Annotated in this window: 110 protein-coding genes, 1 tRNA gene, 1 other RNA gene, 2 pseudogenes, 1 riboswitch and 1 other annotated feature (1 of these 116 running past the window's edge); of the genes and pseudogenes, 42 read left to right on the plus strand and 72 right to left on the minus strand. The window is 47.5% G+C overall.

Features of this window, described 5'->3' with window-relative positions:
• Positions 1 to 163: 163 nt before the first annotated feature.
• Positions 164 to 1312, minus strand: coding sequence for an MFS transporter (locus C3B52_RS22410; RefSeq protein WP_103108618.1), 1149 nt, complete (start codon positions 1310 to 1312; stop codon positions 164 to 166).
• Between the two features lie 189 nt (positions 1313 to 1501).
• On the opposite strand from C3B52_RS22410, the gene C3B52_RS22415 reads away from it, so the two are divergent.
• Complete coding sequence (locus tag C3B52_RS22415; protein ID WP_103108619.1) at positions 1502 to 2011, plus strand: GNAT family N-acetyltransferase; 510 nt, start codon at positions 1502 to 1504, stop codon at positions 2009 to 2011.
• Positions 2012 to 2099: 88 nt separating this feature from the next.
• Here the strand turns inward: C3B52_RS22415 and C3B52_RS22420 are convergent, their stop codons facing one another.
• From C3B52_RS22420 to C3B52_RS22430, 3 genes are all read right to left on the minus strand, one after another.
• Positions 2100 to 2414 (minus strand): DUF2834 domain-containing protein, encoded by a 315-nt coding sequence (locus C3B52_RS22420; protein ID WP_103108620.1) that lies wholly within the window; start codon positions 2412 to 2414, stop codon positions 2100 to 2102.
• A 29-nt stretch (positions 2415 to 2443) separates the two neighbouring features.
• The gene (locus C3B52_RS22425) at positions 2444 to 2917 is read right to left on the minus strand and encodes a GNAT family N-acetyltransferase (RefSeq protein ID WP_103108621.1); all 474 of its coding nucleotides are present in this window, start codon (positions 2915 to 2917) and stop codon (positions 2444 to 2446) included.
• A 268-nt stretch (positions 2918 to 3185) separates the two neighbouring features.
• Positions 3186 to 4784 (minus strand): peptide chain release factor 3, encoded by a 1599-nt coding sequence (locus tag C3B52_RS22430; protein ID WP_103108622.1) that lies wholly within the window; start codon positions 4782 to 4784, stop codon positions 3186 to 3188.
• Between the two features lie 176 nt (positions 4785 to 4960).
• Between C3B52_RS22430 and C3B52_RS22435 the strand changes: the two genes are divergently transcribed.
• The 3 genes from C3B52_RS22435 to C3B52_RS22440 all read left to right on the plus strand — a co-directional run bounded on the left by C3B52_RS22435 (position 4961) and on the right by C3B52_RS22440 (position 7508).
• Entirely contained in the window at positions 4961 to 6481 is a 1521-nt protein-coding gene (locus C3B52_RS22435; protein WP_103108623.1) for a carboxypeptidase M32, read from the plus strand.
• Positions 6482 to 6692: 211 nt separating this feature from the next.
• Positions 6693 to 6836: a hypothetical protein gene (locus C3B52_RS36630; protein WP_162839544.1), complete on the plus strand. Its 144-nt coding sequence runs from the start codon at positions 6693 to 6695 to the stop codon at positions 6834 to 6836.
• 93 nt (positions 6837 to 6929) lie between these two features.
• Positions 6930 to 7508: a mismatch-specific DNA-glycosylase gene (locus tag C3B52_RS22440; RefSeq protein WP_103108624.1), complete on the plus strand. Its 579-nt coding sequence runs from the start codon at positions 6930 to 6932 to the stop codon at positions 7506 to 7508.
• A gap of 154 nt (positions 7509 to 7662) precedes the next feature.
• Here the strand turns inward: C3B52_RS22440 and C3B52_RS22445 are convergent, their stop codons facing one another.
• Positions 7663 to 9531 (minus strand): bifunctional homocysteine S-methyltransferase/methylenetetrahydrofolate reductase, encoded by a 1869-nt coding sequence (locus tag C3B52_RS22445; protein ID WP_103108625.1) that lies wholly within the window; start codon positions 9529 to 9531, stop codon positions 7663 to 7665.
• Positions 9532 to 9563: 32 nt separating this feature from the next.
• Complete coding sequence (gene metH / locus C3B52_RS22450) at positions 9564 to 13010, minus strand: methionine synthase (RefSeq protein WP_103108626.1); 3447 nt, start codon at positions 13008 to 13010, stop codon at positions 9564 to 9566.
• A 203-nt stretch (positions 13011 to 13213) separates the two neighbouring features.
• Positions 13214 to 13315, minus strand: a riboswitch (SAM riboswitch).
• A 217-nt stretch (positions 13316 to 13532) separates the two neighbouring features.
• Here metH and C3B52_RS22455 point away from each other — a divergent pair.
• On the plus strand, positions 13533 to 13643 hold the full coding sequence (locus C3B52_RS22455) for a YjcZ family sporulation protein (protein WP_103108627.1): 111 nt from the start codon (positions 13533 to 13535) through the stop codon (positions 13641 to 13643).
• Positions 13644 to 13718: 75 nt separating this feature from the next.
• Here C3B52_RS22455 and C3B52_RS22460 read toward each other — a convergent pair whose 3' ends face one another.
• The gene (locus C3B52_RS22460; RefSeq protein ID WP_103108628.1) at positions 13719 to 15908 is read right to left on the minus strand and encodes a YcdB/YcdC domain-containing protein; all 2190 of its coding nucleotides are present in this window, start codon (positions 15906 to 15908) and stop codon (positions 13719 to 13721) included.
• Complete coding sequence (locus C3B52_RS22465) at positions 15899 to 16411, minus strand: sigma-70 family RNA polymerase sigma factor (protein ID WP_103108747.1); 513 nt, start codon at positions 16409 to 16411, stop codon at positions 15899 to 15901. Before C3B52_RS22465 ends, C3B52_RS22460 begins: the two co-directional genes overlap by 10 nt.
• 203 nt (positions 16412 to 16614) lie before the next feature.
• Here C3B52_RS22465 and C3B52_RS22470 point away from each other — a divergent pair, with 203 nt between their 5' ends.
• Positions 16615 to 17166: a hypothetical protein gene (locus C3B52_RS22470; protein WP_235615823.1), complete on the plus strand. Its 552-nt coding sequence runs from the start codon at positions 16615 to 16617 to the stop codon at positions 17164 to 17166.
• A 406-nt stretch (positions 17167 to 17572) separates the two neighbouring features.
• Positions 17573 to 19288 carry an arginine--tRNA ligase gene (gene argS, locus C3B52_RS22475; protein WP_103108629.1) on the plus strand — a complete coding sequence of 572 codons (1716 nt, stop codon included), beginning with the start codon at positions 17573 to 17575 and terminating at the stop codon, positions 19286 to 19288.
• Between the two features lie 96 nt (positions 19289 to 19384).
• Here the strand turns inward: argS and C3B52_RS22480 are convergent, their stop codons facing one another.
• The 6 genes from C3B52_RS22480 to C3B52_RS22505 form a co-directional block, all read right to left on the minus strand.
• Positions 19385 to 20566 (minus strand): thiolase family protein, encoded by a 1182-nt coding sequence (locus tag C3B52_RS22480; RefSeq protein ID WP_103108630.1) that lies wholly within the window; start codon positions 20564 to 20566, stop codon positions 19385 to 19387.
• Between the two features lie 27 nt (positions 20567 to 20593).
• On the minus strand, positions 20594 to 21334 hold the full coding sequence (locus C3B52_RS22485) for an amino acid ABC transporter ATP-binding protein (protein WP_103108631.1): 741 nt from the start codon (positions 21332 to 21334) through the stop codon (positions 20594 to 20596).
• An 18-nt stretch (positions 21335 to 21352) separates the two neighbouring features.
• Positions 21353 to 22018, minus strand: coding sequence for an amino acid ABC transporter permease (locus tag C3B52_RS22490; protein ID WP_103108632.1), 666 nt, complete (start codon positions 22016 to 22018; stop codon positions 21353 to 21355).
• An 86-nt stretch (positions 22019 to 22104) separates the two neighbouring features.
• The gene (locus tag C3B52_RS22495; protein ID WP_103108633.1) at positions 22105 to 22917 is read right to left on the minus strand and encodes a transporter substrate-binding domain-containing protein; all 813 of its coding nucleotides are present in this window, start codon (positions 22915 to 22917) and stop codon (positions 22105 to 22107) included.
• 44 nt (positions 22918 to 22961) lie between these two features.
• Entirely contained in the window at positions 22962 to 23624 is a 663-nt protein-coding gene (locus tag C3B52_RS22500) for a 3-oxoacid CoA-transferase subunit B (protein WP_103108634.1), read from the minus strand.
• A complete protein-coding gene (locus C3B52_RS22505; protein ID WP_103108635.1) occupies positions 23624 to 24289 on the minus strand; it encodes a CoA transferase subunit A in 666 nt (221 codons plus the stop codon). The genes C3B52_RS22500 and C3B52_RS22505 overlap by 1 nt, the downstream gene beginning before the upstream one ends.
• Positions 24290 to 24574: 285 nt before the next feature.
• Here C3B52_RS22505 and C3B52_RS22510 point away from each other — a divergent pair, with 285 nt between their 5' ends.
• Entirely contained in the window at positions 24575 to 26002 is a 1428-nt protein-coding gene (locus C3B52_RS22510) for a sigma-54 interaction domain-containing protein (protein ID WP_103108636.1), read from the plus strand.
• 255 nt (positions 26003 to 26257) lie between these two features.
• On the opposite strand, the gene C3B52_RS22515 is transcribed toward C3B52_RS22510, so the two are convergent.
• Both C3B52_RS22515 and C3B52_RS22520 read right to left on the minus strand, forming a co-directional pair.
• A complete protein-coding gene (locus C3B52_RS22515) occupies positions 26258 to 26662 on the minus strand; it encodes a hypothetical protein (protein ID WP_103108637.1) in 405 nt (134 codons plus the stop codon).
• A 52-nt stretch (positions 26663 to 26714) separates the two neighbouring features.
• Positions 26715 to 27557, minus strand: coding sequence for a deoxyribonuclease IV (locus C3B52_RS22520; RefSeq protein WP_103108638.1), 843 nt, complete (start codon positions 27555 to 27557; stop codon positions 26715 to 26717).
• A 296-nt stretch (positions 27558 to 27853) separates the two neighbouring features.
• Here C3B52_RS22520 and C3B52_RS22525 point away from each other — a divergent pair, with 296 nt between their 5' ends.
• Both C3B52_RS22525 and C3B52_RS22530 read left to right on the plus strand, forming a co-directional pair.
• Positions 27854 to 28447 (plus strand): TetR/AcrR family transcriptional regulator, encoded by a 594-nt coding sequence (locus C3B52_RS22525; protein WP_103108639.1) that lies wholly within the window; start codon positions 27854 to 27856, stop codon positions 28445 to 28447.
• A 62-nt stretch (positions 28448 to 28509) separates the two neighbouring features.
• Positions 28510 to 29751, plus strand: a complete 1242-nt coding sequence (locus C3B52_RS22530; RefSeq protein WP_103108640.1) for an MFS transporter — start codon at positions 28510 to 28512, stop codon at positions 29749 to 29751.
• Between the two features lies 1 nt (position 29752).
• On the opposite strand, the gene C3B52_RS22535 is transcribed toward C3B52_RS22530, so the two are convergent.
• The 9 genes from C3B52_RS22535 to C3B52_RS22575 all read right to left on the minus strand — a co-directional run bounded on the left by C3B52_RS22535 (position 29753) and on the right by C3B52_RS22575 (position 39500).
• Positions 29753 to 30622, minus strand: a complete 870-nt coding sequence (locus C3B52_RS22535) for a universal stress protein (RefSeq protein ID WP_103108641.1) — start codon at positions 30620 to 30622, stop codon at positions 29753 to 29755.
• A gap of 153 nt (positions 30623 to 30775) precedes the next feature.
• The gene (locus C3B52_RS22540; protein ID WP_103108642.1) at positions 30776 to 31837 is read right to left on the minus strand and encodes an HD-GYP domain-containing protein; all 1062 of its coding nucleotides are present in this window, start codon (positions 31835 to 31837) and stop codon (positions 30776 to 30778) included.
• Positions 31838 to 31976: 139 nt separating this feature from the next.
• Positions 31977 to 32840 (minus strand): patatin-like phospholipase family protein, encoded by an 864-nt coding sequence (locus C3B52_RS22545; RefSeq protein WP_306418826.1) that lies wholly within the window; start codon positions 32838 to 32840, stop codon positions 31977 to 31979.
• A 126-nt stretch (positions 32841 to 32966) separates the two neighbouring features.
• Entirely contained in the window at positions 32967 to 33278 is a 312-nt protein-coding gene (locus C3B52_RS22550; RefSeq protein WP_103108644.1) for a hypothetical protein, read from the minus strand.
• A gap of 48 nt (positions 33279 to 33326) precedes the next feature.
• Positions 33327 to 34886, minus strand: coding sequence for a solute symporter family protein (locus C3B52_RS22555; RefSeq protein WP_235615830.1), 1560 nt, complete (start codon positions 34884 to 34886; stop codon positions 33327 to 33329).
• A 90-nt stretch (positions 34887 to 34976) separates the two neighbouring features.
• Positions 34977 to 36503: a solute symporter family protein gene (locus C3B52_RS22560; protein WP_103108645.1), complete on the minus strand. Its 1527-nt coding sequence runs from the start codon at positions 36501 to 36503 to the stop codon at positions 34977 to 34979.
• A complete protein-coding gene (locus C3B52_RS22565) occupies positions 36503 to 36850 on the minus strand; it encodes a DUF485 domain-containing protein (RefSeq protein WP_103108750.1) in 348 nt (115 codons plus the stop codon). The genes C3B52_RS22560 and C3B52_RS22565 overlap by 1 nt, the downstream gene beginning before the upstream one ends.
• 170 nt (positions 36851 to 37020) lie before the next feature.
• Positions 37021 to 37749, minus strand: coding sequence for a LytR/AlgR family response regulator transcription factor (locus C3B52_RS22570; RefSeq protein WP_103108646.1), 729 nt, complete (start codon positions 37747 to 37749; stop codon positions 37021 to 37023).
• Positions 37749 to 39500: a LytS/YhcK type 5TM receptor domain-containing protein gene (locus C3B52_RS22575; protein ID WP_103108647.1), complete on the minus strand. Its 1752-nt coding sequence runs from the start codon at positions 39498 to 39500 to the stop codon at positions 37749 to 37751. Before C3B52_RS22575 ends, C3B52_RS22570 begins: the two co-directional genes overlap by 1 nt.
• 131 nt (positions 39501 to 39631) lie before the next feature.
• Between C3B52_RS22575 and asnB the strand changes: the two genes are divergently transcribed.
• Entirely contained in the window at positions 39632 to 41479 is a 1848-nt protein-coding gene (gene asnB, locus C3B52_RS22580; RefSeq protein ID WP_103108648.1) for an asparagine synthase (glutamine-hydrolyzing), read from the plus strand.
• Positions 41480 to 41509: 30 nt separating this feature from the next.
• On the opposite strand, the gene C3B52_RS22585 is transcribed toward asnB, so the two are convergent.
• The 4 genes from C3B52_RS22585 to rnpB all read right to left on the minus strand — a co-directional run bounded on the left by C3B52_RS22585 (position 41510) and on the right by rnpB (position 47377).
• Positions 41510 to 42061, minus strand: coding sequence for a DL-endopeptidase inhibitor IseA family protein (locus C3B52_RS22585; RefSeq protein ID WP_103108649.1), 552 nt, complete (start codon positions 42059 to 42061; stop codon positions 41510 to 41512).
• Positions 42062 to 42154: 93 nt separating this feature from the next.
• Complete coding sequence (locus C3B52_RS22590) at positions 42155 to 44191, minus strand: molybdopterin-containing oxidoreductase family protein (protein WP_373419741.1); 2037 nt, start codon at positions 44189 to 44191, stop codon at positions 42155 to 42157.
• Positions 44192 to 44406: 215 nt separating this feature from the next.
• The gene (locus C3B52_RS22595; protein WP_103108751.1) at positions 44407 to 46752 is read right to left on the minus strand and encodes an S-layer homology domain-containing protein; all 2346 of its coding nucleotides are present in this window, start codon (positions 46750 to 46752) and stop codon (positions 44407 to 44409) included.
• A 237-nt stretch (positions 46753 to 46989) separates the two neighbouring features.
• An RNA gene (gene rnpB / locus C3B52_RS22600) (RNase P RNA component class B) lies at positions 46990 to 47377 on the minus strand.
• A 161-nt stretch (positions 47378 to 47538) separates the two neighbouring features.
• Here rnpB and C3B52_RS22605 point away from each other — a divergent pair.
• Together C3B52_RS22605 and C3B52_RS22610 are read left to right on the plus strand one after the other, a co-directional pair.
• A complete protein-coding gene (locus C3B52_RS22605; RefSeq protein WP_103108651.1) occupies positions 47539 to 47847 on the plus strand; it encodes a HesB/IscA family protein in 309 nt (102 codons plus the stop codon).
• A gap of 15 nt (positions 47848 to 47862) precedes the next feature.
• Positions 47863 to 48396 (plus strand): gamma carbonic anhydrase, encoded by a 534-nt coding sequence (locus C3B52_RS22610; protein ID WP_103108652.1) that lies wholly within the window; start codon positions 47863 to 47865, stop codon positions 48394 to 48396.
• Positions 48397 to 48478: 82 nt separating this feature from the next.
• Here the strand turns inward: C3B52_RS22610 and C3B52_RS22615 are convergent, their stop codons facing one another.
• The 4 genes from C3B52_RS22615 to C3B52_RS22630 form a co-directional block, all read right to left on the minus strand.
• Entirely contained in the window at positions 48479 to 48955 is a 477-nt protein-coding gene (locus C3B52_RS22615; protein ID WP_103108653.1) for a GNAT family N-acetyltransferase, read from the minus strand.
• Positions 48956 to 49036: 81 nt separating this feature from the next.
• Positions 49037 to 49351, minus strand: coding sequence for a hypothetical protein (locus tag C3B52_RS22620; RefSeq protein WP_103108654.1), 315 nt, complete (start codon positions 49349 to 49351; stop codon positions 49037 to 49039).
• Positions 49348 to 49686 carry a hypothetical protein gene (locus tag C3B52_RS22625; protein ID WP_103108655.1) on the minus strand — a complete coding sequence of 113 codons (339 nt, stop codon included), beginning with the start codon at positions 49684 to 49686 and terminating at the stop codon, positions 49348 to 49350. Before C3B52_RS22625 ends, C3B52_RS22620 begins: the two co-directional genes overlap by 4 nt.
• Before the next feature lie 199 nt (positions 49687 to 49885).
• A complete protein-coding gene (locus C3B52_RS22630; protein WP_103108656.1) occupies positions 49886 to 50566 on the minus strand; it encodes a DUF1385 domain-containing protein in 681 nt (226 codons plus the stop codon).
• A 76-nt stretch (positions 50567 to 50642) separates the two neighbouring features.
• On the opposite strand from C3B52_RS22630, the gene yfkAB reads away from it, so the two are divergent.
• Both yfkAB and C3B52_RS22640 read left to right on the plus strand, forming a co-directional pair.
• Positions 50643 to 51758 carry a radical SAM/CxCxxxxC motif protein YfkAB gene (gene yfkAB / locus C3B52_RS22635; RefSeq protein ID WP_103108657.1) on the plus strand — a complete coding sequence of 372 codons (1116 nt, stop codon included), beginning with the start codon at positions 50643 to 50645 and terminating at the stop codon, positions 51756 to 51758.
• A 32-nt stretch (positions 51759 to 51790) separates the two neighbouring features.
• On the plus strand, positions 51791 to 52054 hold the full coding sequence (locus tag C3B52_RS22640) for an alpha/beta-type small acid-soluble spore protein (RefSeq protein WP_103108658.1): 264 nt from the start codon (positions 51791 to 51793) through the stop codon (positions 52052 to 52054).
• Between the two features lie 81 nt (positions 52055 to 52135).
• Here C3B52_RS22640 and C3B52_RS22645 read toward each other — a convergent pair whose 3' ends face one another.
• From C3B52_RS22645 to C3B52_RS22660, 4 genes are all read right to left on the minus strand, one after another.
• A complete protein-coding gene (locus C3B52_RS22645) occupies positions 52136 to 52324 on the minus strand; it encodes a hypothetical protein (RefSeq protein WP_103108659.1) in 189 nt (62 codons plus the stop codon).
• Positions 52325 to 52415: 91 nt separating this feature from the next.
• On the minus strand, positions 52416 to 52787 hold the full coding sequence (locus C3B52_RS22650) for a LysM peptidoglycan-binding domain-containing protein (RefSeq protein WP_103108660.1): 372 nt from the start codon (positions 52785 to 52787) through the stop codon (positions 52416 to 52418).
• Positions 52788 to 52958: 171 nt separating this feature from the next.
• On the minus strand, positions 52959 to 53945 hold the full coding sequence (trpS, locus tag C3B52_RS22655) for a tryptophan--tRNA ligase (protein ID WP_103108661.1): 987 nt from the start codon (positions 53943 to 53945) through the stop codon (positions 52959 to 52961).
• Between the two features lie 104 nt (positions 53946 to 54049).
• Positions 54050 to 54305 (minus strand) — a binding site (T-box leader).
• Between the two features lie 116 nt (positions 54306 to 54421).
• The gene (locus tag C3B52_RS22660) at positions 54422 to 55954 is read right to left on the minus strand and encodes a fumarate hydratase (protein ID WP_103108662.1); all 1533 of its coding nucleotides are present in this window, start codon (positions 55952 to 55954) and stop codon (positions 54422 to 54424) included.
• 183 nt (positions 55955 to 56137) lie between these two features.
• Between C3B52_RS22660 and C3B52_RS22665 the strand changes: the two genes are divergently transcribed.
• From C3B52_RS22665 to C3B52_RS22675, 3 genes are all read left to right on the plus strand, one after another.
• Positions 56138 to 58117, plus strand: coding sequence for a beta-propeller domain-containing protein (locus C3B52_RS22665; protein ID WP_103108663.1), 1980 nt, complete (start codon positions 56138 to 56140; stop codon positions 58115 to 58117).
• Between the two features lie 81 nt (positions 58118 to 58198).
• Complete coding sequence (locus tag C3B52_RS22670) at positions 58199 to 58888, plus strand: tetratricopeptide repeat protein (RefSeq protein ID WP_103108664.1); 690 nt, start codon at positions 58199 to 58201, stop codon at positions 58886 to 58888.
• A gap of 165 nt (positions 58889 to 59053) precedes the next feature.
• A complete protein-coding gene (locus tag C3B52_RS22675) occupies positions 59054 to 59680 on the plus strand; it encodes a SurA N-terminal domain-containing protein (RefSeq protein ID WP_103108752.1) in 627 nt (208 codons plus the stop codon).
• Positions 59681 to 59735: 55 nt separating this feature from the next.
• Here C3B52_RS22675 and C3B52_RS22680 read toward each other — a convergent pair whose 3' ends face one another.
• The 8 genes from C3B52_RS22680 to C3B52_RS36635 all read right to left on the minus strand — a co-directional run bounded on the left by C3B52_RS22680 (position 59736) and on the right by C3B52_RS36635 (position 66565).
• Positions 59736 to 60431: an MBL fold metallo-hydrolase gene (locus tag C3B52_RS22680; protein WP_103108665.1), complete on the minus strand. Its 696-nt coding sequence runs from the start codon at positions 60429 to 60431 to the stop codon at positions 59736 to 59738.
• Positions 60432 to 60516: 85 nt separating this feature from the next.
• Entirely contained in the window at positions 60517 to 61308 is a 792-nt protein-coding gene (locus tag C3B52_RS22685) for an ABC transporter ATP-binding protein (RefSeq protein WP_103108753.1), read from the minus strand.
• A 218-nt stretch (positions 61309 to 61526) separates the two neighbouring features.
• Entirely contained in the window at positions 61527 to 61964 is a 438-nt protein-coding gene (locus C3B52_RS22690) for a hypothetical protein (protein WP_103108666.1), read from the minus strand.
• Positions 61961 to 62788, minus strand: a complete 828-nt coding sequence (locus tag C3B52_RS22695; RefSeq protein ID WP_103108667.1) for a DUF3100 domain-containing protein — start codon at positions 62786 to 62788, stop codon at positions 61961 to 61963. The genes C3B52_RS22690 and C3B52_RS22695 overlap by 4 nt, the downstream gene beginning before the upstream one ends.
• Positions 62789 to 62815: 27 nt before the next feature.
• Entirely contained in the window at positions 62816 to 63991 is a 1176-nt protein-coding gene (locus C3B52_RS22700; RefSeq protein WP_103108668.1) for an amidohydrolase, read from the minus strand.
• 275 nt (positions 63992 to 64266) lie between these two features.
• Positions 64267 to 64752, minus strand: coding sequence for a hypothetical protein (locus C3B52_RS22705; RefSeq protein WP_103108669.1), 486 nt, complete (start codon positions 64750 to 64752; stop codon positions 64267 to 64269).
• 127 nt (positions 64753 to 64879) lie between these two features.
• On the minus strand, positions 64880 to 66409 hold the full coding sequence (locus C3B52_RS22710) for an amino acid permease (RefSeq protein WP_103108670.1): 1530 nt from the start codon (positions 66407 to 66409) through the stop codon (positions 64880 to 64882).
• 18 nt (positions 66410 to 66427) lie between these two features.
• Positions 66428 to 66565: a hypothetical protein gene (locus C3B52_RS36635; RefSeq protein WP_164684875.1), complete on the minus strand. Its 138-nt coding sequence runs from the start codon at positions 66563 to 66565 to the stop codon at positions 66428 to 66430.
• Between the two features lie 210 nt (positions 66566 to 66775).
• On the opposite strand from C3B52_RS36635, the gene uvsE reads away from it, so the two are divergent.
• The 5 genes from uvsE (at position 66776) to C3B52_RS22735 (ending at position 71149) form a co-directional block, all read left to right on the plus strand.
• Positions 66776 to 67708 carry a UV DNA damage repair endonuclease UvsE gene (uvsE, locus tag C3B52_RS22715; RefSeq protein ID WP_103108671.1) on the plus strand — a complete coding sequence of 311 codons (933 nt, stop codon included), beginning with the start codon at positions 66776 to 66778 and terminating at the stop codon, positions 67706 to 67708.
• Positions 67709 to 67875: 167 nt separating this feature from the next.
• Positions 67876 to 68097, plus strand: coding sequence for a hypothetical protein (locus tag C3B52_RS36640; protein ID WP_164684876.1), 222 nt, complete (start codon positions 67876 to 67878; stop codon positions 68095 to 68097).
• 61 nt (positions 68098 to 68158) lie between these two features.
• The gene (locus tag C3B52_RS37415) at positions 68159 to 68770 is read left to right on the plus strand and encodes a hypothetical protein (RefSeq protein WP_235615825.1); all 612 of its coding nucleotides are present in this window, start codon (positions 68159 to 68161) and stop codon (positions 68768 to 68770) included.
• A gap of 337 nt (positions 68771 to 69107) precedes the next feature.
• Positions 69108 to 70622: a histidine ammonia-lyase gene (hutH, locus tag C3B52_RS22730; RefSeq protein WP_103108672.1), complete on the plus strand. Its 1515-nt coding sequence runs from the start codon at positions 69108 to 69110 to the stop codon at positions 70620 to 70622.
• An 86-nt stretch (positions 70623 to 70708) separates the two neighbouring features.
• Entirely contained in the window at positions 70709 to 71149 is a 441-nt protein-coding gene (locus tag C3B52_RS22735; RefSeq protein ID WP_103108673.1) for a thiol-disulfide oxidoreductase DCC family protein, read from the plus strand.
• 51 nt (positions 71150 to 71200) lie between these two features.
• Here the strand turns inward: C3B52_RS22735 and C3B52_RS22740 are convergent, their stop codons facing one another.
• The 6 genes from C3B52_RS22740 to C3B52_RS22765 form a co-directional block, all read right to left on the minus strand.
• The gene (locus tag C3B52_RS22740; RefSeq protein WP_103108674.1) at positions 71201 to 72118 is read right to left on the minus strand and encodes an aldo/keto reductase; all 918 of its coding nucleotides are present in this window, start codon (positions 72116 to 72118) and stop codon (positions 71201 to 71203) included.
• Positions 72119 to 72191: 73 nt separating this feature from the next.
• Positions 72192 to 72701: an acyl-CoA thioesterase gene (locus C3B52_RS22745; RefSeq protein ID WP_103108675.1), complete on the minus strand. Its 510-nt coding sequence runs from the start codon at positions 72699 to 72701 to the stop codon at positions 72192 to 72194.
• A 68-nt stretch (positions 72702 to 72769) separates the two neighbouring features.
• Positions 72770 to 73543 carry a DUF3109 family protein gene (locus C3B52_RS22750; RefSeq protein WP_103108676.1) on the minus strand — a complete coding sequence of 258 codons (774 nt, stop codon included), beginning with the start codon at positions 73541 to 73543 and terminating at the stop codon, positions 72770 to 72772.
• Positions 73540 to 73863, minus strand: a complete 324-nt coding sequence (locus C3B52_RS22755) for a hypothetical protein (RefSeq protein ID WP_103108677.1) — start codon at positions 73861 to 73863, stop codon at positions 73540 to 73542. Before C3B52_RS22755 ends, C3B52_RS22750 begins: the two co-directional genes overlap by 4 nt.
• A gap of 104 nt (positions 73864 to 73967) precedes the next feature.
• On the minus strand, positions 73968 to 74252 hold the full coding sequence (locus C3B52_RS22760; RefSeq protein ID WP_103108678.1) for a 4a-hydroxytetrahydrobiopterin dehydratase: 285 nt from the start codon (positions 74250 to 74252) through the stop codon (positions 73968 to 73970).
• An 88-nt stretch (positions 74253 to 74340) separates the two neighbouring features.
• On the minus strand, positions 74341 to 75078 hold the full coding sequence (locus C3B52_RS22765) for a class I SAM-dependent methyltransferase (RefSeq protein ID WP_103108679.1): 738 nt from the start codon (positions 75076 to 75078) through the stop codon (positions 74341 to 74343).
• Between the two features lie 201 nt (positions 75079 to 75279).
• Here C3B52_RS22765 and C3B52_RS22770 point away from each other — a divergent pair, with 201 nt between their 5' ends.
• Together C3B52_RS22770 and C3B52_RS22775 are read left to right on the plus strand one after the other, a co-directional pair.
• A complete protein-coding gene (locus C3B52_RS22770; protein WP_103108680.1) occupies positions 75280 to 75717 on the plus strand; it encodes a VOC family protein in 438 nt (145 codons plus the stop codon).
• Between the two features lie 35 nt (positions 75718 to 75752).
• Positions 75753 to 76343, plus strand: a complete 591-nt coding sequence (locus C3B52_RS22775; protein WP_103108681.1) for a TetR/AcrR family transcriptional regulator — start codon at positions 75753 to 75755, stop codon at positions 76341 to 76343.
• Between the two features lie 67 nt (positions 76344 to 76410).
• Here C3B52_RS22775 and C3B52_RS22780 read toward each other — a convergent pair whose 3' ends face one another.
• From C3B52_RS22780 to C3B52_RS22795, 4 genes are all read right to left on the minus strand, one after another.
• Complete coding sequence (locus C3B52_RS22780; protein WP_103108682.1) at positions 76411 to 77097, minus strand: deoxynucleoside kinase; 687 nt, start codon at positions 77095 to 77097, stop codon at positions 76411 to 76413.
• 50 nt (positions 77098 to 77147) lie between these two features.
• Complete coding sequence (locus tag C3B52_RS22785) at positions 77148 to 77780, minus strand: deoxynucleoside kinase (protein WP_103108755.1); 633 nt, start codon at positions 77778 to 77780, stop codon at positions 77148 to 77150.
• Between the two features lie 144 nt (positions 77781 to 77924).
• On the minus strand, positions 77925 to 78998 hold the full coding sequence (gene splB / locus C3B52_RS22790; RefSeq protein ID WP_103108683.1) for a spore photoproduct lyase: 1074 nt from the start codon (positions 78996 to 78998) through the stop codon (positions 77925 to 77927).
• Between the two features lie 79 nt (positions 78999 to 79077).
• Positions 79078 to 79290, minus strand: a complete 213-nt coding sequence (locus tag C3B52_RS22795) for a hypothetical protein (RefSeq protein ID WP_103108684.1) — start codon at positions 79288 to 79290, stop codon at positions 79078 to 79080.
• Positions 79291 to 79429: 139 nt separating this feature from the next.
• Here C3B52_RS22795 and C3B52_RS22800 point away from each other — a divergent pair, with 139 nt between their 5' ends.
• Together C3B52_RS22800 and C3B52_RS22805 are read left to right on the plus strand one after the other, a co-directional pair.
• On the plus strand, positions 79430 to 79960 hold the full coding sequence (locus C3B52_RS22800; RefSeq protein WP_103108685.1) for a sigma-70 family RNA polymerase sigma factor: 531 nt from the start codon (positions 79430 to 79432) through the stop codon (positions 79958 to 79960).
• Positions 79961 to 79965: 5 nt separating this feature from the next.
• Entirely contained in the window at positions 79966 to 81297 is a 1332-nt protein-coding gene (locus tag C3B52_RS22805; protein ID WP_103108686.1) for a DUF4179 domain-containing protein, read from the plus strand.
• 87 nt (positions 81298 to 81384) lie between these two features.
• Here C3B52_RS22805 and thiD read toward each other — a convergent pair whose 3' ends face one another.
• Complete coding sequence (gene thiD / locus C3B52_RS22810; protein ID WP_103108687.1) at positions 81385 to 82179, minus strand: bifunctional hydroxymethylpyrimidine kinase/phosphomethylpyrimidine kinase; 795 nt, start codon at positions 82177 to 82179, stop codon at positions 81385 to 81387.
• 105 nt (positions 82180 to 82284) lie between these two features.
• Here thiD and C3B52_RS22815 point away from each other — a divergent pair, with 105 nt between their 5' ends.
• The 3 genes from C3B52_RS22815 (at position 82285) to C3B52_RS22825 (ending at position 84260) form a co-directional block, all read left to right on the plus strand.
• Positions 82285 to 83091 (plus strand): sensor histidine kinase, encoded by an 807-nt coding sequence (locus tag C3B52_RS22815; protein ID WP_103108688.1) that lies wholly within the window; start codon positions 82285 to 82287, stop codon positions 83089 to 83091.
• A complete protein-coding gene (locus C3B52_RS22820; protein WP_103108689.1) occupies positions 83088 to 83738 on the plus strand; it encodes a response regulator in 651 nt (216 codons plus the stop codon). The genes C3B52_RS22815 and C3B52_RS22820 overlap by 4 nt, the downstream gene beginning before the upstream one ends.
• A 135-nt stretch (positions 83739 to 83873) precedes the next feature.
• On the plus strand, positions 83874 to 84260 hold the full coding sequence (locus C3B52_RS22825) for an SET domain-containing protein (protein WP_103108690.1): 387 nt from the start codon (positions 83874 to 83876) through the stop codon (positions 84258 to 84260).
• 87 nt (positions 84261 to 84347) lie between these two features.
• On the opposite strand, the pseudogene C3B52_RS37850 reads toward C3B52_RS22825, so the two are convergent.
• The 3 genes and pseudogenes from C3B52_RS37850 to C3B52_RS22840 form a co-directional block, all read right to left on the minus strand.
• A pseudogene (locus tag C3B52_RS37850) lies at positions 84348 to 84623 on the minus strand (GNAT family N-acetyltransferase); the annotation flags it as partial.
• Positions 84624 to 84779: 156 nt separating this feature from the next.
• Positions 84780 to 85820 (minus strand): TIGR03943 family putative permease subunit, encoded by a 1041-nt coding sequence (locus tag C3B52_RS22835; RefSeq protein ID WP_103108691.1) that lies wholly within the window; start codon positions 85818 to 85820, stop codon positions 84780 to 84782.
• 13 nt (positions 85821 to 85833) lie between these two features.
• Positions 85834 to 86838, minus strand: a complete 1005-nt coding sequence (locus tag C3B52_RS22840; RefSeq protein WP_103108756.1) for a permease — start codon at positions 86836 to 86838, stop codon at positions 85834 to 85836.
• 282 nt (positions 86839 to 87120) lie between these two features.
• On the opposite strand from C3B52_RS22840, the gene C3B52_RS22850 reads away from it, so the two are divergent.
• The 3 genes from C3B52_RS22850 (at position 87121) to C3B52_RS22860 (ending at position 90674) form a co-directional block, all read left to right on the plus strand.
• The gene (locus C3B52_RS22850; protein WP_103108693.1) at positions 87121 to 88482 is read left to right on the plus strand and encodes a hypothetical protein; all 1362 of its coding nucleotides are present in this window, start codon (positions 87121 to 87123) and stop codon (positions 88480 to 88482) included.
• A 154-nt stretch (positions 88483 to 88636) separates the two neighbouring features.
• The gene (locus tag C3B52_RS22855) at positions 88637 to 89677 is read left to right on the plus strand and encodes a flavin-containing monooxygenase (protein ID WP_103108694.1); all 1041 of its coding nucleotides are present in this window, start codon (positions 88637 to 88639) and stop codon (positions 89675 to 89677) included.
• Positions 89678 to 89690: 13 nt separating this feature from the next.
• Complete coding sequence (locus C3B52_RS22860; protein ID WP_103108695.1) at positions 89691 to 90674, plus strand: cation diffusion facilitator family transporter; 984 nt, start codon at positions 89691 to 89693, stop codon at positions 90672 to 90674.
• A 66-nt stretch (positions 90675 to 90740) separates the two neighbouring features.
• Here the strand turns inward: C3B52_RS22860 and acsA are convergent, their stop codons facing one another.
• The gene (acsA, locus tag C3B52_RS22865) at positions 90741 to 92456 is read right to left on the minus strand and encodes an acetate--CoA ligase (protein ID WP_103108696.1); all 1716 of its coding nucleotides are present in this window, start codon (positions 92454 to 92456) and stop codon (positions 90741 to 90743) included.
• 170 nt (positions 92457 to 92626) lie between these two features.
• Between acsA and C3B52_RS22870 the strand changes: the two genes are divergently transcribed.
• The 7 genes from C3B52_RS22870 (at position 92627) to C3B52_RS22900 (ending at position 99491) form a co-directional block, all read left to right on the plus strand.
• Positions 92627 to 93535: a metallophosphoesterase gene (locus C3B52_RS22870; RefSeq protein ID WP_103108697.1), complete on the plus strand. Its 909-nt coding sequence runs from the start codon at positions 92627 to 92629 to the stop codon at positions 93533 to 93535.
• A 43-nt stretch (positions 93536 to 93578) separates the two neighbouring features.
• Positions 93579 to 94598 carry a PucR family transcriptional regulator gene (locus tag C3B52_RS22875; protein WP_103108698.1) on the plus strand — a complete coding sequence of 340 codons (1020 nt, stop codon included), beginning with the start codon at positions 93579 to 93581 and terminating at the stop codon, positions 94596 to 94598.
• A 113-nt stretch (positions 94599 to 94711) separates the two neighbouring features.
• Positions 94712 to 95827, plus strand: coding sequence for an ABC transporter ATP-binding protein (locus C3B52_RS22880; protein ID WP_103108699.1), 1116 nt, complete (start codon positions 94712 to 94714; stop codon positions 95825 to 95827).
• A gap of 108 nt (positions 95828 to 95935) precedes the next feature.
• A complete protein-coding gene (locus C3B52_RS22885; protein WP_103108700.1) occupies positions 95936 to 96709 on the plus strand; it encodes a Cof-type HAD-IIB family hydrolase in 774 nt (257 codons plus the stop codon).
• A 24-nt stretch (positions 96710 to 96733) separates the two neighbouring features.
• The gene (locus tag C3B52_RS22890; RefSeq protein WP_103108701.1) at positions 96734 to 97366 is read left to right on the plus strand and encodes a trimeric intracellular cation channel family protein; all 633 of its coding nucleotides are present in this window, start codon (positions 96734 to 96736) and stop codon (positions 97364 to 97366) included.
• A 70-nt stretch (positions 97367 to 97436) separates the two neighbouring features.
• Positions 97437 to 98846 (plus strand): S8 family peptidase, encoded by a 1410-nt coding sequence (locus C3B52_RS22895; RefSeq protein ID WP_103108702.1) that lies wholly within the window; start codon positions 97437 to 97439, stop codon positions 98844 to 98846.
• A 51-nt stretch (positions 98847 to 98897) separates the two neighbouring features.
• Positions 98898 to 99491 carry an NAD(P)H-dependent oxidoreductase gene (locus C3B52_RS22900; protein ID WP_103108703.1) on the plus strand — a complete coding sequence of 198 codons (594 nt, stop codon included), beginning with the start codon at positions 98898 to 98900 and terminating at the stop codon, positions 99489 to 99491.
• A 37-nt stretch (positions 99492 to 99528) separates the two neighbouring features.
• Here C3B52_RS22900 and C3B52_RS22905 read toward each other — a convergent pair whose 3' ends face one another.
• The 6 genes from C3B52_RS22905 to C3B52_RS22930 all read right to left on the minus strand — a co-directional run bounded on the left by C3B52_RS22905 (position 99529) and on the right by C3B52_RS22930 (position 107867).
• The gene (locus C3B52_RS22905; RefSeq protein WP_103108704.1) at positions 99529 to 100041 is read right to left on the minus strand and encodes a DUF3907 family protein; all 513 of its coding nucleotides are present in this window, start codon (positions 100039 to 100041) and stop codon (positions 99529 to 99531) included.
• A gap of 95 nt (positions 100042 to 100136) precedes the next feature.
• The gene (locus C3B52_RS22910; RefSeq protein WP_103108705.1) at positions 100137 to 101312 is read right to left on the minus strand and encodes an ABC transporter permease; all 1176 of its coding nucleotides are present in this window, start codon (positions 101310 to 101312) and stop codon (positions 100137 to 100139) included.
• Positions 101305 to 102495, minus strand: coding sequence for an HlyD family secretion protein (locus C3B52_RS22915; RefSeq protein ID WP_103108706.1), 1191 nt, complete (start codon positions 102493 to 102495; stop codon positions 101305 to 101307). Before C3B52_RS22915 ends, C3B52_RS22910 begins: the two co-directional genes overlap by 8 nt.
• A 24-nt stretch (positions 102496 to 102519) precedes the next feature.
• Positions 102520 to 103098, minus strand: a complete 579-nt coding sequence (locus tag C3B52_RS22920; protein WP_103108707.1) for a TetR/AcrR family transcriptional regulator — start codon at positions 103096 to 103098, stop codon at positions 102520 to 102522.
• Positions 103099 to 103926: 828 nt separating this feature from the next.
• On the minus strand, positions 103927 to 107136 hold the full coding sequence (locus tag C3B52_RS22925; protein WP_103108708.1) for a BTAD domain-containing putative transcriptional regulator: 3210 nt from the start codon (positions 107134 to 107136) through the stop codon (positions 103927 to 103929).
• 107 nt (positions 107137 to 107243) lie between these two features.
• A complete protein-coding gene (locus tag C3B52_RS22930; RefSeq protein WP_103108709.1) occupies positions 107244 to 107867 on the minus strand; it encodes a sporulation protein in 624 nt (207 codons plus the stop codon).
• A gap of 218 nt (positions 107868 to 108085) precedes the next feature.
• Here C3B52_RS22930 and C3B52_RS22935 point away from each other — a divergent pair, with 218 nt between their 5' ends.
• Positions 108086 to 110152: an exo-beta-N-acetylmuramidase NamZ domain-containing protein gene (locus tag C3B52_RS22935; protein ID WP_103108710.1), complete on the plus strand. Its 2067-nt coding sequence runs from the start codon at positions 108086 to 108088 to the stop codon at positions 110150 to 110152.
• Positions 110153 to 110238: 86 nt separating this feature from the next.
• On the opposite strand, the gene C3B52_RS22940 is transcribed toward C3B52_RS22935, so the two are convergent.
• The 4 genes and pseudogenes from C3B52_RS22940 to C3B52_RS37425 all read right to left on the minus strand — a co-directional run.
• Positions 110239 to 111810 carry an acyl-CoA synthetase gene (locus C3B52_RS22940; protein WP_103108711.1) on the minus strand — a complete coding sequence of 524 codons (1572 nt, stop codon included), beginning with the start codon at positions 111808 to 111810 and terminating at the stop codon, positions 110239 to 110241.
• Positions 111811 to 112080: 270 nt separating this feature from the next.
• Complete coding sequence (locus tag C3B52_RS22945; protein ID WP_103108712.1) at positions 112081 to 112860, minus strand: hypothetical protein; 780 nt, start codon at positions 112858 to 112860, stop codon at positions 112081 to 112083.
• Positions 112861 to 113065: 205 nt separating this feature from the next.
• The gene (locus C3B52_RS22950) at positions 113066 to 113761 is read right to left on the minus strand and encodes a LysR family transcriptional regulator substrate-binding protein (protein ID WP_235615831.1); all 696 of its coding nucleotides are present in this window, start codon (positions 113759 to 113761) and stop codon (positions 113066 to 113068) included.
• A 15-nt stretch (positions 113762 to 113776) separates the two neighbouring features.
• A pseudogene (locus C3B52_RS37425) lies at positions 113777 to 113986 on the minus strand (helix-turn-helix domain-containing protein); the annotation flags it as partial.
• 88 nt (positions 113987 to 114074) lie between these two features.
• Between C3B52_RS37425 and C3B52_RS22955 the strand changes: the two are divergent.
• Positions 114075 to 114875, plus strand: coding sequence for a sulfite exporter TauE/SafE family protein (locus tag C3B52_RS22955; protein ID WP_164684877.1), 801 nt, complete (start codon positions 114075 to 114077; stop codon positions 114873 to 114875).
• A gap of 70 nt (positions 114876 to 114945) precedes the next feature.
• On the opposite strand, the gene C3B52_RS22960 is transcribed toward C3B52_RS22955, so the two are convergent.
• Positions 114946 to 115034 (minus strand) — tRNA-Ser (locus C3B52_RS22960).
• Between the two features lie 75 nt (positions 115035 to 115109).
• Positions 115110 to 115343, minus strand: the 3' portion of a protein-coding gene (locus tag C3B52_RS22965; protein ID WP_103108757.1) for an aldehyde dehydrogenase family protein. The gene runs 1185 nt beyond the window's last position; the window shows 234 of its 1419 coding nt (coding positions 1186-1419); the start codon falls outside the window, past its right edge; it ends in the stop codon at positions 115110 to 115112.

Raw genomic sequence — 115343 nt, forward strand, 5'->3', positions numbered from 1 at the left:
GTGTATGGCCCCAATGGAATATAGAGAACATCTCAAGACATCAGCAGCATAAACAAGACACCAACCATTTTTTGATTGGTGTCCAAGTTTTTGTTTTTTTACTGTCTACTTGACAGGGGGCACTTCAATGTGCGAAGGTCTCACGTCATCTTTTATCGTCTATTTACCTCGTAACCCCACTCAACAGAAAACGATGCAGTCCACCAATCAGGCACACTCCTGCCGTCACGAAGAACGCGATGAAGTAGGAATGATGCCAGTTTTCCAGTAAACCAGCCACAATTGGACTCAGTACAGCCCCCACAGATAACACAGCTGAGTAGATGCTAAATACACTTCCATACAGCTCGCGCGGGGAATGTACGGTCAGTATGGTCGCGAAAGCAGGGAACAGCATCCCGAAACAGGCGCCCAATAAGAACATCATAACTTGAATAGGAACATGCCAGCCAATTGCCAGCACATACAAAAGCATGCTCAGCACCCCTAGTCCGGCAAATGATCGGGTCTCGACAGGAACACGGTAGAGCCAAAACTGGCAAAGAATCGCTAGCGCTCCCAAGCCCTTCAAGCTAAACAGCACACCGGTAACGGCTGGAGACAGCCCTTGCTTTTGTATAAGCAATGGAACTTCATAAATGATTGTTCCTTGTGCGTATATAATGGCAAAACCGCCAAGAAAGGCAGGATAAAGCAACCTGTTTTCCAGTACTGGAGCGAGACTATGCTTCGCCTTGATATTGACATTGAGCGGTGATGCGCTCCCCCCCTCTACGCGAAGCGGCAGCATCATCCATGCAAAAACGCCTGCTGCAATCATCATATAGCCGAGGATGACAAAGGACTGACCATACCCGAATTGGACAGCCAAAAAGCTACCCACAGCAGGTGAGACAATTCCTGCTGTCGTGAGGACAAGCCCTTTTTTCCCCATGATTTCGCCTTGCTCGACGGCTGTTCTTCCCGTCTCTCCCAGCATCGCGGAACAGGCGGGAGAAACAAAAGCCATCAAAAAGCCAAGACTGAGGCGAAAAGCAAAAAACCCTGATGTATTCTGCACAACACCTTGCCCAATCAACATGAATCCAGCGAGGATCAGTCCACCCGCAATAAACCATTTTTTCGGATAGCGATCTAAAAAAGGGCCTGCAATGAGATTTCCTGTCAAATTACTAATCGCATACCCGCCTAAAACAAATCCAATCATAGCTGCGGACACACCCAAAATATTCAAGTACGGCGCAAGTAAAGGTGTTTGAGCGTGCATATCAAACGCCACCAAAAACAAGACAACGAACAGGAGAACCCTCACTGCATTCCCTTCCTCTCTGACAACCTGCCAGTCTTTGTCCCAGTATATGAGGGGAGTCGTCCAAGTAGGATAGGAAAAGATTTGGGGAAAGCAGGTAAAAAGCTGGCTTCCAACTTTATCTTGTCGTACTATTTTTTATATTATTAAAACTTGCACACTCGCACATTGCGAAAGGCTGGTGTCATCACTGTGAAGGTAATTGAAACAGATCGACTCGTACTTCGCTGGCAAACGCTTGAAGACGCACCATTCATTCTCACTCTTGTCAACGACCCCTCCTGGCTTCAATTTATCGGCGATCGCGGCGTTCGAACAGAAGAAGACGCACGCCGATACATCGAAAATAGCGCCTTAGCTTATTACCAGCGAGACGGATTTGGTTTTTATTTGACGGAGTTGAAAGAAGGTAATGTGCCAATCGGCATTTGTGGCATGATTAAGCGGGACACGCTTGAGGATGTCGATATCGGCTTTGCCTTTCTTCCCGATTATCGTAGCAAGGGTTACGCATTTGAGGCTGCTTCAGCAGTACTGGCATATGCAAGAGATGTTGTCGGCTTAAAGCGCATCGTAGCCATTACTGATCAGGACAACCATGCTTCTGGACGACTCCTTGAAAAAATCGGCTTGCGTGAAGAAGGAACCATTCAGCTGGGGAATAATCCAGAAGAGCTGAAGCTGTTTGCCATCAATTTTTAATCTAATTCGCTGCTGATTGGAGACCCGTATATGTAAAAGCCCGAGGTTAAAAGCCTCGGGCCTTCTTCTATCACGAGGTTTATACAGCCTATACTCTCTCCATTGCCTTTTGTCTGAAGAACAGAAACAATGGCAGTGAAAAAGACAAACCAATCGTGAGTGTCGCGACAACATAGATCCACGCGTGCCTGATATGACCTTTTTTCGCCTCTTGAAAAAGGAAACAGAAAAAGACGACACAGCAGATGAGAAAATCAGTGGCAAAAAACGAGGAAATATCGTTCACGAACAGCTGGGACACAAGCAACCCGAGATTTAATCCGTTTGCCTGTAAAAAAGGAATGAAATGACTATATGGCAGTACTGCTCCTGCAATGGCGAGCACCAAATATATTGCTTTCACCGGTGTATCGCTCCTTTCCAATCCCCTTCTTAGATTCTTTTTACGAACTGTACGCGGTCGTTTCCGCGACCGTCGTAATTGGTCGTGACCCAAACTCCATCAGCGACCTTATCACCTGCCTCCACCTCAAAGCCCATTTTGCCATGAAAATGGATCGAGCCTTTATTCACAGGTGATGTAATACATCGGACGGTATGACAGCCGCGCTTCTTTACCTCTTGGAAGAACATCTGGTACAATTCCTTGCCAACTCCATCCCCGCGCCTCTCAGGATGAACACCGACGAAGTGGATATACGCCTCTTCAGGATTCGTTTGAGATAGAAACCCGATGAGAAAAGCGATGATTTCCCCTTCTGCTTCCATTACAAAGCTAGTCGGCTGAAAATGAACAAAAAATAGCTTGGGAAGCATATCCGACATTTGCCGGCCGCCCCACCAGTCGTTTATGACAGAGATAATTTTCGTATAATCCTGCTCATTGGCATTCCTGATCTGTCCCATGCTTACCCTCCTCTATGTACAAAAGAAACACATCCAAATTATACCATGTAACCGATTTCAGAAAATATCTAGAGACAACAAATTGTTTCTAACTTGGGAATTTTAGAGACGTTATGAGAAACCTCTATCGAGCCCTCATCCTGGAGGAGCGACCGCGTTTTAGCGGAAGATTAATTCTTGCTAAATCAGGGGACAGATACAAAACGTTACTACTTTCTGATTTCGTAAAAAAAGAGCCTCACAATATGTGAGACCCTTTCACCCATCCTTACGATTGAACGGCTTTCAGCCCAAGAGAGCTTTCGTGGAACTTGACGTTGGAGTATTTGTCCATCGCCACACGCAGCTGATATTCACTTTCAAACAGCATCACTGGACGACCATAACGGTCTGTTACGGTCTTGTTTTTGAGAACATCCAGCGCAGCCTTATCCCCCTCGAGCCAGCGAGCGATTTGATATGGCATCCGAGTCAGCATGATATCTACGCCATACTCTGCTTTCAAGCGGTATTCCAATACTTCAAACTGGAGTACCCCTACTACACCGAGGATCAATTCTTCCATCGGATGTGTACGGAATAGCTGCACCGTACCTTCCTCCGTCAGTTGCATGATTCCTTTTTGGAACTGCTTGTGCTTCATTGCGTCTTTTACCATCACTTTGGAGAAAAACTCCGGTGAAAAATGCGGCATCTCCTCATATTCGAACGATTGCCCAACACAGAGAGTATCGCCAATTTGGAAAATGCCCGGGTCGAACAAACCGATCACATCACCAGCGAACGACTCCTCAACAATTTCCCTGTCCTGCGCCATAAACTGCACAGGCTGAGCCAGCTTGATGTCTTTGCCCAGTCGAACGTGCTTCACTGCCATGCCACGTTCAAATTTTCCAGAACAAATTCGCAGGAACGCAATGCGGTCACGGTGGGCCGGATTCATGTTTGCCTGGATTTTGAAAATGAAGCCGGAAAACGCATTCGTATAAGGATCAATCATGCCAGCGCTGCTCTTCTTGGCAGAAGGAGCAGGAGCCATCTGCAAAAAGTTGTCCAGGAAGGTCTGGACGCCAAAGTTGTTAATGGCACTACCGAAAAATACTGGGGTCAGCTGACCTTTGTTAATCAGCTCTGGATCATACTCGTCTCCCGCTACATCGAGCAAAGAAACCTCGTCTTGAAGCTGCTGCCAGAGCTCCTGGCCGACACGTTCTCCAATCAATGGATCTTCTGCGCCCTCTACAGGGAAGAAGGAGATATCCTCATGCTGCGTACCCGTTTGGTAAAGCTCGACTCGCGATTTCATCCGATCGTATACACCGCTGAAGTAACTGCCCATGCCGATTGGCCAATTCATCGGATAGGAGCGAATTCCCAGTACGCGCTCAATCTCTTCCAAAAGCTCAAAGGGATCTTTCCCGTGACGATCAAGCTTGTTTACAAACGTAAAGATCGGAATACCGCGCATCCGACAAACCTTGAACAGCTTGATTGTCTGAGCCTCTACCCCTTTTGCCACATCGATGATCATCACAGCAGCGTCTGCGGCAGTCAGTGTCCGGTACGTATCCTCACTGAAGTCTTGGTGACCAGGCGTATCCAAAATGTTGATGTGATGTCCTTCGTATTCAAAATCCATCGCACTGGATGTTACGGAGATTCCGCGCTTTTTTTCGATCTCCATCCAGTCGGAGGTAGCATGCTTGGAATTTTTGCGGCCCTTGACCACCCCTGCTTCACGGATCGCTCCGCCGTAATAAAGCAGCTTTTCTGTCATCGTTGTTTTACCTGCGTCCGGGTGGGAGATGATCGCAAAGGTACGGCGTTTTGCTATCTCATTTTCCCATTGGGGATTGGTTTGACTCATCTTCATTCTCCTGTCATTCGAATAAGTAGCCACATTCTTTACTTTTACGATTATACAAGACAAATGCGTGCTGCATCCACCTAGTAATTTTTCATCAAACAGTTATAATATTAGTAGTAAAAATTTTTTGACTGATTTTTCACCTACATATTACCAAAAGAAATAGGAGGGACCTCATGACGACAAGCCTCGAAACACGCGCAGCTGCTTTCCGCGAATACGTGAAAAAAATGACAAGCTACAATCAAGCACTGGCCGTTCTCCATTGGGACAAAGCGACACAAGCGCCACGCAAAGGGATGGAAGCGCGTTCTGAAATCATCGGAACACTCGCAGGAGAACAGTTTAGACTGGCAACCTCTAAAGAAATGGAACAATTTTTGGAAGAGCTAAGTGAACCCTCCACGCTCGAAGCCCTCGACGAAATTACTCGTCACACCGTACTCGAATGCAAAAAGGAATTTGACCGCAACAAACGCATCCCGGCAGCTCGCTACCAAGAATTCGTTGTTACTACCTCCAATGCAGAGACTGTGTGGGAAGAAGCACGTGAGAAAAACGACTTTGCCCTGTTCCAGCCTTATTTGGAGAAAATCGTTAACTTCCAGCTCGAATTTATCGAGTACTGGGGTCACGACGGTAAAAACAAGTACAATACATTGCTCGACCTGTATGAGCCAGGCATGACCGTCGATCAGCTAGACCCGATCTTCGCTACTCTGCGCGAAAAAACCGTCAAGCTTGTAGCAGCTATCGCAGATTCTCCGAATAAGCCGGACGCATCCTTCTTGACCAAGAATTTCCCGATCTCGGAGCAGGACGCATTCAGCCGCTTCATTCTTGAGCGCATCGGTTACGATTTCACAGCAGGGCGAATGGATCGCAGCGTACATCCATTCTGCACAACCTTCAACCCGGGCGATGTGCGGATCACAACCCGTTTTGACGAAAATGATTTCAACTCAGCTCTGTTCAGCTGCATTCATGAAGCAGGACATGCCATGTACGAGCAAAACATCAATCCAGAGCTGCTCTTTACGACGTTGTGTGATGGCACCTCCATGGGCATCCACGAATCGCAATCTCGTTATTGGGAAAATATGGTCGGACGCAGCTTGCCGTTCTGGAAGCACTTCTTTGCTGACCTGCAAAAAGCTTTCCCAGCCCAGTTCGAGGGCGTTAGCGTAGAAGACTTCTACCGTGCGATTAACGTGGTAACTCCTTCTTTTATTCGTACGGAAGCTGATGAATTAACCTATAACCTGCATGTCATGATTCGCTACGAGATTGAAAAGGGTCTGATCAACCGCACGATTGAGGTTGCTGATCTGCCAACCATTTGGAATGAAAAGATGAAAGAGTACCTCGGCGTTGAGCCTCCTACTGACACGCTGGGAGTTCTGCAGGACGTTCACTGGTCCGGTGGCAGCTTTGGTTATTTCCCTACCTATTCGCTGGGTAACGTATATGCTGCTCAGTTTACCCACGTTATGGAGCAAGAAATCAGCGGCTATGAGGAATTGGTAGCAAACGGAGATTTCGCTCCTATTCGCGCATGGCTAAAAGACAAGATTCATCAGTATGGCAAAATGAAAAGCCCACGTGAACTCGTTTCTGCGATCACAGGCGAAGGTACCAATGCTACGTACCTGATGAATTACCTGGAGAAAAAATACTCGGCAATTTACAAGCTATAGTTTAATTTTTCTCAAGCAAAGCGCTCCCTAATTGTAGGGGGCGCTTTTTTCGTTAGAGCTACTAATAGCGCTTCCCCCTGAAATCGCTTCCTTTTTGTTCACGTTCTATCCACCGTTTCTTCACGTTCTTTTCACACTTTACCAACCACAAAGACACAAAACAGGAGTATGATGAGCATGTAAAACATTACCACTAAGTGAGGGATTCCAAATGATGCAATCATTGTCACGCTGGTTGTGGGGCAACGAAAAGCATGAAGTCATGTCGTTTGAGGAAAAGAAGTATGTTCGAAATGAAATGGATCAGTTCATGGTGAATCAGCCTGAACCAATCGTGCCATATCCTCAGCTGTAATAGCTATGAGCTGCCCTAATCGGCAGCTTTTTTTGCGTTTTCATGAAAGCGCTCACTGATGTGCTACAATGTGCTGAAAGGGAGGAGCTTACGATGGTTGATTTTACGGAAAAATGGCTGCCTACATATATCCGTCGTGATTTGGCGGTTTTATTTTGCGGGATAAACCCCGGACGAATCTCTGCGACTGCCGGTTACCATTACGCCAATCCAGCCAACCTCTTTTGGCGCGGATTATTCGAAGGCGGTTTGACGCCACGAAGGCTATTGCCTGAAGAAACATCCTCACTACTCGATTATGACTACGGAATCACAGATCTCGTATCACGACCTACTCGCTCGTCGACTGATTTACGCGATGACGATTATGCAACAGGAGCGCAGCAATTCATCCAGATGATTCAAACCTATCGCCCGCGTGTCATTTGTTTTAACGGCATTACAGCCTTTCGCCATGCGACAGGACAGAAAAAAGCCGCTATCACTCTCGGCCTCCAGTCAGAACGAGTGTTTGGTACCGATGATTGGCCCGGCAGCTACTTGTTCGTCATTCCTTCAACTAGTGGTGCCAACGCCTCGTTTACCCGTGAGGAGCGCATCGCCAAATTCGGGGAGCTGAGCACTTTTTTGCGCCAAAAGGGATGGCACCCGCTACCTGAGCCAGAATTGTAAAAAGTAGTGTCACATCAGTCCTGTGATTCGTATAATGACGTTATCTGTACCATCCGTTTGGCAAAACACTCCAACCAAAAGAAAGGCCCTAGCAAAGAGAGCAACTGTATCATGAGCTCTCCATGCTTGGGCCTATTTCAACGATCAGCTGAGGCTAAGGCTGTGCAACCGCCTTTACCAACGCGCTTTGCTGACGCACGTATTGGATCAATTCTGCCGCCATTTCATGATAATTGAACGGCGTAATCAAGTAAATTCCATTGAAATAGCGGATTGCCGTGTCAAGCAATTCCTTGGCCATCGCTATCCCTTCTTTGCGCGCTTCCGCTCCCTGCACCTTTTTCATCCGCTCCAAGGCTTCGGTGGACAGCTTGATTCCAGGTACTTCGTTGTGGAGGAACTCCGCATTTCTTTGGCTTGTCAGTGGCATGATTCCGATAAAAACAGGAATACCGATGTGCTTGGTCGACTCGTAGACCAGCTTGATCGACTCTGCATCGTATACTGGCTGCGTCATGATGTAGTCGGCCCCTGCCTCTACCTTCTTTTCAAGTCTGGCGATTGCAGCATCGATCTGTCTCACATTTGGATTGAAGGCAGCTCCAACGATAAACTGAGCCTTTTGCTTCAAAGGTCGTCCTGAGAATGACACACCCTCATTCAATTGCTTGACCATGCGAATCAAGTCAAAAGAAGTGACGTCAAATACTGAGCTGGACCCTGGCAAGTCACCGAATCGCGCCGGATCGCCGGTAATGACCAGGATTTGATCGATACCGAGTGCATGAAGCCCCATCAGATGCGATTGCTGACCGATCAGATTGCGGTCACGGCACGCGAGGTGCAGGAGTGGATCGATTCCATGTCTGCTCTTCATCAAAGCCCCAAGTGCCATATTGCTCATCCGCACAGTTGCCAATGAATTGTCTGCCAAGGTAATCGCATCTGCTCCCGCCTTGTGCAGCTCGCAGCACCCGTGTAGGAACTGATCGGCATCCAGGTCCCGCGGCGGATCAAACTCGACGATGATTGTTGTCCCCGTTTTCACACGTTCTACGATGCTCGGTTTGTCTTGATGTCGTGCACTTTGTACCGTAATGGACGGCGTATCCCCCGGAACGCTGGTCGGGTTGACACGCTCATGCGGTGCGAGTGATTGCAGAGCAGTTGCCATTGCCTGCACATGCTCAGGTGTCGTTCCACAACATCCGCCAAGCAAACGAACGCCTTGCTCACGCAAACGAAGTGCGCTTTCGGCAAAATAGTCTGGCGTTGATTTAAATGCGTACTCCCCATCCGTCATCCCCAAGCGTCCCGCGTTTGGAAATGCAGATAAAATCGCATCCGTTGGTATCTGCACTTGTTCAAAGGATCGCAATATTTCGGCTGGACCTAACCGGCAATTCAAACCGATGACATCTGCTCCCGCAGCTTTTAGCTGTGAAAAGGCTTCTGTCAAGGAATAACCATCGCGTGTACGTCCAACCTCAAGCGTTGCAAGCTGTGCAATCACCGGAGCTTCTGTCAGCGGGCGAATGACCTCCAGTGCTAGCAGCAGCTCCTCCAGGTCAAGGAAGGTCTCTAAAATAATCCCGTCAACCCCGGCGTGCAATAAAGCAATTGCCTGCTCCTCGTATTGGTCCCGATATTCGTCCAGCACTTTTTTGCGTACACGTCCTGCTAGGATTGACCCGATGCTACCCGCTACATACGCATCCTCCTGCGCTGCTTCGCGAGCGATCGCTACAGCCAAGCGATTGATCCGCGCCACTTTATGCTCCAGACCGTACCTTGTCAAAGCATCCCGATTCGCTGCGAATGTATTTGTTTCTAAAAAGCGTGCACCAGCCTGATAGTAGGACGCATGTACATCGTGAACCAATCGCGGGTTGGAAAGGCATAGCTCTTCAAAGCTAACACCAACCGGAACGCCCAGCCTGTGCAGCTGGGTCGCCATAGCTCCATCTCCAACCAGCAGGTTGTCATTCAAAAACTCTCGCAAACCTGCCTTACTCGTTGTCAATGAAATCACTTCTCTCGTTTATCAATTTTCATCTATGCTTCAAAAACGGAAGGTCCAGCATTAAAGTAACGCGCCTCTGGGTGAGCGAAAACCATCGCAGATACCGATGCTTCTGGCTCCATCATGAAGCCTTCGGTTAGGTGAATACCAATGTTTTCTGGCTGCAGCAGTCGGAACAGCTGAGCTTGATCCTCCAGGCTCGGGCATGCAGGATAACCAAACGATACCCGAATGCCTTGGTAACGAGCACCGAAACGCTCTAGCATTGTCATTTCTTGTGGATCAGGAATACCCCAGCCATCACGCATGATGTGGTGGACACGTTCCGCAAATGCTTCGGCAAGCTCCAGTGCAAGCGCCTGAAGTACGTGTGAGCGAAGATAGTCGCCACGCTCCTTGAGCTCGGTAGACTGTTCGCGAATACCACCGCCAGCTGTTACGGTCAAGAACCCGACATAATCCATTTCGCCGCTTTCTACAGGACGCAGGAAGTCTGACAAGCACAGATGCGGCTCTTCTGGCTGGCGAGGGAACGAAAAGCGCTCCAACAGCTTTGTGTGATCCTTTGGATCGTAGACCAATACGTCGTTACCGTCTGCTTGCGCAGGGAAGAATTGGTACACACCATGTGCAGTGATCGTTCCGTTTTGCTTTGCATCAGCCAATAGTTCCTCTACTAGTTCATACAATTGCACGACTTTTTCGTCGCCCGCTTCTAGCAGCTTGTCGACATTCCCACGAACGCCAAGGTGTTTTCCCAGAAGCATCCGTAGATTCAGATAAGGCTGCAGATGGCTAATTGGATATGAACGCAGGACATGTTTCTCACAATCTGGCGGCAAATGAATCGGTACCGTCCGACTGATCGCGGAACGAGCTGGCAGTGTCGATTTTTTCACCTCGACTACCGGTTGTACCGTTGCCGCCGCCTCAATCAGATTTTGTTGTTCCTCGATGAGTCGCTCCCGCTCTTCCGGATTTTGCAGACGATTCACGAGATCCAGTCCGTCCATCGCATCTTTGGCATACAAAACGATTCCTTTATATTCCGGTGCAATCCGATTCGACGTGAACTTGCGAGTGAGTGCTGCCCCACCTACCATCATCGGGACATTAATACCAGCTTCACGCAAATCTTGCGCAGTGATTACCATCTGCTGGGCGGATTTTACCAACAGGCCTGACAAACCGATTGCATCTGGCTTTTGTTCTCTGCAAGCCGCAATCAACTGCTCAGGCGGTACCTTGATCCCCAAGTTAACGACTTCATAGCCATTGTTAGCCAAAATAATTTCGACCAGGTTTTTACCGATGTCATGCACATCACCTTTGACCGTAGCCAAGAGAATCTTTCCTTTGGCGGCAGCGTCCGATTTCTCCATGAACGGCTCCAAGAAAGATACGGATGCTTTCATGACTTCCGCACTTTGCAAAACCTCTGCTACGATCAGCTGGTTTCCGTTAAACAGTCGGCCGACCTCTTCCATCCCTGTCATCAAAGGTCCGTTGATGATTTCGAGTGGTGCGTATTTTTCCAAAGCCAGCTTCAGATCTTCGGTCAAACCGTCTTTGGAGCCTTCCACCACATAGCGCGCCAGACGCTCTTCCAAAGTCAGTGAGGATACCTCGACACTTACTTCCTTTTTCTTTTGACGATAAAATTCAGTAAAGGCTGCGAGAGTCTCATCATTGGTCTCAAATAACAGCGCTTCGGCCAGCTTTCTTTCGCTCTCTGGAATCGAAGCGTAGCGTTCCAGCTTCTCTGTGTTGACGATCGCATAGTCAAGACCCGCTACCGTGGTGTGATACAGGAACACTGCATTCAGCACCTCGCGCCCTGCGGCCGGCAATCCAAAGGAAACGTTACTTACACCCAAGATGGTCTTGCACTCTGGCATCGCTTGCTTGATTAGGCGAATGCCTTCGACTGTTTCTTTAGCTGAACCGATATATTGTTCATCACCAGTCCCCACTGGGAAAACGAGTGGGTCAAAGATGATATCTTGCGGATTCATGCCATATTGCTTGACGAGGATATCGTAGGAGCGCTTTGCGACCTCCAGCTTCTTTTCACGCGTAACCGCCATCCCTGCTTCTTCAATCGTGCCGACAACAACCGCAGCGCCATATTTGTGGATCAGCGGAGCAACCTCTTCAAACCGCTCCAGTCCATCCTCCAGGTTAATCGAGTTCAGAATCGCTTTCCCTTGGGAGTAGCGAAGTCCCAGCTCCATAACCTTGGCATCTGTCGAGTCAATCATGAGAGGGGCTTTTACTTTTTTTACGATGAATTGCAGGAATTTTTCCATATCTTCGTATTCTTCACGGTCTGGGTCAGCCAAACAAATGTCGATTACGTGTGCTCCACGCTTTACCTGTGCACGGGCAATATCGGATGCTTCCTCATACTGACCGGCTGCAATGAGATCACGGAATTTTTTGGAGCCGATAACATTTGTACGCTCCCCTACCAGAAGAGGACGATTGTCGTCTTCCACATACACAACCTCAATCCCGGAGACTGCACTTACGGAATCGTTTGCACCGCTGCGCGGCTTACAGTCCTTCAGGGCCTCAGCCATTGCCCTGATATGATCCGGCGTGGTACCACAGCATCCACCAGCGACGTTCAACCAGCCTTGCTCAGCAAACGCGAGCATTTTGGATGCAAGGCCTTGCGGGGTTTCGTGGTAGTGGCCATTTTCATCTGGCAATCCGGCATTGGGATAGCAGCTCACTCCGCATTGGGCAAGACCGGACAAGGTACGGAGATGATCACGCATAAATTCTGGACCTGTCGCACAGTTCAGACCAATCGTGACCGGCTTTAAGTGCTCCAGTGAAATATAGAACGCTTCGATGTTTTGACCTGCCAACGTCGTTCCCATCGGCTCGATCGTTCCTGAAAGCATTACGGGAAGCTCTTTTCCCAGCTCGTCAAATGCTTTGCGAATACCGATCCCGCCCGCCTTGACGTTGAGTGTGTCTTGGGAGGTCTCCAAAAGAAGTACGTCAGCGCCGCCAATGATCAAGCCTTTTGCCTGACGGTAGTACGCCTCGACCAATTCTTCAAACGTAACGCCACCAGTAAGCGACAAAGTTTTGGTGGTTGGCCCCATGGCACCCGCGACATAGCGTGGCCACTCCTCGGTGGAGTAAGCATCGACCGCTTCTTTCGCCAAGCGTGCTGCTGCAATATTAATCTCCAAGTCCTTGTCAGCCACATCGTACTCTGCCAAGACGATGGAAGCTCCACCAAACGAATTGGTTTCTACAATGTCTGCCCCAGCTTCCAAATATTTTTCATGAATAGATCGGATGACATCTGGTCTGGTCAAATTCAGCAGTTCGTTACAGCCGTCGTATTCCTCGCCACCGAAATCGTCAGCGGTCAGGTTAGCCTGCTGCAGCATTGTGCCCATCGCACCATCCAAAATCAGAATTTTTCGGGAAAGTTGTTCACGAAAAGTAGGTTTCATCAACTTGCTCCTTCTCTCCACTGCAATGGCTTATTTCTTTGATCTAAGATGAGAAAACCTGACTACGCCATATCATCTGGCGAATGTCGCGGTTGCTCTGGTACTTGACTTTTGCATTATGCAAATTCCTAAGGCACGAAAAAAATCCCCTTCTTTTAGAAAGAAGAGGATTTGTCCGCGGATACAGCAACGCCTGAACCATCCTCTTATCTTTCAAAGCACGTAGCTTTGCTGGAATTGGCACCGGATTTTTACCGGTTGCCGAGGCTTCATCAGGCCAGTCCCTCTGCCTCTCTGGATAAGAGTCGTACATTTTATGGAGTTATTCGTTTTTTGTCAATTGTGATTGACGTTTGACAGTATCTTAACACCCCCCTGTCTCTTCGTCAATTGAGAATTTGTCTATTATTTACTCTTGTATGCCCCCCCTGCGCCCATTTTCATCGTCACTAGTCATTCGCCCACGCCAAACTGTGCGTTCGTGTATAGACTAGAGCATAACGGAAAGGAGGGGAAACAAAAATGAGTACATCTTACTGCGGAAACGGATTTTTCGGAGACAGCTTCGCATTGGTGCTCGTACTGTTTATCCTGCTGGTCATTGTTGCGTGTTCGTGTGACGGCGGCTGCTAGTTACCCTGTAGAAAAGGGGCTATCGCCAAAAGCCATTTGCTTGGCTTGGGCATAGCCCTTTTTTGTTTTCTGCTGCTAAGGCTCCTTCACGATTTCGCCGGTTAGAGCATCAATATGCAAATGCTTGCCTGCATTCTCGTCATGACTCCAGGGGATATAGGCAAGTATCGGACGATCAAGCCATTCATCGTCCTCATTCTTCAAAAGATACACAAGCTGCAAGGGCATTGCGCGTAGATACTGTTCTACAGCCTGTTCCTTTGAAATGACGGTGGCTGCGTCCGGTAGCTCCACATGCGCATCTGTCTCTCTTCTGTTTTCAAACCCGTTTGCTTTCCCAGTGGAAGGATCGACAGTCACGATATACGCTTCATTTGGCTGTTTATCGAGAACAGGAATACCGTCTTTGCTCATGAAGAATTCAAATCCCCAGTTGCCTGATGCTACAGGTGTTGCAGCGCCAGGCTCGACAACCTCTGCCAGCTGCACTTCCTTCACCGCCGGATCGATGTATTTCGTAAGCATCTCCAAAGCCGCCTCTTCCGCCTCCGCACGCTTGATCGTCACTTGGCTACCCTGGCGAGGCATTCTTAGCCCCATGACTCGTCCTGATTGTTTATCGGTTTCTACTTCATAACGCTTTTCGCTGTTGTCAGTCCATACATAATTTTTTCGAGCATGATTCGATTGTTGATCACTGTTGTCGTATTCGGTATATTTGAAGCTCTCCACACTCACACCGAATTCTTTTTGCAGCAATTTCTTCGCTTCTTCTTTTGACGTAACGATGCTATAGCTTTCGGGGGGTTGAAACGCAAATGCTTGTTCTTCCTTCCGACGATCGTAGTCAAGGCCATTGTTTCCGGTGCTATAGGCAATCTTTCCGCTCGTTCCTTCAATGTACCAGCCCAGTGAAGAAGGCTGACCGAGCTGAGGGGTGGATACAGACATCGTATACTCCAGCAGGGGCTTTGTTTGTGTTACTTTCCCTGATGCTCGATCTCGATTAACAGGAAAATGCTGCAAGTAGTTTAATTTGATGTTGGCCTCCATTTCCTTTTTTGCCTTCTCTACAGAAACGGCAGTTTTCCCGTCCGGAAAAGATGCAAGCTCATGCTTTTTCATCGCTTCTTTGGAATAATAGACAATCCGTCCCGCTTGATTAACAGATATCCGGATCGTATCATTCATGACCGGCAGCTCCTTGTAATATCGCTGGTATTCAATCGAGTCGTTTTTGTACGAGTATCGGTAATTTTTACTGTCCGCACCCAGCATGTCCTGCAGGAAATTGTTTGCCGTTTTCTTTGCCAGAGCTTCCGGGGCTTCCTTCCAAATCCCCTGTTCCTGAGTTAGACGATAGGTCCGCAAATCCTCAGCTTCTCCTGATACACTGATTAACGCCTGATTCAGATCGTCATCTGTCCCACCAAGCATTAATTCAAATCCGTCGTAATACATCGATTTGTTATCCAGTGTTGGCGATGGATTCAGCTCAGGAAGAGACTTGGTCAATTGACCCAGCAGCTCCTGCTCCTCTTTGCTTGTTCGACCGAAAAATGCAACTTCACCTTTGCTGTCGATCTGCACGGAAATAATGTCAAACGGGATGCGTGCACCTTCCTGCTCCTTTTGGAAAGATACGTTGATCCATGAACCGTTTCGCATTCCTTCATCCTTCAATTCACCCGCCGATTTAACCGTGTACTGCTTGCTTTCTTCCCCAAGTACAGACGCAAGGAACGTTCTCGCTTTTTGTTCTGCCGACTTCAGGTCTGGAAGCTCCCCTTCCCGCGCTTCCTCTTTCTCATAGCGATACCACTGTATCTGTCCCGTCGTCGTATTGTAGGCAAATTCTCCTTCATAGCGGTCTCCTTTTAATAGGGCAACCTGCTTGATATCACGAACACTCCCTCGTTCCTCCAACCGTAAGCCTGCAAGCTCCGGCAGTGTGGATAGGAGCGGGGCAAACGCTTCTTTTGCTGACACGCTGGCTTTGTGCCTGTTGTTCTGTTCGGCTGAAGGTGTCTGCGATGCACGAGTGCCTTCCATCGTGAACATGCCTTGCTGTTGTCCGATCCATACCGCAGCTGCCAAGCATGCCGCCATCGTACCGCTCATCACCGCAGTCCTTCGTCTCGATTTCTTCTGTCTTTTCATTTCTTTTCGAATCCTCTCTTCCAATGCTGCCGAAAATGATACCTGTTCTGCCACCTCCTTGCTTGTGGCATGAACCGCTTCCCGCAATTCTTTATCTACATCCATTCCAATCCCTCCTTTTCACACAATGCCCTAAAATGTTTGCGTGCACGATGTAGCTGGGTACGTACCGCGTCCTCGGAAATATCCAGCACATGTGCGATTTCTTTTATCGACAAATCCTCATAGTAATGTAGGATCATGACTTTTCGATACAAAGGAGACAGCATCATAACCCGTTCCGAAATTTGCACCTTACTCAGCCGTTGCATGACCGCTGCTTCAACATTGGTGTCAGCCACCTTTTCTGGCCCCAATTCTTTTTTCGAAAGATAAGTGGAAAAGATTTGGCGAAATGACCACGAACGCAAATATTTTCGTGATTCGTTGATGGCGATCCGATAAAGCCATGTTTTTACACTGCTTTCCTGGCGAAATTGGTCCAGTCCACGAAAAGCCTTTAGAAACACTTCTTGTGTGATGTCCTCCGCGATACCTTTATCCTTGACGATCAAATACGCCAGCTGCACGATGTTATCGCCGTAATCACTCATGAGTGCCGAAAGCATTGCATCCTTTGTCGGCTGAAGCGTCCATTCTGCTTTTTTTGTATTGGTATTTACATTTGCATTCACGTACTTTTCACCTCCTTAAGTACAACGACATACATTTGATCCAGCTAAAACGTTTTTGTGACAACATCTCCCAAATTTATTTTCCGTTTGTGCCTATGCTCTATAAACCATGATTACACCCGGCAGCTCAGGATTCATTGTCAGAGTCAACCGCTTTTGTTATCATGGGGCTGATTGCAAATCGAAAGGACGATACGATTATGGACTCATTACTCCCTCGCGATAAAGACGAATTTATCTCCTGTTTGGAGACACTTAAGGAGCTGGAGAAATCCGAGTTTGAAACATATTCCATTGTCAAAAATCCGGAAACAGGCGAGCACTACCTCCGCTACTTCCTCTCTCACATAAATTTATCGGAGGGTGGCCGCAGAGACGATTACGATCATTTTTTGCCGATCGACTCCGATGATGTTCTCGGATATATGTTTGGGGAGCAGGCCTATCGCTTCCCGGAAAACTGGCGTTCCTCTTATTTGCGCAGCGGCAACGATAATCGGCTGATTCCATTTGACCCTTCCGAAAATTACGATCTAGAGGAAGAAGCTGCGGCCGAGCTGGCTATGCTGGAGCAGCTGGAGCAATTCAAGCAGCAATGGGCTGATTCCGAAAACCTGAGTGCCGAAGAAAGAGAAAAGCTGACAAAGGAATACTTCGCTGCCTTGGAAAAAATATTAAAACAACCTTGATCGATGTAAAAACAATGAAAAAACGAAGAGTGTGTTGCGAACAAGGGTAGCAAACATTTATAATGCAAGAGACAAAGTGAATCGTAGATGAGGACAGTACTCCATATGTGAAGCCAAAGCGAGTCGGGGATGGTGCGAGCCCGACGCGATCGCAATGTGAGGAAGCGCCCCTCGGAGATGCGGCCTGAACATCCTGGTTGTGCGTAAAGCACTAGGATTGTGTAGGGTGTTGCCGGGACTGCCCGTTACAGCAGGTTAAGCGGTTTTTGCCCGTTATGATTCGTGTGGCAAAAACAACAAGAGTGGCACCGCGGGAGAACAACCTCTCGTCTCTTTTTACAGGAGACGTAGAGGTTTTTTTGTTGCTCAGGTTTCGAACCGTTTTACAATCGAAAGGAGAATGAACATGAGTTACAAACACCAGGTCGCAGAAAAAATTGCATCTGCGCTCACATCACTTGGCGTAGACAGCTTTACCATGGAAAGCGTGTACGCCATGCTGGAGACACCACCAAACCCTGCTATGGGTGATATCGCATTCCCATGCTTCCAATTGGCAAAAGCACTGCGTAAGGCCCCGCCTATGATCGCAGCCGAGCTGGCTGGACAAATTACTGGCTCGCCTCTGAAGGAAGCAAAAGCAGTAGGACCGTATGTAAACTTCTTCCTGGATCAGGAAGACGTAGCGGTTCAAGTGATCGGAACGATTCTCGCACAAGGCAGCCAGTACGGCGACAGCAACCAAGGAAAAGGACGCAAGGTTCCGATTGACCTCTCCTCTCCGAATATCGCCAAGCCATTTTCAATGGGTCACCTGCGCTCTACTGTAATCGGAAACGCTATCGCAAACATTATGGAAAAGCAAGGCTACGAGCCGGTGCGGATCAATCACTTGGGTGACTGGGGCACACAGTTCGGAAAGCTGATTGTTGCATATCGTCTCTGGGGTGATGAGGCGAAAGTAAAAGCCGAGCCGATCAAGGAGCTTCTGAGCCTTTATGTTCGCTTCCATGAAGAAGTAGAAAACGACCCTACTCTGGAAGACCAAGGCCGCGAATGGTTTAAAAAGCTGGAGGACGGCGACGCAGAGGCCGAGCATCTGTGGACATGGTTCCGCGAAGAATCCCTGAAAGAGTTCATGAAGATTTACGACCTGATGAACGTGTCGTTCGACTCTACCAATGGTGAAGCCTTTTACAACGACAAGATGGATCGCGTCGTTACCCTTCTGGAGGAAAAGGGACTGTTGACTGAATCCGATGGTGCGATGGTTGTTAATCTCGATGAATACAACATGCCACCATGTCTGATCAAAAAATCGGACGGCGCTACCTTGTATGCTACACGTGATTTGGCAGCAGCATTGTTCCGTCATGAATCATACGATTTCGCCAAAGCCCTCTATGTGGTAGGAAACGAGCAACGCCTCCACTTCCAACAGCTTTATAAAGTGCTGGAGAAAATGGGCTACTCCTGGTCGGCTGACATGCATCACATCCCGTTCGGCATGATGCTCAAGGACGGCAAAAAAATGTCTACCCGCAAAGGGAAGGTTGTTCTGTTAGAAGAAGTTTTGGCCCAAGCGATTGCCGATGTGCAAAAAGTAATCGAGGAGAAAAATCCTTCCTTGGCAAACAAAGAAGAGGTTGCTCGTCAGGTTGGCGTGGGCGCCGTTATTTTCCACGACTTGAAAAACTTCCGTCTGAACGACATCAACTTCTCATGGGACGAAATGCTTACCTTCGAAGGCGAAACCGGTCCATACGTACAATACACGCACGCTCGCGCATGCTCGCTGTTGCGTAAAGGAAATTACCAGCCTTCCTCTGCTGCAAGCCTGACTCCAGGTTCTTTGGACGGCAAGGAAGCATGGGCTGTCATTACCTTGTTGAACGGCTTCCCTGAAGTGATTGATCGCGCTGCGGCAAACTTCGATCCATCGCAAATCGGAAAATACGTTATCGATCTCGCTCAATCCTTCAATAAGTTTTACGCCAATGTCCGCATTCTCGCGGAAGAAGAAGACGTTAAGGCTTCTCGCCTCCAGCTCGTAGCTGCAGTCGTTTGTGTCCTAAAAGAAGGCTTGCGACTCATGGGTCTGGCTGCACCAGAAGAAATGTAAATCATCATCTATTCACTGAATCAAAACAAAAGCCGGCTGCATTCCTCTCGATAGGAAGCGCCGGCTTTTGTTCTTCTAAATATCCAACCAGATTAGCTAGAGTGTCAGGTTTTCATATATCACAGACATGCCCATTCCGCCTGCCATGCAAAGCGTCACCATGCCATACTTTTCTTGTCTACGAATCATTTCGTTGATCAGAGTCACGGTCAGTTTTGCGCCAGTCGCTCCAACCGGATGGCCCAATGCGATCGCGCCCCCATTTACATTCACTTTGCTCTCGTCCAGCTCCAGGCATTTGATCACAGACAGCGCTTGTGCCGCAAAAGCCTCGTTCAATTCGATAAGCCCAATTTCATCAAGTGTCAAGCCTGCCTTTTCCAGCGCTTTTTGCGTTGCTGGTACTGGCCCGATCCCCATTACCCCTGGTTCGACTCCTGCGCTGGCAAAGGCTTTTATTTTTACAAGCGGTGTCAAACCAGATTCGACTGCTTTTTCGCGAGACATCATCAAAACGGCAGCTGCACCATCGTTCATCGGACAGGCATTTCCTGCGGTAACGGTCCCCTCTTTTTGGAAAACGCTGCGCAGCTTGGCGAGCTCCTCCAGCTTGATATCCAGTCGTACCGATTCATCCTGATCAAAAACCCGAAGTCCTTTGCGCTCTTTGATTTCAATCGGCACTATCTCACTTGCAAACTTGCCAGCTTCGATAGCTGCCGCTGCCTTCTTGTGACTCTCGTAAGCGAAACGGTCCTGCTCTTCGCGAGAAATCCCGTACTGCGTGGCAAGCCTTTCTGCGGTAATGCCCATATGCTCTCCCTCAAGCGAGCAGATCAAGCCATCGGACAATAGCGCATCCTCCATAGTCAAATTACCAAACTTGCTCCCCCATCGATTCTTCACTAAATAGGGAACATTACTCATACTTTCCACGCCACCCGCGATCACTACGTCTTCCTGTCCCGCCGTAATCGCCAAAGCAGCGCTACCAATTGCTTTCAGCCCCGAACCGCAAGCCTTGATGACGATATGCCCATAAACATTACGAGGAAATCCGGCCAGCTGCGAGCTGATCCGTGCAGCGTTCAGTCCTCCCCCATGTACGTAGCCATTTCCAAAAATGACTTCATTGACTTCCTGTTTGGGGAAATCTGACTTCTTCATCAAGCCTTCCAAGACCTGACGTCCCAGCTCTGTTGCTGGAACATCTCGCAAACTTTTACCAAAGGCTCCAACCGCACTGCGCACTCCAGATACGATAACGACTTCTCTCATGCTATTGCTCCTCTTCATTTTGTTACTTTACAAAACCCGGTTCAAAAACTCTCTCGTCCGTTCTTCTTTCGGATTGTTAAAAATCTCCTGCGGCCGCGCCATCTCCACAATCCTGCCCTGATTCATAAACGCAACCCAATCAGCCACTTCTTTGGCGAATCCCATCTCATGCGTAACGATGATCATCGTCATCCCTTCCTGGGCAAGCTGCTTCATTGTCTCAAGCACTTCCCCTACCAGCTCCGGGTCAAGCGCTGACGTCGGCTCGTCGAACAGCATGATTTCTGGCTTCATCGCAAGCGACCTAGCGATTGCCACGCGTTGCTTCTGACCTCCAGAGAGGCTGGACGGATATACATTCGCCTTATCCGACAGACCTACCTTCTGCAACAGACGGAGCGCTTCCTGCTTTGTTTCCTCTTTGCCCGCCTTTTTTGCAATTAGAGGTGCCTCCATGATGTTTTCCAGAACAGTTTTGTGCGGAAACAGGTTGAAATGCTGAAATACCATGCCTACCTTTTGGCGAACCTTGGTCAAATCGTCTTTTTTCGGATCAATGCTTTTTCCTTCAATCAAAATTTCTCCACCGCTTTTGGTCTCCAAAAAATTGATGCATCGGATTAACGTGCTCTTACCCGATCCACTGGCTCCAATTAATACGACGACCTCACCCTTATTTACTTGCAAGGTAACATCCTTTAGAACCTCTACCTGACCAAAGCTCTTCTTCAGGTTTTGCACACGGATCATTTCTTGTTTGTTTTCCATCGTTTTCCCCCCAGCGCTTTACGCGTCTCCTTTTGCCAAACGCTTTTCCATCAGGTGGACAACATACGTAAATATCATGACAACCACCAGGTAATAAAAGGCTACGATCAAAAAATACGTCATTTCATCGAAGGTTTCCGCAGACAAGCGGCGTGCCAAGGAGAACAGCTCGTCCATCGCGATGAATGCTGCCAAAGACGATTCTTTCAGAGATAAAATAAACTGGTTGCCGAGTGGCGGAATGGACCGTTTCAACGCTTGTGGCAAGATGATACGACGCATGGTTTGGCGTGCGGACATCCCCAAAGACAGCCCTGCCTCCATTTGTCCTTTATCGATAGACTGGATCGATCCCCGGAAAATTTCTGCGATGTAAGCACCACTGTGAATCGCTAGAGCAAGGGCAGCCGACCAAAATTGACCGAGATCGATGATTTTATAAAAACCGAAGTAAAGAACAAAAATCTGAACAATAAGCGGAGTTCCACGGATGACCATGATATAAACGTTTGCGATAAATGCAGCCACCGGGAGCTTCGATACCTTCAAAAGAGCAACGAACAACCCAATAATCGATCCCACAATGACGGACGCGATCGTCAACTCGAACGTCAGTAGTAATGGCTTCCAAAAAAACGGCAATGTACGGAAAAACTCTTCAGTCAAATGTGCAATACTGGGCACTCGATGCCACCCCTCGCTTGTAATGGAATGTACCTGCCATACCATTGTGTAAAAGGTACGGCAGGTGGTATGTGGATTGAGACAAACTATTCGTTTTTGCTGATGTCACGATTGAAGTACTTTTCACTCAGCTTTACGTAGGTACCGTCTTCATGCATCTGCTTCAAGGCTTCGTTGATCTTGTTCAAAAGTTCTGTATTTCCTTTGCGCACAGCGATCCCATGCTGAACCTCGGATAGGGCTGCTCCGCTTTTCTTAATCTTCAGACCTTGTTGAATTGCAATTTCTCCGATGACACTATCTGTAATCACAACATCATGCTTTCCCTGTTCCAAGGCACGCAGAGCGGTTACATCACTGTCATACGTTTTAATGTTATCCGTATATTCGCGAGCCATCTTTTCATGAGTTGTACCCAGAGCAACAGCTACTTCCTTGCCTTTCAGCCCTTCCAGTGTGGAGATCGTACCGTCTGGACGTGTAAACAGCTGTCCGCCTGACAAATAATACGGGTCAGCGAAATCAATCTGCTGCTTCCGCTCTTCTGTAATCGCATGGCTGGCAATAGCTGCATCGTAGCGGCCTTCTTTTACCCCGGCGATAATTCCTGAAAAAGGCGAGGTCACTGCTTTCGGCTCAAGACCTAGGCGCTTGGCAATCTCATTGCCAATTTCGATATCGAATCCAGTCAATTGAGCGTCTTTGAAATAACTGAATGGCTGGTATTCACCGGATGCGGCATAAATGAACACTCCAGCCTCTTTTGTCATGGAAGAAGCTTCGCCAGATGGTCCAGCTGCTTGACCCCCATTGCTGCCAGGAGCAGCGCCTTGGCTACATCCAACCAGAAGTGACATGGAAAATACTACGCTTGCGATCGTTTTCATTGTTTTTTTCATTTTTATTAGCCCCCTTAATTTATTGATAGCGTTTTCTTATCTCGCTACTCGACCAGTTGTAAATTTTCTGAAATATTTAGAGTCGCTCCGGTATGCGAGATGACATTTTCCAAAGAGTACGGGTACATGACCTCCGTTAGCAGCAATCCATTCTGGGTGACTTCAATCACGGCCCTCTCCGTAATAATCAGATCGACACACCGTTTTGCTGTAAGCGGCAATGTGCATTCCTTGCGAATTTTTGGCTCGCCATTGGGGTCGACATGACTCATGAGTACAATGACTTTTTTCGCGTAATACGCCAGCTCAGCCCCGCCTCCGAAACCATGGACACGCGATCCGGGAACGATCCAGTTTGCCAGGTCGCCTTTGCGGTTTACCTGCAAGGCCCCGATGAAAGCTACATCGAGCTTCCTCCTGCGGATCATGCCATAAGCTATGGTACTATCGAAATAGGATGCCCCTGGCACAACGGTAACAGGCGCTCCACCTGCATTGGATATATGCTGGTCTTCTTCGCCCTTTAATGGAGTCGGACCAAGTCCGAGGATTCCGTTTACCGAATGAAACATCACTTGCCATTCATTCGGGATAAAATCTGCAACCAGCTCGGGAATCCCGATCCCTAGATTAACTGCCATTCCGGGAGCTATCTCTTTGGCTGCACGTCTCGCAACCATGTTTCGTTGATCTATTTTCAGACCCATTACGAGCTCCCTCCGCTGCGCGTCACGATCCAGTCCACAAAAATACCGGGCGTCACGATTTTCTCCGGGTCCAGATCTCCTACTGGAACGATTTCCTCCACCTCAGCAATCGTAATATCTGAAGCCATGGCTACCAGCGGATTCAGGTTTCTCGCCGTCTTGTCATAGATCAGATTTCCGTACGTGTCTGCTTGTTTCGCATAGACGATGCCTACCTCTGCTGTGATCGCCGGTTCAATCAGACAGGGCCTTCCTGCAAAGATGACTGGCTCTCCTCCTTCCGTCCTCTCTCCCCCCATGTTCGCATCTACAACGATTCCGGGAATACCAACTCCTCCCGCACGAATCTTTTCTGCGAGAATCCCTTGTGAATAAAATGTCACCTCGAGTTTCCCGTCGATCATTTGCTGACCGGCTTCGGGATTGGAGCCGATATGCGTAGTAATCAAGTGCTTCACCCGTCTGTGACTGATCAGTTTTCCGATTCCCACATGTGGATATCCGGCATCAATCCCAATGAGTGTCAAGCTGTGGATGCCCTTCTGCAAGATCGTATCAATCAGTAATGCGGGTGAACCAATGGTACCAAAGCCGCCATGCATCAGCCGGCTACCATCCAGTACATGTTCTACAGCTTGTTCGCGAGTCACCAGTTTTGACAACATAGCATGCAATTCCTTATCTCTCTTATTCTCCTGTAAATCGCTTACGTCTCTCCTAAACTAGCAAATCCTGTGCCAACTCGAAAAAAGCTGAAAAATGGCGAATGATGTGAAAGCGGTATCTTTTTGGATGAATCGAAGTAGATTCACTTTCGAATCGAAAATAGCGGAAAATGCATTCTTTTCGCGCGAATCTATTTCGACTCACTTCTTTTCAAAATCGATTCACTATACAATAGGTTGTAACATCCTGTACAATCAGTTGAAAAATGGGGGGAGCTTCTCAAGATGGAGAAAGATGCGGAGATACTAGCTTTGTCCTCGGTCGTTCGTTTCATCGATATTCTCAATGCACTCGCAGACGGTATTTTCATTTCCGATGCACAAGGAACCACGCTTTGGCTGAACAATGCGAGTGAGAACCTGTGCGGCATACCAAAGTCAGAGATCATTGGGAAAAATGTATCTGAGCTAGAAGAAATGGGAATCTTCAATCCTTCTGTCACGCGCCTGGTTCTGGAATCAGGGAAGCCAACTACAACCATTCAATTGGTCAATAAAAAGGGAAAGTTTCTGGTGACCGGGCATATTATCCCCGATGAGGATGGGAGGCCTGAGTTGATCATCGCCCATTCCCGAGACATCACGGAGGCTGCCCGCGCCAGCTCGCAATTGGAAGAAACAGTCGCATTGCTGAAGCGCTACAGTGAAGAGATCCAGCTCATGAAGTGGGAGGCGAGCCAGAGCTCTTCCCAAACCTTGATCGGCAACAGCCGGTCCTACCTCGCCCTTTTAGAATTGATGAAAAAAGCTGCGCCCATCGACACCACCATCTTGATTAGAGGGGAAACGGGTGTAGGAAAAAGCTATCTTGCGGAACAAATTCACCAGCTGAGCGAGCGTAGCAACGGACCTTTCATCCATGTCAACTGTAGCGCCATTCCCGAAACCTTGATCGAGTCTGAGCTGTTCGGCTATCACAAAGGGGCGTTTACGGGGGCCAGTCATTCGGGGAAAATTGGCTTGGTGAAAATGGCGGATAAAGGGACACTGTTCTTGGACGAAATTAGTGAGCTGCCCTACCACTTGCAGTCCAAATTACTCTTGCTCCTGCAAAATAAAACGTTTATGCCCATCGGCGGCACCAAAACCTATACGGCTGACATTCGAATCATCACTGCCACCAATGCCAATCTGCAGGAATTGGTACGGTTGGGTAAATTCAGACACGACCTGTACTATCGCCTTAATATTTTGCCCATCCATGTACCACCATTGCGCGAACGAAAAGATGATGTATTCCCCTTGCTGCACCACAATCTGCAGAAATTCAATCGCAAGCATAATCAGAAAAGGCGGTTTACCTCGGAAGTGCTGGATGTATTGCATCAGTACGATTGGCCGGGGAATGTCCGAGAGCTGGAAAATTTGGTGGAGCGCATCGTCATTACGTCCAAGCTTGATGAAATTCAGGTCACTGATTTGCCAGAAGAGCTGCGCAGCATACGCGAGCTAGAAGAAGGACTTCTCACGCTAGGCTCTCTCTCCCTGACCGAGCGGATGGAAAAAATCGAGGTAGAATTTATCATGCAAGCCTTGTGCACCCATAAAACTACCCGAAAAACAGCCTCTGCCCTCGGCATCACCCAGTCGCTTTTAATGCGTAGAATCAAAAAGTATGAGCTCCAGCTGGATATTGAGGACGAAATCCTCTAACAAAGAGCAGTCAGGCGACCAAAAGCCGATACTTCCCTTTTATCGAGGAAGTACCGGCTTTTTATTTGATTGATTGACCTTATTTCTCAGGCTCCTGCTGTGCAAACGCTTGAAGCATCCCTCTAATCTGTTCAACCATTGGTGCCGGAGCTTACTTTGGAGAACCTGTATCGAATGGCTTATAAAAGTCTGTGCTGTGAAAGAAAAAAGAACGATCTGTGTCGATCGCTCTGTCCCCTCACTTGCTCTATTGACTTACCCTTCGATTTCTGCCTTTTTCTTTTTTCCAAACCATGTGCTTGCTACCATTTCAACAACCTGCTTTGGCAATGACTGCGGCGCTTGTACTTCATTCCCGCTCGCATCGACACTGCGGTACAAAAGAGCTTTGTCATCTGCAGGGTCTGACTTCGTTTGCAGCGTGAGTTCACCGATTTGTCCAGCATTCGTCCACTCTTCAATCATCAGCTGATATTCGCCTGGAGCAAGCTCAATATAGTCTTCCTCCGTGACATCAACAATAGCATAACCGTCATGCTCAATTTCCGCATCGTATATATTCCCGTTGGCTGCCTCGTACAAAGCCACTTCCTCCGGGTTGTTCAAGTTTTCCTTAAGCGGAGCAAAATCCGCGATTGTCACCTTAACTCGTTTTGTCATAGGTACTCCTCCCATTGTTCACCACATCAACTCACACTGTACCACAACTGGGTCAACCCTGCCAATTGTCTGCCAACTCGCGCACATGCCGGATTTCCTCTGCGTGACTGTCTTCACCCGTTTTGGGCGTCTCCAGTACAACGGGCAAGCCATGTAATTCTGGTGTCTGCAAAAAAGTCGCAAATGCCTCATCACCGATCATGCCCTTGCCAATCTGCGCATGGCGATCACGAAAGGAGCTCGTCTGGTAAACCGAATCGTTTAGATGCACCGCACACAAGCTGGAGAAATAATCAAGCTCACGCATTTTACCCGCGTCTTTCCCCCAATTACTCCCATTCCATAATCCGCTGGCAAAGCCGTGACATGTATCCAGGCAAAAGCCTACTTTGTGCGGCTCGGCAAACAGCTCCCGCACCTGTGTCAGCTCTTCAAGAGTCGTCCCCATGCGACTTCCCTGTCCGGCATTGTTTTCAATGAGCAGCTTGGCCCTGCCTCCCCAGCCATCGAGAATTTCATTAACCATCTGGATCATCAGCTTATAACCCTCAAGCACATCCGAGCCTTTATGATGACCAAAATGAACGACCACGCCGATTGCCCCGCAAGCTTCCGCGATAGCTAGATCATTACGTACAGACTCTTTTGTTATCTGTGCCAGCTCTGGATCTATTGTACAAAGGTTAACAGGATACGCTGTATGGGCAATCGACAGTAGGCCCTTTTCCGCACAGTACAAGCGACATGCTTCTGCATCCCGTTCATCGTATATTTTTACTCCCAGGCTGCGCGGATTTTTCGGAAAGAACTGAAAGGCCCGCGCTCCAAGTCTGTACGCGGTTTTCGCTGCCTCGACATATCCGTTGCGGATACTTACATGACATCCAATCTGCATCGCTCTCTCCCTTTCCATTCTTCCTTCCAGTTTCCCCACAGGCACAATTTCTCAATCGGACGGGGGAATGACACTTGCACTTTTTCACACAATCCATTAGACTAAACTTAAACCGAACGTTCAGTCTATAAGGAAAGCTCTATCGAGGCTTTCTCAAGGAGGAGCGACCGCGTTTTAGCGGAAAGTTTCACCGAAGTAATGCCGGGAGCGAACGCTAAGGTACCTTGCCATGCGCTCCAGAATTCATAAGCGTCGCGCTTATGAATTCTTATACGTTAAAAAGGAGTATGCTTACCATGTCCAAACGCCGCCTTGACGGAGAGAAAACGAAGCTGCATATCGCCGAAAAAGCTACCGAGTTATTTTCCCAAAAAGGCTATTCCGCAACCTCGATTGAAGACATTTGCCAGGCAACCGGAGCCAGCAAGGGAAGCCTCTACTACCATTTCAAAAACAAGGAGCAATTGTTCCTGTTCTTATTAGAAAAGCAGTATCAGGAGTTTGCCTGGCTGTGGGAGCAAAAGGAGAAGGAGTATTCAACTTCGATTGAAAAGCTGTATGGGCTTGGAGCTTTTATCATTGACGATTTTTTGTCCCATCCTTTAAAAAGAGCTGGCGAAGAGTTCTCCGGCAGCCAATTAGCCGACCCGGCCATCATGGATCAGGTCATGGAGATTCTCGGCTCCACTTACACTTTGTATATCGCCCTTTTCCAAGAGGGTATGGAAAACGGCGAGTTTGCTAAAGGTGACCCTGCTGAGCTCGCTATGATCTACGAGGGACTGTTAAACGGACTGATAAGCGTCGGCTTGCAGTTCGATGAGGAGCGTCTGCATTCACTGATGAAGCGAGGAATTGATGTCATGCTGCATGGTATTGTTGCCAGGTAGCTTTTTTTTCAAATCTAATTAGACCGAGCGTTCGGTTTAAATTAAAAGGAGTGTATTGATTCATGAAAGAATTATGGGGAAACCGAATCTTTTTAACTGTTTTTATTACGGATACGCTGGAGAACATCGGGGTCTGGATTCGAAATATGGCTCTGCTGTACTATGTCATGGAAATCAGTGGCAACAATCCAGTCGCCGTTTCCCTTTTGACTGCGATCGAGCTTGTTCCGATCTTGCTCTTTTCCATCATCGGCGGGGCTTTGGCTGACAGGTGGAATCCGAAGCGAACGATGATCACAGGGAACCTGCTTAGCGCTTTATCCGTTTTCGTGATTGTCTTCTTGCTGTGGAAAGGATTTTGGATTGCGGTCTTTTTTGCCACCTTTATCTCCGCGATCGTCTCTCAATTTTCCCAGCCTTCCTCAGCTAAATTGATGAAACGTCACATCCCTGAGGAGCATGTCGGTGTTGCTGTGTCGATCGCTCAAAGCATGAGTGCGATCTTTCTGTTAGCTGGTCCTATTATCGGCAGCTTCTTTTACGAGCAGATGGGCATATACCCATCACTCATCACCATGGCAGTGCTGTTTCTTGTCTCCACGCTTATCTTACAAACACTACCTTCATCTGAAGCGACACCAAGAGAAGAGCATGGCTCGCTATTTTCCGATATCAAAGCGGGTATTACTTATGTGAAAAAAAATCCTTCGTTAAAAGGAATCGCCATTTCCTTTGCCTGCCTAGGTCTTGGCTCGGGATTGATTAATCCACTTGAAGTATTTGTAGTTACAGACCGACTGTTGCTGCCCAAAGAATCGATCCAATGGTTCGTTGCCTTGGAAGGACTCGGAATGCTGCTCGGTGGCATATTGGCATCTGCCTTCCACAAGCAATTGAATGGTCGCTATATCGTCACTGGCGGATTGATCTTTTTTGCCCTTTCTGTTGTGGTCGAAGCACTCTCGGTATGGGTGTACGTAACTGCGACGATGCGCTTTTTCACGGGTGTCGGCATGGCCTTTTTGGAAATCGTCATCGGAATGCGCATGATCAAGCTCGTGGATGAAGCCTTTGTCGGTCGGGTAAATGGAACGATCATGCCGCTTTTGGTCGGGCTGATGATGACAGGCTCTTTCCTGGCAGGACCGCTCATGCAAGCGACCTCACTCATCAGCGTTTTCGTAATCGCTGGCTGCATTGTCCTATTCGCAGCGTGGAGAAGCTCACGAGTGAAATGGGATGCGACCCCAGTAGAGCAAAAAACAACTGCCCGCAATACGGACAGTTGTACGTTTCAAGCGTAAATCATGAAGTTTTGACAATTAACAACGGTGTTTGGGTGCGATGAATGGTTTTAAACGTTACGCTTCCGAGTAACGTACCTGCGATTCCACCCAAGCCGTGGTGTCCCAGAACAATCAGGTCGATCTCCTCTTCCTTCGCAGTCTCCCTGATCATAGTAGCCGGATCGCCGATCAGTACTTTGCTTTCGAATGGAATCTGCTCAGCTTCAAACAGCTCTTCGTATGGGCGAATCGTCTCGCGTCCCCAGTCTTCGAGTGTTCCAGTATCTTCCCAGCCTACGCCGTATACACCAGCGTATGCCACAGGAGGTGTAACTACTGTCAGCAGAGTAAAGGAGATTCCCTCTATTTCCTTGCTCATGTCGATTGCTTTTTTTGCAGCTTCTTTAGCATGCTCGGAGCCGTCTACAGTGACCAGCACTTTTTTCCATGGGAAGCGGCTCGCATCGGTTTCCTCCGAAATCAAAAAGACAGGAATCTGTACATCGTGAATGGTTGGATAGCTGACACTTTGCAGCAGGAAGCCTGTCATTCGGCCATATCCATGCGTACCCATTACGATTGCGGCATGATCTTCTTTTGCATGCTTGGCGATAACTTCATGCGGCTCGCCGAACTCGATTTCCAGCTTGTAAGGCACTTGGGCTTCTTCCACGATGGTCAGAAACTTTTTCAAATCTTCTCGCGCTTCATCCAATTGAAAATCCTCAACGCTTTTTTGTCCCAGCTTGCGGACCACATTTCGAGATGGAAACGGGGGAATTGCATGCAGCAAGGTCAATTCATGCTTATCTTTAGCATAGGCCAGCGCGAAGCGGACCGCTTGAATAGACTGCGCAGAAAAATCAATAGGGACTAGAATTCGGGACATACAAACACGTCCTTTCCTCTTTTCATCATGGCAAGGCTGTCATTGACCCTTCAACCTTTTGCCTACCCCCATAGTAGCCCAAGTCTACCATTTTGTATGTAGGGGAAAACCCTGATGTTGGAAGAAAAAAAACCTGATTCCTCTTCGCATCCTTCATTCCATTACACCAGTAATAAATATCGTCGTTTCTTCACCGAGATCAATATCATTGATTTCATGATCATCTGATATTCGCTTATTAGCAGACTGCTCACGCTTGATGACACGAACGACAGGACGTGAAGGCAAGCCGCGATTTTGGTCAATGACGATACCTATCTCACCGGTGCTCAGCTTGAGAGATGTTCCTGTCGGATACAAAGCAATTGAACGCAAGAAGTGAATGACCATTTTAAGGTCAAAGCGCTTTTCGGCCAGGCCCATTACCCTTTCACACGCCTCGTACGCCGGGATCGTATCTTCTTCCTCTGAAAATGGCGAAATCAGATTGTCATAGTAGTTGCAGATCGCCACGATCTTGGCAAAATCATGGATTTCATCACCGGAAAGTCCGCGCGGCACTCCGCTTCCATTTACCCATTCATGATGCTGCAATGGAATATGCGCTGACACGACACTCATCTCGTGCTTCTTTCGGAGAATGTGAAAACCAAGCCACGTATGGTGGTTGTCCATGCTGTTCTTCTTGTAGGCCGGAGCCTCCTTGTCCACAGACAGCTTGCCGATGTCGTGCAAAATAGCCCCAATCGCCAGCTCCTTTAGCTGACTCGTGTTATACCCTAAACCGACTCCCATCACGGTAGCCATCATGCATACGTTCAAGGAATGTATGTAGAGCGCGTTGTCATTCGTCCTGATTTCCCCAAGATTCAGTAAGACTCGTCTGTTGCGCAGTGTTTCCTCTACAATATTGCCAACGGATTTCTGAATCCCTCTTACATCGAGATGCTTTCCAGACTGGACGCACGATATCGCACCGGATAAATTGCGGATCGCGTCTTTTCGAGTCGCTTCTGTAATGACTTCTTCCTCTTTGACCTCATCGAGAAATGGGTCCTTGATGCTAAGCATATTTACACCGAAGCGGCGCAATTTATTAATCATTCCAACAGTCAGCTGGACACCTGTATGCAGTAGCGTCAAGCCCTCACTCGTATAAATGCTGCGTGCCAATACATCGCCTGGCTCTACCTGTTCTATGCTCACATATTTCATGAGGCCCTTCCTCCTGAATCTATCTCCCCTGTTGTTATTTCCCCATCTCAGCACTTAAAAAACATCTTTCTAAGCTACAAATAAAAAAGCACCCTTTTGACAGGTGCTTCATGATTATGGCACTCATTGCTTGATACACTCACCCATCCCCGTTCTTATTCAGCCACGATTGCAGACTTGCATAGCTGGATCTTGCATCCTCGTAGCCTTGATTGTAGTATTGGTGCAGCTTTTCCTTGCGTCTTTCAAATCCACGAATAAAAGTTCCTTCAGGAGGGGCGATGACGAATGCTTTCCCTTCTCGTTGTAATTGTCGGATTTGCTGAACCGTCTCTAGGAAAACGCGAAAGTGTCTAACCAAAGCCTGCTGAAGCTGGTTGCAACTGTTGAAAAACCGCTCCATCCGCCATAGATTGCGCACGATCCAGCCAGGGGCACTCGACGAAGTCAAGATAATAATATTGCGCTGGTTTCCATCGAGCATCGACTTTTGAACCGGGACCGGATGGGCGATGCCTCCGTCCCACAGCTCGCGCCCGTTGATGACGACTTTGGCTGAAACAAAGGGCAGACTGCAGGAAGCCCGAATGACATGGAAGAGATTATCGAAATCTTCTCTCCCGAAATAAACAGCTTCTCCAGTCGCACAGTCAGTTGCCACCACGACAAACTGTTCCGTAGCCTGATGAAAGCGATCAAAAGCAAATGGCTCGAGCTTGTGTGGAATCTCATCAAAAATAAAATCCATTCCGAATATCGGCTTTTTACTGAGTAGGTTGGCGAGATTAAAATATCTGGGATCATGAATGTACTTGGTATGCATGATTTTCCCCAGCCCATGCTGTCTTGACAAATAGGCGGCACCGTTGCAGGCTCCTGCTGACACAGCGATGACATACGGGACGTACAGATTCTGCTCCATAAAATAATCCAAAACTCCAGCGGTATAAATTCCTCTCATCCCTCCGCCTTGTAAAACAAGACCGACTTTTTCCATACCCATCACCTGTTTAGTTGTGGTTATGGCTAGTATGAGTGGATGGAGCTTGCTTCATGCGATTGGATAACCAGCAATTGAACCCAGCACCAATAAAACATAAAAAAACGACCCTGCCATGGGGTCGCCGATTTACTCTTCCTTTTTCATCACACTGTACAGATCTCGGACCATGGATACATCCTCGCTCTGCTGGGTAAGCTCCAGCTTATGCAGAATATCTGATAATACCGATGCAAAAATCAAGGTCAACTCACCAGTATTGACCGGCGTTCGAAAATAATGCCCGATCATTTCATAGCCCTTTCGCGTATATGATTCCGTATCCTCCTCATCCAGTGCCTCACATAGCTCTGAAATCAAATCATTGAGTGCTATGCGCGTCACCTCATACACATCAGGCTGCTCACTCGCTACTGAATCCGTCTCTTTTTTTACACCCAACTGCTTCCCCTCCTTCCTCTTACGTAGGGTGGAGCAGGAGGTGATTCTTTATGCACCCCGATCTGCCTGCTGGCTCTGAGGAGGCTTTATACCAGTCAATGCCTGGAACAGTACACGTTCATATTGCTCTTCTGCTCCTTGCGCTGGACGATCAAGAAGTGTCCCGATCACTGCCCCCAGAAAGCCGAGTGGTATGGAAACAAGACCGGGGTTTGCCAGTGGAAAAATAGGTTCCCTGAGAATCGGTCCGTTATGTGGGTCCATCACGGTCGGACCTAGCATTACCAAAACCACGGATGCGACCAGACCTGTCAATACGCCACTAATCGCCCCGCGTAACGTGAAGCGTCGCCAATATAGCGTGAAGAGTATCAGTGGCAAATTGGCTGAAGCCGCGACAGCAAAAGTGAGGCCAACGAGACTTGCCACATTCATTTTTTCTGCACTGATGGCCAGCCAAATCGAAATGACACCGACTGCAACTGAGGAAAACTTGGCGATCATGACCTGTTCCTTTTCGGAAGCCATTCCCCTGCGGATCAGATGACTGTATACATCATGGGCAAATGCAGACGAGGCAGACAGTACCAGCCCAGTGACCACTGCAAGAATCGTGGCGAAAGCAACCGCTGCTATGTAAGCCATCAAAAATTCTCCGCCCAAGGCATCTGCCAGTAGTGTTACCGTCAAATTTCCTCCAAAGCCAACACCCTTCAAAGCTTCGTATCCCACGAAAGCACTTGCCCCAAAGCCCAAAAATACCGTCATCAAATAAAAAGCACCGATCACCCACGTAGCTGTATAAATCGAATAGCGCGTCGTCACCGCGTCCTTTACTGTAAAAAGGCGTGAAATGATATGGGGGAGTCCAGCTGTTCCCAAAATTAAAGCCAGATTGAGTGAGATGGTTTCCAATGGATGATTAAGCTGATTGCCAGGCTGTAAAAACTGTTCCTTCAAAGGCGTTATCGTGCTGACGTGCATAAACATCTCCGAAAAATTCCAATGAAAGCGCGAAAAAACGATGAGACTGAGCACGAGTGTACCAGTCAGCAGCAGGATGGCCTTGATGATTTGCACCCACGAGGTGGCGACCATTCCCCCAAACACGACGTAAAAAGTCATCAAGCTGCCGACTAGCATCACCGCTGTATCGTATTCGATACCGAGCAAGTAATAGATCAGCGCCCCAGCTCCAACCAGCTGTGCCAGCATGTAAAAAATCGTAATCAATAAAGTAGTTAAAGCCACTACACCACGTAGCCATGGGCTGTCAAATCGAACGGCGATAGCATCCGCCAATGTATAGCGCCCCAGATTATGCAGCGGCTCAGCAACTAGAAACAAAATGATCAGGTAGGATACGAAAAAGCCGATCGCGTAGACAAACCCGTCGAAGCCGTAGACTGCGATTGTTCCGGCAATCCCTAAAAATGAAGCAGCACTCATATAGTCCCCAGCGATCGCTATCCCGTTTTGCAGCCCTGTCAAACGATTGCCCGCCGCATAAAAATCTCTGGTCGTGCCCGTTTGCTTGGCAGCAGAATACGTAATCGCCATCGTTCCAATAATGACGGCTAGGAAAAAAATGATCGTCGTCAAAGGCAGCACTTCCTCCTCACAGACAAACAGCAAAAAAGAAGCTGAGGGTTCGCCCCAGCCTCCTTCATTGGCATGCGTTTCCTTGTGATACTTGTTCTACGCCGATTCTTTCATTCCTGTATTCGCTTTCACCAAAATTTCATCGTACTTGGTATCGTTGCGAGTGGTGGATAGCATCGTTCCAATCCACGCTGCCAAAAATCCGAGAGGGATAGAAACGATCCCTGGATTCGGCAATGGGAAGAGCGCTTCACCGACCAATATCGCTTTACCTGCAACCGGGTTCCAGACGTTCGGGCTCAAGGCAACCAAAATCAAGGAGCTGAACAGTCCTACCAGCATACCGCTAACAGCACCTGTCGTATTAAATCGTCTCCAGAAAATCGTGAACAGAATTACTGGCAAATTGGCGCTCGCTGCAACCGCAAAAGCAAGAGCAACGAGGAATGCCACATTCAAGCTTTGTGCAAACAGCGCGAGCAAAATCGAAATGACCGATACGCCTACCGATGCCCATTTTGCCATCTTCATTTGCTCTTTCTCTGTTGCCTTACCGTGGCGAATGACATGACCATAAAAATCATGTGCGAACGCAGAGGCAGCCGTTAGTACTAAGCCAGCCACTACTGCCAAAATTGTAGCAAATGCGACCGCTGACACAAAAGCAAACAAGAAGTTTCCGCCCAAAGCTTGAGCCAGCAGTGGAGCCCCCAGATTCCCTGCTGCATCCATATTGCCCGCTCCTACAAACGCTGCTGCCCCAAATCCGAGGAACACGGTCATCACGTAAAACAAGCCGATAATCCAAGTCGCATAGACTACCGATTTGCGTGCTGTTGTGGCGTCCTTTACAGTGAAAAAACGGATGAGGATATGCGGCAGACCAGCCGTCCCAAGGACAAGCGCCATATTCAGCGAGATCGTATCCAGCCCTACCTTGAACTTGTTGCCCGGATTTAAAAATTGCTCCCCTAATGGCGTTGCCGTTTTCATTTGGGCGAACATATTCATCAAATTGTAATCAAATTTTGCAAAAACCATCAAAGAAATGATAAAGGTACCGATCATTAACAATACCGCTTTGACAATTTGCACCCACGAGGTAGCCGTCATGCCGCCAAAAACGACGTACACGGTCATCAGTGCGCCTACAATCAATACGGAGGTCGTGTAGTCAATCCCCAGAAGCAGTTTGATCAGGGCTCCAGCACCCACTAACTGTGCAATCATGTAAAAAATGGAAATCGCAATCGAATTGAGCGCCGCAACACCACGTACCTGCTTATTGTCAAAACGTGCTGCGATCATGTCCGCCATCGTGTATTTACCGAGGTTGCGCAACGGCTCCGCCACTAAATAAAGAACCACCAAATACGCTACCAAAAATCCGATGCTGTAAAAAAATCCGTCGAATCCACTTAAAGCAATCATACCTGCAATTCCTAAAAAGGACGCTGCAGACATATAGTCCCCAGCAATCGCCAGCCCGTTTTGCCAGCCCGTCAAGCCCCCGCCAGCCGTGTAGAATTCACTGGTCGTATTCGTTTTTTTAGAAGCGTAATACGTAATCACCAGCGTCAGCAGCACAATACCCAGAAAGAGCAAAAATGCGGTTACATTCATTAGCCTCTGCCTCCTGTCTCCTGTTTGATCTTTTCAACGAGCTGATCAAACTGTTCCGCACGCTTGGTGTAGAGGATACAAAGCCCCCACGTCATGATGAATTGGGCAAAAGCAAAGACCCATGCCCACGTGATCGCTCCAAAGGCGGGCTGATTCAATACCGTGAAGTAGGAGGTCAGGATGGGAAGAGTAAAGTAAAACACGAAGAAAAAGATAGATGACGGCAAGATGAAAGCTCTTTTTTTCCTCAAAAGCTCCTTGAATGTTTCCGACTGGATCACCGCTTCATAGTAGTTGCTCGTTTTTTGCTGCCCATCGCCTTTGTGCGCTGAGGCTGACTTGCCCATTGGAATCTCCTCCTCTTCAACAATCATTTGTAAGCGCTTCCTTCATTGTAGAGAATTTGATCGTTCCATGGCGTTTTTGCGCGCAAGATGTTCAGAAGCGTGCGTCAAAAGCAGATACCTTATAACAATCTGCAGCAAATCCCGATAAACCGAGCTGGTTATGATGCGCCCTATTGCTCCAAACGCTTTAACAAATCCTTTGCACTCGTACGCGATACGGGAATCCGCAGCCTTCCATCGCCTTTTACTGTCAGGTTGTATGCGCCGTTAAACCACGGCTCCAGCTCTTTGTGGTACTGAAGATTAACCAGATAGCTTTTGTGCGTGCGAAAAAAGTCATAGCCATTCAGCTTTTCTGCCAGCTGAGTCAGCGTCATTTTCGTCGTATATGTATCCGTCTGTGTGCTGATCTGGACAAAGCGCTCTTCGCGAACCGCATATACAATCGTGGCAGGATCGATCACGACGAGTCTGTTGTTTTCTTCGACCAGTAGCTTGGAGCGCTTCGCGTGCACGGCTTCCGTCTTATGCTGGACCAAGCGCTCGCGAATTCTTTGCAGGGTTTCTGCTAATCTGCGTGGCTCTGTCGGCTTTAATAAATAATCGACAGCGCGTAGTCCGAATGCATTGACCGCAAACTCTTCGTACGCGGTACAGAATACGATAAGTGGCTGCTGCTTGCGAGAAGTGAGCATTCTTGCGGCTTGGTCACCCTCCAGCTCTGGCATTTTGATATCGAGAAAAACGACATCTGGCTGGTGCTCATCCACCATGTACAGGAGTTCCCGTCCATTTGTTGCATAAGGAAGCAGCTCAACATCCTGCTCCTGCTGCAACAGATAGATTAGTTCTTCACGAGCCAGTCGCTCATCTTCTGCGATCATGATACGAATCGGCATCAGGCACTCTCCTCTTTTTGAATCGGTATCGTAAATGTAATATGACAACCACCCTCTGGCTTATTGCTGAAAACAAGCTTGGCTCCTGGCCCCATCAAGCTGACTAATCGAGAATTAACGTTATGCACACCAATACCGTTGCCCTCCCCGCCTTTCATCGGGACACTTCCTAAAATCGGCAACAGCTCAGGTGGAATCCCTCTTCCGTTGTCCTCCAGATCAAAAACAACCTGAGAATCTGTTTTCTTCACAGCCAGATTAATTTCGCCACCAGTAGGCATGTTTTGCAAGCCGTGATGGATACTGTTTTCGATCAAGGGCTGCAAGGTTCCTGGCGGTATCATTGCCTCCTCTATCCCCTCGTCGACGTGACAGTTGATCACGAGCTGCTCTGAAAAACGAATCCGCACAATTTCCAGGTAGGCATTAACATGATCCAGCTCCTGCCTGACAGAGACAAGCGGACTTGAGGTCAGCTTTAAATTAAGGCGCATGAACGTACCTAGCTGTATTGTCATATGACGGGCAAGCTGTGGGTCAATACGAATTAACGTCACAATCGAATTTAGTGTGTTAAACAAAAAATGCGGATGAATTTGGGCTTGTAGCATGCGCAGCTCGGCATCCTTCATCAGCCCCTTCATTTTTTCGGTCAATGCCAATGTCATTTGATTGGCGATTAGATTACTAAGTCCTCTCGCCAAAGCTTCCTCTACCTTGCCAATTTGCTGAGGACGGCGAAAATAGAGCTTGATCAAGCCGATAACGGTTCCTCCCTCACGAATCGGAAGCAGAATGGCCGCTTGCAGCGTACAGTTTTTGTGTGCGCAGCCTATACTCTCTCTGCCATACCCTTTCTCAATTCCTCCGCTAAACATAGCTCGCCGCTCAAAATCACTCTGGACCTGGGCTCCAGGCAAATGATGATCGGCTCCAGCTCCTACGTGGGCGAGTAGCTGCTTGCGGTCCATAACTGCCACAGCCGCTGCTTTCACCTCAAGCTGGAGCAACAGCGCTGCTGCTTGCGCCGTTTGTGGCGTGAGTCCCATTTGCAGATGGGGCTGAATTCTTTCCGCTATCTTAAAAGCTCGTTCTGCTTCCAATGCTGCAGATCGTTCCTCTTCCTGCAAGGCGACGCGAATCATCGTTGTAAAAATGGCGATGGATATGCTGTTCGTAAGCACCATCGGCACACCAATGATATTGACCATCGTCCGTACAAGGTCAGGTGGTCCAGCCATGATCAGCAGCAGGGACATTTGGATGACCGGGGCAAACATGCCGATGAACAGCGCCTTTGATGGTGAAATGACGCGCTCCTGTGAAAAGAAGCGAGCTACATATCCGGCCAATAGTCCCGTAATCGGAATAGAAAGCCCGATCGGCACCGCGCCGAATCCACCCATCTGAAAGACGTGAAAACCTGCAATGATGCCCGCTCCCAAGCCTACCAGCGGTCCACCCAGCAAGCCACCGATTACGACCCCAACGAGCGTAGAGTTGGCAATAATTTCGTCTGCGCTCAGCTGAAAAATCCAGAAGGCCGGCAAATAGCCTGATTCTCCGACCACAACTCCCGCGTATGTACCCGCAATCCCGAACAGACCAAACATGAGAGAAAAAGCAATCGAGGTCCCCATGTGCAATTCCCGGTCCAAGAGCTGGCGAAATAAAGGAATTCGCGTCAAAATAAAAGCCAAAGTCAAAAGGATACCCATTCTCTCTATGAGTAAAAGTGTGAGATTGTCCACCGCACCCTCCACATATGTGTAAATCTTCTATAAATTCCGCTTTTTATTGTCATTTCCCTGCTGGACAGACAATTCATCTGGGCTTTTCGCATACGCTGAGTGTGCAAAAGCTTCAGGGAAGGGTGATCATAATGTGTGGAATTGTCGGTTGGATTGATTGGGAAAAGGACCTTTCCCAGGAGCTGCCTGTTATTCAGAAAATGACCCAATGCCTGACAAAACGCGGTCCGGACGCAGAGGGCTTTTGGCTGAATTCCCGCGTGGCTTTCGGCCATCGCCGCTTAGTCGTGGTCGACCCTAGCGGTGGACTGCAGCCTATGACCGCATGCAAAAGCGAGCATGCCTGCACGATGATTTACAATGGTGAATTGTACAATACCGAGGATTTGCGCCATGAGCTGATTGCGGCAGGCCACACCTTTCAATCACATTCGGATACAGAGGTGCTCTTGCATAGCTATTTGGAGTGGGGTCACGACTGCCTGACCAGGTTAAACGGCATTTTTGCTTTTGCCATCTGGGATGAGCGCGAGCAAAGACTGTTTGTTGGTCGTGACCGCATGGGGGTAAAGCCACTCTTTTACGCGCAGCGTGGCAGTTCGTTTCTGTTCGCCTCCGAGCTAAAATCTTTGCTTGCCCATCCTGATGTAAAGCCCGTCCTCTCTCGTGAGGGGCTTGCTGAAGTGTTCGGCATCAGCCCTGCTCGCACTCCCGGTCATGGCGTTTTCCACGATGTCCATGAGCTTCGGCCCGGCTGCTTCCTGACAGTAACCCGCGATGGCGTGCGTCAAAAGCGCTACTGGCAGCTAGAGAGCCGTCCCCACACTGATGATGCCCTGCAAACCGCCATGCGCGTCAAGGAATTGGTAACTGACTCCATCCAGCGTCAGCTCGTAGCGGACGTTCCTGTCTCTACCCTATTGTCCGGGGGACTTGATTCAAGCATCATCACCGCTGTCGCAGCCGATACGTTCAAGCGTGAGGGGCGAGGCACACTTCACAGCTATTCGATCGACTATGTGGACAATGCTCGCCACTTTAAATCGAGCGCCTTTCAACCAAATGAAGATGCTCCCTATGTACGGCTTGTCTCCGAATATTTGGGTACCCAGCATCATACGATCGAATTCGATACCGGGGCAGTCGTCGATGCCTTGAAAATTGCCACGATTGCCCGTGACCTACCAGGAATGGCCGATGTAGATGCTTCCCTGTATTTATTTTGCCGCGAAATCAAAAAAGAGACGACAGTCGTCCTCTCAGGTGAGTGCGCCGATGAAGTGTTTGGGGGCTATCCTTGGTTCCACCGCGAGGATCTTCTGCATGCTGGTACGTTTCCATGGTCCAGGGCTACCAAAGAACGGGCCTCTTGGTTATCCCCCGAGCTTCGAGACTGGGTGAAGCCCGAAGAGTATGTGGCGATGCGCTATGAGGAAACATTGGATGAGGTGCCGCAGCTTCCAGGAGAAAATCCGCTAGAGGCACGTCGCCGGGAAATGTTTTATCTCAATATTACCTGGTTTATGAATACACTGTTAGACCGCAAAGACAGGATGAGCATGGCAGCCAGTCTGGAAGCTCGGGTCCCCTTTTGCGATCATCGCATTGTGGAGTACGTCTGGAATATCCCATGGAGTATGAAGAATTACGGAAATCGGGAAAAAGGCATATTGCGCAAGGCAATGGAAGGAACATTGCCAGACGAGGTACTCTATCGCAAAAAAAGTCCTTATCCCAAGACACATAACCCGGCCTACACAGAAGCAGTCCGCACCTGGCTCCTAGACATCTTGAATGACCCAGCCTCGCCATTGGTGCAATTGGTTGATGTAAAAACGATCCGAAAAATTGCTGAATCAGATGCACAAGCTTCCAGCATTCCTTTTTTCGGCCAATTGATGAGTACCCCGCAGTTGTTTGCGTTTCTCGGACAATTGGATTACTGGCTCCGCGAATACCGCGTTTCGATTATGACCTAACGATAAGGAAAAAACTCCTCGACCCCATAATCATGGGGTTTTGAGGAGCTTTTTCTTGCCTCTGGGCTTTGCTTGCGGCGCGGCCTTTGGATTGATAAACGGTTTCGGCGCGGCAGCAACTGGTCTTGCTGGACGATATCTTTGATCAAGCTGCCTTCCCGAACGCTTCATGATGGTGAAGGAAGTGGCATTTCCTGTTTTGATCAGTCGGTAATCCACAGTGATCTTCTTGCCTTTTCCGATCAAAATCGCTTGGACGACCCGCTGATTGGGAAGGCTCGCTCTTACTTGTACAGATTGTACAGTGGTAGGAAAAGGTGGAATGACACCATAAGGTACACACAGCTTTCCCTTCAAAGAGCGCAGCTGAAGATTTCTGATCATTGCTTCCGTCAATTGCTTTCCCCAATATCGCCGAAAAATTCGGGAGATCTTGCGTTTCGAATTATATTTTTCGGGTAATGGTGTGTAATCCACTCCATTCACCGTGTAGACAGTCTTCCCCATCGGCGAAGATGCAATTTGCGTCCACACATGCTCAGCCGAGCTAATGAACTGCTTGAACATACGCAACTCATCCAAGAAAATTTCACCTCCTCCATAAACCGTATGGAAAAGGGCTTATGCTAGTACGCCCGTTTGTCCTTTTTCATCAGAAAAGGCGCTGGACAGGCGTTAGCATTTTTCAACATCGACCCGACCGGAAAAGAATGTAGCTCCTCCACCCATATCTGCAATCCGATCCGGAGTCAGTGCGTTCACAAAATGCTTGGACTGTGGTGAATCAGCCCATAGCCCCTGACTTACTACTACACCTGGGAGCACATTTTCCCCAACGGATACAACCAACTCGCATTCCCCGCGGTCATTCCACACACGAACGGTGTCGCCCTCTGCAATCCCTGTCTTTGACGCATCACTACTATTCATGTGCAGACGAGGGCTCTTCTCCAGCTTGATGTGCTTCTCATTGTTGGAGAAGGTTGAGTTTAAAAAGTTATGATTCGGTCCGGGAACAAATAAGTAAGGAAACGGTCCATCATCAGGCAATGGAACGTAGGTCGGCAAAGGAGGATATCCTCTGTCTGCCATGAGCTGTGAATACAATTCGATTTTTCCGCTTGGTGTTGCCATTTTCCCTTCAAAATAACCGGCGACATCCGCTTTCATGAAATTGTTTTCGACGAGCGCTTCAAAGGTGATGCCTTCCATATGCGGATTCTGGTTCTCGTGGAGCGCTTGCCGAATAATCTGTTCATCGGTATCCTGGAATTCCTGCTCGTCGTAGCCCATGGCTTGTGCCAGCAAGCGAAATACTTCTGTATTGGACTTGCTTTCGTAGTATGGCTCCATGACTGGTTGCTGTAATTGAATGTAATGGTGCCAATAAGACGTGTAAAAATCCATATTTTCATAGGAGGAGGTCGCAGGCAGGACGATATCTGCATAGCGGGCTGTCTCTGTCAAAAACAAGTCGTGGACGACTGTAAATAAGTCTTCTCTGGCTAAGCCTTCTCTTACTTTGTTTCCTTCAGGCGCAACAAGGGCAGGATTGCTCGTATAAACAAACAGGGAGCGGACAGGTTTCTCTGCTTCAAGCAGCGCTTTTCCGAGTTCATTCATATTGATTATTCTGGTCTGTTTGTTTTTGAGGAGGTCGGGACGCTGTACCGCTTGCTTGTTGTGCTCCAAGAAGCCTTTATTCCCTTTGATTGCCCCTCCCCCTTTCACCAGCCACTGACCTGTTAGAGCCGGCAAACAGGCGATCGTACGGACACACATACCGCCGTTGTCATGATGCTGAATGCCATTTCCGATGCGGATAAAAGAAGGCGAAGTCTCGCCGTACATCCTGGCCAAGCGATAGATGCTTTCGACTGGTACACCTGTAATCGCGGATACAGTAGTAGGATCATACTGGGCGACATGCTCGCGAAGCTGCTCGTGACCGACCGTGTACTGCTGTAAAAAGGCTTCGTCTACCAAATTTTCTGCGAATAAAATATGCATCATTCCGAGAGCAAGTGCACTGTCTGTACCGGGGAGAATCGGGATAAACCAGTCTGCCCAGCGACCTGTCTGATTTTTATGCACGTCAATCACGATGATTTTGGCGCCGTTTTTACGGGCTTGCTCTGCCAGTACCACCTGATGCATATTTGTACTGACGGTGTTGATTCCCCACATGATGAACAGCTTGGAGTGGATCGTGTCTTCTGGGTCGGTACCGAATGCGCCGCCCATCGTATAGTTATAACCTACACCGCCTGCACTATTGCATATCGTCCGATCCAACTGGCTGGCGCCCATACGATAAAAGAAGCGGCGATCCATGCCCTCCACGTTAATCCTGCCCATATTCCCGTAAAAGCTGTAGGGCAATATACTGGTCGGTCCATCTGCTTCAATCAGCTCACGCCAGCGTGTGGTGATCGTTTCGATCGCTTCCTCCCAGCTAATTCTGGTAAACTGACCGCTGCCTTTGGGTCCAACTCGTTTTAACGGATAAGAGAGGCGCTTCTCATCATAAATACGCGCTGTCATGTTTCTGACCTTATTGCAAATATTTCCTTTGGTTACCGGATGATTTGGATCGCCCTCGATTTTTATAATTTTCCCATCCTGCTTATGCAAGAGCAGGCCGCACTGATCAGGACAATCGAGCGAACAAACGCCAGGAAATACGCCATTCTTTTGTGTGGTAAAATTCACGACAAGTCCCTCTTTCGCTATTAGGATCTCCATGCTTTTTACTATTTCCGTGTATACGAATCGAAAAACAGAGAATTCTCTCTTTCTTCTTACATTTTATCATGAATGTTACGGCATTTCTCTTACTTCCGTCTTAATTTCCAATGTATGAGAAAGAGGCGCCACTCTCAACTATTCGTCGCAGGGTGATCGCCTCTTATAATGGTGAACTTTACTTATCGTTTCAGAACAACGATGACGTACACTTGACCAGCATCGTTTACCCACAAATCAACTTTATCGGTCGATTTGATATTGTCCAGACTCATGGTAGAGCCATCGTAATATTTTGCTTTCGCATCCTTTGTAAGCTTGAGGCTTGTAGAATCATCCGCGTAGTATACATATTTGTCGCCATTCACACGGGATTCGATACCGATGAATTTTTCTGCCTCTTTTGTTTTCTTCCCTTGGACAGAAGCAGCGATGACCTCTCCGTCACGATCCAGGGTCAGTGTCACGTATTCAAACTGATCCACGTCTTCTACTGCATCCTCATTGCTCACCTTGTACGTCTTGCCATCGACTTCTACTTTTGCCGAAATGACGCTGCCGTTTTCATGGCGAACCTCTACTGAATCGACCAAGCCGCTGATTTTTTTCGCTGCTCCAGATACCGCTTTAACTTTTCCTGCATTATTTAATACGAGCGTGTACTCTTTATCATTGTTTGCTGCATCGCTGTCAATCGATACGCCTGAAGCCAGTTCGTACACGTCACCGTTCACTGTAATTTTATTGCCTGATTTCTTTGTAACATAACCTTTTACCGTTTGCTTCTCTAGCGTCAGCTCCACAATATCATTGGTACCGACGTTGTACTTCCAGGTGATGATCCGATAATCATTGAGCTGATCTTGTTTGATCGAAGTAGGGGAAACACTGCTTCCATCTATCGTCAGCTTGGCAGAAGCCAGTAGATCGTATGTCTTGCCGTCTACTTTAATGGTTGCAAGCTTGGCAGGATTGCCCGCTTGATAGCCAGTTGTGCCAGAAATCTGCTTGTTGCTAGCTGCCCCGACACCTTGCTCAACCTTAATCAGGTTGCCGTCTTCATCAAATGTCAGGATCGCTACCTTGTTGCTCGACAGCTCATCCAGTTCATCTACTCTTTTTTCATCGACGTAGAGTTTGGTATCGCGCAATACATCATAGTCGACCTTGTCGATCGTAATCAGATTCTCATCGGTATCCACAGTAATCGTGCCTGTCGCAGAGAGCTTTGTATACACGATATTTGTTACTTTTCCATCTACATTCAAGGTCAGCTCCACGAGATCGCCTTTTTCCAAATCGCTGTAGTCAGCCGCTGTCTCTTTGGCCTTTGGATGTGCTTTTCCTTTTACTGTAGCTTTGGAATCCAGTACATACGTGGTTCCGTCTAGCTTGATTTCTTTTTTCGCATTGGAGCCGGTAACAGTCGAAAGCTTCTCTACGATTCCCGACGTTGTATTTTTGTTGAAGCTAATCGATTCAATTATGCCATTCTTACCAACTACGGCAACAAACTTCTGGCCAATTTGGGAGCGCGACACGCTTACTCCATCCTCTACTTCGAGGATGACCTCTTTATTGCCTACGATTGCTTTGAATTTGTTTTCATCTCCAACGGCTGTAGTGAAGTTCAGCCCTGTCTTCACGATACCCTCGATGATTTCATCTTCGGTCGTCGAAACGGTCAGGAAATTCGCCTTGCCATTTTTCACAATGTACTCAACACGAGCTCCTACGACAATTGTGCCGTATACTTGGGCAGAATCCGAGATCGTCACGTCGTCTTTTTCTCCGATCAATCTGAACTTCTTGTTTGTTTTATCGTAGGAAGCGATTGTTCCTTTGATGACCGGGAGCTTTTGAATGGTTCCTTTAGCGTTCCCATTCCTGTCATAATACGCGCCATTGGCGTACACTGGCGTTTCCATAAAACGATCTGTATACTTTGCAACCACATCTCGTTTTGCCGCCGTTATTGGAGACTCTTCGTTACCATAAATCCCTACTTTGTCCGCTTCCAGCAAATAAGGGAAATACCATTCGCCAGCTGTCGACGTATTTACATTAATCTTCAGTCCTTGGACGAGAACAGTAAGTGCCTCTGAAACTTTTACATTGTTTTCTGGCTTGAAGGTCCCGTCTGGATAGCCTTTGATAATTCCTTGGGAAACGGCCAGGTTTATGTAGCCAGTCGCCCAGTGATTGGATGGCAAGTCTTTGAAAGCCGTCTTGCCTTGCATGACTTTTGCCTGTTCATCTGTGTAGCCCATCGCCAATACCGCAATCTTGGCAAATTCTGCCCGTGTCACTTCTCGATCCGGTCTGAAGGTACCGTCCGTGTACCCTTTTAGAACACCTGCATAATTCAGTTTCAGAATGGCGTCCTTGTTCGCATTTTTAGCAATATCGGATAGTGGTAGCGACGTCGCAGCCATTCCTGTATTCGGTATGACCAAAAGCCCAGCCAATATCGCACCTGTTACTATTTTTTTCAAATCCTTGGCAGATCGTGCCCTAAAGTTCTGCAAAAGAATCCCTCCACCATGTTTGTTTTTACATCCGCTGATGCCCGCCAATCTATGCCCCTTTTGATCAAATGTCAGAAGTGCAAGTCGTAGAACTACTTTTTTTGCCGAGCGCTCTATTTGACGTGAGCATGCTTAAGAATGTTGCACCCATTTTCTCTGGGAACTTCTTCCGGGCGAATGTAAACGCAAAAAAACCGCCTGAAAATCAGACGGTTTTACTTTCGTTCCAGCAGGAAATGCTATAAGCCAGGTTCTGTCTCTCCCGTGCTTCAAGCGGGATATACTCCCTCGCACCAAGAGCGGTAGCCATCTATCTATGGCATCCAAGGATACCATCCGCCCCTCTGTTTGATTCCTTTGGGACGGTTCCCCTACCTAATTTGGGTTTCTCGCTCGCAGGGTTTACCGCGTTCCATCTTTTCTGTCGCCAGAAAAGCTACGTTTCTGTGGCACTTTCAGCGTACTCGGGCCTCAGAGAGAGCCCTTTCCACGCCGTCAGCTAGACGAAGCTAGCTGCCCTGGCTTGCACCAGGTACGAACACTCCAAGCATCTCAGCCTGGGCGAGCCTGGACTTTCCTCTACCGTCAATCGTCGAAACGATCACGGCAGCGACTACCCACATTTCCTGCGTATCGGGATCAGTAATACATACTCTATCACATGGGTGTACGTCGGTCAACACATGGACATTGGGAAAACAGCCATATTCTAACAAACTGCGTCCTTCTCATTCGTTCATTTGCCGAACCTGTAGTACAATAAAGAGGCTACAAGGAGGGTTGACCGTGATAACCATTACGCCGCATGCAGCCGCACGACTGACTCTGATGATTGCGGAAGAACGCGATGCAGACGCGCTAGGGATCAAGCTTGTCCCTACAACTACTGGGTGTGGCAGCTACACCTACAGTATTGCGATCACAGAAAAACAGCCTGGCGATCTAGTCCAGGAAATGCATGGCATTCGCATTTTTTATCAAAAAATGGATGTGGAAAAAGTAACGGGAACTGTGATTGATTGTGACGTGAAATCAGGCCGTTTTTCGATCACACACCCTCTTCCGCTGCAAACGGATTGCCCGCATACCCACTAACTAGGAGGATTTATTATGTTACTGCTTACGTTTGAGGATCATAAACCGCGCATTCATCCATCTGTTTTTCTTGCCAAAGGCTCTGTCGTTTCAGGTGACGTAGAAATTGGCGAGGATTCTTCTATTTGGTACAACACCGTGATCCGTGGAGATATTGCTCCCACCGTCATCGGCAAACGGGTTAGTGTTCAAGACAACAGCACCCTGCACCAAAGCCCTAACAATCCACTTATCCTCGAAGACGAGGTTACGGTTGGTCATAATGCGATTTTACATAGCTGCATCGTACGTCGCGGCGCACTGATCGGTATGGGCGCCATCATCATGGACAAAGCCGAGATTGGCGAGGAAGCCATGGTTGCTGCTGGTGCACTGGTTCCACCTGGTATGAAGGTGCCACCACGCTCTCTCGTCGTAGGTAACCCGGCAAAGGTAAAGCGCGAGCTGACTGAAGCCGATTTTAACGAGCTGGTTCGGATTCGCCAATCCTACGTGGATAAAGGCAAAATGTATCGCATGCTGGAGGAAAGTCCACTGGAGCGGGTATAGCCCTTATTTCTTGATAAAAAGATAAGACTAAAACGCGCAATAGGTTTTAGTTCTTTTCTTTTTTGTTTGGAAACATGACCGATCAAATCGACAGACAGAAGATGAGCTGCTCACCAATAGGTCCCATTCTTCGCTTGCCTGTATCTGAAAATCCCGCCTGCAAATACAGTTTTTGGGCGGGGATATTTTTATGATTCACAGCCAGCACGATTTCATTACAGGTCGGAAATTCGACCTTCACAAATTCACGTAGCAAAAGCATGCCCCGTTTTGCATAGCCCTTGCCTTGTTCGGCGTGATTAATTGAAAACGAGGTTAACAACATCGCTTGCGGATTTTCCGAATACTCTTTTACCCGGTCGGTTGCGTGCAACAAAAAGAATCCTACAGGCTTCGTATCACTCTCAATTACAATCCGGTGCTGTCCTGCTGTTACTTCCGTTATTCTTTGGGGAAGGGATGTAAACTGCTCCTGCTCCTCGGGGAGCTCAAACTTTCGAAGTGCATCCTCATGATGAATTGCAAAATGCATTAATGTTACGTTCGAAGCATGATCCATCGGTTAAATGACTCCTCTTTTTTGTCCATCATAACACAAGAACATACATTCGTCATTTGTGTTTTCCCGAGCTGAATTAGCTCAGCTTTCTGCCTGTTGTTCAAAATACGCTGCCGGGTCGTTAATATCGTTTTCGATAAAAACTCTCGCCCAGTCGCGAAACATGCTCACATACATATCGTCATCCAACAAGCCGTTTTCTTTCAGACTTGCTATATGTGAGAGCTCAGCTAAGCTCCCTTCTTTTTGCACGGTATTTTTTCCTACATCAATTCGTACCGTCATCACAACCCTTTCCTCGTACAGCACTCTCGCTGTCACGAGCTTTTGCACTAAATCTACGTGCGGATAATCCGTTTTAATTCCAGTTGGCCGAAACTCGGTATAACCTCTCACATGCACACCCCATTATTATAAAATCTGACAACACCACGCCGAAGGGTAGACGCAATACGCCCCAGCTTTTTTGTCGACTCGATAATTTCCTGTTTTCCTCTGGCGTAGATTTCCTGCGAATCCATTTCGTAGAGAGGATCAACAGCAGTCGCCATATAGCCCAAGCGATTCGCTCCTGCAGTAAAAGATGAAGCACCTGCTCCCACGTCGAGGATCGGACCTCGTCCCAAAAGCTCCTTGGTCAGCGAAAACATGTCCATGTACTCTTGGTACGATCGGCATGTCATCGCTACTCCTACCTGCTCGTAAACACCTTGATTCTTTTCCAGACTCATCTCAGCTCAACTCTCCTCTACTCATTCTTTTCTTCTGCTCTCGGCTCGGCTCTTGTGTTTCTTTTCGCTTTAGCAAGTTAGCGAAACAGTCTAAATTTTACCAAAGTGGCTGCTATCCTACAAGCTCCTCTGTGTGGTCGAGCATGGAAAAAAGAAAAAACGGCGTACATAAAACAACGCCGTCTTCCCCTGAAATATATTAAGCTGCCTGCTTTCGATCCACTTCACGTATATGCTCAAACAAGATGTATGAGCGAATTGCAGTCTCCAGATGGATGCGATCAGGCTCCTTCGTTGTGAAGTACTTTTGAAAGAAACCAGAGAGCCTATAAATAAAACCACAGTATTTACGCAACACTCGGTCTCCAAACATTCCTGCTAACAGTCCGATGACTCCACAAGCAATACTGTATTCCAGAGGCAAAAAGAATGCCGAAAGTACAAAGCCAGTGAAAAACCAGACCACCAAATTCGTTGAGCACCCGTCGTTTACAATGTCTGCACGGGCAATTTCATTTAGTGCGGTGAGGGACTTTTTCCCATGATAGCTAAATACCTTGTGCTCTGCTCCGTGAAATTTTTTCATCATACGCGGAAAAACAAAGTGAAAGCCGCCGATATAGACCGCCACCCACAGTGGACTTACGATTTCCCAAGCCGGATTTACGAGTGTTGCTACGACATAACCGGCAAGCATCAAGTGAAAGAGCTGGTAATACCATGGAAAGGAAAAAAAGATACGGTACCACAGTTTGCCAATCGTCCGAATCGAAATTTTTTCCGCCCACAAATGTATGACGCCATCTCTCACTTCGGCACAAGCCAGCACATTGCGATCATGAAAAAGCACTCCGCGTCCAAAAGACATTCCCATAATCATCTCGTTAGCTATTCTCCTTCCGCTCTAATGTCGTTATAATAGGTTGAATGTACGCAGTATGAAGGAGGTTTCACAATTGATCCGCATGGTTCCAACTACACCACTAACACCTGGGCACGATCCATGGGAGCCGTTGTTAGGTGCGACACCGCCCGCCTATAAGCTAACCAGCGTCGAATTTACCGTCACAAATCTATGTAACCTCCGCTGTGAGCATTGTGCGGTTGGTGATACATTGCGATATAAGGACGATCCCGCTCTGCCAGTTGATCTGATTCTTCGTCGATTAGATGAAGCAAAAGACCTGCTTACTCTCAGTATAACAGGCGGAGAACCGATGTACAGCGAGCGGACTGTGAAAGAAGTGATTCTTCCGATCCTTCGCTATGCGACAGACCGCGGTCTGCGTACGCAGATCAATTCCAACATGTCGATGCCGTTTTCGCGCTATGAGCTGATTCTGCCTTACATAGATGTCATGCACATTTCATGGAACTGGTCTACTCCCGAAGAATTCCATGATATTGTTTACGCAAAAGCAAGACAGTCGGTTTCATCCAAACAGGCAGAAACTCTTTTTCACGGCATGATCGAAAATGCAAGGAAGCTTTCGGAGGCAGGAGTTTTTGTTTCTGCGGAGACAATGCTGAATCATCGAACATGGCCGAAGCTTGAGATTCTTCATCGACAAATTCAGGAAATGGGCAGCAAAAGACATGAGGTGCATCCGATGTACGCCAGTGATTTTGCACGTGATCTGGATGTTTTGTCGCTTGAAGAACTTCGCCTGGCTGTTCATCGGATGCTTGATGTTCGCAACGAGGAGCTCTGGATGCTGTTTGGCACGTTGCCGTTTTTTGCATGCAGTCCATTGGAGGCGGACCGCGAACTGATCCACCGTCTGCGTGAAGCCAAAAATGTCACGACCCGTAACGATCCTGATGGACGCAACAGACTCAATATCAACATTTTTACCGGTGATGTGATTGTTACCGACTTCGGTGATGTCGAGCCGCTGGGCAACATTCAGACAGAACCTTTGCAATCGATGTTTGCAAAATGGCAGAAGCACACACTCAACCAAAAAATCAATTGCTTCTGTCCTGCGGCTTCATGTGCAGGACCGAATTTGCTCGTAGCCAATACGTACTATCCGCAGATTGATTTTAGAAAGCGCAAAGCTTTGGTCTAATTGGGCAACCTATGGACAGAGGTGAATACTACATGAGTAGACGCAGACGTCCTCTTGTCCCCCATGCTCGAAGCGGACTTGATTCCCTGAAAGCCCAAGTAGCAAACGTAGATAACCCTGACCAAGCAAAGTATGAAATTGCCCAGGAGATGGATATCCCGCTGCAGCATGGCTATAACGGCCAACTCCCTTCTCAAGCAGCCGGACGCATCGGTGGTCGACTAGGCGGAGACATGGTCAAGGAATTGGTTCGTATGGGTATGCAAGCGATGAAGCAACAAGGAAACAAATCATGACAACCTTGGGAAAAAAGAAGGAACCGCCTCCAAGAAACTGGAAGCGGTTCTTTTGCGTTCTCCTGCTAAGCTCCGCAGAATTTAGCGGAGTCGATCGAGCTTCTTCGCACTTGATTTACGCGGACCAAGCATCGTCCGACTAATATTGTTCACTTTATGGAACGAATCAAATACTTGGTCGATCACTTCTACCAGTTCCCTGATCTGCACCACTTTTCCATAGACGCCCATGAAATGGTGTCTTACGTTTTTTCCGTTTATCCCAAACATGGCCGCACCTCCTTCTGATCTCTACTACCACCATATGCACAAAGGGTGTAAGTGGAAATCGAGAATACAGGGAAAATTACTTCAGCTGCGCCTATTGACGCGGCTGCGCAGTTCCTGGCGGACGTGGACGGGGTGGTTGCGTTGGCGGTGGTGGAGCTGGACGCTCCAGACGAGTGACACGAGTCTCTAAACGGGTAACCCGATTTTCCAAGCGATCAACGCGGTCACTCAATCTCGTATAGTCATCACGAAGTGCATCCACACGTCTTTCCAAACGGTCAAGCCTGCGATCTACGGTATCAGTTGGTGCTGGTGTCGTTGCAACGGGGATATACAGGTTTTGACCAACGTAAATGTAATACGGGTATGCAATATTATTTACACGGATCAACTCCTGAACCGGGACGCCAAAACGGGAAGCGATGCTGTTCAGTGTATCTCCCGAACGGACTACATAGTTCACGTATGACCACTCCTCCATGGTTTTATATACGTTATTAACCTATGCCCGCCTGGACCTAGTGGAAATAAACCAATACCCATTTTTCGAAGAATAGTCAATTACCCAGTATATTCGCCGTTGCAGGCGCTGTCATTCAAAGGCTCGGCTTTTGATCATAAACCAAGTTGTTACTCAGAAATAGTTCATGCTCATCGCCTCACGTATTTCTTGCATGGTTTCCTTTGCTGCAAGTCGCGCTTTTTCTGTACCAGACATCAGAATCTCGTCGACTCTTTTCGGATTATTTTGGTACACAATTCTGCTTTCCCTCATTGGCTCTAGTAAATTGTTGATCGATTGCGTAATTTTTTGCTTGCATTCGGCACATCCGATTTGGCCCTTTTTGCAGCTTTCATAAATTTCAGCGGAGCCTTCTTCCCGAAAAGCTTGGTGATAAGCGTAGACGGGACACACTTCAGGATTGCCGATATCCGTTTTGTGAATCCTGGCAGGGTCCGTCTTGGCTTTTTTTAGCTTCTCACTGACCTCTTCCGCGGTGGAATCCAACTGAATGGCATTTCCAAGGCTCTTGCTCATTTTATTGTTTCCATCGAGTCCAACGAGTCGTGGAACCTCTCCAACTAGTGCTCTTGGTTCTACCAATACAGGCGTATACAGCTGGTTAAAGCGCCGCACGATTTTTCTGGTTTGTTCAATGTGAGGTACCTGGTCCTCTCCGACCGGGACCAGTGTTGCCTTGCAAAACGTAATATCTGCTGCTTGACTTACCGGATAACCAAGAAATCCATAATACATATCCTGAAATCCGCGTTCCAATGCTTCTGCTTTAATCGTAGGATTGTGACGTAAGGAATTGACTGTCACAAACATGGAAAAGTATGTCGCAAGCTCAGCAATCTCCGGAATCAAAGACTGGATAAATATGGTTGCTTTATCTGGGTTCATTCCTACGGCTAAATAGTCCAACGCTACATTGCGCAGGTTCTCCTTGATCAACTCCGGGTTTTCGAAGTGGGTAGTCAGCGCTTGAACATCTGCCAGGAGCAAGTATGTTTCATACTGATGTTGCAGCTCCACTCGGTTCTTTAAGCTGCCAACGTAATGTCCAAGGTGAAGTTTTCTCGTAATCCGATCCCCTGTTAAAATACGCTCTTTCATTTCTGATCCTCCCTAATAATTGGCTTATGTCGCGTACATTTGAGAACCACCAACCGTCATCCATGGACATCCCCCCTTTCAAAGAATACAAAAAACCCCGCCCAACAAAGGACGAGGTTATCGTGGTACCACCTTTTTTAATCGCAAAAATGCGATTCACTCTAAAGTACGGCAAGAACAAAAAATCCTTGCGATACTCCTCTCTTGATAACGGCGAGAGAATCCCGGCAACGCCTACTTGTTGTTCAACGAAGCGACTCAGAAGCCCATTCGGTATCAGGTGAGGATCGGTTCGCAGCAACCACCGACTCTCTGGACCTCATGATCTGATACGTACTTGCTCTTCTTCAACATCGTTAATCCGTTCGTATATGATTTCCACAATAGTAAACGGAAGTAATCAAGAAATCAACTGAAACTTTATGAAAAAACCTCCAGCTGCACTCCTCGTGCGCCAGAGGCTTTCCACAATCTTTTTATTTGAATACGGGTTCTGCGAATTGAGCCAATTTCTCGAGGGAGGATTTCTCTACATCAGCATGCAAGCTGTTTCCGTGTGAATCCATCGTTACAATCGCAGCAAAGCCTTTTACGCGCAGATGCCACATTGCTTCCGGAATACCGAATTCCATGAAGTCGACACCTTCTACTTTTTCCAAGCATTCCGCATAATATTGAGCGGCTCCACCGATCGCATTGAGGTAAACAGCTCCATGCTCACCCAGTGCTTTCAGCGTTTTCGCACCCATGCCGCCTTTACCGATCACAGCGCGGATACCGAACTTCTTGATAATATCGCCTTGGTATGGCTCCTCGCGAATAGAGGTAGTTGGACCTGCGGCTTTTACATGCCACTCGCCAGCTTCATCCTTGAGCATAACCGGACCGCAGTGATAAATAATTCCGCCATTCAGATCTACTGGGCAATCGTTTTCCATCAGGTAGCTGTGCAGGGCATCACGTCCTGTGTGCATTTCACCATTGATGATGACCACGTCGCCTACCTTCAGGCTGCGGATTTGCTCTTCGGAAATCGGTGCTTGCAGAACAACTTCACGACGAGTTTCTCCAGCTTCAGCAGTTGCTGCTGGAGTGAGGTCCATCTCCACTACTTCGTCTTTATACAGGTAGCGCTTGATCTCGCCTGTCTCTGGGTTAAGTCGTACGCCTTGACGACGGAATGCCCAGCAGTTGTACGCTACAGAAACGAAGAAGCTTGCTGGCAGGCGGTTTTCAACACCGATCTTACAGCCGAGCAGCGTAGCGTTTCCGCCAAAGCCCATGGTTCCGATACCCAATTGGTTCGCAGTTTCCATGATGTAGTCTTCCAGCTTGGCCAAATCAGCGTTTGGATTTACATCGTCCACGCGGCGGAACAATTGATGTTTCGCGAGTGCGTATCCAGATGTACGGTCTCCACCGATCCCAACACCGATGAAGCCCGCACTGCAGCCTTGACCTTGTGCTTGGTAAACCGCATGCAGGATGCATTTGCGAACGCCATCCAGATTGCGTCCCACTTTGCCGAGGCCTTCGAGCTCACAAGGCAGAGAATATTGAATGTTCTTGTTCTCACAGCCGCCGCCCTTGAGGATCAGCTTGATTTCAATATCGTCCTCTTCCCATTGTTCAAAATGGATCACAGGAGTACCAGGACCGAGGTTGTCCCCGCTGTTTGCTCCTGTTAAGGAATCAACAGAGTTGGAACGCAGCTTGCCTGTTTTTGTAGCTTCAACAATTGCTTCTTTAATTGCCTTTTTAATAATAATTTGGTTAACTCCCACTGGAGTTTTTACCTCGAATGTCGGCATGCCTGTGTCCTGACAGATTGGGGAAACATTCTCTTCTGCCATGACCACGTTTTGCGCGATTGTGGACAAAGAGATCGCTGCGCGTGTGCCCAAATCTTCATTTACTTTTGCAGCATTGACGGCACGACGTACGTCTGGTGGCAGATTTGTGGAGGTATCCGTAATCAGTTCCAGGATGCTTTGCTTCAAGTTTTCCATCTATGACGCCCCTTTTGACGAAGTGGTGTGATTGGTATCCTAAACCGCCTACTATTATAGCACATGCTGTCCTACCTGTCCGTAGATTGCAGCCCAAAGCTGTATAAGTGAAACACTTCAGAGCGTGACACCGTCTTATTCTCAGGAAGCTTTCAAGCCGATGAAAAACGAAGGAGGATCACTATGAAAAAAAGGCGTGCTAGCCTTTTAACAGCTGCACTTTTCCTAGCGATTACGCCGTTTCTTTTTGCGAATGGCGCTATGCAAGAAACAACAGCACTCGCAGCAGATAAGGACGGACTTCCTGTAGTTGGTTCTTACGATCAGCTGAAAAAACTGCTGAAAACAACTGAAACGAGCATTATGTACAAGTACGGTGTTCCTGCTCCGCAAAGCGTCGTCCCCCCACAAAATGTTTCTCTAGAAACGGCAGCAGCAGCGCCGGATTCTTCCTCTGACTATTCCACGACGAACACGCAGGTACAGGGAGTAGACGAAGCCGACATCGTCAAATCAGACGGCACTTATCTTTATCAAGCAACGAATGCCGAGGTGCGAATTATCAAGGCTTTCCCGGCTGATCAGCTGAAAGTTGAATCACGAATCACATATGAGAACGGATTGTTCCAGCCGCTTGAGATGTACGTCGATGAAAAAAGACTGGTCGTGATCGGGCAAGCAACCGAGGTCTCGTCGACATCCTCTCCTGCATCAAGCGAACCTTCCGTTCAAGCATACAAAATCGGTATCCCCTGGTATCCAGAAAAACAAACGGTCAAAGCGCTTGTATACGATCTCTCGGACAAAAAGCATCCACAACTCACTCGTCAGGTCGAAGTAGAAGGTCAATACCTGTCTTCCCGTAAAATTGGCGCAAGCCTGTACATGACCGCAAATAGCTATGTAAACACGTACAGAATTCTTCAGGAGCAGAGGGAAATACCAGGTCCAATCTATCGTGACAGCGTCCAAGGCGATGGCTATAAGACCATTCCCTACAGCGATATACGGTACTTTCCTGAACGAATACAGCCCGACTACTTGATGGTCGCAGGTGTCAACCTCGATGATCCCAAACAAAAAATGTCCATGAATACGTATCTGGGCGCTGGTGAAAACATTTATGCCTCAAAGGAAAATTTGTATGTCGCTGTGACCGAGTATAAAGCTGCTGCGTTGCCTACCCAGTCAAAAGAATCCTTTGCGCCGGAAATCATGGTTGTGCCCGCAAACGAAATCATCACCAACGTGTATCGTTTTGCCATGGATCATGGGACTCTCACCTACTCCGGAAAAGGAGCTGTCCCGGGCCGAATACTCAATCAATTTTCGCTGGATGAGCATGATGGATATTTGCGGGTAGCGACCACGAACGGTGAGATGTGGCGTACGGATGAGTATACATCCAAAAATAATTTGTATGTGCTGGACGACAAGCTCTCGATTTACGGCAAGCTGGAAGGAATCGCGCCAGGAGAGCGCATTTACTCTGTTCGATTTATGGGTGATCGCGCCTACATGGTGACCTTCAAAAACGTTGATCCACTGTTTGTATTGGACCTGACTAAGCCGAAAACGCCAACGATTCTAGGTGCACTAAAAATACCAGGCTACAGTGACTACCTCCATCCCTATGACGAAAACCATATTATCGGTTTTGGCAAGGAAGCAGAATCAGATAAAGACATGGCGTATTACCAAGGAATGAAGGTCGCTCTCTTTGATGTATCAGATGTCTCTCACCCAAAAGAAAAATTCAAAACCGTAATTGGCGATCGAGGAACGAATTCCGAGCTGTTGTACAATCACAAAGCTCTCCTCTTCTCAAAAGAAAAGGACCTCTTGGCATTTCCTGTGACGGTATACGAATGGACGCCAGAACAAAAGACTGTAGGTAACATTCGTGATTATGGCCAATTCACTTTCCAGGGAGCTTATGTGTATCACCTTACTTTACAAAAAGGCTTTACCCTCGCAAATCGGATTACCCATCTCGACGAGCAAGACATGAAAAAGGCTGGAGATGGCTGGTACGAGAGCGAAAAAAATATCAATCGAATCCTTACTATTGATGACACGATCTACACCGTTTCGAACAGTTATGTCACAGCCCATCAGCTTTCTACGAAACGGCAAGTAGGAACTCTACCACTGACGAAATAGCGGCAATGCTCTGTCATGCGGACTGGTTCTGTGCTAAGATGAGTAAGTGAACGTAGCGTTAGATAGAAAGGGTGTCCCTACGTGGATTATCTTAGTCTCAATTTGACATCAACACTTGCAGGGTTAGCAGCTGTGATTTTGGTTATGTTCCTCCGGCTCCACTGGCCCTTTCGCTTCCAATATATGGCCAATCTGTTTAAACGCCGATTGGACGTTCGGCTTCGCTTTCTGGATGCTTCTTATCGCAAGAACCGTTCGCGCTCAGTAGCCATGCTGGATAAATCTACTCACGAAATCATGAGTGGCAATTATGAACTGGCAGAAAAGTTTATTGTACAAGGAATAAACGTTTGCAAAGAGCAGCCCTCTTTGTTTAATCAAGCCATGATTCACTATTTGTTCTATAATCTGGCGGTTGTCTACTATTCTTCTGGACGCTATAGTGAGGCTTTAGAAGTGGCATTCCGCATTTATCAGCGTGATCAGGGAATGACAGATTCACTTGCGCTGATTGCTTGCTCGCATGCTCGTTTGGGTGAGGTCGAAAGCGCTCTGGAAGCGTATAAGCTTATTTCTCGCAAACGATCCGCTCGTGATTGGAAGCTTTTTTGCCTAGCCGAGATTGAGGCAGCCAAAGGAAACTATGAGCATGCCCTCACCTACCTGCGTCAATTAATGGGAAAATCGTCGGCCAGCTTTTTGCATCTCAATCGTTCCGAGCTGGAAAAACGTTTGGAGGAATGGCAAAAAGCCGAAACGGAGGCAGGCTGAAATCACCCTCCGCTATGTTTCACACGACCGCACATGCGTTTTTCGTGTGCGGTTTTTTATTGGGGGAGTAATTGTGTAAATCTTGTATAGACAAGCTTTCATTTTTCCCCCGTAATTCTGTCTTACAATAGAAGGCATACATGCATGAAAGAGAGGATTTTTCTAATGAAAAAATTTGATGTAACCATTCTGACAGCATCCGTACTCGTCCTCGGACTCGTAGTATTAGGCGTATCTCAGGCGAAAGAACCCGCTGGTGAAGCTACAGGTGCTGTTGTAGCAACGATTGACGGCAAAAACATTACACAGTCCCAGCTCTATGACGAAATGAAGCCTACTGTCGGGAAAGAAGCGATGGCTAGCATCATTGCTACTGAGCTAATTAATCTGGAAGGAAAGGCTCAAGGAATTACGATCTCCGATGAGGAGCTCAACAAAGTCATCGGTCCGGTTAAAGAAAAATTAAAAACTCCAGAAAAATTCCAAGAATATTTGAAGGAAAAGGGAATGGATGAGAAAGATTTCCTGGAGCGGACAAGACTCCTGCTGTTGCGCGACAAGCTGATCGAAAAAGCTTACCCGACTACGGAGAAAGACATTACGGACTACTATGAGAAATATAAAGATAAGCTCAATGGCACCTTGGAGCAAGTTCGTCCAGAGGTCGAGGAAAAAGCAAAAGAGAAAAACAGACGCAAAAATACGCCAGAGTGGATGGACGCCATGAGCAAAAAGTACAAGGTAAAAGTACTGGACCCAGCTCTGGACTCTGTCGAAGAAGCGAAAAAATAACTCAACAAAAAAGACTTCTGTTCCACCTTCACTGGTGCCAGAAGTCTTTTTTTGCTTATGGTTTGACAAGTGAAATCAATTCTTGAATAAAAGGGACGATCTCTCCTTGGAAGATTAAGCCATGACCGGTAGCCAAGCATTCGATTGGCCAATCAAGCAAAATCTCCAATCCAGCCACGTAGGTAAGCGCTCGTTCAGGCTCCTTCTGTGCGAAAGCTTTGACGTATTCTTTATACGCCGTCCTGCATTCATCCTCGGTTCCGACAATTTGTCCCAGCTCTGCTTTTGATTCTCCAAAAATGAGATGATCACCGACAAAACAGACTTTGCTTTGCGGATCAAAAAAAGCGACGGAGCCTTCTGTATGAAATGGCAGCTGTCTAAATCGGAGGACTGGCAGGTCACCACCAGTCCCCGTAAACGTATGACCGAACAGTGTTTGCGAAAAATCGTCCAGCTCATAATAATCCTCTAAGTGAATCCAATTATTGCGAGAAGGAAACAAGTCAGCATTCCCTATATGATCCGCGTGTCGATGCGTAAAGTAAACGTACTCAATTTGCTCAGCTTTGACTCCTATCTCCTCAAGCGCCTGTTGAAAGTATGCACGCTGCTTGCGCAGATGGGAATCAATCACCACAAACGCATCACCCTTTTGGATCACATAGCTGTTGATAAAGCTATTCCATGCTTCTTCATAGGTGATGATCGCCCAGGTAGAGTCCGTGATCGGTGCAATCGCATTGGTCATGCCTCCATCTCTCCTCTCCTCCCAGATACAGTTCCTTACTTCTATTATACACAATCATACACGAGCGTGCTGTTTCTACTGACACTTACCTCACAGAAGCCTCTTCTCCGAGGCTAATCCACGAACGTCCTTGTGACTTCTGGACGTTTACCGGGACGCCAAAAAACCGTGTTAACCGATCAGCAGTCAATACGTCCTGAGACGGTCCAACTTGATCAACTGCACCTTCCTTGAGCAAAAGCGTATGCGTAAAGCATGGCAAAATTTCTTCGATATGATGGGTTACATACAACAGAGTTGGACCATCAGGCTGAGCCGAAATTTTTTCGATCATGGCCAGCAATTGCTCACGAGATAAGAGGTCCAGACCCGTACATGGTTCATCCAAAATCAACAGCTTCGGTGAAGCCATCAATGCACGAGCAATCAGTACCTTTTGGCGTTCGCCTTGGGACAATGCCGAAAAAGGGCGATTTTTTAACGCTTCACAACCAAATGTATGAAGTAATTCCTCTGCCTTCTTCTTATCCTCGTCTGATGGAACCGAATATAGTCCGATCGTCGCTTCCCGTCCGCTCAAAACAATTCGATAAGCTGTTTCATGATCATGCAGCTGGGCAATTAAGGCTGTACTAACCCATCCAATCGTTTTTCGCACTTCTCGCAAATCTACCGTTCCATATAAATTTCCTAATACATTTACTTCTCCAGATGTAGGCCACGTATAACCGCAGATGATTTTTAACAGACTAGTTTTACCTGAACCGTTCAATCCCACGAGACACCAGTGTTCTTTTTCGCGAACCTGCCAGCTGATGTCCTGCAGGATTGTCGTTTCGTCTCTTTGCCAAGTCACATTTTTTACATCTATAATCATGCTTTTTTCCACTCCTAGCTCTCTTTTTTTCCCCGTAATCTTTCTGATTATTAAGAGTATACCTGTCCTTACCCAATCGTTCAATTCTTTTATATGTATAAAAACGCTTCTGGGAAGGTCCGTTCTCAGCTTGTGTGCTATACTGGATCGATGCGATTGGAAAAAACCTCCATGAGCTTGATGCTGCTCACAGAGGTTCAATAATGTTTGTGGGAATATTAAAATTTCCCTTGAATCTTAAATACGATTTCGGCAAACAGTGTTGCAAACAAGAATGTGCCGGTGAAGACAACAAGCGATACGACAACAATCCTCCAGCTAAGTTCTTTAAACAAGTGAATATCCTTCCCTAAAGACAGACCTGCGTAAGCGAGAATCGGTGTAGCAAGCGCCAACAGGTTGATCTTCGCAATCGATGCAGCAATAAATGCATTTCCTGGGAAGATAGGAGATGTTGCGATCATAGCGAACAACGAGATCCAAACAATCACAGGAGATTTGAAAGGCAAAATTTTGGTGAAGCCCATCCCGATCAAGGTAACTACTGCGAGGAGCAGAATACCTGGCAATGATTCTGCCGGCCCTACACCGTATCCGATCCAGTTTCCGATAAGTGCGATGAGTCCAATGAGTAAAATGGTCAGTACTTGATTCATGCGCTGCGTCTACCTCCTTCTGTAGTGGAAGCATTTTTGCGTCCGATAACAGGCTCAAGCCATTTGTACAAGCGCTGAGTGAGAGGCAACGAAACGAAGATACACACATAAGTTCCGACAATGCTCATCATCAAGTTAGCTGCACCCGAGTAAAAAGCGATGTCTTTTGTTGCTTCTGGGAAAATAACAGCAAGTGATCCTGTTGCTGCTGCCATCATACTTCCTGAACCAACCGCTGCTCCCATCGCCAAGGAAATCGGGTGAAACAATCCGCTACTTCCTAACAGACTCGCTAAGATAGACATATAAATGGCACCAAACAAGGTTCCGCAAATATAAACACCCAAAGCTCCGCGTGCTTCTGCAGAATTCGCTCCGAATTTGTCGACGATAATCGCCAGGTTTGGCTCACGGTCGAGAGAGTACGTAGCCCCGATTGATTCGCGCTTCAAGCCGAGCCACAAAGCAACAGGCAAGCCAAGAGCAATCGTACCTACGATGTGACCAACTTCCTGTACGAGCAGCGACACGCCAGAACCAAGCAGCTTTGGCAGCTCAGGTCCGATGTTTGCGCCCAGCTTGGCGATAAACAGGAGAAAGGAGACTCCCAAAATATTCGCTGCAGCGTTCATTTCTTTCTCTTTCAGAAACTTGAATTTAGGCCAGCTGATCACTCCACCTAAAACAAGCGCATACAACATGGGAAACAACGCGATGACACCGATGCCTATGTTGATTTTCTTTGTTCCGATAAACTCTGTCACTGCCACAAGTGCAAGCACAAGTAAATGGAGCTTGTACACATTAGCGCGTCCCTCAGTCATAATCTTCCCCCAGTTCGGTCTTTTCTATTATTCCATTACTACTTTTTCCGCTGCACGAATGAACAGCTCTACGCCGCGGACGAGACAATCCTCATCAAAATCAAAGCGCGGATGGTGATGCGGATAAATAAAGCCTTTTTCCGGATTCCCTGCGCCCAATTGAATGAAGCAGCCTGGTGCTTTTTTCAGATACTCAGAGAAGTCCTCTCCTGGCATAACTGGGTCAATGAAAACAATATCTTCCTCTCCCCAACGCTCCCGAATCGTATCTTCCATCAGCTTCGTCACTTTTTGATCATTGACAACGGAAGTGTAGCCAAGTGAATATTTAAATTCATAAGACGCTCCATGTGCGTCTGTAATGCCTTTGACAATTTTCTCAATCCAGATCGGAATATTCTTGCGGATTTCCTCATCAAAGCAGCGTGTAGAGCCTGTGATGGTCAGCGTGTCTGGAATGATGTTGTAGGCTGTTCCTGCATTCAGCATGGTGACGGAAATCACGACCTTGTCGAGTGCACTCACATTCCGCGAAACAATTTGCTGCAAATGGCTGATAACAGAAGCGCCGATTACGATTGGGTCGACTGTCATTTCCGGTTGAGAGGAGTGACCTCCCTTTCCTTGGATCGTAATGTCAAAACGATCTGTAGAGGACGTCAGCGCCCCGTATAGAACACCGAACTTGCCTACTGGCAAATAAGACGCCAAGTGAATTCCGATGATAGAATCCATGCCATCGGCTGCTCCAGATCTCACGATTTCTGCCGCTCCACCAGGTGGCAATTCTTCTGCATGCTGGAAAATGAAACGTACTTCGCCTTTGATCTTGTCCTTGTAGCCGGAGAGGATCTTGGCTGCACCTAGCAACATCGCCGTATGACCATCATGTCCACACGCGTGCATAACACCGGGTTGGCTGGAAGCATAAGGCACTTCGTTTTCCTCATGAATCGGCAACGCATCGATATCTGCACGTATTCCCAGAACCTTGCCTGGCTCAGAACCAATGAGGCGAGCTACGATACTCGTTTTTGTCGGACGGGATAGCTCTAAATTACCAAAAGATTCTAACATTTCATACACATATTGTGATGTCTTGTCTTCCTGGAACGATAATTCCGGATGCTGATGAAGATATCTGCGCCAAGCAACCACCTGCTCCGCTACTTCAGCAGCCAGATTTTCTGCATTCCAACTCATTTTAATCACTCCTTTTACCCAGTCAAACGTACTGCTTTTGATTAGTTAAGTAAAATTAAAAAAAATAGCTTAATGTGAATTTTATCATGCTTTTTTAAAAATAACAAATGTCCATTTCACGCGGACACTCTTCCAGTTTTATCCTCCTAGCTTGTCTATTTATAAGTTATTTTAGAATTGTTTGGCGATTATGTCCATTCTAAATAAACAATAAAACCAATAAAATAAATTTATTGAGTGATCTTTAAATTATCCACTATGTAAACCCTTACATTTCACAAATTAATAGCAAAAATGCTAAATTTATTACCAAACTGCCCCAGCCAAAGTTCACCGTCACCAACCATTACTCCTTGGTCATTGACAAATGTATTCGTCACATTTTGGTGGAGTAGCGCCTCTCTCACTTTTTCTGTCATGATCAGATCATATTCTGTCACAAATTGTTTTTCACCGTGGACAAATCGGCTAGCTCCCTCTTTGTTTACTCGGAGTGGATACTTCACGTGGTTAGCAACTTCGTTCTTGTCTCCTTTTTTTACAGCCTCCTGCAGTTGACCAAAAAACGCTTCAAACGCCACCGGGTTAGTAATTCCTGCCACCTCATACCGATTCGGTTTTTGCTCGCCTTCTCCCAATCTATGAATCGCATAACAGACTACAGCTTCAACAGGATGTGAAGTCTCTGCTGCTAGACAAATTGCTGGAGACATCAAAAGTGCTCCTCCAAACACAACCGCACTCCAACCATTATGCTTCATTCTCTCACCATCCCTTCCATCTGTGTTCATTCCCTTTATGGTCTCGCTGCCAGACTTTCCTTATGCACAAATAGCCCCCATTGCCAAAACAATTTGGCTAACGGGAGCTACTGTTTTTTGCGAGCTATTACTCTGTAAATTTTGCTTCTTGCCGCTTGATCTCTTCATCGGAAGTGCCAAGTGCTGCCTGGGGACCCTCGAAATGCTTTTTGTAATACGCCACATCCATAATCAAAAGCACAACGAACATTCCGATCAGTGCATAGCCTGCTGTTTCATTCGGTGGAATCACCATCATGACGCAAATAAATACGATCCAGATGAGGCTTAGTACGTTAATGGGCTTACTCCAGTTTCCCAGGCTCCACGGTCCGTAATGCTTTTTCTGGAATAGCCCATTCGCCTCTGCACGTAGCTTCAAATACAGCGGTATACCATAGGCTACATAGAGCCCTACGACGCTAACGGCTGTCAAAAAGGCAAGTGTCGTATAGGTTGTATTCGGGTTTATCGTTTTCATCATGTAATCAAACAAAGCGAGGGCAAAGGAAAGAATAATAACGAGCCAGATCGCTTTTGCTGGGGTCCTGTATTTTCTGGATATTTCAGCCCAATGACGACTCCACGGCATCCCATTGTCACGCGAAAACGCATAGAGCATGCGGGAGAAGGACGTTATGGAAGCCAGACCGCAGAACCACATGGCAAACGTAACAAGCCATAATACAACCGAACCAAACGTTCCACCCAATGCTTCGCTAATAACGTAAATGAATGCATTGTCAGCCACACTGGCGGCAGCTGCATTTTTGATGGATAGCGTGACAAATGCGAGCATGATAAAACCAAAAATAAAGGAAAAGGCCACTGAAGTGAAGATTCCCCAGGCTGCGCGAACCCTTGGATTAATCGTTTCTTCAATTGTGTGAGCGGAAGCATCGTACCCGGTAAACGTCCACTGTGCTTGCAAAAGACCAATTAGAAAAGCGATCGCATACGGCTTATCAGAAAAGGTTTGACCGACCTGAAAAAGATAGTCGAGTGGTTGCAGCTCGTGACGTGAGAAAAATACGAGACTGCCAACCAGAATGACGACAACGCCGATATGATACCACGCGGAAAAATCGTTGAGCCGTGCGACCAGTCTGATGCCAATGTGATTGAATGTCCCATGGAGCAGCAAGGTGATGCCAAACAGGATCAAGGTTGTCGTCTCTGTTGAGGTATAGCCAAAAGCACTTGCGAGTAGCGGATCAGCGAATAAGGAAAAGGAGTAATCAATCCCTGCAACAATTCCGATTTGTCCGATCAGGTTAATCCAGGCGGTATACCATCCCCATCTTTTACTCCCTAAAATCGCTGCCCAGTGATACAATGCCCCTGCCGTCGGAATTGCTGATGCTAATTCGGACATGGATGCTGCAATCAAAATGACAAACAACGCTACAATCGTCCAGCCGAACCCCATCATACCTGAGCCGCCATAAAATAGTCCATGTCCGTATAGAGAAACAGCGCCTGTTAAGATGGAAATAATGGAAAATGAAATGGCAAAATTAGAAAATCCACCCATGTCCCGCAAAAGCTCTTGTGCATAGCCAAATTTATTCAGGTCTTTTTTGTCCTCCAATAGCTGGTGCTCTTTTTCCGGCTTCATTCGTTATCCCTCCCCCGATTACGAATTTGATTTAGAGCCGATAAAGCTTTCGTGCTTGCTTTCATCAAATTTGCGAACGTTTTCGTTAGCTCGGTAACCAATTGCTACAGCGACGCCAATCGTAACCAGAATTAGAATCACTCCAAGCCACAGCATACTCTCCCCTCCTTTATTCCTACATTTTTCACATGACCAGGCGGCTGGATTAGTACATTTTACGTTTTAAAATGGAGGCTATACCAATTGGGTTGGTCTAAAAGGCACTTGTGAAGGTTATCCCTTGGATGGGAAGTTTTCAGGCAAAGCATCAGAGGAAGCATCGGGAATACTAACATCATGACGCTGCCTTAAAAGGGAGGGAATTCCTTGATCCGTTTGGGCTATGCCTGCATCAGCGTAAACACCAAAAACAATCCAAACAAAAAAACGACTGTTGCCCAAGTGAACAAGCTGGAGCCTCAGGCGAGACTGAAAAAATTACGGCAAGTATTACAGACCAATTTCTTTAATTTGATGGATCTTCTTGCTTACAATGTAGAAAGGCGAATTTTTTTGTATCGGCTTCCCTCAGAATTTGTTCCGCTAGCCACTCATCAGGTGTCTGCCGATTGGGATTGGGCCAAAGAATTTGCGTGGGATTTTCAAAAAGCCGGGGAATTCATTCGCAAAAACGGAATTCGTATGACAGCCCATCCAGGCCATTTCAATATTCTCAATAGCGATAAACCAGCTGTCGTCGAATCGACGATTGCAGATTTTTCCTATCATGCGCGTGTATTTGATTTGCTTGGGCTTGACGACAACTCTGTATTGGTCACACATGTTGGCGGTGTGTTTAACGATAAGCCCTCTTCTCTGGATCGATTTGCGAGCAATTTTGAGCGTCTGCCAGAGTCGGTAAAAAAACGACTTGTGCTGGAAAATGACGATACATCCTTCACGATGCGTGAGGTCTTGGAGCTGGCCGAACGACTTGGGATCCCTATGGTTTTTGATATCCATCACCACATGTGTCATTCAGATGGTGAAGACTGGGTCGAATACTTGCCGAGAATCATTCAAACCTGGGGAGACCGCACACCCAAAATGCATCTGTCGTCGCCAAAGTCAGAACGAGAATTCCGCGCTCATGCCGATAATATTGATGTGGATCAGTTCATCCAATTCGCTTCCGCTCTGAGCAATTACAACGTTGACATCATCCTGGAATGCAAAAACAAAGATGATGCCCTACTGACGCTGCGCCGCGAATTGAAGAAAAAAGGAATTGGTGTCGAAGCATTCGCGGAACAAGCCTGACAAAAAAACGTCAAAGAACGCCAGTGTATGAGCTGGCGTTCTTTTATATGTTTGGAGAAATTTTAGATGGAACAACCGCAATCACAGCTGCAGTCATGTTGTCCCGAAGAGGAATGTCTGTACCCGAACGATGAGGACGAACCACGTCCAGCCGAGCTGCTGCCTCTATGATGCCAGGATTGGCAACGATCGTGATAATGCTTCATTCTCCGCTGATGGTGTCTGTAGTGCTTGCGGTATTCGTTGTATTTACGGCGATTATCGCGGTGTTTCTCGCATTTATGGTGGAAATATTGCATCCGGTCCATGTGGAATTGGAATTTGAACAAGTACAGCTCAACTTCCATGCCCGATTCGATTCTATGTCTTGGGGGCATCGCATTCGGTGATGCATTTGGTGGCAAGTTTGGAGGTCTTCTGTTAGGCATTATCGAACTAGGAGGCATGGGGTTGGCAGGTCTGCGGTTGGGCGGCATTGGGTTTGATGGTCTCATGTTCGGTGGCATCGGATTCGATGGTCTCATGTTCGGTGGCATCGGATTTGATGGTCTCATGTTCGGCGGCATTGGATTCGATGGTCTCATGTTCGGTGGCATTGGATTCGATGATCTCATGTTCGGCGGCATCGGATTCGATGGTCTCATGTTCGGCGGCATCGGATTCGATGGTCTCATGTTCGGCGGCATTGGATTTGGCTTTATGTTTGGGGGCATCGGGTTTGGCTTCAGGTTTGGCGGCATTGGATTTGCTGGCATCCGGTTTGGAGTCTTCGGTATGTTTTGGTTTGGTGCTGGCATGATTGGCCTTTGCGGCATGGGCTTCACTGGCTTTACCGGTTGTGGACTGGGCATTTCAGAAGACGGATTCATTGGTGACGGTTTCATCGGTGAAGGATTAACCGGTGATGGCATCGAAGGAGACGGCACCATTGGTGATGGCATTGGCATACTAGAAGAAGGTGGCTTCGGCATTTCTTTAGGACGCCTCGGCTGTGCAGGAGGCATAGGCGGCATTTTACGTCGCTTTTCCACGGAATCATACACGTCCTTTCGGATAAACTAACACAGTACATGGTATGACATATATCCCGCTCAAGAAACGACACTCGCCCATTTTACAAAAATGGACTAAGCCCGTTTTTTTCAAATTAGTGCAGTCGCCGTGACAATATACATCTTGACTGCACGAATACATCGGTTACAATAAAACGACAAGTGATAATAATCAGACAGATGCATGTGAGCGAAAGAAAGTGAGGAAAAACGTATGTCGCCGGGCACAAGCTTCAGGCTTTCACGTTTTACCAATCGCATATACACCCGGGAAGAGGGGTTAGGATATTTTATCCTAACCCCTCTTTCTTTTCGTTCTCTGCTCTGCTAAAGGAGGAAAAACAATCATGAACAAGCAACCTGTACTCGTAAAACTCGATGGGAATCAACTCCGAATCGAAGAGGTAATTTCCATTGCGCGCCGCTCCACCCCAATTGAACTCACGTCTGAGGCGATAGAAAAAGTCCGTCAATCTCGGGCCATGGTCGAGAAGATGGTCGATGAACAGCGTGTAGTTTATGGCATTACCACAGGCTTTGGCAAATTCTCAGATGTCATGATCCAAGGCGAGGACGCAGCTAGGCTACAGGAAAATCTCATCATGAGTCACGCTTGCGGGATGGGAGAGCCTTACCCGACAGATGTCGTACGTGCGATGATGGCGCTGAGAATCAATGCTCTTGCCAAAGGCTTCTCTGGCATCCGCGAGGAAACCCTCTTGCATCTGGTGGAAATGTGTAATCGCGGTGTTCACCCTGTCATCCCGCAGCAAGGCTCGCTGGGTGCTAGTGGGGATCTCGCTCCTCTGGCTCATATGGTGCTAGTAATGCTCGGCAAAGGACAGGCAACTGTAAACGGCAAGCTTTTGGCTGGAAGCGATGCCCTGCGTGAGGTCGGACTGGCTCCGATTCGTCTCCAAGCAAAGGAAGGTCTTGCTCTCATCAACGGAACCCAAGCGATGACTGCTCAATTGTGCCTTGCCCTGTTTGACTCGCGGGTCGCTCTGGAAAGCGCGGAAGTAATCGCGTCGATGACGATAGAGGCTCTGCGCGGAATCCCAAAAGCTTTTGACCCTCAGCTCCATCTTGTTCGCCCTCATCCTGGTCAACAGGAGTCCGCTAAACGCTTGCTTCAACATCTGGCGGGCAGCGAGCGCACGACTGCACAAGGCGAATTGCGCGTCCAAGATCCATACAGCCTGCGATGCATTCCGCAAGTTCACGGTGCTACACGCGATACGCTCGAGTACGTCTGGACGACGGTTACACGCGAATGCAACAGCGTTACCGATAACCCAGTGCTGTTCACAGAAACAGGTGATATTATTTCAGGTGGGAATTTTCACGGTCAACCAATGGCCTTTGCTGCGGACTTTTTAGCAATTGCCGTAGCTGAGCTAGCCAATATTTCCGAGCGGCGCACAGAGCGACTCGTCAACCCGCAGCTTAGCGGACTCCCAGGATTTTTGACAGAAAACGGCGGACTTCACTCCGGTTTTATGATTACACAATATGTAGCCGCTTCCATTGTTTCTGAGAATAAAGTGCTGTGCCACCCTGCATCTGTCGACTCGATCCCGTCCTCGGCTAATCAGGAGGATCACGTCAGTATGGGTACTACCTCCGCGCGCAAGCTACGGACTGTCGTTGCCAATACCATCAAGGTACTTGCGATCGAGTATTTGGCCGCAGCACAAGCGATCGACTTTGGGACTGGAGAATTGGGTGTGGGAACAGGATACGCTTATCAAAAGCTTCGTTCGGTCATTTCTCGCTTGCAGGAAGACCGCGAAATGCATCCCGATCTCACAAAAGCGGAGGAGCTCATCCAGCAAGGTGCTGTTGCCTTTATAGTGGAATAAGAAATAAAAAAACGGGACCGACCGTTCACACAAATGACAGCCGTTCTCTGGTAAAATAAATGTAGGAATAAAAAGCGCAACATCATTTGGAGGGCTGCCAATTGAAACAGTCGCATCCAGTAGAACAACCTGATCATATTTTACTTTTTGACGGGGTCTGTCATTTGTGCCACGGTGCCGTTCAGTTTATATTAAAGCGAGATCCAAAGGGACATATTCATTTTGCCTCGCTGCAATCGGAAAAAGGGCAAGAGCTGCTCCGTTCTTTTGACTACCCGGAAAGCGAAATGTCCTCGGTCGTATTCATCTCCAACGGACGACTTTTCAGTAAATCAGACGCGGTTTTACGCGTAGGGAAGAAGCTTACGGGTGGATGGCCGATCCTCTCGACAGTAGCACAGCTTTTTCCTCGCTCACTTCGCAATGTCGTTTATGACTGGGTGGCGCGAAATCGTTATCGCTGGATGGGCAAAGCCGAGCAATGCATGCTGCCCACTCCGCAGATCAAATCCCGTTTTTTAGAATAAAGCAGAAAAAAGGAGAAGCCGTGACATCTGGCTCCTCCTTTTTCATGCTTATTAGCGAACGGCTTGTGGATGATCTTCCGTAACATAGTCAGCTGCTTTGGCATTTGCCTCCACCTGTGCAGGGCTTTTACTGCCCGGGATCACAGTCGTCACAGCAGGATGCTTTAAGCACCATGCTAAAGCCCATTGCGCCATATCCATGCCAGCAGGAACTTCCTGTTGCTTGATTTCTTCCACTTGGGAAAGCAAATGGCGAACATGCTCCTGGTCGTGGCGATGACGAACATCATTTCCAGCAAAAACGGTTCCTGGCTTATACTTTCCGCTCAAGTAGCCACTAGCCAGCGGCACACGAGCCAATACGCCCAAATCCTGCTCTTGGCAGGAAGCAAACACATCTTGTTCTGGCTTTCTGTCCAAACGGTTGTAAACAATCTGTATCGTCTGAGCATTGATTTTGGATGCCGAAGCTGTCTGATTCATATTGTCATTTTTAGCGATAGACAAACCGAGATGTCTGATTTTCCCTGCACTGATCTGCTTGTCTAGCATCGTCCACAGCTCGTCATTGTCAAACGCCTCGTCTGGCCCAGAATGGAATTGATAAAGATCAATATAGTCCGTTTGCAGTGCTTTGAGCGATTGATCTAATTGCTGGAGAACAGACTGTGCCGAGTAGTCATTTGTCCTGGTAAACCGCTCATGAAAATGATGGCCAAATTTTGTAGCCACAATCCAATCCTCACGTCGATCCTTTTTCAAATACTCACCAATCAGCTTTTCTGACAAATGGTCGCCATAGCATTCAGCGGTATCGATAAGGTTGATTCCCAATTCTTTTGCTTTATCCAGGATTTGATCAACCTCTGCTTGGGCAAAGTCCATCCCCCACTCGCCGCCAAATTGCCAAGTGCCTACTCCAATAACCGAAACCTTCAGATCGGTTTTGCCTAATCTCCGGTATTTCATTCCCATTCCTCCCAGGTTTGAAAATGTAGAGCGCCCTGAGCGAACTGTCGCTCAGGGTGAATCCATACCAAAATTAAATGGTTTTCTCAACAGATAATGTGCTGATAAAAGCTTGTGTATTGCTTTTACGCTCCTTGCGCATTTTTTTGCGCTCATCTGCCGAAGCCATGAGGTTTTTCTCTTCTTCTGTTTCAGGAACGACTGCTGGCACTTCAGTCGGATTCCCATCTTCATCGAGTGCTACGAATGTGAGGAACGAGGTCGCCGTGAGCACACGCTCTCCTGACTGCAAATTCTCGGAAATCACCTTCACAAAAATCTCCATAGAGGTTCTGCCAGTCGAGGAGACGAATGCTTCCAGACAAATGGAGTGGCCCATTTTTACAGGAGCGAGAAAATCTATAGAATCTATGGAAGCCGTTACGACAGGACGTCTGGAGTGACGCATCGCAGCAATTGCAGCGACCTCATCTACATATGCCATCATCGTTCCACCAAAAATCGTCCCATGATAATTCGTGTCCGATGGTTGTACCAAGGATGCTTGGATTGTACGAGATTCTTGAGTTGTCTTGACGTTCATTTATGTTGCTCCTTTGCAAATCTACTTCAAGCCAAACCCATCATAACACATGACTAGGACGGTTCCAATCATACTTGCACACTTAGCTGGTTGTAGCGATTTGCCAGAATTTTTTCAACTTCCTCCGCTTCTTCTTGCAGCAAAAAGCGTAGTAATGGGAGATTCCATTCGTATGCTGGACGGTAGCCATCTACAGCAAACACTTCGTCGCTTACATGAACCGCAAGTCGTCTACGCTCCTGGCTCGCACAATAAAATTGCTCCAAATAATCCGTCCCCCACCGAGAAAAGGAGGAGGTCTCCTCGGTGACAGCAGTCAATAAAATGTGCTCTCCTGTATCAATCAGATCGATGGGGTACAGCTGGCAGCTAAACGGCTTGAGTGTATGCACATCTAGGCCTCGTTCTTCCGTATACGCATGGATCGCGCACCCGTAGCGTCCATTGTTTTCTTGATAAAACAAGCAGTTGCCGTGCCGCATCCGAATCGTGCCAGCAAGCTCCCGCTCATCCCAAACGCCGTCCTTCAGCAAGCTTTTTTTCACTTGCTCATCCGTAAGTCGCTTCGAAATCTCAGGAATTTCCCTTTCGATGATCGGGATCTGCCACTTCTCTACCGAATAAGGTTGTCCACCTTCGCAGCAGGTTTCCCGGTGGACACTCCGACAATTCCAACAATCCAGATGAAACAAAGATAATAGGGCTGTGGTGTCGATCAAGTACTGTCCTTTTTGGACCATCTTGTCTTTGTTTTTCTTGATATATTTTTCGCAATGGTACGCTTCCCTCTCTGTCATCGGATCAGGAGTACCGACATACCGAAAAGCATGCTTCGTTCTCATTTTTCCAAAACAATCTCCGCTTCTGTGCCAAAAATTTGGAGACGTCCCTCAGCATAAGTAGCCAGGTCTACTTCTTCTCCCGGAATTTCCATCAAAATTTCGACTGGCTCATTTTCTTCATCGGTAAAAAGCAGCAACAGGTCTTTTTCCTCGAATTCATTTGTAGTCAGCTTCACACCTACCAGCTGTGCCTTAAATACACTTACCTCTTCGTCATCCTCACTGTCGGTGTCCCATTGAGTGAACGTAATCGTTGCCAGCTGCTTTTCAAATTCACTTGTCAAAATGCCCAGTAGCTTCTCGTGTTGTTGAATCTCCATTTTAGTACCCCTCCGAAAATTTGTTCTTAGTGCCCATCATATCAAACAATCGGCTTTAAGCAAAAGAAATACCGCCTCAAAATGAAGCGGCTACTTACAGTTGCTTAGCTTACTTTGCTGATCGTCTGAGCGAGTGCAAAATCTTTCCCAGTCAAGCCTTTTGCTTCTCGGGTAGCCAGTGTAAAGGTAACAATCCCACCATTGAGATGTATCTCTACATGCTGGCTGTCTGGCTCAAGCAGCTCTGCTACCCGATTGACAAAGCTGATTGCAGCAGCAAAGTCTCGACAGTGGTAGGTACGGGATAAAGCCATCCTGTCCTCAACCAGCTTCCATCCTGGCACCTTGCTTAAATACAGTTTGACCTGCTCCAAAGACAATCTGCTCATATAAGGCGCCCCCTTTTGTCCGATAATCGGTTGTTACACCATCATATTCACCAGACGCAAAGGTTAGTCATTGCTTATCCGCTTTATCCTACTGCTTTATTGCATAGAAAATCATGCGTGGTGACTCGTTTGCCACATATTCTTCAAATTGATAATTCCCAAATACTTGAATTTGACCAAAGCCTGATTGCTCAAGCATCGAAATCATTTGCTCTACCTCAAATAGTCGAACTTGTTCGTGATATTCACGCGGCTCACTGTTTGCTCCCTCATGAATCTCAATTCGCTTTTTTACAAACCCATTTTCAATCCAACGTTTTTCTTTAATCAGCATCTCGCCAACTTCCTTGGTCGATTCGGCAACCAAATTCGCAGTTACATAAGCTGGATTCAAATAATCGATAATCACTTCGCCTTGCGTTTTCAACGCCTGAGACATATTACGGATGACCGTAGCATTTTCCTCATCGGACGAGAAATAGCCAAAGCTGGTGAATAAATTGACGACGATATCAAATTCGCCTTTATAAGGAATATTGCGCATGTCACAGCGGGCAAAGCTTAGCTGTGGAAATGTGTTCTGTTCCTCAGCTAGTTGCAAAAGGACAGGGGACAAATCCACCCCAACCACATCGTACCCCCGGCGAGCCAGCGCACGCGAATGACGCCCGCTCCCACAGCAAAGATCGAGTACCCGTCCTGTGCTTTTGATCGGCAATCGTTCCAGCAAATTGGCGATCTCTCCATCGGCTGCCGAGTCATCCCGGTGCCGGTACACAAGCACGTAATCTTCGCGAAAGCTGCGTTCAAACCATTCTTCTGCCATGTCTGAGCTCCTTTATCGTTCCAAGATATTCTTATTATACCACAGTGGGGTTTATCCGCAGGCGTTTTCCGATAGCCAAAGTGCAGAAAGGACCAAGCATTCCTTGAAAATGTCCCTTGCTTTCATTCGTATTTTATTTACATACGTACAGTATGTATGTTAAATTAAACGTATCTTCCCATTATAAGGAGTGGATTACGAATGAAAGTGAACAGTTTTTACCCAGTCATTCTATCGGAACAGGTTGCTGCAAGTTCTGCCTTTTACATCAAGCATTTTGGCTTTGATCCTGTCTTTGAAGCAGATTGGTATGTGAGCTTGAAAAACAATCAAAGTATCCCTCCTTTTGAGCTGGCCGTTCTGGATTCCACACACACTACGATTCCTGCTGGCTTCCGTCAAAATACGCATGGTCTTATTTTGAACTTTGAAGTGGATGACGTAGACGCCGAATACGAAAGGCTAATCAAAAAAGCAGGTCTCCCCCTTCATCTGGATATCAGGGACGAGGCATTTGGACAACGTCATTTTATTACCTCTGATCCAAACGGCGTATTGATTGATATCATTACAGTGATTCCACCATCTGAGGTTTTTAGCAGCCAATATATCGCAAACGAAAGCAACCCTCTGACCTAGGCAAGCTTTGACGCAAAGACAGGAGCATGTCCCCTATGAAAACATCGAAAGCAGAACAAGCAAAGCTGACCATAACCAAGCTGACAGAGGTTGCGAGACACTATTTTTCCACATACGGCTATGCTGAAGCCTCTATGGAGGAAATGGTGAAAACAGCGGGACTTACTCGCGGCGCCCTTTACCATCATTTTGGCAATAAAGAAGGCTTGTTTATGGCTGTGCTTGCCGCTGTTCAAAAAGAAATTGGCGAACGCGTTGAATCCGAAGCGGCAAAAAGCGAAGATCCTTGGGAGCAGCTGCTTTTCGGCTGTATCGCTTTTGTGACCGCTGCAGTAGAAGAGCGGAACAGACGAATCCTCTTGATCGATGGTCCCTCTGTAGTCGGTTGGGACGCGTGGCGCAAAATGGATGAGGAGCATTCCATGCGCCTTTTACGGGAGCAGCTTCAGGATATGGAGCAACAAGGGTATCTCAAGCCGGTTTCCATCAACGCTTTGACCCACTTGCTGTCCGGTGCGATGAACGAAGGTGTGCTCTGGGTGGCGCAAATGTCAGATCAGGAGCAGGCTCTTGCCGACATCCAAGCAGCTCTCTCGCTTTTCTTAGATGGCTATCGGGCACAATAGAGACATAAAGACAAAACACCCCCTGCTTCGTAGGATACGTAAACAGGGGGTGTACCATTTTTTCGTATTACAGCCTTGTAGCTCGTCCAATGCGAATTTTTTCTCCTACGCGAGCAATAATATTCTCTACGGATGCGGGGTCATCCACGACATCGTATTCATTAATATTCACTCGCAAAATAGGACAAGCATGGAATGAACGAATCCAATCTTCATAACGCCCATACAAGTCTTTCCAGTAATCAATAGGGGTTTGTTGCTCCATCGGGCGTCCCCGCTCTTTTACGCGGTCAATAATATCATCAAAGCTACCTTCCAAATAAATCAAAATATCAGGATGCGGGAAGTATGGTGTCATCACCATCGCTTCGAATAATTCTGTATAAGTGCGATAATCTTCTTCTGTCATATTGCCTTGCTCATACAGCATACGAGCAAAAATGCCAGTATCCTCATAAATGGAGCGGTCCTGAACAAACCCTCCGCCATACTCAAACATTCTTTTCTGTTCCTTAAAGCGTTCAGCCAAAAAGAAAATTTGCAAATGAAAGCCCCAACGCGACAAATCGTTATAATACCGACCCAAATAAGGATTATTATCGACTTTTTCTACGGAGACACGAAAACCCAGCTGCTCCGCCAAAGCATGTGTAAAGGTGGACTTCCCCACCCCAACTGTTCCTCCGATGGTAATAACCGCATTGCTCGGTATTCCGTATTTATCACGGATTTGGCTGCTTTGAAACCTAGACATGTACGCAACTCCTTATTCACAATACTTGCAAATAAACAAAAACGGATCTTTTACCCCAACAACGCACGAATCTTTGGCTCGATGCGATCCAGGACATAACGCAAATCCTCTGGCCGATGAACGAAATCCAGATCATCGCAATCAAATTTAATCACAGGTACTTCCGGATGATGCTTTTCAAACGCTTCCATGAATTCGTCGTAATCGGCAATCAGATTCTCCATATAAGAAACATCCATGGTCCGCTCCATTTCCCGATCCCGCATGCCAATACGCTTCATGACTGTATCGAGTGAAGCCGTCAAATAAATCACCAGATGCGCCTGTGGTAGATCCTCTGTCAAGATATCATAGATTTTCAAGTACTTGGGCAAGTTTTCTCCCGTCAATGTCCTTTTAGAAAAAATAGTATTTTTAAAAATATTGTAATCAGAAACAACAGAGATGCCTTGGTTTAAGTAGTTGGTGTGGATGTCTTGCAATTGCTTGTAACGATTGCACAGAAAAAACATCTCAAGCTGAAAGCTCCATTCCGCAATGTTTTCGTAAAACTTCCCTAAAAATGGATTTTCATAGACGATTTCTTCCAGCAGCTGCAAGTCAAATGCACGACTTAGTTCCCGTGACAAAGATGTTTTGCCGATGCCGATGGGTCCTTCTACAGTTATTAATATGGACTTCATGTATGCTTCGAATCCTTTCACGAAAATGAGAGCACTCCATATTTTAGCACGCGTGCGATCTTTTGTCGAAAGCATTCGATATTTAGCTAAAAAAGGAAAAAACTGCTCCGCAAGCGTGAGCAGCTCTTTGTCATCATCTTTTTGTCACGTAAAATACTCCACCCGCGCCTGCGGAAACAATCTGGCAATTTCCCGCTCCAGATGCCCTTGCAACGCTTTTGCTTGCACATCCTGGTAGACGTATTTTCCTTTTCCGTACTTGCCCCACTTGTATTTGCGTTCGTCCTCATTCATTTCCAGCTTCGTTTTTGGATACCGCTGCAGGATCAGGCTTTTGGCGATTTTCGTGAATCTGTGCTGGATCAGTTCAAAAGTCAAATCTTCTAATGCCTCTGGAACCAGCTGGGCACGAAGCCTTTCCAGCAAATCCGTATACCCTGCTTCCCAGCCCTCGAACCAATACAATGGCGCAAGAATAAAGCCCAAAGGATATCCCGCTCTAGCTACCTTGCCTGCCGCTTCGAGCCGCTGACTAAAAGTTGAGGTACCCGGTTCAAAATTTTTGATGACATAATCGGCGTTCATACTGAAGCGGAAACGTGTATGCTTGTTATGCTTTGCATCCAGCAAGGAATCTACATGATGGAATTTCGTGACGAAGCGCAGACGACCATGCTCCTGCTGTCCCATAAATTCAATCGTTCGCTTCAGATTTCCGGTAATGTGCTCAATACTGACGGGGTCAGAGGTACAGGCAGCCTCAAACCGGGTAATTTCCCCTGGACGCTCCAGAATGTATTTTTCTGCCTGCGCCAGGATTTCATCAGTATTGACGTAGACACGAATGTAAGGCTTGGAGCCGATATTCGTATTTAAATAACAATAATGGCAGTGAGCTGCACAGCCGGTTGCCAGTGGTATGGCGTATTCGGCTGAAGGCTTCGAGGTCTCGAATTTTAGTGTTTTCCGTACGCCGATCACGAGTGTACGTTTGGCGTTGCGATATTTTTCTACATCTGTTTCTCCAGGTATCCCACGTACCTGATTGTGACTGGTTGTCATTTGCATCGGGATTCCCTCTTGTTGAAAACGACGGTACAGCTCTTGTCCGAGTGGATAATTCAGTGCGTTTGGTTCTACAAAGACATCGTCAGGTACGAAAAGCTTCGATCCCTTTTGTCCAGTCTTTTCCGGTGCCTCCAGAAGCGTCGTTGCCATAGACAAAATCACCCCTAAGCCCTAGTATGACCTGATCTGATCTACGATTGGCATGGGGATCCGTGGCTGGAGGTAGTTACTACCCCAGCGAGCTTTTGAATTCAATCAACCATTTTCTTGCTTGCTCCTCCTGTTCCAATGGCACCTGCAGCATGTATAGATAGCCTGCTCGCTTCGTTTTTTTTGACATGATTCTAACCGAAATCCCTTTTGTTTCAAGATACCGTCGACACTCCTGCGCCATTCTGGGAAGACCGTACGATTCATGAATCGTTGTCCATTTGATCCACATTCATCTGCCCCACCCTTTCCCTTCTTTCTTTACTGTAAGCAAGTGATGGGCGGTAGGTTCTCTAAAAAAAGCAATGCCTGACATTTTCTTAAAACCGTTTCATTGACTTGCGCGTCTAATCCTTTAGGAGGGAGAAAATGTGAATCTGGAACAGCTTGTCCTACAAGCAAAGCGCGGAGATGACGAAGCTTTTTTTCAAGCCATCCATCTGCAAAAAGAGAAAATGTATAAGGTCGCGTTTGCCTTTCTACACAACGAAACCGATGCGCTGGAAGCCATTCAGGAAGCGACCTGCCGTTCCTATCTAAAGCTGTCGCGGTTAGAACAGACTGCCTATTTTGGTACGTGGCTAACACGCATCCTCATTCATGTCTGCATTGATGAGCAAAAGCGAAAAAAGCGGCTGCTCGTTGACCCGACAAAGCTTTCTAACGAGCAAACGCGAGGTGTGGACACGCTCCCTCACGAGGAGAGCATCGAGCGGATCTATATAGAAGAAGCCCTCTCCCGTTTGACTCCGACGTATCGGCATATCATCATTCTAAAGTACTTTGAGGATCGAACCGTACGGGAAATTGCAAACGTACTCGGTCACCCAGAAGGAACGATAAAAACCTGGCTGCATAAAGCTCTGGTCGCACTGCGCAAAGACCTTGGGAAAGGATGGTAACGAGCATGCAGGATGATGCAAACACTCTGGAGCGACAAACAGTGCCTCCGCAGATTGATCAGTACATTCGCAATGGAATCATGCAAGCAAAGCAGCAAAAACAAAAACGCCGGCGCAGGTTTTGGATTCGCCTTAGCTCCACTGTAACTGCCTGCTCCCTTTTGCTAGCCTTATTTTTTTCGATCAAGCTATCGCCTGCGGTGGCTGCCTATGTCAGTCATATACCTGGACTGGAAAAGCTCGTAGAATTGATCAGCGACGACAAAGGCATGCGCATGGCAGCAGAGCACGACATGGTGCAAACCGTGGGAGCAAGCACCTCGCTGGATGGGGTGAGCTTTACTGTTGATCAGGTTTTGATGGATCGAAAGCGAATGCTCGTTTTTTATACACTGCACGCTGAAAAGCAAGAGCATCAGGTTTCCCTGCATAAAATCGAGCTCGTCGATCCGCGTGGAAACGACTGGGAGTACGGCATCTCCTGGTCGCGAGGGAATCTCAAGGAAACGTCGACCAGCCATGATCGATTTGATGTGCATATCAGTGAAAACAGCCCTATCCCAGACTCATTGACAGCAAAGGTTACCGTTGCATTAGACAATGTCCCGCAAAAAAATCCGCTGTTCGTTACGTTTGCTATTGATAAAACCAAATATGTGTCGCTGGAAGAAAAGGTCTACCCTGTCATGAAGCAGGTAACCGTGGACGGGATGCGTTTCACGATTGAGCAGATTGCCGTTTTCCCAACACAGACAGAAGTCAGTATTCGTTTTGATCCAGCCAATACCAAGCATGTCTTTGACTTTGATCAACTCCGGCTCGTGGATGAAAAAGGCCAAACGTACGCTTTTTGGGGCAACGGTGTACCTTATCGTCCAGACGGTGAAAATGGCGTTGTCTACAATTTGGAAAGCACGTATTTTGTCCAGCCCGAAAAGCTGTATCTGAAGGCGAGTGGCATCAAAGCAATTGATAAAAACAAGCTGGAGGTCGTCATCGACGCCAAGACCAAAAAGCTCGTAAAAGTGCCCGACTCCAATCTCCAAATAAAAGCTTTGCGCCAAAACGGCGATGCTTTGGGCATGGACTTCACACTGGATGTGCCTGAGATAGACACAAATCGTTTTTATTCTTTAGTAAGTGAATTAACCGATGATGTCGGGAATGAATACGATTACGTCCAAGGCACTTCATCTTCTGGTCAAAAAGAAACCACTCATTCTTATGGCTACCTGTTTAAGCGCTTGACAGACAAAGGAGAGCCCAGCTTATATAAGTTCAAACTAAGTAGTTACCCAATTCGATTACACGGTGATTTTTCTGTTCAGGTTAAGTAAATGCATATCTAGACAAACAAAAAACTCGAGCTCTTGTACTGTCAAGAGCATCGAGTTTTTTACTTGTAACAAGAACAATTCTTACTATTAGTCGACAACCGCCCAATGATTCGTTGGTCCGTGTCCGCCTCCAATTTGCGGGGCTGTCTTGATCGCTTCAAAGATGAAACGATTCGCCTTCTCTACGGCTTGCACAAGTGGAGTATTTTTTGCCAATTCGGCGGTTAATGCAGCCGAGAACGTGCAGCCTGTCCCATGTGTATGACGCGTTTGGATACGCTCGTGAGTCAGCTCATAGAAATTCGTTCCGTCAAACAAAATGTCAACGACCGTATCTCCCTCCAGATGACCACCCTTCATAAGAACATTACGCGCACCAAATGCATGAATCGCACGTGCGCCCTCCCGCATTTCCTCCGGCGTCCGAATCAGCATCCCCGTCAAGCATTCCGCTTCCGGCAAATTCGGTGTGACGACCTCCGCCAGCGGCAGCAAACGAGTTTTCAAAGCAGCGATTGCTTCGTCCAGCAACAGCTTCGCTCCGCCTTTGGCGATCATGACCGGATCGACGACCAGCTTTTTCAAACCAAAAGCATGGATCTCTTCGGAAACGGCTTTGATGATCGCCGCATCGAAAAGCATTCCTGTTTTTGCAGCATCTGCCCCCAGATCGCGCAGTACTTCACGCATTTGATGCGCCACGGCTTCCGTCGGCAATGGGTAAACGCCTGATACTCCCAGCGTATTTTGCGCAGTAATCGCTGTAATCGCGCTCATTCCGTATACACCTAGCTGATGAAAGGTCTTCAGGTCTGCCTGAATACCGGCTCCTCCACCACTATCTGAACCTGCTATCGTCAATGCTTTCGCAATCGTATGCATGGATGTCCCTCCCGTTTTCCACCTTTTCACATATGAGTATATCATCCGGTTGTCCCATTCGGTATACTTAGTAGTGATTGCCACAAGTAAAGAAGGGATTTTCTTATGTCTTATCGCATCTTTTACTGGTTGACCGTATTGATTCCTACCATTATCATCGGTGGCTTCGAATTCGTCCGTCATGATTTTCTTTTGCCTTATATGTCTATGGAGACAGGCAATGTGTACATCACCCTGCTTACACTCCTGCTATCCTATTTGTTCGCTACCTGGATGTTTCGCACGATCAAACGGATGAATGCACGTATTGTCGAAGAGCAGGCACGCAGAGCTGTCTATGAAGAAAGAGAACGTCTTGCCAGGGAATTACATGACGGAATCGCACAGTCCTTGTTTTTCCTCAATGTCAAGCTGAAGCAGGGACATCTGGATGAAGCACGCGTTGCGGTAACTGCTATCGATAATCATGTGCGGCAAGCCATTTTTAATTTGCGAGCACTTCCCGAGGAAGGCAGCCTTGATCAACGTCTGGAAAAGTGGCTTGGTCAATGGAGCGCCCTCTCTGGTGTGGACGTAGCCTCGGAAATCCGGATTAAGGAAAATTTCTTTACAGCCGCCGAAGAAGTGCAGTTGTTCGGCATCATCCAGGAAGCGTTCGCCAATATTCGTAAGCACGCACAGGCTAAGCATTCCTGGATTAGTCTGACCACCGAGGAACCCCGTAATTGGGTCCTCGCTATTGAGGACGATGGCATTGGTATCACGCACACCTCAGTTGATACCAAAAAATATGGATTATCGATGATGCGCGAACGAGCACGTCAGCTAGGGGCAGCTGTCGATATTCGCAAAAGAACGGAAGGTGGCACCACCATTAGCCTGACTTCCCACTCTGGAGGTTCTATACGATGAACGGTTACCGTGTTTTAATTGCCGATGATCATCCGATGGCACGCATGGCGATTCGAAGTCTGCTCGACGCCGACCCATCCTTTGAGGTGATCGGTGAGGCAGCAAATGGCGAAGAGGCCTTCGAGCTTTGTGGAAAGCTGCAGCCAGACCTGGTATTAATGGATATCAACATGCCCAAGTGGAGCGGGCTAGAAGCTACACGCGAAGTAAAAAAAGCATATCCACACATCAAGGTCGTCATTCTGAGCATCTCTGACGATGTGGCCGATCTGATTACAGCTATTCAATTCGGTGCCCAAGGCTACCTGCTAAAAAATCTGGAGCCAGATGATTGGGTCAACTATCTTCATGCCTTGCTCGGCGAGGACAGTGAGCTATCACGAGAGATGGCGACTCGGCTGCTATATCGTTTCAGACAGGAGGAGCATTTGGACGAGACTGTTCCTGATGTTCTGACCCCACGTGAGCGTGAAATCGTCATATACGTTGGCGCTGGAAAGACGAATAGAGAAATTAGCGAGGCCCTGATCATCGCTGAAAATACCGTAAAAAATCATTTGAAAAACATCCTGGAAAAATTGCAGCTAGCCAATCGCGTCCAGCTCGCAGCCTATGCTGTTCGTCATCATCTGGTCATGAAAAAGTAATCTTGTGTCAAAACGACAACAGCTTCCAGCTATCCCCACTGCAGTTCGATATTAAAAATGGTTGCGTTCAGCGGAATCAACTGTCATTCTTAAAAAGGAAAAACTCCACAGTCAAAAGAACGCAGGTGATGATTCATGATAGAAGTAAAGACTTCCAAGCTTAGCAACGGAGATTTAAATAGAGGCGTATTTGCTACACGCGACATTGCAAAAGGTGATCTCATCCACGAAGCTCCCGTCCTTCCCTATCCGAATGAGGAGCATGATCATATCGAGAAAACCTTGCTTGCTGATTACGCGTTCGAATACGGTGCTAACCACACTGCTATTCTTCTCGGGTATGGCATGCTGTTCAACCACTCATACACGCCGAATGCCACGTATGACATTAACTTTGATAATCACACATTTGATTTTTATGCGTATACGGACATCGCTGCTGGAGAAGAAATCTTGATCAATTATAACGGCGATGTCGATTGTGATGACCCCCTCTGGTTTTACGAAGAAGAAAACAAATAATGAAAAAGCTGACGTCTCATATGGAGGGGACGCCAGCTTTTTCATTATTTGTTTTCTCTTTTCAAAAAAGGACAGCTTCAAACCAGGTGCCACTTCCTTTTCCTCCACCAGTACAAAGCCGTGTTGTAAATATAGCTTTGTAGCCGGTTCATTTAATGCTCCTGTAGAAACGATGATTCGCTGCCAGTCCTTATGCGCTGCTTCAACATGCTGAAGCAGCTTTCTGGCAATTCCTTTGCGAAAATGGTCGGGGTGCACCATCATGCGATGAATGTCAACTATTCCCTGCTCCAGTTTGAAGGAAATGGCTCCTGCCAGCTCCCCTGCTTCTACATAGCAGGCAAACGTCTCTCCACTGTTCATTAAATCAGCAACAGTCTCTCGTAAGGGTGGGAGATCATCCCATCCAATGATTTGTGCTTCAACCCGATACGCTGCCTGTTGCAAAATCCATATTTTTTGTGCAATATCTGTATTCTTGATCTCGATTGACTGAATCACATGATATTCTCCTTTTCACTAGCTGCTTGATGCTGCGTCGTAGCTGTAATAGACATACGGGTCTTTTGGTGCTTTCACAGGTTCAACCTGATTAGCTTTTAGCACAAGCATGTCAAATCCATCTACTTTTCTGAGTTCGAGCTTGCCGCGCACCTTCACCCAGCTGTCCTTTGCCCACTTGCTGCCGTCTGGCTTCTCTACCAAAATGCCGAATACACTGGCATCAGCTGTGCAGCAGGACACTGAAAATCTTGCCACCACAAACTGTTCGGCAGAAAAATCTGTTTGCCTGTAAACAAAGCCGAGAGTCTCCATTTCTTTACCTGCAAATTCGTTGGCATACAGCTCCATCGTGGTCAAACCATCGAGAAATACTTTTTCGTGCAGGTCGATCACCGGTTGCTTGTACAAAGACACCGCCAAATCTGTATAAAAATCCCCGAAGCCATTTGCATCAAAGCGTTTACGGATTTGCTCATCCTCTACGTTTGCTGGCTCCTGCTTAGTGGCATCGCTTGCACCCTGCTCCTGACTATCTTCCTCTACTTTCTCTGACCCAGCTTCAGGTTCTGACTCTGTACCACCTTCTGACTGCGACAGGTCGGTGGAATGACTGCTGCCTGCATTGTCTGAATTGCTTTCTGCTGAATCTGTAGCTGCCGCGACTTCTGCCAGCTTTCTCACATCGTTACTGAGCAAGGTAATTCCCCTTTTCTCTGCAACGTCACTGCCCAATATTTTGTCAGGCATGAGAAACCCCATGGCCAGCGGCAAAAGGAACAGTCCGTATACGATGAGCGAAATCCACGGGGAGCGCGGTACCTTATGTACGTCTTCACAGTCACATTCATATTCAGACGCACCGACGATCGCCTGACGAATACTGACTACTGTCAAAATCACCAAAATTCCTAATGTCACGTAGCTGAACATGTGAAGGCGTGGAGCTAAATAATGGCTCAGCTTCTCAGACATGATCAAATAAGTCAAGAGCAAGGTAAATCCAGACAAAATCACACTTCTGATCCAATAATGACGCCTCAAGCTGGTCTGATCCATATCCTTTCCTCCCCTACACTGGCATCAGCATGGTAATCGCCAAAACGAGAACCGTTACTGCCACCACAAGCTTGACTACAAAACCGAAGCGAAACGTACTGAGCAGCATCAACGTTGTCTTGAAATCTAGCATGGGACCAAAAACGAGAAAAGCAAGCAGTGAGCTGCTATGAAAGGTATTGGAGAAGGACGCTGCAATAAATGCATCTGCCTCCGAGCACAGGGAGAACAGATACGCCATTCCCATCATCACCAAATTTGAGGTAAGTGGCGTCTGACCGATATCTACGAGCGTCTCCCTGCTGACATACACTTGCAGCAGCGCACTGATAAAGGCACCAAACAGCAAATATTTCCCCATGTCAAAAAATTCGTCCACCGCATGAGAGAAGGTAGCTGACAGCTTTCCACGCACTGCCTCTGTGTGCAGGGCTTCATGTCTTATCTGCGATTCCATCCCGAGGCGAAGCGGATTGTTCTTGACAAAGAGAAAAACGAGCAGCCCGACAATAATCGCTACAGCAAAACCAGCAACACCTCGATACAACGCCATATCAGGCTGACGCGTAAAGGCGATATAAGTAGAGGAAAGCACAACCGGGTTCACGATTGGACCTGCGAGTAAAAATGTGATTCCCACAGGCAGCGGCATTCCTTTTTGGATCAACCGGCGAACGACCGGAATGATGGCACATTCGCAGACTGGAAACAAAAAGCCAAGCAAGCCAGCAAACGGCAGACCAATGATCATGCTTTTCGGTGTCCAGCGCCTGACCTGCTCCTCTGAAATAAAGGTCTGGATAAAGGCTGAAAAAAATACACCGAGCAGCACAAACGGAATGGCTTCTAGGACGATGCTCAGAAAAAATGTTTTTACATCCAGCCATTGCGGGGACCATTCCATTTTCCAGCCAGCGAAAATGTCGGTAGTTCCGTTGACGGTCAACACAACAACGGCAAGTCCAAGAATCAACGCGCCAAGAATCTCTATGAAAAAGTGACGGATTTTCGCGAGCAAGCTTACTTCCTCCTTTTCAAACATAAATCGTTATCATTCCTAATTATATACATTGGCGTAAAAATCCTGCCCCTTTTCGCTATTTTTGTGACTAATCACCTATCAGCGCTATCTTTTTTTCCAATTCAACCCTTTTATAATAGGGAGACACACTTCTTTTACCCACACACTTCTCTTCCATTCCTGCAGGAAAGGAGGCGAGTCCCCAAACAAGCCGCACACTATGATTTGACGTAACTCGCTGTTCAGAGCCAAATCTCTGTACGATTGGAGGCGTCACGCATGAACCATCCTGATTTTCGTCATCTGCAACAAAGTATGGAGGATGTAACGACTGCTGCCTTGGACAAGAATATGGGTCCTCTCGATCCTACTGAGTATCACTCCCTATTCGAACGCCTACATGACGCAGCAACCTCTCTCCCCCCACTTTACCGTGAGCATGTGTACCATCCGTTTATGCAAGCAATGGACAAGCTAACCGAGGCAGGATTTCTGAACATGATGCGGCGCGATCCGAACAAGGAACGCGAGGCAGGGCTGTTTTGTGATATAGCCCAAGCCATCTTGCAGAACAAAGAAGGGTACGAACAGGAAGCGACAGATGCCTTTCAGGAAGTGGTAAGTGATTTGTATGACGGCTTTTTGAGCGAGGAGGACAGGAGAGGGATCAAACCTCCTGACCAAAGCATGATCGCTCCCCTGGTCAAATGGGGACGGCCTCACTATGGCCCTTATACGTGGACGGTAGAAGCGGCTTCACATTTTGGACTGAAGACGGGAATTGTCAATTTACCTCCAGCCAATGCGCGCCATGGACTACTAGCATGGTCAGCACTCGGACATGAGACGGCAGGACATGACATATTGCATGCGGACACGGGGCTGCTTGGAGAGCTGCAAAAAGCAGTATACGACGCACTATGGAGTGAGCTGGACAATCGCTCCCTAGCCGATTATTGGTCGTTGCGAATCGATGAGACCGCATCTGACGTACTGGGTATATTAAACACGGGGCCTGCTGCTGGAATCGGATTAATTGGGTATTTCCGTGGCTTGAATCAAGCTTATACTGGAAAACCCCTTTTGCGTAATACAGGACCACAGAACGACTCACACCCTGCTGATATTTTGCGTGGCTATCTCGCTGCCGAGACTGTACGCTTGCTTCATTTTGATAATGCAGCAGATTGGGCAAACGCCCTGCAGGAAGAAACGGACAAGGATCTCACTTCTATTACACTTGGTCGAACAAGCTATGATGCGGAGCTAATCAAGCAATCAGCTACAGTCGTAGCACGCGCTATCACACAGACTCGGCTATTGAGTCTTGAGGGACATGCCCTCGGTGATATTCAAAACTGGCACAATCACGATGAACGTATTGTCCAAGAACTGCGTGCTCATCTGTTGAGCTCAACCAAGGTACAGGATTGTGTCGTATCAGGCATGTATGCTGCCCATGTGGTTGCTGCTGCCGTAACAGGAGCCATCGCAGGAGAAGTGTCTGTCACAACGGCCTTCTCAGGGATGACCCGTCTCCTGAAAAGCATGCATGATGCCAATCCTTCCTGGGGTCCCCTCTACGTACGTCATCCTGGAGATTTGACCCCACACCGTATTTATTCTCGTTCCGCAAGCTGATGCATGTGGTGTGAAACAGTTATCAAATACGCTAGCGAAAGACCGTTGATTCCTTGACGGTCTTTCTTTTTCAAAAACATTCAAATGATTACTTGAATATCAAATTGTTTATGGTAATATTTAGATGTACACCGTATGAAAGAAGGCGTTTTCTATGAACAACTACGATGTGATTGTGATCGGAGCAGGTCAAGCAGGCTTATCGATTGGGTACTATTTACAGAAGCAGCAACGCCGCTTTCTACTTTTGGATAAAAATGAGCGGATCGGAGAGAGCTGGCGCGAGCGTTACGATTCACTTGTCTTATTCACTCCTCGCCGTTATTGCGATTTGCCCGGACTTCCCTTCCCCGGTGAACGTGATGGGCTTCCAACCAAGGAGGATGCCGCAAACTATCTCGAAGAGTACGCCCGGCATTTTCAGCTGCCGATCCAGCTTGGCACGGACGTTATCCAGGTGACGAAGACAAACATAGGGTTTGCTGTACGTACAAACAAGGAGCTGTATCACACGGAGAAGCTGGTCGTAGCTACAGGACCTTTCCATACTCCGTATCTGCCACCGATTGTAGCTGATCTCTCAGATGAGGTATTACAGGTGCACACGTCCAGCTATAAAAACGAGCGGCAACTGAAAGACGGTCCTGTCTTGATAGTGGGAGGAGGAAACTCTGGGGCTCAGCTCGCTGTAGAGCTGGCAGCCAGTCGAGCTGTTACTTTTTCTATGGGTCAATCCCGGTCTTTTCTGCCGCTTTCCTTTTTGGGAAAAACTATTTTCGATTACATGCGAGCTACAGGAATATTGACCGCCCCCATCACCTCCTGGCTAGGAAAGCGGCTCAGCAAAAAGCCCGACCCGATTTTTGGGTATCGAGCCGAGCTACGACATTTGGAACAGACTGGACAAATTCAGATGGTCCCTAAAACAGTCTCGATCAAAGGGGCTACCGCAACCTTTGCAGGGGGGCATCAGGAGCGGATTACCAATATCATTTGGGCAACCGGATTTCGCCCAGGATATGAATGGCTGGACATTCCTAAAGTGTTAGGCGAAAACGGAGTACCCATTCATCAGCGCGGAGTTTCTGTCGTGCCAGGTCTTTTCTTTCTGGGGCTTCCCTGGCAACATAATCGCCAATCTGCTCTCATGTGTGGCGTAGGTAACGATGCAGCTTATTTAGCAGCACATTTATAGAGGAGGTATTCTTATGGGTCATCATCACGACCACGGAGACGGTCACGGCCATCATCATCATGGCAAAGGTGCCAGCAAGCGGGCGTTACTCGTTTCCTTTGTAATCATTACGCTGTTTTTGATCGTGGAAGTAATCGGGGGCTTCCTCACCAATAGCTTGGCTTTGCTCTCTGACGCGGGCCACATGCTGAGTGATGCCTCAGCACTACTACTGAGTCTGATTGCGATTCACATCGCAGCTCGTCCGCCAACTGCCAAGCGGACGTTTGGCCTCCAACGCTTTGAGATATTGGCAGCCCTAATAAACGGCGTTACTCTCGTCGTCATCTCTTTGATCATTTTTTGGGAAGCGTATCAAAGGCTCTTTGATCCTCCCCAAGTCGCAAGCGGTAAAATGATCATTATTGCCACAATCGGGCTATTGGCGAATATCGCTGCTGCCTTCGTCCTGATGCGTGGTGACTACAAAGACAATGTGAATGTCCGTAGTGCTTTTCTGCACGTGCTTGGTGATCTTCTGGGGTCAGTCGGCGCCATCATCGGCGGGATATTGATGTGGTCCTTCGGCTGGTACATTGCTGATCCACTGATCAGTGTGATCGTTGCTGTATTAATCCTTTTAAGCGCTTGGCGTGTAACGAAAGACTCCGTCAATATTTTGCTGGAAAGCACACCCTCTCGTATTGACTCGACAGAGGTCGAAAGCAAATTGAACCAGCTTGCGGGTGTAACCAAGGTGCATGACCTTCATATTTGGACAGTCACCTCTGGATTCGACTCGCTTACCTGCCATTTAATTGTAGAAGATGGCTTGCCGAGCTATCCGATTTTGAATGAAGCACTTGAACTGCTTCAGCATGAATTCGGAATCAGCCATGCTACGATACAAATTGAGAATTCCTCTGTTACACACGGGGATCTGCACTGCATGGGAGGGGCCGCTCCTCATTCTCATTCTCATACGCATGAGGGAGAGCATCAGCATCACAGTCATTGAAAGAGGCATCCCGGTCAGTATAAAAAAACCATCTTCCCAAGTGGAAAGATGGTTTTTGTTTGAGTATTAGTCTTCCATCGTTGACAGGTCGCCCGTTGGCAATCCCAGCTCCCATGCCTTCAGGACACGGCGCATGATTTTTCCGGAGCGCGTTTTTGGCAGCTTGTCGCGGAATTCAATCTCGCGCGGTGCAGCGTGCGCAGCGAGTCCTTCTTTAACAAATTTGCGAATATCATCCATCAGTGCATCACTTGGCTCATAGCCAGCGCGCAAGGAGATGAATGCTTTAATAATTTCACCGCGTACAGGATCAGGTTTTCCGATGACGCCTGCTTCTGCTACGGCTGGATGCTCCACGAGCTTGCTCTCTACCTCAAATGGACCAACACGCTCGCCGGATGTATTGATCACATCATCAATTCGTCCTTGGAACCAGAAGTAGCCTTCTTCATCCTTGTACGCTGAGTCACCCGAAACATACCAGCCTGGAATGTGGAAATACTCTTCGTACTTTGCTGGGTTGTTCCAGATTTTTCTCATCATCGCAGGCCAGCCTACGCGGATTGCCAAATTGCCCATGCGATTTGGTGGCAGTTCATTTCCTTGATTGTCAATGATTGCCGCGTGCACACCAGGGATTGGTTTACCCATGGAGCCCGGCTTAATTGCCATGCTTCGGAAGTTGGAGATCAGCTGACCACCCGTTTCGGTCATCCACCAGTTGTCGTGAATGCGATGATTGAACACGCGCAATCCCCAGTATACAACCTCCGGATTGAGTGGTTCACCCACACTCAGTACGTGACGCAGGCTGGACAAATCAAATTGTTTGACTACCTCATCGCCCGCTCCCATCAGCATACGGAAAGCTGTAGGTGCACTGTACCAAACAGAGACCTTGTATTTTTCAATTGTTTTGTACCAATCCTCTGGTGTAAATCGGCCACCACGAACGACGTTGGTTACACCGTTTAGCCATGGAGAGAAAATACCGTAGGCTGTACCTGTTACCCAACCAGGGTCAGCCGTGCACCAGTAAATATCATCGTCTTGCAAATCCAATACCCATTTACCTGTTTGCAGGTGTTGGATCATCACATTGTGTACATGCAGCACACCTTTTGGTTTACCAGTCGATCCAGACGTGTAGTGCAGAATCATGCCGTCTTCGCGGTCAACCCACTCGATTTCCAGCTCGGACGAAGCTTCTGCCATCGCCGCTTCATAGCTGACGACTCCCTCTTTTTGCTCATCCGCCCCACCGACGAGGATGACATGCTTGAGTGCTGGCAATTCGCTGACAGGGATACGAGGCAACAGAGACGGTATCGTCACAATCGCTACGGCCTCACTGTCAGACAAGCGGTCACGTACAGCCGCTTCCATGAAGGCCTCGAAAAGCGGACCAACAATTGCCCCAACTTTAAGTGTACCTAAAACGCTTACATAAAGCTCGGGAGTGCGCGGCATGAATACAAATACGCGATCCCCTTTTGCAATTCCAAGCTTGCGCAAAACATTGCCAAACTTATTGGATAGTTCGCTCAATTGGGCATAGGTGTACGTCTCATCTCTGGTTAAATCACTATAAAAAAGAGCCGGTTTGTCTTTTTTGTCTGTCAGCAAGTGGCGATCAATCGCCTCATAGGCCATGTTTACCTTGCCTGTTTCGTACCAGGTAAATTGTTTCTCTACTTCGGCCCAGTCAAAATTGGCGTAAGTTTCATCATAATTCTGCAGATTAAACCGGCCTTCCGTTGCCGGAATTTTTTCTACGTTCATACACTCACTCTCCTAAATCCCTCTAAATTTATTTTTCTATGCACCGCAACATTCATAATATTTCTGCACTTCCTGTGAAATTCCTTCTACCAAAAACCTACTTATTCGATTCATGAAAAAATCTAGTATAATGAGCGGTATTCGCAAGACAAAGGAGATGGCAAACTACCATGACTTGGATTTTACTTGCCGTTGCTGTCGCTTTGTTGTTGATTCGTGCCTACCGCAATACGTTCGATGTTCATACGCAAGCTGTCACGATTCCCCTGCAAAAATCGACTCGAATGAAAGACACGAGTAGCTGGGAACCGTTGTCAGTATTACACCTGTCTGATTTACACATGGAAAATCTGTCTGTCGACGCGGATCAAGTAGTCTCCAAATTTTCTGCCCAACCACTCGATTTGATTGCGATTACGGGTGACTTGCTCGACCGACAAAAAAATATTCCTAAAGCAGTTGATTACGTTCGAACCATTATGAGCTTGCAGCCTGCACTAGGCACATACGTCGTTTTCGGAAATCACGACTATGTATTAAAAGCATTCAAGCTGCGAGAATTAAAAAAGTCGCTTGAACAATTAGGCTGCCGTGTTCTGATCAATGAACATGTAACCGTCTATCATCATGGTCAGCCTCTTCATATTATTGGCGTCGACGATTTTGCTACTCGCCGCAGTGAACTGGAAAAGTCGTTTCAGCATGTTCCCGAAACAGGAGCTAGACTCGTTTTGACTCATGACCCCAATATTGTGCTACAGATGAAGGATTACGCCTATGATTATTTGCTGTCCGGGCATTTTCACGGTGGGCAAATTCATTGGCCACGCCCATTCCATTTGGCAAAAATGGGTAAGCTGCCAAAATTGAATATGGTCAAAGGCTTGCACGAAATGGACGGCAGACCGTTTTATATTAGTGAAGGACTTGGGCAAACAGGTGTTAACATTCGCCTCCGCTCTCGACCGGAATTGACCCTGCATACGTTGGTTGGCGCAACCTCGCCTGCTACTCACTATGAACCGGCTGCATTCACATCCTCTTTGTCGGAGTCAGCCGCCACACTCGTCATAGAGTAAGGTATAATAGCCTTACTCTATTTTTTTGGAGATGAGAGCTTCTATGGAAAATTGGACGAGAGACGTGGAGAAAATTCGTCAAGCAACCGGTCTGCCAATTGCATGCTTGCTCACCGATGCAAGTAGCTCGGATTCGTTAGAACGAGAGTATTCGCAGCGTGGCTGGGAGCTGATTGCCTACACCCAAAATCATTCCGAGAAATGGCTCGTTTTCATCGAATCGAGTAAATGGGATGGCGCTGCGCGTGCGATGCTGAATCTGTTTTTTTCCCAACCGGAACAAAAGACATCGTTCCCCGAGCAGCTGAGCTCGTGGTTACGAGGAATTGCAGCAGGGACCCATGGCCCTTCCCCAGCACATATGGAGCAGCAATGGCCCTGGCGCGGGGAGCGCGTCTGCTTTCTTCTGGAAAGATGTCGACTGGACAGCACCTTCGAGTGGACCGCTATGCAGCCGCTTTTGCATGACTTCTTTAAAAATGATGAACAGGCAAGTCCTTCACTGCTCTTTATCCCTTTGAATCACTCCTATCTTTTCCTGATCGTCCCATTGTCTATGCTGGGAAATCAAAGTGAAAAAGAGGAGTTGCTCGAGTGGGCATCAGGATTGCATGACTTAATCACAACCGAATGGATGGAAAACATCCGGATGATTGTAGGATCGCCCCTCTCCTCGTCTTCTACGTTGGACAAGGAGCTCGTACGCTTACTGTCCTTATCTCAGGCGATTGCCAGCTATCGTCCAAAAGCGATGGTTGCCGGAAGCTGGTCGTATACACTGGAGCGATGGGCAGCATCTCTAACATCCCAGGATGCCAAAATGCTTTCAGAACATATCCGCCAACTCGTCACCATTCCGCAGCTTAACACAGAGCAGCTAGAGACGTTGGAGACATTATTTTCCCGCCAATTAAATGTAAGTGATACTGCGCGCCAGCTCTTTATCCATCGAAACACGCTCTTGTACAGATTGGACAAGCTGACCGAACAAACAGGATTAGACCCGCGTCTGTTTCCCGATGCTGTGCTGCTACAGCTATTTTTGCTCTTTCGTCAGAATTAACGAAACATTTTGTACATTATTGCCATAGATCATTCTCCGTCCGACTGATACGATTCTTGTAACCAACTCAAGAACTCGCTTTCTTTCTATATTATGTCGGAGGTGCCTGCTCAATGGCAAAGGTGACGCTTTCCCACATTTACAAACGATATGGAAATAATGTAACGGCTGTTGATGATTTTCACTTGGACATCCATGACCGAGAGTTCCTCGTTCTTGTCGGTCCTTCGGGCTGTGGCAAATCTACCACACTGCGCATGATTGCCGGTCTGGAAGAAATCTCTGACGGCGACATGTACATAGGGGATCGGCGAGTCAATGACGTTGCCCCTAAAGACAGGGACATCGCCATGGTCTTTCAAAGCTATGCGCTCTACCCGCATATGAACGTCTATGAAAATATGGCATTCGGTCTGAAATTGCGCAAATTTTCAAAGTCCGAGATTGAAAAACGAATTCAGGAAGCTGCCCGTATTTTGGATATTTCTCATCTGTTAGATCGTAAGCCCAAAGCATTGTCAGGCGGTCAGCGTCAGCGTGTGGCACTGGGCAGAGCCATCGTGCGAGAGCCTCAGGTTTTCCTGATGGACGAACCGTTGTCCAATCTGGACGCCAAGCTGAGGGTTCAGATGCGCACGGAAATCTTGAAGCTACACCAGCGATTGAATACGACGATCATTTATGTTACGCATGACCAGACAGAAGCGATGACCATGGGAGATCGGATCGTAGTCATGAAGGACGGGTTTATCCAACAGGTCGCGACCCCTACCGAAATCTATAACAAGCCGGTCAACCTGTTTGTGGCGAGCTTTATCGGTTCACCTGCAATGAATTTTGTAAAAGGCACAGTTCTGGAAAAGGATGGTGTCTGCATATTTGAGGCTCCCAACATTCATATCCGTTTCCCTGAAGACAAGGCAAAGCTCGTGCGTGATCACGGGTATGTAAATAGGTCTGCCATTTTTGGAATTCGTCCAGAAGATATTTACAGTGATTCTACATTTTTGGAAGCGAACCCGTTTGAAAGCTTCCTGAATGCCGAGATCGATGTCGTGGAAAATATGGGTTCTGAGCTGTATGTTTACTTTACGAATATCGGCGATGCCCAAATGGTGGCCCGCGTCGATTCCCGTGAAGGCTTGAAGCCAAAAATGACCGTTAAGCTCGGCATGGATCTTTCCAAATGTCATCTATTTGACAGCGAGACACAGCAGGCTGTATTCTAATAGCAAAGTGAAGAGGAATGTCTTTTCCGGGCATTCCTTTTCCTATTTTTTTGTGTGAAAATGCCTGTGAGGTCATATAGAGAAAAGAAAGAGTGGAGAGGAATAGACATGAACTACAAAATCGTCTTTTTTGATATTGACGGAACGCTGCTGAATACAGAGCATGTGATTCCTGAAACAACGATCAAGGCTGTATCGCAGCTAAAGGAAAATGGCGTCAAGGTAGCAATCGCGACTGGTCGTTCGCCCTATCACTTAAAGCCGATTGCCGATGAGCTCGGGATCGACACCTTCGTCGGTTTTAACGGGTCTTATGCAATGAGTGAGGGAGCTCTGATTCACCACACCCCTGTTGCATCAGAAACGCTTGCTACGCTTGAAGGAATGGCGGATAGCAACAACCATCCAATGGTGTTCCTCAGTGCTGAAACATGCTTTGCCAATGCCAGCAACCATCCGCACGTGATGGAATCGTTCGACTCTTTGCAATTGCCACATCCTGACTTTCGACCAGGCTACTGGAAGGAAACGCCAATCTACCAAGCTTTTCTCTACTGCAGTCAGCAAGATGAGCACCCTTATATCGGTCGCTTCAATGAGGTCTCCTACATTCGCTGGCACCCACAAGTCTTGGATATCCTACCTCCAAATGGATCCAAGGCACGAGGAATTGAAGCGATCCTGCATCACTTTGGCCTCTCACCAGACCAGGCCGTAGCATTTGGCGATGGCTTAAATGATAAAGAAATGCTCTCTTACGTGGGGATGGGTGTAGCCATGGGCAATGCTCACGAAGAGCTGAAGCCGCATGCCAACATGGTCACTCGTCACGTCAATGATGGTGGAATCCATCACGGATTATTACAGCTCGGATTGATTTAGATGGAAGGACGTTGAAACAAAAACATGTCTTGGGAATGGTTTAACATCGTTGGTACGGTGGCGTTTGTCGTAAGTGGCGCCATCATTGCCATGGAAGAGGAATATGACATCTTGGGGGTAATCGTTCTCGGAATGGCTACGGCTTTCGGTGGCGGGATCATGCGCAATATCCTGCTAGGCATACCTCTTACGTCTTTTTGGAACCAAGGAACACTATTTACCATCGCTCTCGTCACTATGCTTATCGTCTTTATTCTTCCGCAAAAATATCTTCGTTACTGGGATCGATGGGGAATGTTCTTTGACGCAGTCGGACTTTCTGCTTTTGCCATCCAAGGTGCGATGTATGCGACAAAAATGAATTACCCGCTTAGCGCTACGATTGTCGCTGCTGTATTGACAGGAATTGGCGGAGGAATCATCAGAGATGTGCTCGCTGGTCGCAAGCCACTCGTTTTCAAAGAAGAAATATACGCCATGTGGGCAATGGGTGCGGGGCTTGCTGTCGGTCTCAAATGGACCACTACAGTCAACGAGCTGTACGGACTTTTTATGGCGATCGTGCTTTGCCGGATGATCTCTGTGTATCATGGCTGGAAGCTCCCTCGACGTTCACTGCGTTCAGCAAATGTTCGTCCACTTAACAATCGAATGTAAGCTTTTTCCTTCATAATCACTCTCTCCATGTGCAGGCTATATCCATAAGCACTGGAGGGAGTGAATTTTTTTGCGTGTCTTGCCCACGTTAGCTGTTGCCATCGCCTTGGTCGGACTTGTTGTTGTTCCTTATCGAATGCATCAGAATGCCGAGCAGGAAATGCGCGAGCCTCATCCCAAAGTCACTTCGATAGGGGCGAGTATTCCACGTATCAACTATATCGAGCAAGTCAAAGACATACGTCGTAGCTTAGAAGGAAAAAGCCATATTCAGACTCTCCACCATAACCCACGTGATCGCAGTCATTATGTGGAGCATGAAGTAGTTGTGCGCTTCTCCCCCAGACCGGATCAAAAAAAGATTGATGCTCTGGTAGCTTCCCTCGACGCTAAGATCAAACGCGATTTTGATAAATTTTTGATCATTAAGTCACGCAGCCTGACCACCAAGCAATTAATGAAAAAGCTGGCAGAGCATCCTGACTCTGCTTACGCTGAACCCAATTACCTGTTGCTGCCAAACAGAAAGCCTAACGATACGTATTACACCGAGTATCAGTGGAACTTGCCGCTCATCGGGATGGAAAAGAGCTGGGACATCAGCGAAGGCAGCAGTGATGTCATCGTCGCTGTTGTAGATACAGGCGTAGACATGAACCATCCGGAATTTGCCGGAAAGCTCGTTGAAGGCTATAACGTTCTCGAAGACAATAATAAGCCTCAGGACGACAATGGACACGGTACTCACGTCTCGGGTGTTATCGCTGCCAAGACCAATAACAAGGACGGAATAGCCGGGATGACCTGGAAAAGTAAGCTGATGCCAGTCAAAGCGATTGGTGCTGACGGCTCAGGCTCTGCTGTAGACATTGCCCAAGGCATCTATTGGGCAACGGACCATGGAGCGGATGTGATCAACCTCAGTGTCGGCAATTACACCTCTTCTGCTGCGCTCAAGGAAGCGTGCCAGTATGCCTTCCAAAAAAATGTGGTTCTGGTTGCCGCCTCAGGAAATGACGCCAGCGATCAACCGAGTTATCCCGCTGCATATGACGAAGTCCTCTCCGTTGCGGCTGTCGACCATCGAAAAGAGCGTGCCGACTTTTCCAATTTTGGCGAGCACGTCGATGTCTCCGCCCCTGGAGTAGATATTCCCAGCACCTATATCTACAGTGATTACGCCTCCTTGTCAGGCACCTCGATGGCTTGCCCGCATGTAGCTGCATTAGCTGCACTGGTTCGCTCCGTTCAACCCGACATGAAAAATCGTGATGTGATGGACGTCATCCGCAAATCAGCTGTTGACCTCGGCCCCCCTGGTCACGATCAGCTATACGGCTACGGAATGATCGACGTCAATCAGACATTGCGGCAGCTGCGTCCGGTTGAGCCTGCGCAAACTGAACAGCCTCCGCAGCACCAAACCGTGGGTGGCCTGTTCCATAAATTTTTGTTGCGTCTTCGAGCTGGATTTCAATAAACCTGTGAGGTTAAGCCTTTCCCAACATATTTTCAATTAGGAGGATCGAATATGAAAGCATGTATTGTTTTTGCCCAAGAAGGAACGGAAAGCTTTTGTCATGGTATCCTCTCTCGTGTAACTCAAGCGCTGGACAAGCAGCAAATCACTTATGAGGTACGCAATCTGTACCAAATGAACTTCCAACCCGTGTTCAATGCAGAGGACATGCAGCGTGTCGAGCAGGGGACGGTTTCTGCTGATATCGCATCCGAGCAGACGATTATTACCGATGCGGATCTGCTGGTCATGATTTACCCCGTGTGGTGGTGGTCCGCTCCCGCTATCCTCAAGGGCTATATTGATCGTGTTTTTACCAATGGCTTTGCCTTTCGCTATGAGGCAGATGGTCCAGTCGGTCTTTTGACCAATAAGCATGCCATCGTGATTACAACCACAAGGGAATCTGCAGAGACGATGTCAGCAACCGGTCTCGACTCTGTTGTCAGCAAGCAGATTGTGGATGGCACGCTGCAGATGATTGGCTATGACGTCACCTATCAAAACTTTGCAGCGGTACCGTATGTCGACGATGCAGCGCGTGAGAATATGCTTGCCCAGGTCGATCGTCTAGTGTCTACCGTCCGTCAGCCTGTTGGCGTATAAAAACTGGATCGTCCGCGCAGAAAAAAAGCACAGGCATTTACGCCTGTGCTCGTTCATTTTGCATCCGTTTTTTTGTAATGTAGTCTGTTTCGTAGTATTGCAGATCATCACGCATTTGTTCAAACACTCTAGATAAGGAAAGGGTCAATTGTTGTAATTCAGGGGTTACCTGCTTACGGAAAATGATTGCATCTTGACCGGTATAAGAATAACGCCCGTCCTCATCATAGACCTCGCCTTTGGGATAATAGAAGTTATTGATACAGGTATGATACACCTGATACAGTACTTCCTCGGCAAACTCCTCGTTAAATCGTGCTCGGCGAAGGGATACCCCCAGCCTGTCGTACGCATTCTCACAGTAGACCAGCAAATGGCGCAGGTCAGAAAGGTAGTTGCGGTAGTAGGATTCAAACTCTTCCGGATCACCGGATGCAGAAACCAGACTTGATAATGTTACCTGGTTCAAATAACGTTCCACTTCCATGCTAACCCTTTTCAACTTGGTATACGTCTCTTCACACAATTGTTTCAGATGAGTCGCTGACATAATGTCCCCCTAGCGTTGAAGAATCTGCCTTTTTTTAAATAAGTATAAAGGAAAGATTCTTTATAACACAAGCGTTTCTTTTACGCAAAAATTACCTATGCACTTGGGGAGTCACTTGTTTTTACCGATTTTTTCCGTGTTTGGGCAAGGTAAATGACATAGGCTGTGAACAAGCCAACCAGCGTCATAAAGCCTAAAGCAGCGAGGTCATTACTCACATAGGACAAGCCGTGTCCCTTGGTCAAAATTTCCCTGACGCCATCCAAAAAATAAGTCAGTGGCAAAGATTTCCCGATCGCAGCAATCACTGTTGGCATCGACATGAACGGCCATGTAAAGCCCGAGAGCATAAACGACGGTACTGCAATCATCATCGCAATTTGCGTAGCCTGAAGCTGATCGCTGGAGAAAAACGAGATCATGTATCCAATGGATAAAACAGCGAGATTAAATGCACTCGCAACGATCATCAAGTCAACCGTGCTTCCGTAATAAGGGATGCCGAAGCCTTTTAACAGCAGGGTGAAGCCGAGGAACATATTGAGTGTCCCTGCCAGGAAGTAAGGGAGCAATTTGCTCAGCGTGATGGCGAAAAAGCTGTTCGTGGCCATCGTTTTCTTCCAGGTACCCGCTTCTTTTTGCTGTGTTACTGAAAGGGCAACTCCCAGGAACAAAACCTGCTGCAGCACCGTCCCAGCCAGTCCAAATACCATAAAGGACAGGTAGCTGAACGTCGGATTGTACAAGACCCGATAGCGATAGTCAATCCCGGTAAAAAGGTTCTTCCCTTCATCGCCCCAGCTGCCTTTTGCCTCCAGCTTCTTCAATGTAGCACCAGCGGAAACCGTTTTGACTACCGTGCTTGCTGCTCTGACAGCGGTATTGGAAATCATCATGTTACTGCCGTCAATTACGGTAAGTACCTCAGCTTCACGCCCAGCCTTTACATTTTGTTCCAGACTCGGCGGGATGATGAGAGCGACATTTGCCTCCCCTTTGTCCACAAGCTGCATCGCTTCTTCCTCGGTACCTACAACCGAATTGATCCGAAATGTCTTGTCGACCTCAAAGGCTCGATACAGCTCTCGGCTTAATTCACTCTGATCTGCATCCACGAGAACGGTCGGAATTTCCATTACTTTTTTCTCACTGTACAGAAAGCCGAACATCGTCAAATAAATCAGTGGAACAATGAAGACGACGTTACGAATTGTTTTATTGGTAAAAAGATTTCTCCATTCCTGCCAAAAAAGTTCGGGAAATTTACTCACCACGACCAGCCCCTTCGATCTTCCACTCCACAGTCAATCCAGGGCGCAATTCTGCGTCAGTGACGAGCAGTTTTACCTGGAAGGAACGAATATCACGATCGCCGAGCTCTTGTGTTGCTTTTTTCACGGCAAAATCTGCAGCTGGTGCGATCGTCGCAATTTTTGCATCTACTTCCCGTTTCAACGCTGGTACATACAGCTTCACCATATCACCAGACTTAATGTTTGCGAGTGTATACTCGTTCACGTACAGCTTCACATAGTTGTCTGCTTTGGTTTGAATGGTCACGACGGTGAAGCCTTGTGCCACCAGCTCACCTTTTTGTACTGATACGGATTTGACGATTCCGTCTACAGGCGCAGTCAGCTTCGTGTTGTTCAAGTATGCTTCGATCTCTGACAAAGCTCCTTTTGCTTGCTGTACACCTGCTTCTGCAGATTTCACGTCCAATTGCTTCAGTCCAACCTGACCACGACCTGCTACCGCTTGATCATAAGCTGCTTTTGCCTGGTCCAGCTGAGCCTGTGAAGCATCGATTTGCTCACGGCGAGAGCCCGATTGAGCCATTTTCAACTGTTCGTCAGCAGCTTTCAGCTCTGCTGCCGCTTTGTCAGCCTGCATTTTCGCTTCTTCTACCTTAACTTGGGGTACTGCCCCTTCAACCAACAGCTTCTGCATCCGATCCAGATTTGTGGCTGCAATTTGATTGGAGGTTTGTGCAGCCGAAAGCTTTGCTTTGAGCTGAGCTATTTCCTCTGCGCGCGCACCGTTTTTATTCGCATCGAGCTGTGCCTTGGCAGAATTGACTACCGCTTGTGCCTGATCCACTTGAGCACTGCTTGAGCTGTCTGTTAACGAAACGCCTTTTTTCGCCTGCTCCAGCCTTACTTGTGCGAGGTGGTACGCAGCTTCGGCCTGCTCTTTTTTCGCAAGCAGCTCTTCACTATTAAGTGTCGCCACGAGCTGACCAGCCTTCACTTCATCTCCGTCCGCTATGGCAAGCTGCTCGATCGAACCACCCATTTTAAATGACAGGTCCACCTCTGTTCCCTCGATGACTCCTGCGATTTGTGTACTATCCTTTCCCGTTACACTCCCTATTCCCGGTCCAAACAAAAACGTTCCAAGTACTGTAATGCCGACTGCAAAGCCAGCCACCCCGATCCAAGCGCGTTTGTTCATCGTTCATTCTCCTCTATTTCTCTATTATCTCGTTTGCAGTATTCCTGCTAGTAAATACTTCAAAGTATTTCTGCCTGCTTCGGTGCTTACAGGCTCTTTGCGGAACTGTTTGCGAAGTACAGTAAAACCAATCATTCCGAACAAGGCAGATGCCGCCGTACGAATCTCCACATCCGCTTTGATATAGCCTTGTTTTTGCAATTCAGTCATATAAGCTTCCATCGTGGTAAAGTAACCGGTCAAAAGCTTACCTACCATCTGGTCACGCTGCTCATCTCCCGTGAAAAAGCTCAGCAGAAGAAAGCATAGTTCCTGGTTTTCGGAAAAGAAGCGAAGATGCTCATCCAGCACATTTATCATGCGATCCTCAAGGGACAGCTCATTCTTTTGCATCGCGGTATCTACATGGTAAATCAGCATATTCACGCCTTTTTCGATGACGTAGAGAAACAGCTCTTCTTTTGTGGAAAAGTGGTAATAGAGTGTTCCCTTCGCTACCTGAGCCATTTCGGCAATCGAATCCATCGAGGTTTCGCTAAATCCAAACTGGGCAAAAGCCCGCAGTGCTCCCTGTGCGATTTGATCTTTTTTCGATGAGGCCATCACTTCCATCCCCTTTTTTGTTTTTGAACTGACTGGTCAGTACAAAAAATAGTTTATGTGTCCTTCCTAGTTTTGTCAAGTGGTCAAAAATAATGAGCTGATCTCTGCTAAGTTCCACTGCTTCTGTTTTTCGTGGCTACAGTGGTGGGGAGGAAACAGGAGAAAACGCTCAAGGTTCTTGGGCCTCTAGCGGGGAGGGACACTGTCCGCTTACGGAGAAAAAGGGAAACCGCGTCCAAAGTGGCCTTCACAAGGATGATTGTTCAGAGGTGGACGCTTAAGGGCGTGTTTCCCTTTTTCCCCTCCAGCTTGGCAGAGTACCAAAGACCTTCGCTGTTTTCTCCTGTTTCCTCTGCCAGCTGTACAGATATTCGAAGCGTTAAAGAACATAGCTTTTCAATCATGGATGGAAGTTTGGATTAGAGAGGACAGAGAAGCATTATTAAGGCTATAGAAATCGAGCAGTTCACTTCAAAAAATTGAGGCGCCCTTTGGGATAGCAATCAAATTTTTTTAAAGGGAATTTTTGATTCGTCCCAAAAAATAAGCTGCTGATGAGGAAAGAGGAGAAATAAGCGAGAGCTCTTTGGGATACCAACCGAGGCGCAGAGGAAAAAACGAAACACGCCTTTAAGCGTCCACCTCTGAGAGCCCCCTTGAAACATCTACTTTGGACGCGGTTTCGTTTTTTCCTCGGAGCTGGGCTCGGACACTCCCAGCTGGTATCCCAAGAAGCTGGAGCGTTTTCTCCTCTTTCCTCTTCTCCACCAAACGCCACGATCAAGTATTCAGGGGAAAAATAAAAGACCGCTGCAAGAGCGGTCTGACTTAGCTTCCCACGATTTGGCGATACGTGTCTTGTGTTGCAGACATCGGCTGTACACCAAGCTGTTCCTTTAATTTTGCGACGCATTTTTCATACCAGCGTATCGCTTGTGTCCGATTGTTCAATTGAAAATAAGCAATCATCAACAGTCGATATGCCTCTTCCCAGCAATCGTCGACACGTAAGATGGACTCGCACCAGCGAATGGCGCTCTCCACCTGATTGCCCTCTAGCCTGCTTTTTGCCAAGCGTTCTGCCCCACGCAGAAACAACGCTTGCAGTCGTTCTCTCTCCTCGACACACCAATCCTCGTAGCGGCACTCTGGCATGTAATCGCCCTGATAGTAGCTGAGCCCTTTTTCCAGCAACGCCTCCGCCTGCTCGTTGGTTGCTTCAGATAATCCAAGAGTGACCAGCTTTTCAAACTCTTCCACATCGATATGGTACCCGGAGGCCAGATTGAATCCATACGAGCTGCCATGCCGCTGGATGAAAAAAGTATCCGCGCGTGCAGCACGGTCAGGCTCAAGCGCCTTATTAAGGGCATTTAGTGCCACTTTAAAATCGCGTAGCGCAGATTCTTCGTCTGCTTCCGGCCACAGGCTGTTCATGATTTCCTCTCGTGTTAGCAAATGCTGTCGCTTGGTCAAGAGCAGTTGAAACAACAATTTGGCCGTCCCTCTCTGCCAAGCTTTTTCACTTAGCTCCCGTTCTCCCAGCCATACGCGAAATTTGCCCATCGTTTGTATGCGCAGTGTGTACCCCGGATGAAACGTCACATTTTGCAGCCCCAAATCATTTAAGAGCTGGGATACGTAATCCGGAAATACTTGCCGGCGCTCTGCTTCAAGGAGTACAGGCATCAGCTGTTGAACATCCTGGGGAGTAAGCATCGTCGGGCGTTGCAGCAAAAAATGATACTCGCCAGACTGCATCAGTGACATTGCCTGCGTCACAGCAGGTACGAACGCGTCCCATTGCTTGTTTCGATACGCCAAATAACTGAGCCACAGCTGGCAAATCGCTACGCTATAGCTGTCTCCGCAATGACTGAGCCGCTCTGCACAATCCTCAATCGTGCTTTGCGCTTCCGCCTCTTTCCCATAGGTAGCATAGGCAATGCCGATTGCGAGTCTGACGAGACTACCCAGCCAATCATCGCGCATAGCCTCCGTCTCTTTTATCCCTCTTCGTCCGTACTGAAGGGCTTGCTCCAATGATTTTTCGCGTGCATATAACAGTGTCAGCCCCAGTAGTGTCTCGGACTTTCCACGCGTAGACTGCAGCTCCTCCATAATCCGCAAGCCTTTTTCATACAGTCTGCGAATTTCTTCGGTGGGCAATGCTTGACTGATGAGTGCTGCATGTGCTTTTCGGACATACCCATTTGCCTCAACAAACGGTGAATCCGCCGCCCTCCCTAACTGAATTGCCGTTTCTGCAGCCTGCATGCCTCGCTCCCACTCACCGTTCAAGGCATAGACAAAAGAAAGCAGCAGAGAGGTTTCCCGGTACGATCTCGTCAAAGGCGGCTGCTTCGTCTCCTCTGTGCGCCATTTCGTCTCTAATAACTGAATCGATGACTGCAAACGGCCTGTTCGAAAAAGCAGACGCGATTCCAGTTCAACTTCTGTTTCCTGCTCTAGCTCTTGGCTGCGTCGGTACCATTCAGCTGCTTGCTTGGCATCTCCACGATTTGTGTAAATTTCGGCTAGCAAACGGTAGAGACGAGGTGCCATTTCGCTTGACTGTTCAATCGGCGGCAGCAGCTGAATCGCCCGCTTCAACAATTCCTCGGCACGAACGCCCTGCACGCTGTCTAAATGAACTCTTGCCATTCCCTCAAGTCCACGGCATTGTCCAATTTGATCCTGCTTTTGTTCACAAAGCGCAAGAAAATGCTCGTATGATCCAAACGCTTTGAAATAAATACAGCGATAACGTTCCACTTCCCCCTGGTAGAACCAAAGCCAATACTCTTTCTCTTTGACTGTGTCCGGCAAAATGGTTACCCAATGATACAAAAAGTCCAGTCTACCCGCCGTCAACAGCCGTTCTGCTGCCTGATATAGCCACTCTGCGAGTACCTCCCATTGCTCGATCAGTCGCAAACGTTCAAAAGCCTTGTCCTCTTCTCCCCTGCGGCGATGCCAAATGGCAGCTTCCATGTTGACTCGGATATACGTGTCTTTCTGCCCAGCAAGCTTACTGGACAGAAGCCGTTGAAACAGGGGGTGAAACGAGTACACACCCATGCTGTTTACAGTCAGAAACAAGTTGCTGCGCTGTGCTTCCGTAAGCAGTTCTGTACCGCGCTCCCCGAGAACCTGCTGGCAATCCTCTTTGCCAAAAGCTTCGAGAACGGCAGCTTCGACTAAAAACTGCTTCATCGGTTCATCCAGTCCGAGCCATACCTCTGCTTCCAGTAAATGCAGCACAGATGATAAATCACGCAAGCTATCGGATACAGACATCCCACGCATGATTCGTTCCCCAAAGGAACGTAATGCAGTGATCCACCCTGCGGAAACCTGATCGATTCGCTCCCACTCATCCGGTGTCAAGGTGACGTCATATTGATCCAAAAAGAGAGCTTCACATTCTTCCCGCGTAAATGTGAGGTCTTCTGCTGTCAGCTCTACACATTCCCCCCGAACTGACCATACTTCCAGCTCTGGCCAGTCTGGGCGAATACGCGATAGCAAAATCAGTTTCATTTGTGGTGGCAGCTGCCCCGCTAATTTTTGAACAAAACAATCTACTTCGCTGCCTTTGGGGATATGGTGATAATCATCCACCAATAGCAGCTGTTCCTTTTCAATAAGCAAACACTCTCTAATGAATAACTCCACCATGCTCATCCAGTCCAACGGATGCTCTTCTTCATTAGCCTCACCTGATGCAGCGACCCGATCCAATATGACTTGACCAAAAAGCGGATGAAGCCTCCGTACGCTCTCTACCAGACCCTGCAAAAATTGTGGAAGTCCTTTATCTTTTGCCCGAATAAAATACCAGCTGGCTTCCAAACCCGCATCGTACAAGAAGGTCGCCAGGGCAGTCGTTTTTCCGTAGCCTGTTGCTGCGTGAACGAGGCACAGCGGAGCATGATGTAATAAGCGCAGCTTCTTCGCAAGGGCCGGTCTACGTAATACATATGGCTTTTGCCTCGGCGGTGTAATTTGAGAAATGGAAACATGAGATGATTTCATGACTTGCACTCCTTGCCGTTCTCCTCTACTCTCTTTTGACTATTTCCCCATTTCTGTTTATTTTCCTGCACGCAAAAAACCCACCCGGGTATCCAGGTGGATTCGTTTTAATCAACAAGGTTTACGCCTTTAACCGTATAACCGACATCGTTGATCAGCACTTGGAACTCTTCATCACTCACCTGCTCGCCTCGAACAATCCGCGAGTGAAGGTCCGCAACTTTATCGTAGATCGCTCGGTTTGTAGAGACGTACATCGTATTAAAGCGTGATTCCGTTTGCAGCCGGGGGCGCATTCTGTCCACCACACGTTTTTGCAGGTTATCAGTGTGCCCATTGTCTACACGGATAATTTTCCCAGGAGTATACGGGATCGACGGCCGCGGATTGACCTGATCTACTTTGGGTGTATCAATCGGCAGTACTCCCACCAGCAGTGAATCTTTATAAGCAAGTACTTTGATGTCTACAACGCCTGGGATTTTCTCAGCATGGCGTTCCAAAAGTCCAACGAGATGAGGCTCTCGTTTGTGAACCATTTTTTGGCTAATCATGGCTGCCGGCCCTTTATCTCGTCCTGCATTGTCATTTTGGTAATTAATTCCGTAAGCTTCGAACTTGGCTTGATTGCCGTTCATATCTTCCGTACCCTGCTCCTTGTTGGGTGAACAGCCCGTAAGCATAGCGGCTACTAGTACGGATACGGATATCCCTAATCCGATTGGTTTCATAAAAACCCCTCCTTGCACTTATTTTGATGTGCAAGAGGTATTCTTACTCAAGGAATCTACGCCCTAAATTTTAATAAAATGCCGCCATAACAAGCACAAGTAATACTTAACACCCCTACCTTTCGAACTAATTTCAAATAGTTACAAAAATGAAACCATATTCCTTCAAAAAACCGTTACAATAGACATGCAACGACATTTGAAAGAGGCGGAGAAACATGAAGAAATTAATTCCTTTTCTTATTCTGGCACTTATTTTAAGTATGATTCCACAAGGTGGGAGTTCCGCCAACACCGCTGCCATTCAATTAGGAAGTGATATTCTCTTTGATCAATTCCATCAACAGATTGAAGGCAAAAGAGTGGGGCTCGTTACCAACCAGACTGGCGTCAACAGTCAAGGTATGAGCACAATCGACATGTTGCGTAGAGATCGGACGGTCAAGCTTGCTGCACTGTTCGCTCCCGAGTATGGATTGGATGGAAAAACCCCTGCAGAAAAACAGGTAACGAGCTATGTTCATCCTGTATATGGTATCCCGGTCTACGGTTTGTTCGGTTCGACACGGATGCCTACGAAAGAAATGCTCGCAGACGTGGATGTTCTTCTTATAGACTTGCAGGATGTCGGTTCACGTACATACACCTACATCTCTACCTTGCAGTATACAATGACAGCAGCAAAGCAGGAGAATAAAAAAATCATCGTTCTCGATCGCCCGAATCCTGTCGGGGGTACGATCGTGGATGGGCCCGTACTCGAAGCACCCTATCGCTCCTTTATCGGAGTAGACACGATTCCGCTGGCACACGGAATGACGATTGGCGAGTTGTCATTGTTTTTTAATCGGAACATAGGAGTCGACCTTACTGTCATACCGATGTACGGATATACGCGAAGTATGATTTTCCACGATACAGGCCTTACGTGGGTCCAAAGCTCTCCCCACATCCCTGATCTTACCTCCGTCTTTGGCTACATGGCCACCGGCTTGGGAGAAGGCACGGGAATCAAGCAGGCTGATAATTTTACATGGATTGGCGGAGAAGGTATCGATTCTGTCAAGTACGCTGATTTGCTAAACGGCAGCTTGCTGCCCGGTGTCGTATTCTTGCCAGAGAACAAGGATTCCTTGGGCGGTGTTCGACTGCAAATCACTGAGCCACGATTGTTTAATCCAGCAAAAACGGGCATCTATGCTTTGACGTATGCCAGAGCTCTGAATCATTTTCCGGTTCCGAAAAGTACAGATAAAGAAATCGCCTTGTTTGACAAAGTCATGGGCACAAACAAAATTGGTCAGTATTTGGAGCAAGGTCGCACTCCCCAAGAGGTGGAAGCTTCTTATGCAGAACAAGTCAAGCAATTTAAAGAATTACGCAAAGCTTATCTGATTTATGGGGAGGAGCCGTTCCATCCTACGTCCGTCATCCATAGCAAACCAGTTGTTCCAACAGCTCCTGTAACAGAGAAACCTACAGCGCCGCCAACTGGAGCTACGGGTACAGCAAAACCGCCGGTAACGAAACCACCGCTACCTAGCACAACAGGAACAAATGGCACAGCGGTTCAACCACCAGCCAAACCGCCTGCGCCCGTACAAAAGCCAGCGTCTGTGACAAATCCGAACGACAAAGTGGCTTATCTGACCTTTGATGATGGTCCGTCTCCAATCACGCCACTGGTTTTGGACATACTAAAGAAAAATGAAGTAAAGGCTACGTTCTTTATCGTTGGAAGTCATGTGCCTGGAAATGAAGCAATCCTCAAACGGGCAATCAGTGAGGGTCATGCAGTCGGCGGTCATACGTACTCCCATGATTACCGAGTTCTGTACAAGAGCAGGGACGCTTTTTTCGCTGATTTGGAAAAAGGGAATCAATTGATCGAAAAAGCCACAGGTATAAAGCCTACTGTCTTCCGTTATCCTGGTGGCAGCACCAATACAGTCAGTCTGAAATATCAGGATCCAAAGCTGTATAACAAGCAACAAACCGTGATGAGTGCGATCAAAACTGAATCTAACAAACGCGGATACATCTTCATTGACTGGAATGTAACCAATGGCGATGCGCGGAGCAGCCACTATACAGCGGCAGGAGCACTTGCCAATATCAAACAGCAAGTGAAGTCTCAAAAGGAAATCGTCATTCTCATGCATGATGCAAGCACCAAGGCAGCTACAGCCCAAGCTCTGCCTGAGGTCATCACCTTCTTGAAGGGAAAAGGGTATCGATTTGAAATCATTACCTCTGAGCACCCGACGATTTCTACTGTTAAGTAAATCTAAACACTAAAAGCCCGCTCGTGGTCGCTTCGACCGTACGAGCGGGCTGCTTTTTTAGGAGCTTTTACGACTTCTTTCACACATCACGATTGTGTGGCAAGCACCTCATATCGCAAACGAAGCTCTCTTTTCAATATTTTTCCACTGGGGTTTCGCGGCAGGTTTTCTGCAATTACCACATATTTAGGTGCCTTGAACGAAGACAGACGCTCTTTGCAAAAGTCAAGCAGCTCTTCAACGCTCACAGCTTCATTTGCTTTTGGCACCACAACAGCCGTCACCGCTTCAATCCAATAAGGATGTGGGATACCGATAACCGCTACTTCAGATACTTTTGGATGCTGATAGATCAATTCTTCGACTTCTCTGCTCGCTACATTTTCTCCCCCGGATTTGATCATGTCTTTTTTTCGGTCGACTACCGTAATAAAGCCCTCTTCATCCATAACACCCAAATCGCCGCTATGAAACCACCCACCGTTAAATGCCGCCCTCGTTTTTTCTTCATCACGAAAATAACCCAGCATGGCGTGACTCGTGCGATGGACGATCTCTCCGATAGACCCGCGTGGAACTTCCTGTCCTTCGTCATCGACGATTTTTGTTTCGACATTGAGCGCTGGCTTTCCAGCGGAGCCAGCTTTACGGATCTGCTCGTTTGGCTTCAAGACTGTAGCAAGAGGAGCCACCTCTGTCTGACCATAGAAGTTGTAGAATTGTGCATCCGGCAAGCGCTGGTTGAGCTCCTTCAAAATTTCTACTGGCATGATTGCAGCACCGTAGTAGCATTTTTTGAGCGAGGTCAAATTACGTGAGGAAAATGCAGGTGAACGAAGCAGCGCAATCCAGACAGTAGGCGGACAAAACAGCTGCGTAGCCTTGTATGTCTCCACTGTCTGCAGCATCAAATCAGGAGTTGCCTGCTCCAAAATAATCCCGCTGCCCCCCAGGTATATGTATGGCCCGAGAAAGCAATGCAGTTGTGCACTATGAAACAGTGGAAGTGCATGTATGGCTACATCCTCTGACGTCATGCTTCCTTCGATGATCGTGCTTACGTACTCTGAGATAATGCTTTTATGCGTGAGCATGACGCCTTTTGGCTTGGATTCTGTTCCACTCGTGTATAAAATCTGAGCAACGTCATCGTCAGTCAGGTCAACCTCCGGCTCCTGCGTATCTGCCTCAGCAATCATTTCTCTAAAGACATGCCACTCTCCGTCAGGGGCAGCCGGTTTGGAGATAAGCGACAGCAGCCGTGGCGAGACTCCCGCCTGCTCGATTGCCGCTTGGGCGACTGCTTTGAACTCTGGCGATACGAAGCATGCATTTACCTCTGAGTGGGCTAAAATATAGGCGACATCCTCTGTATTCAGCATAAAGTTTATGGGGACGAGAATGATTCCAGCTTTGGCTGAAGCAAAGTTCAGAATGGCAAAATCCATGGAGTTGCGTGAGAGCACCGCCATTCGCTCTCCTTTTTGCAAACCTTTTGCCAGCAATACATTCGCTGTCTGATTCACCATATGATCGAATTGCTTGTATGTAAGAGCTTCTTCCTCAAACTGCAAGGCGACCTTGTCAGGAAAGCGTCCGTGGCTCCTGCGCAATATGTCACCAAGTGTATTTCTCCTGACACGACTAGATTCGATCATATGCATGCCTCCCTCAGAAAACATTTACAGTCATTATACCAACAATTATCTATATAATGTGTATTTTCTGATATTTTTAAGTAAAAAAAACGGCAGCTCCCTCTGCATTATTGAAGCTGCCGCAGGCCCCCAAGAAAATTCGAGTCCCTAGGTACAGCATATATCAAATTGACAGTTGCATCGACATTGGTTCTACTGGATTTTGAGGAAAAAAACGGATTCGAACGCTGTTTGGCTCTACAAAAGCAGGCTATTGCTCGATGTTCCTCTTTACTCTACAGAAATCGTTGCGGAAAGGTATTCATGCTTCGGAGTGCCATCCTGCAATTTATAATTGATGCCATAATATACAGTATACACTCCAGGTTTTCCTGGAATAAATGAAGTCACTTCCCTACTGTACTCATCATCACTGTCTAAACGAACAACGTTTTTGATCAACTCAAAGTATCCCGTATCTCCGTCCACATTCCACCCTGTCTCTGCATCTAGTTCCCTCGAGTGCTTTCCTACTAAAAGAACTTCTTCCCCTACCTTTACCGTCGCTTTGGAGGGGCTTAATGCGAGTGACTTAACAGAGGAAATTTTGAGTCTTGTTAAGTACAGGCCAGTCCAAATGAATCCTGTTTCATCTTGCATTCTTAGCGAAAAATCAATGGATATCGTTCCATCCGTCTCGGGTGCAGTAAATTTCCCTTTTACGATAAATGATTGATTTGTACTTCTCATTGAGTATCGCAATGGCGTTTTTTTATAATCAACCATCAATTGTGTACTACTACCAATGTATATTCCTCGCCTTTCCACTTCTGCTGTAAATTCAACAGTCTCGCCCGGTGCATACTGTTCTTTGCTAAAAGTAAGAGTCGTAGGCGCCACATCACCGATCACTTCAGGTAACGGTGTAAGCTCGCCTTCTTCTTTCTCCTGCATTAACGGAGCATTTGCTTCATCCGTTACTTCTGAGTCTGCATAGATAGCAGGAGCATAACTGAAGAAACATCCCAGCAGTAAAAGGAATATCGAGAAACGCTTGATGAAGTGAGTCAAACTAGTCACTCTCCTAAAATTTTTTAGGTAACAATGGAAATCCATAAGTACCACTTTGCTGAATCCCTAAATTCACCATATTTTGTTAATATTTTGTAATCATTATAGCACAACACGAGCGAACAAACTGCTAGTGAAAAATAAAAAGCCAGCCCCGAAGGACCGGCATACTTGTTTTTTTAGCGCTGAAGGTTTCTTTTCCTGCTCATTCATTCCCTTTAAAGAAAAAAGAATGTACGAAGGCGCTCGCTGCTTCGGATAAAGGAACATTCTTCAATTTGACGATTCCGATCTCACGCGGTGGTATCCGTTCTACCAAATCAATTTCAAACAAGGTGGAACCTTCCAGATCAACAAATTCGCGCGTAAGACAAGAAACCCCAAGTCCAATTCTGGCAAATTCGACTAGCAAGTCTAAACTTCCAAGCTCAATTTCCGGTTCAAGGGTATATCCTTTTTGCTGCATAAACTGATTCAGGTATTGTCGTGAGTTGCTACTTTCTTCAAGTAGAATAAGCGGGAGAGAAAGGATTTCTTCTAGTGACAGCCTTCGACCCCTCACATGTTCGAACCGTGGTCCAGCGAAAAAACTATCGTGGACTTCAAATACTTTTTTCACTTCCAACTGGGGATCGGTTAAAGGTAAATTAACCAGGGCAAAATCAATTGTGCCATCTTTCAACAATGCTATACTTTCGGGTGTAGTTCGATTCGTCACTTTTATTTTAATCGCAGGATGCTCATCATGAAACGATTCTAGGGAAGGAAGCAGGATGTATTTACAAAGGGTATCACCTGCCCCGATTCTTACTTCTCCAGCGAGCATTTGCCGCATTTCGGCCACCTTTTTTTCTCCTAGAGCAATGTAGTGGAAGGCTTGTTCGATGTACTCCAGCAGCACCGTTCCCTCCCGTGTCAGGATAACACCCTTGGGAACTCGCGAAAAGAGTGCTCCCCCCATGCTTTTTTCCAATTGCTTAATAGAATGACTGATGGCTGGTTGTGTCACATGTAATTTCTCTGCTGCTCTCGTCAGACTCCCCTCTTTTGCGCATGTATAAAAAACACGATATAACTCCAAAGGTGCATGTTCCATAATGACATTACCTCCACTTATGGATGGCATCAATAACAACAATTTTATTTATACCAATGACATTATTATACTTTACTTGAGAGGGCGTGTTGCAACAAAAACAATAAGGAGGCAGCTCATGTTATTCTTTTTTGTATTTTTAGCAATTGGCATCCTAACAGGTGTTCTTTCAAGCTTATTTGGATTTGGTGGGGGCTTTGTATTAATCCCAGTTATGTATTTGCTCTTGCCTGGCTTTGGTGTTCCAGAAGCTTTTATCATGCATGTGGCAATTGGAACATCGCTTGCCATCATGATTGCCAATTCGATCAATTCAACCATATCGCATCATCGTAAACAACATGTGATTTGGCCCATTTTCTTCCGGTTGGCGCCAGCCATATCTGTCGGCGCTCTCCTGGGTGGACTATCAGCACCTTTTATCCAAGGAAATATTTTGCGCTATCTGTTCATACTGTTGGTAGTTTATACAATCGTCATGTCCATTCGAAAAAAATCTTTTTTAAACGTCGACGGTTTGAAGTTCACGTTGCCCACTCCATTCAAAACGTCATCGCTTGGCCTTGGAATTGGCTTTCTCGCCACCATGTTAGGTGTTGGTGGCAGTGTCATCACTGTTCCCTTTTTACGAAAACGTGGACTTGCCATGCTTCATGCTGTTTCGTTGGCAAACCCATTAAGTCTCCCGATTGCGATAGTTGGAGCTGCTACCTCAATCGTAACTGGACTACAGCAACCCGGACTTCCCGAGTGGTGTTTAGGATTCGTTTACATGCCCGCCTTTCTAGGCATTGTTCTGGGGGGATTTATCGGTGTTCCACTTGGTACCCATATCGCCCAGCATCTCCCTGATCGTCTGTTTTCAAAAATTTATTTAATTCTGCTGGTTGTCGTTGTTCTGATCATGGTCTTTGAATAAATAAAAACAACCCCCCGTTACACACGTGAGGTTGATAAGTTCTTTTATTAATAGTAGAAAAGTAGAAGTATGGCGGAGGGAGCAGGATTCGAACCCGCGTGAGCTTGCACTCTAACGGTTTTCAAGACCGCCCCGTTATGACCACTTCGGTATCCCTCCGCGTTTCAATCAACAATAGTTACTATAGCATAGGTCTCCTATTATTTGCAAGAGGTTTCTACTCTTTTTCTTTCCTCATCGTTTGACGATCACCAGCTTCAGCTCCGTCATTTCTTCCATGGCGTACTTGACACCTTCTCTGCCTATCCCACTCTCTTTTACGCCGCCATACGGCATATGATCTACCCGAAAGGTAGGAATGTCATTAATTAGCACTCCGCCTACCTGCAGCTCGTCTGCTGCGTGGAGAGCAAGGCTCAGGTTATTGGTATACACTCCTGCCTGCAAGCCGTATCTGGAGTTATTTAC

It is taken from the genome of Brevibacillus reuszeri (assembly GCF_002897295.1).
GTDB classification, from domain to species: Bacteria; Bacillota; Bacilli; order Brevibacillales; family Brevibacillaceae; genus Brevibacillus; species Brevibacillus reuszeri_A.

Bases quoted from the DNA above. Each gene is read 5' to 3' on its own strand.
- C3B52_RS22890 (WP_103108701.1), top strand. From the start codon at position 96,734: ATGTCTTGGGAATGGTTTAACATCGTTGGTACGGTGGCGTTTGTCGTA.
- C3B52_RS22740 (WP_103108674.1), bottom strand. From the start codon at position 72,118: ATGAAATACCGGAGATTAGGCAAAACCGATCTGAAGGTTTCGGTTATT.
- hutH (WP_103108672.1), top strand. From the start codon at position 69,108: ATGAACAAGCAACCTGTACTCGTAAAACTCGATGGGAATCAACTCCGA.
- C3B52_RS22530 (WP_103108640.1), top strand. From the start codon at position 28,510: ATGAAAGAATTATGGGGAAACCGAATCTTTTTAACTGTTTTTATTACG.
- C3B52_RS22535 (WP_103108641.1), bottom strand. From the start codon at position 30,622: ATGTCCCGAATTCTAGTCCCTATTGATTTTTCTGCGCAGTCTATTCAA.
- C3B52_RS22750 (WP_103108676.1), bottom strand. From the start codon at position 73,543: ATGAGAACGAAGCATGCTTTTCGGTATGTCGGTACTCCTGATCCGATG.
- C3B52_RS22835 (WP_103108691.1), bottom strand. From the start codon at position 85,820: ATGGATCAGACCAGCTTGAGGCGTCATTATTGGATCAGAAGTGTGATT.
- C3B52_RS22520 (WP_103108638.1), bottom strand. From the start codon at position 27,557: ATGCAGATTGGATGTCATGTAAGTATCCGCAACGGATATGTCGAGGCA.
- acsA (WP_103108696.1), bottom strand. From the start codon at position 92,456: ATGAACGTAGAAAAAATTCCGGCAACGGAAGGCCGGTTTAATCTGCAG.
- C3B52_RS22940 (WP_103108711.1), bottom strand. From the start codon at position 111,810: ATGATCGAATCTAGTCGTGTCAGGAGAAATACACTTGGTGACATATTG.
- C3B52_RS22880 (WP_103108699.1), top strand. From the start codon at position 94,712: ATGGCAAAGGTGACGCTTTCCCACATTTACAAACGATATGGAAATAAT.
- C3B52_RS22500 (WP_103108634.1), bottom strand. From the start codon at position 23,624: ATGGGTCTGAAAATAGATCAACGAAACATGGTTGCGAGACGTGCAGCC.
- C3B52_RS22860 (WP_103108695.1), top strand. From the start codon at position 89,691: ATGGGTCATCATCACGACCACGGAGACGGTCACGGCCATCATCATCAT.
- C3B52_RS36640 (WP_164684876.1), top strand. From the start codon at position 67,876: ATGATGCCAGGATTGGCAACGATCGTGATAATGCTTCATTCTCCGCTG.
- C3B52_RS22485 (WP_103108631.1), bottom strand. From the start codon at position 21,334: ATGGAAAACAAACAAGAAATGATCCGTGTGCAAAACCTGAAGAAGAGC.
- C3B52_RS22525 (WP_103108639.1), top strand. From the start codon at position 27,854: ATGTCCAAACGCCGCCTTGACGGAGAGAAAACGAAGCTGCATATCGCC.
- C3B52_RS22625 (WP_103108655.1), bottom strand. From the start codon at position 49,686: ATGAGTCTGGAAAAGAATCAAGGTGTTTACGAGCAGGTAGGAGTAGCG.
- C3B52_RS22765 (WP_103108679.1), bottom strand. From the start codon at position 75,078: ATGGCAGAAGAATGGTTTGAACGCAGCTTTCGCGAAGATTACGTGCTT.
- asnB (WP_103108648.1), top strand. From the start codon at position 39,632: ATGTGTGGAATTGTCGGTTGGATTGATTGGGAAAAGGACCTTTCCCAG.
- C3B52_RS22795 (WP_103108684.1), bottom strand. From the start codon at position 79,290: ATGTGGATCAAATGGACAACGATTCATGAATCGTACGGTCTTCCCAGA.
- argS (WP_103108629.1), top strand. From the start codon at position 17,573: ATGAGTTACAAACACCAGGTCGCAGAAAAAATTGCATCTGCGCTCACA.
- C3B52_RS22570 (WP_103108646.1), bottom strand. From the start codon at position 37,749: ATGCCGATTCGTATCATGATCGCAGAAGATGAGCGACTGGCTCGTGAA.
- C3B52_RS22825 (WP_103108690.1), top strand. From the start codon at position 83,874: ATGATAGAAGTAAAGACTTCCAAGCTTAGCAACGGAGATTTAAATAGA.
- C3B52_RS22930 (WP_103108709.1), bottom strand. From the start codon at position 107,867: ATGAAACCAATCGGATTAGGGATATCCGTATCCGTACTAGTAGCCGCT.
- C3B52_RS22920 (WP_103108707.1), bottom strand. From the start codon at position 103,098: ATGGCCTCATCGAAAAAAGATCAAATCGCACAGGGAGCACTGCGGGCT.
- metH (WP_103108626.1), bottom strand. From the start codon at position 13,010: ATGAAACCTACTTTTCGTGAACAACTTTCCCGAAAAATTCTGATTTTG.
- C3B52_RS22770 (WP_103108680.1), top strand. From the start codon at position 75,280: ATGAAAGTGAACAGTTTTTACCCAGTCATTCTATCGGAACAGGTTGCT.
- C3B52_RS22440 (WP_103108624.1), top strand. From the start codon at position 6,930: ATGGTTGATTTTACGGAAAAATGGCTGCCTACATATATCCGTCGTGAT.
- C3B52_RS22565 (WP_103108750.1), bottom strand. From the start codon at position 36,850: ATGGGCAAGTCAGCCTCAGCGCACAAAGGCGATGGGCAGCAAAAAACG.
- splB (WP_103108683.1), bottom strand. From the start codon at position 78,998: ATGGCAACGACGCTTCTGGAGGCACCGGAAAAGACTGGACAAAAGGGA.
- C3B52_RS22780 (WP_103108682.1), bottom strand. From the start codon at position 77,097: ATGTCTAGGTTTCAAAGCAGCCAAATCCGTGATAAATACGGAATACCG.
- C3B52_RS22675 (WP_103108752.1), top strand. From the start codon at position 59,054: ATGAAAAAATTTGATGTAACCATTCTGACAGCATCCGTACTCGTCCTC.
- C3B52_RS22645 (WP_103108659.1), bottom strand. From the start codon at position 52,324: ATGTTTGGGATAAACGGAAAAAACGTAAGACACCATTTCATGGGCGTC.
- C3B52_RS22820 (WP_103108689.1), top strand. From the start codon at position 83,088: ATGAACGGTTACCGTGTTTTAATTGCCGATGATCATCCGATGGCACGC.
- C3B52_RS22665 (WP_103108663.1), top strand. From the start codon at position 56,138: ATGAAAAAAAGGCGTGCTAGCCTTTTAACAGCTGCACTTTTCCTAGCG.
- C3B52_RS36630 (WP_162839544.1), top strand. From the start codon at position 6,693: ATGATGCAATCATTGTCACGCTGGTTGTGGGGCAACGAAAAGCATGAA.
- C3B52_RS36635 (WP_164684875.1), bottom strand. From the start codon at position 66,565: ATGCTGTGGCTTGGAGTGATTCTAATTCTGGTTACGATTGGCGTCGCT.
- C3B52_RS22955 (WP_164684877.1), top strand. From the start codon at position 114,075: ATGTTATTCTTTTTTGTATTTTTAGCAATTGGCATCCTAACAGGTGTT.
- C3B52_RS22480 (WP_103108630.1), bottom strand. From the start codon at position 20,566: ATGAGAGAAGTCGTTATCGTATCTGGAGTGCGCAGTGCGGTTGGAGCC.
- C3B52_RS22935 (WP_103108710.1), top strand. From the start codon at position 108,086: ATGAAGAAATTAATTCCTTTTCTTATTCTGGCACTTATTTTAAGTATG.
- C3B52_RS22465 (WP_103108747.1), bottom strand. From the start codon at position 16,411: ATGCTTTCGGCACTCATGAGTGATTACGGCGATAACATCGTGCAGCTG.
- C3B52_RS22760 (WP_103108678.1), bottom strand. From the start codon at position 74,252: ATGAGCAGATTGTCTTTGGAGCAGGTCAAACTGTATTTAAGCAAGGTG.
- C3B52_RS22700 (WP_103108668.1), bottom strand. From the start codon at position 63,991: ATGAGTTGGAATGCAGAAAATCTGGCTGCTGAAGTAGCGGAGCAGGTG.
- C3B52_RS22435 (WP_103108623.1), top strand. From the start codon at position 4,961: ATGACGACAAGCCTCGAAACACGCGCAGCTGCTTTCCGCGAATACGTG.
- C3B52_RS22540 (WP_103108642.1), bottom strand. From the start codon at position 31,837: ATGAAATATGTGAGCATAGAACAGGTAGAGCCAGGCGATGTATTGGCA.
- C3B52_RS22805 (WP_103108686.1), top strand. From the start codon at position 79,966: ATGCAGGATGATGCAAACACTCTGGAGCGACAAACAGTGCCTCCGCAG.
- C3B52_RS22870 (WP_103108697.1), top strand. From the start codon at position 92,627: ATGACTTGGATTTTACTTGCCGTTGCTGTCGCTTTGTTGTTGATTCGT.
- C3B52_RS22905 (WP_103108704.1), bottom strand. From the start codon at position 100,041: ATGTCAGCGACTCATCTGAAACAATTGTGTGAAGAGACGTATACCAAG.
- C3B52_RS22685 (WP_103108753.1), bottom strand. From the start codon at position 61,308: ATGATTATAGATGTAAAAAATGTGACTTGGCAAAGAGACGAAACGACA.
- C3B52_RS22695 (WP_103108667.1), bottom strand. From the start codon at position 62,788: ATGACTGAGGGACGCGCTAATGTGTACAAGCTCCATTTACTTGTGCTT.
- C3B52_RS22460 (WP_103108628.1), bottom strand. From the start codon at position 15,908: ATGGATGTAGATAAAGAATTGCGGGAAGCGGTTCATGCCACAAGCAAG.
- C3B52_RS22640 (WP_103108658.1), top strand. From the start codon at position 51,791: ATGAGTAGACGCAGACGTCCTCTTGTCCCCCATGCTCGAAGCGGACTT.
- C3B52_RS22425 (WP_103108621.1), bottom strand. From the start codon at position 2,917: ATGGGACAGATCAGGAATGCCAATGAGCAGGATTATACGAAAATTATC.
- C3B52_RS22615 (WP_103108653.1), bottom strand. From the start codon at position 48,955: ATGGATCATGCTTCGAACGTAACATTAATGCATTTTGCAATTCATCAT.
- C3B52_RS22815 (WP_103108688.1), top strand. From the start codon at position 82,285: ATGTCTTATCGCATCTTTTACTGGTTGACCGTATTGATTCCTACCATT.
- C3B52_RS22745 (WP_103108675.1), bottom strand. From the start codon at position 72,701: ATGAACGTCAAGACAACTCAAGAATCTCGTACAATCCAAGCATCCTTG.
- C3B52_RS22915 (WP_103108706.1), bottom strand. From the start codon at position 102,495: ATGAACAAACGCGCTTGGATCGGGGTGGCTGGCTTTGCAGTCGGCATT.
- C3B52_RS22775 (WP_103108681.1), top strand. From the start codon at position 75,753: ATGAAAACATCGAAAGCAGAACAAGCAAAGCTGACCATAACCAAGCTG.
- C3B52_RS22455 (WP_103108627.1), top strand. From the start codon at position 13,533: ATGAGTACATCTTACTGCGGAAACGGATTTTTCGGAGACAGCTTCGCA.
- C3B52_RS22630 (WP_103108656.1), bottom strand. From the start codon at position 50,566: ATGATTATGGGAATGTCTTTTGGACGCGGAGTGCTTTTTCATGATCGC.
- C3B52_RS22705 (WP_103108669.1), bottom strand. From the start codon at position 64,752: ATGAAGCATAATGGTTGGAGTGCGGTTGTGTTTGGAGGAGCACTTTTG.
- C3B52_RS22710 (WP_103108670.1), bottom strand. From the start codon at position 66,409: ATGAAGCCGGAAAAAGAGCACCAGCTATTGGAGGACAAAAAAGACCTG.
- C3B52_RS22855 (WP_103108694.1), top strand. From the start codon at position 88,637: ATGAACAACTACGATGTGATTGTGATCGGAGCAGGTCAAGCAGGCTTA.
- C3B52_RS22515 (WP_103108637.1), bottom strand. From the start codon at position 26,662: ATGACAAAACGAGTTAAGGTGACAATCGCGGATTTTGCTCCGCTTAAG.
- C3B52_RS22505 (WP_103108635.1), bottom strand. From the start codon at position 24,289: ATGTTGTCAAAACTGGTGACTCGCGAACAAGCTGTAGAACATGTACTG.
- C3B52_RS22885 (WP_103108700.1), top strand. From the start codon at position 95,936: ATGAACTACAAAATCGTCTTTTTTGATATTGACGGAACGCTGCTGAAT.
- C3B52_RS22755 (WP_103108677.1), bottom strand. From the start codon at position 73,863: ATGGAGATTCAACAACACGAGAAGCTACTGGGCATTTTGACAAGTGAA.
- C3B52_RS22430 (WP_103108622.1), bottom strand. From the start codon at position 4,784: ATGAGTCAAACCAATCCCCAATGGGAAAATGAGATAGCAAAACGCCGT.
- C3B52_RS22925 (WP_103108708.1), bottom strand. From the start codon at position 107,136: ATGAAATCATCTCATGTTTCCATTTCTCAAATTACACCGCCGAGGCAA.
- C3B52_RS22680 (WP_103108665.1), bottom strand. From the start codon at position 60,431: ATGACCAATGCGATTGCACCGATCACGGACTCTACCTGGGCGATCATC.
- C3B52_RS22690 (WP_103108666.1), bottom strand. From the start codon at position 61,964: ATGAATCAAGTACTGACCATTTTACTCATTGGACTCATCGCACTTATC.
- C3B52_RS22510 (WP_103108636.1), top strand. From the start codon at position 24,575: ATGGAGAAAGATGCGGAGATACTAGCTTTGTCCTCGGTCGTTCGTTTC.
- C3B52_RS22850 (WP_103108693.1), top strand. From the start codon at position 87,121: ATGAACCATCCTGATTTTCGTCATCTGCAACAAAGTATGGAGGATGTA.
- C3B52_RS22660 (WP_103108662.1), bottom strand. From the start codon at position 55,954: ATGGAAAACTTGAAGCAAAGCATCCTGGAACTGATTACGGATACCTCC.
- thiD (WP_103108687.1), bottom strand. From the start codon at position 82,179: ATGCATACGATTGCGAAAGCATTGACGATAGCAGGTTCAGATAGTGGT.
- C3B52_RS22785 (WP_103108755.1), bottom strand. From the start codon at position 77,780: ATGAAGTCCATATTAATAACTGTAGAAGGACCCATCGGCATCGGCAAA.
- C3B52_RS22875 (WP_103108698.1), top strand. From the start codon at position 93,579: ATGGAAAATTGGACGAGAGACGTGGAGAAAATTCGTCAAGCAACCGGT.
- C3B52_RS22545 (WP_306418826.1), bottom strand. From the start codon at position 32,840: ATGGGTATGGAAAAAGTCGGTCTTGTTTTACAAGGCGGAGGGATGAGA.
- C3B52_RS22495 (WP_103108633.1), bottom strand. From the start codon at position 22,917: ATGAAAAAAACAATGAAAACGATCGCAAGCGTAGTATTTTCCATGTCA.
- C3B52_RS22900 (WP_103108703.1), top strand. From the start codon at position 98,898: ATGAAAGCATGTATTGTTTTTGCCCAAGAAGGAACGGAAAGCTTTTGT.
- C3B52_RS22560 (WP_103108645.1), bottom strand. From the start codon at position 36,503: ATGAATGTAACCGCATTTTTGCTCTTTCTGGGTATTGTGCTGCTGACG.
- trpS (WP_103108661.1), bottom strand. From the start codon at position 53,945: ATGAAAGAGCGTATTTTAACAGGGGATCGGATTACGAGAAAACTTCAC.
- C3B52_RS22610 (WP_103108652.1), top strand. From the start codon at position 47,863: ATGTTACTGCTTACGTTTGAGGATCATAAACCGCGCATTCATCCATCT.